Raw genomic sequence first — 112,454 nt, 5'->3', positions numbered from 1 at the left:
AACACCTGTTGGACGCACTTGGTGAGGTCGTCCTCGTCCAGCGTCGCCTTCGGCATGCGTGCGAAGGACGAGAACTCATCGACCATGCGTTTGATGTCGTCGACCTGCCGGATGATCGTGTCGGTGCATTGGTCGAACACGTCGCGCCCTTCGGTGATGACGCGCCCGTAGCGCCGCTTCAAGCGCTCCGCCGACAACTGGATCGGCGTCAGGGGGTTCTTGATCTCATGCGCGATGCGGCGCGCCACATCGGCCCAGGCCGACGTGCGCTGCGCGGAAACGAGGTCGGTGATGTCGTCGAGCGTCACCACATAGCTCTGGTTCGAGCGGCCCGACGCTTCAGCCGTCACACGCACGTTAAAGTTCCGCTCACGGCCGCTGCGCACCAGCGTCACCTGCGCCTGGTACATGCGGTGTCGCGCAGCCTTGGCGTCCACGATCATCGGGGCAAGCTCCGGGAACTTGTCTGCGAAAGGCTGGCCGACCGCATCGTCCTCGGCCTCGTCGAGGGCCAGCAACTTGCGCGCGAATGGGTTCAGGACCGTGATGGCGTCGTCGGCCGAAACGCCGATCACCGCGGCTGGAACGCCGGACAGCACCGCCTCGGTGAACATACGGCGTTCGTCGAGCACGCGGCTCGCCTCGATGAGGCGGTTCTGATGATGACGAAGCTCGGAGGTCATGTTGTTGAAGGTTTCGCCGAGGTGGGCGAGATCGCCTTCGGCACGGCGGATGGGCACCTGGACGTAGAGGTTACCGGACGACACCTGATCGGTGGCGCGGATCAGTCGACGGATCGGTGCCGCGAGCGTGTTGGCGAAGGACAGGCCAAGCCAGATCGCCGACAACAACATGATTAGGGCCAGCAAGCCGAACATGCTGATGAAGGCGAATTGAATGGATCGCCTGTGCTGGTCGAAGGCGTCGTAAAGACCGATGATGTTCTGGGCCTGCTGGTCGAACTCGATCGCGAAGGGGTCGACCGGCCGACCGAGATAAAGATAGGTGTCGTCGAAGGACGGCAGCACCCGCAGGGCCACGAAGGTCTTGCCCTCATCGAGCACGAAGCAGACCGGCTCGTGCTTCTTGGCGTCGTCGAAATCGGTCGCGCTCGGCGGAACGATCTGGGCGGGGAGGCCGGTATCGACCTGCGCCGTGATGCTGCCGTCGCTCTTCATCATCACGGCCGTGGTGAAGCCGAGGAAATGCACCCGGGACGCGAAATAGTTTTGGAAGAAGCTCCGGTCGGTGACGCCCACTTTGGCGCGATCGAGATCAGAGGCCGTCAGGTCGGCTTCCCGCAGCAGCGAATGGCACTGCGTTTCCCGGTAAAGGCGCGCGGCATCGGCCGTGTGCGAGATGAAGCCGCGCACGTCCTGCATGAAGGCGGGGTAAAGCCCCCGCTCCAGCGTCACAGAACCGACCACGGCCATGATGATGGCCGGCACCGCCGCGATGATGGAGAACAACCCGATGATATAGAGGTGCAGCCGGGCCCCGGCGACGCGGGCGCGCCAGGACGCCACGATGCGGAGCGTCTCGACGCCGACCAGGATCAGCAGAACGACGACGATCAGCGCGTTTGCGGCAAACACGTCCAGCACCACCGCGTCCGTCGGGGCGATGGGCGTATAACCCGTGAAGACGGCAAACGACGCCAAAGCGAGGACCAGCGCCAACGCGACGATCACGGGCCCCATGCGCGGGGCGAACCGTCTCGCGCGGGGCGAGGCGGTCGTGTCGGTGGCTGACATCCAAGCTCCAGACACTGGCATCAAACGAAGGCGCACACCGTCGAGGAGCGTGCCCCGAAGCAGTAGCGTTGCATTTGGGTGTCAGTGTTGCCGGATTGCGACGATTTCAGGGCGCCTCCATCCCAGGCTGGCTGGCCAGATGAAGGCGACGGCTCAGCGCGGCGCCCGCATCAAGCGGATGTCGAGCTCCCGCACCTTCTTGCGCAGGGTGTTGCGGTTGAGACCGAGCAGCTCGGCTGCCTTGATCTGGTTGCCGCGCGTCGCCGCCAGGGCGGCGGACACCAGCGGCACCTCGAGCTCGCGCAGCACGCGATGGTAGAGGCCGGGCGGGGGCAGGTTGTCGCCATGCTGCTTGAAGAGGTCCGCCAGATGACGCTCGACCGAGCCCATCAGCCCCCCCTCGTCGGACACGGCCGAGGTTCTGCCGGCCATGACCGGCGGGCCGGCGTCGGCCGCGAGCCCGGATGGCGGCACGTCCATGCCGAGTTCCGCTTCCACCAGCTGCGACGTGATGACGTCGTGCGGATAAAGCGCCGTCAGCCGGCGCGTCAGATTCTCGAGCTCTCTGATATTGCCGGGCCAGCGGTATTTCTTCAGCCGGTCATAGGCGGCCGAATCCATGTGCTTCAGCGGCAGGCCCTCGCTGACGGCCTGCTGGAAGAAGTGGCGCGTCAGGTCGGGGATGTCTTCGGTGCGCTCGCGGAGCGGCGGCAGCCGGAGCGGCACCACGTTGAGGCGGAAGAACAGGTCTTCGCGGAACAAGCCCTGCTGGATCGAGATACGCAAGTCCTTGTTGGTGGCCGCCACGATGCGCACGTTGGTCTTGATCGGCGTGCGACCGCCGACGGTGGTGTATTCGGCCTGCTGCAACACCCGCAGCAGGCGGGTCTGCGCTTCCATCGGCATATCGCCGATCTCGTCGAGGAACAGGGTTCCGCCTTCCGCCTGTTCGAAGCGGCCCGCCGAGCGCGTGTTGGCGCCCGTAAAAGCCCCCTTCTCATGGCCGAACAGCTCGCTTTCGATGAGGTCGCGCGGGATCGCCGCCATATTGATGGCCACGAAGGGGCCGTTCTTGCGCTTCCCGTAATCGTGCAGCGCGCGCGCCACCAGCTCCTTGCCGGTGCCCGACTCGCCGGTGATCATCACGGTCAGGTCGGTGCGCATCAGCCGGGCGAGCGAGCGGTAGATCTCCTGCATGGCGGGCGAGCGGCCGACGAGCGGCATGCCCTCGAGCTCAGGGTCCTTGACGTCGGGCACACGCTGCCGCGGTTCGCTCAAGGCGCGGCCGACGATGGCCACCAGCTCCTTCAGGTCGAACGGTTTCGGCAGGTAGTCATAGGCGCCCCGCTCGGACGCCTTGATGGCGGTCATAAAGGTGTTCTGGGCGCTCATCACCACGATGGGCAGGTCCGGCCGCAGCTTCTTGATGCGTGGCAGCAGATCGAAGGCGTTCTCATCGGGCATCACCACGTCTGTGATCACCAGATCGCCGTCGCCCGCCTGCACCCAGCGCCACAACGAGGCCGCCGTGGCGGTGGTCCGGACGTCGTAGCCGGCCCGCGACAAGGCCTGGCTCACCACCGTGCGGATCGCCGTATCGTCATCGGCGACGAGGATGTGGCCGTTCATCATTCAAAGACCTTTCTGGACCTCGGGGCGGTCGAGCTTCGCGTCGGCGTCGCTCCGCCCATCACGCGCCGCATACATCGGCATCAGGATGCGAAACGTGGTCCGGTGCGGATGCGATTCGCATTCGATGATGCCGCCGTGGTCGCCGATGATCTTGGCCACCAGTGCAAGTCCAAGGCCAGTTCCCGAAGCCTTGGTGGTCACGAAGGCATCGAACAGGTGCCCGCGGATGTCCTCCGGCACGCCGCGGCCGTTGTCCCGCACGCAGAACTCGAGCGGCAGGCTGACCGGCGTGCGCGACCCCGGCGTGCGAAGTCGCACCCCAGGCCGGAAGGCCGTCGACAGTTCGATCTCGCCATCCACCGTATCGGGCCCGAGCGCCTCCGCGGCATTCTTGACGAGGTTGAGGAACACCTGGACGAGCTGGTCGCGATTGCCATGGATATGCGGCAGCGAAGGGTCGTAACGCTCCTCGAACCGCACGTGGCGGGCGAACCCCGCCTGCGCGACGCGTTTCACATGATCCAGCACCGCATGGATGTTGACGCTTTCGCGCTCGATGGGGCGGTGATCCGTAAAGGCTTCCATGCGATCGACGAGCTTCACGATGCGGTCGGTCTCGTCGCAGATCAGCCGTGTCAGGTTGCGGTCCTCGTCCCCGACCGCGGTTTCGAGCAATTGCGCCGCCCCCCGGATGCCGGAGAGCGGGTTCTTGATCTCATGGGCCAGCATGGCGGCCAGCGCAGAAACTGAGCGGGCCGCCCCTCTGTGCGTCAATTGCCTGTCCATTTTTTCAGCAATTGTCCGTTCCTGCAGCACGATCACCACGGCGTCGGTGTCGTCGCCCATCGGCGCCACATGGATGTCGACCGTCCGGTCCGGCCCGAGCCGGGGCGTACCGAGGTCGACTCGATATTCCTTCATGGCCGAATTGCGCAGCTTGACCTGCTCGACGAGGTCCAGCAGCGGCGATCCGAACGGCACCAGGTCGGCCAGCTTGTGGCGGGCGAGGTGCGGCTGGCTCATGTCGAAGAAGGCTTCGGCCGCCGCATTGGCGTCGATCACGGTTCCCCCGGCATCTACGCCGATCACCGCATGCGGCAGGGCGTTGAGCACGCTGGCAGCGTGACGGGTCAGGCTCTTGGGGGCTGGCGGCATCGGCATCTCGGGCGGCTTAGGCGACATCGGCACAGGCGGGCACGTCTTTGAGGGCGAACAGGCGATCGAGGGTGGACAAGACATCCGAGGGCGACGCCGCGGTGACGAGACGCTGACGCCACGCATCCCGCGCAGCGGGATCGCGCACGGCATGCTGGGCGTAGCCCGCGAGGTGCTTGCGGGCATGGCGCAGTCCCTTCTCGACCCCGAAGGCGCTCAACAGCCATTCGTAATGGCTCCGGGCCGCCTGCGCCTTTGCGTCCGGCTCGACCGGGGCCCGCTCGGCCCCTGTGGCGAGCCCGTGCGCCACCTCGCCCACGAGCCAGGGCTGGCCGACGGCGGCCCGGCCGATCATCACGGCGGCGGCGCCCGACACGGCCAGCATGCGCCGGGCGTCATCCACGCCCGTGCAATCCCCATTGACCACAACCGGGATCGTCACCGTCTCGACGACCGGGCGAACCGCGCCCCAGTCGGCAACACCCTTGTAGAACTGGCAGCGGGTGCGGCCGTGCACCGTCACCATAGCGACGCCCTCGGCCTCGGCCCGGCGCGCCAGCTCCGCGGCGTTGCGGCTGCCGTCATCCCAGCCGAGCCGCATCTTGACCGTCACGGGGATCGACACAGCGGCCACCGTGGCGCGGATCAGCGCGACCGCCTGGACGAGGTCGCGCATCAAGGCCGAGCCGGCCTCGCCGCCCGTCACCCGCTTGGCCGGGCATCCCATATTGATGTCGACCCAATGGGCTCCGCCGGCTTCCGCGAGCCGCGCCGCCTCCGCGAGGTCAGCAGGCCTGCAGCCGGCGATCTGCACGGCATGCGGCTGCATGCCCTGCCCTTCAGCCCGCAGCCTGTGTTCCCGGTCGCCACGGGCGAGCTCGGAGGCCGCCACCATTTCACTGACCGTGAAGGCGGCGCCGAACGCCTGGGCGACACGCCGCATGCCGAGGTCCGTGACGCCTGCCATGGGTGCCAGGACGGCTCGCCCCACGATCGGCACCGGGCCGACGAACCAGGCAGGTGTTCCGGTCGACGTCGAGGAAGGCGGGCTTTGCAGACAGGGTTCAGGCCGCACCGATACTCCATGCCTCACGCAAGTGTCCCCACTTTCCTGCCCGCTAAACAGGCAGATCCAGGACTGACTAGAGAATAGTCAAGTGCTGCACCACAGCAAGCGAAAGCCACACAATTTGGAATGATTCGAGCCGGTGTTTGACGCCATTGCTAAAACAAGACACAAGCCCGCAGTCCATCGAGCGGGCGGAATGGCCGGATCTCCTCATATTCTTGTTGTTGCCGCGGGTCGGGGTTCACGGGCCGGCGAAGGCCTGCCGAAGCAATATCGGTTCGTCGGTGGGGAGCCCCTGCTGACGCGGACCTTGCGCGCCATGCTGGCCGATCCGGGCATCGAAAGCGTCACGCCGGTGATCCATCCGGACGACGAGGAGCTGTATCGTCATTCGGCCGCGATTCTGAACGGAACTGGCGGCACGCGTCTCAGCGCGCCCGCTTTTGGCGGCGCAACGCGGCAGCAGAGTGTGCACGCCGGCCTCGAAGCCCTGGCCGAGCGCAACGGCGTGCTGCCGGACATCGTGCTGATCCACGATGGTGCCCGCCCTTTTTCGTCGCCGAGCCTGATCCGACGCGCCGTCGACAGCGCCCGCCAGCACGGCGCCGCCGTGCCGGGCTGCCTCGTGACCGACACCATCAAGCAGGTGACGGGTGCCGGAGCCATCGTGGGCACGCCCGACCGCAACGCCCTGCGGGCCGTGCAGACCCCTCAGGCTTTCGCGTTCGACCTGATCCTCAAGGCCCATCGCAAAGCCAGCCACGCCGCTCGGCACGACCTGACGGACGATGCCGCCGTGGCCGAATATGCCGGCCACCAGGTGTTTGTTTTCGAGGGTGAACAGGAGAACACGAAAATTACCACCGCCGACGATTTTTCCCGCGCCGAAACGCGCCTGCTCACCTCCCTGCCGGACATCCGCATGGGCCAGGGCTACGATGTGCACGCCTTCGTCGACGGCGATCACGTGTGGCTCGGCGGCTTGAAGATCCCGCACGACAAGACGCTGTCGGGCCATTCGGACGCCGATGTCGTGTTGCACGCCATCACGGACGCCATCCTGGGTGCGATCGGCGACGGCGACATCGGCGCCCATTTCCCGCCCAGCCAGGCGCAATGGAAAGGCGCGGCCTCGGACATCTTCCTGAAGGACGCCATGGCCCGGGTGGCATCGCGCGGGGGCGTGGTGGCCCACATCGACGCTACGGTGGTGTGCGAGCGGCCGAAGATCGGCCCGCATCGCGATGCCATGCGGGAGCGCATTGCGGCCATCACCGGCTTGGCGATCGACCGGGTGGCCGTCAAGGCCACGACCTCGGAGCGCCTCGGCTTCACGGGCCGCGAGGAAGGCATCGCGGCCCTGGCGGTCGCCACCGTCCGACTGCCGATCTGACGCATGTTCGATGACACGCTGCTGGCGAGGGCGACCGCGCTGGTGGCGCTCTGCGTGAAGCGGAGCATCGCGCTGACCACGGCCGAATCCTGCACAGGCGGCCTGCTGGCCGCCTTGTTGACCGAGGTCGCGGGATCGTCTGCGGTCTTCGGCTACGGCTTCGTCACTTATGCGAATGCGGCGAAGTGCACCATGCTGGACGTTCCAACCGAGACGCTCGACCGCCACGGGGCCGTGTCGTCCCAAACCGCGGAAGCCATGGCGCAGGGTGCCCTGCACCGGTCCGGGGCCACTCTCGCGGTTGCGATTACCGGCATTGCCGGGCCTGGTGGCGGCTCGGCCGCGAAGCCGGTCGGCCTCGTGCATTTCGGGCTGGCGCGCTCAGGCAAGGCTTGCAGGCTGGTGGAGCGCCACTTCGGCGACCTCGGCCGTGCGACCGTGCGGCGCCGAGCCCTCGATCAGGCCCTGACGCTGCTCGAGGACGGCGCCTCGCTCTAGGTGGTTCCTCCAGCCGGAACGGCCGGGTGCGCGCGGGCCGATCCCGCGCCCGGGCGTCCATAGATCTGATCGGCGCGGCGCTCGAAGGCTTCGGAAAAGCGGCGGAACGCTTGGTCGAACATCGATCCCATCAGCATGCTCAGCATGCGGCTTCTGAACTCATAGGTGATGAAGAAGCCGACCAGACAGCCGGTATCGTCGGGCCGCTGCGGATCTGGCTCGAAGGTCCAGCGATTCTCCAGCGACCGGAACGGCCCATCCACATATTCGACATGGATCGTCATAGCCGGCCGATCGAGCGTCACCCGACTGGTGAAGGTTTCCCGCACCGCCTTGAAACCCACCTGCATGGTGGCGAGAATGATGCCGCTGCCGACCTCATCCACCTGCCGCTGCCGGACCGTCATCCCCTGACACAACGGCAGGAACTGCGGATAGGTCTCCACATCGGCCACGAGGTCGAACATGTTCTCGCGGGAATGGCGGACGCGCCGCGATGTACGGAAGCTCGGCATTCACAACTCATGTCGGGGACAGGCCGCCAAAGCGGCCTCACGCCCCCAGGGCTCGACAGGTCTCGAATGCACCATCTAAGGGGCCGACCCGGTGCTTTCCACCAGAATCGGCGGGGGGCATGAGGTCGCACGGACGTCAGGGTTCGTTAACCATGCGGCGCTAAACATGGGGTCCGACATCCCATCGCTTCGGCTCAGGCCGGCCCTGCCCCGGTTGGAACATGCTGCGTCCTCTTCTCATCAGCTGTGTCACCGCGGCTCTCGTCCTGGGTGGCTGCGCCCGGCAGAACTTCCGCAACGACCTGTTCCAGGCCACGTTGACGACGCCCTACACGCTCGGCAGCGGCGACCGCGTGCGGGTCCTGGTCTTCGGCCAGGACGCCTTGTCGAACACCTATTCGGTGAGCGGGGCCGGCAGCATCTCGATGCCGTTGGTGGCCGACGTCCCGGTCTACGGCTTGACGACCGCCCAGGCCGAGCGCGCCATCGAGGCGCGGCTGCGGGGCGGCTACCTGCGCGATCCGCATGTTTCGGTCGAGGTCGACGCCTACCGGCCCTTCTTCGTGCTCGGCGAAGTCACGGCGGCCGGGCAGTACCCCTTCATCAACGGCATGACGATCCGCAAGGCCATCGCGGTTTCGGGCGGGTTCACGCCGCGCGGTTATCAGAAGCTGGCCGAGATCACCCGGGTCATCGATGGCGTCCCGGTCCTGGGTCGCTTCCCGCTCGATACGCCCATCCGTCCCGGCGATACCGTGACGGTTGAGGAACGCTTCTTTTAAGGTTCTCCGCCATCCTTCGCACGGGGCCGCGACGGGATGGTGGGAGATGATCGGGCAACCACATCAGGACAACGGCCCGATCAGCATCATTCACGTGCTGCGGGCGCCGCTCGGCGGCCTGTTCCGGCACGTGGTCGACCTGGCGCGTGGCCAGATCGACCGGGGTCATGCGGTCGGCCTCGTTTGCGACAGCCGTCCCCAGGACGCCCGCATCGAGGCGAGCCTCGCCTTTCTCGCGCGACAGCTCTCCCTCGGCCTCAGCCGCGTCCGCATTGACAGGAACCCGCACCCGAGCGACGCAACTGCGCTGCTGCACGTCGCCGCCCGCCTGCAGGCCACTAAACCGCAGGTGGTGCATGGGCATGGGTCGAAGGGCGGCGCCCTGGCCCGATTGAGCGGATTCGTGCCGGGTCTGCCGACGGCCGTCCGGGCCTATACGCCACATGGCGGCAGCCTCAATTATCAGCCGGGCTCCCACAAGCACCGCGCCTATATGGCGGCCGAGCGCCTGCTGCGGCGGCGCACCGAGTTGATGATCTTCGAAAGCGGCTTCGTGGCGTCGCGCTATGGCCAAGCGGTCGGGCGCCCTCCGCGTCTCAACAGGGTGATCCACAACGGCATCGCGCCAAGCGAATTCGAGAGCGTGCCCCCGGGCCCGCAGGCGGCCGATCTCGTCTATATCGGCGAGCTACGCTCGGCCAAAGGCATCGACACGCTGATCGGCGCCCTCGCCCGCGTCCGTGACCTCGTGGGTACGGCACCGACGCTCGCCCTGGTCGGATCGGGTCCGGACGGCGCGCTGCTGGACGCTCAGGCACGGGCGCTAAACCTTGCGGATCGGGTCACGTTTCACGGCGCCATGCCGGTGCGCGACGGTTTTGCGCTTGGCCGCATCATGGTGGTGCCGTCCCGGGCCGAATCGCTGCCCTACGTGGTGTTGGAAGCGGCTGCGGCGCGAAAACCGCTCGTGGCCACCAACGTCGGCGGCATCCCGGAGATTTTCGGACCCCTGCGGCGGCGTCTCGTGGCGCCCGACAGCGTCGACGACATGGCCGCAGCGATCGAGGCGGCGATGTCGGAGGATGAGGTCGTACAACGGCGTCACACGGAGGAGCTTGCTCAGTTCGTGCAGGGCCGCTTCTCGCTCGATCGCATGATCGACGAGGTGCTTGGCGCCTATCGGGAAGCCCTCGCGGCGCCAGTGTGGCAGCCCGTGATGGGCGCGCCGCCCCACCCGTTGGTTCTTTCCTCATGAGCGCCCGCGCCGCAAGGTTCCCATGAAGGCCCAGTCATCATCCCCCGCCGCCTTCCGCGCTGAAGACTTCGTGCGGCTTGGTCCCTCCCTGGCGCAGGAAACCGGCGATCCCCGGTCGGAACCGAACGCTGCCCTGAGCAAACTGCTGCAGGCGGCCGGTGACCTCGATCGCCGGCCGCCCTTGTCCCCCGTTGTGGTAGGCGGCGGGGTGCGGCTGCTCGAAGCCGTGATCCTGGCCATGCTGGCCGGCGGCCTCTGGCTCGGGCACGGCTCCGAGGATCGCGTCGCGACAGCCCTCGCTCTCACCGGGGTTGCGACAACGACGACGATCGCCTGGGGGGCGATGCGGTTGCATGCCCTGCAGGTGTTGCGCGCCCCGAAGGCAGCGTTCCGACGCATGATGCCGTCGCTCGTGGGCATCGCGGGTTGCGGCGCGGCCTTGGCCTGGTGGCTCGGCACCGCTGGGGCCCCGCGCGTGGTTCTCCTTTGGGGCGTCGTCGCCCTTGTGGCCGTGCTGTGCGAACGGCTGGCGGTCGCCGCAGGCGTGGCCGGCCTGACCCGACAAGGCCGCTTCGAGCGGCGCGCCGCCGTGGTGGGGGGTGGCCCGCCGGGCGCCGATCTGTTGGAGATCCTGGCGCTGCAGTCCGACCCCGACCTGCGGGTGCTCGGCGTCTTCGACGACCGCAACGATGCGCGCTCGCCCATGATCCTGGCCGGCTATCCCAAGCTCGGCAGCGTGGCGGACCTTGTCACCTTTGCGCGCCGCACCCGCATCGACGTGATTATCTTCACGCTGCCGATCACGGCCGAGGATCGGCTGCTACAGATGCTGAAGAAGCTGTGGGTGCTGCCCACCGACATCCGCCTCGCCGCCCACCGCAGCGGGCTGCGGTTTCGGCCGAAATCCTACTCCTATGTCGGCGGCGTGCCGGTGCTCGACATGTTCGACAAGCCGATCGCCGACTGGGACGTCATCGTGAAGGCGATCTTCGATCGCATCGTCGGCGCCCTCGCGCTCGTGGCGCTATCCCCGGTGCTGCTGCTGACGGCGTTGGCCATCAAGCTCGACTCGCGCGGTCCGGTCTTCTTCAAGCAGCTGCGCCACGGCTTTAACAACGAGCCGGTCGAGGTCTACAAGTTCCGCTCGCTGTTCGCCGACCAGACCGACTTTGCGGCCGCCAAACAGGTGACCCGTAACGACCCCCGGGTGACCCGCGTCGGACGCTTCATCCGCAAGACGTCGCTCGACGAGCTGCCGCAACTCTTGAATGTCGTGCTGAAGGGCAACCTGTCGCTCGTCGGGCCACGGCCCCACGCGCTGCAGGCCCATCTGGCCAACAAGGCCTATGCCGATGTGGTGGATGGCTATTTCGCGCGCCACAAGGTGAAGCCCGGCATCACCGGATGGGCGCAGGTCAACGGCTGGCGGGGCGAAACCGATACGCCGGTGAAGATCCAGAAGCGTGTCGAGCACGACCTCGCCTATATCGAGAACTGGTCGATCTTCTTCGACATGTACATCCTGGCCATCACCCCTTGGGCGCTGACGAGAACCGAGAATGCCTTTTGAGGGCCGTGCCGGCGCGCCGGTGCTGAGCGGCCCGGCCCTGCGCCTCGACTACCGCAAGCTCGTCGACGGCAGCGTCGCCGTGACGGTGTTCTGCGGTGCCATCGCGCTCGTGGAACCCTCGCCGTATGATTTCGCCTCGATCGTGGCGATCGCTCTCTGGGCCCTGGGCGGCTTCCGGGTCGGTGGCACGGCGCTGCTCTTCATCGGCTTGATCGGCGTCTACAATTTCGGCGGCTTCGTTTCACTCATCCCTCACCTCGACGAGCCGCTACCGACGCTGTTCATGCTGCAGTCGCTCTACCTAGCCATCACGGCCGTGTTCTTCGTGCTGTATTTTTCCGAAGATACTGTGCAGCGCACTGATCAGTGCCTGCAGGCCTTCACGCTTGGCACACTGCTGGCAGCGGTTTGTGGCATCCTCGGCTATTTCAATGTCGCCGGTACGGGAAGCCTGTTCTCCCTTTACGGCCGCGCTTCCGGCACCTTCAAGGATCCAAACGTGCTCGGGTCCTACCTCATTCTGGGGGCGCTCACCCTCATGCAGCGCCTGCTGCTCGGGCGCACAAGGCGGCCAATCGTGACCACGCTGGGCTATCTGGTGGTAGTGGCGGGTGTCTTCCTGTCGTTTTCACGCGGCTCCTGGCTCGCCTTCGCGATCGCCACGGCCCTCACCACCGCGCTGACCTATGCGACCGCACCGACCTTGCGAGCCCGCCGCCACATCCTCACCTATGTGGGCCTCGCCGCGGCGCTGGCCGTACTGGTGATTGTCGGATTGCTAGCCGACAGCCACATCCGCAGCTTCTTTCTTGAACGGGCTGCCGTGACGCAGGATTACGACGTCGGCGAAACCGGCCGCTTCGGCAACCAGCTCCGCTCGCTCGACATGTTGCTTGACCGGGTGAACGGCTTCGGACCGCTGCGATTCCGGCTCACCTTCGGCCTCGACCCGCATAATTCCTACATCAACGCCTTTGCGTCCTACGGCTGGCTCGGCGCGACGGCCTTCTTCCTGCTGGTAGGTCTCACGGTATTCATCGGGTTCCGCGTGGCGATCGTGCCGTCACCCTACCGTCGCGTGGCGCAGGTGTTCTGGCCGGCCCTGCTGGTGTTCCTGCTGCAGGGCTTCCAGATCGACATCGACCATTGGCGCCACGTCTACCTGATGCTTGCCGTCGTTTGGGCGCTCGAGGGCGCGCGCCTGCGGGGCGCCGCGGCCTCGCGCCCGCCTCAGGCGGCGCGTGTCGCGTCCGCTTCCTTCCCAACTGCCGAACGCCCCGTGGCGGTTCGGTAGACGGCAACGATCTCGGCGACGTGCCGGTCGATGCTGGGCGGCTCCCTCCAGAAATCCCGGTAGGACGCCTGGGACATGCGGGCCACGGTGCCGTCGTGACGCAGCTGCGCCATCGCGGCCGCGAGATCGCCCGCGTCGCCGCATTTGAACCAGAGCCCCGTCGTGCCGTTCTCGACCGAATCGCGGCCCGCGCAACCGTCCGACACGATCACTGGCGTGCCGAGCCCCTTGGCTTCGAGCACGGTGAGCGGCTGGCCCTCGTACCACAGCGACGGGAACACCAGCGCCCGGGCGCCCCGCATGGCGGCCGCAACACCGTCCTGGCCCTGCCACCCCCGGAACTCCGCCTCGGGGTAGCGGGCCGCCAGCTCGTCGCGCACCGGTCCGTCGCCGACGAAGACCGGCCGGATGCCGAGCCGACGCGCCGCCTCGGCGAACACGAAGGCGCCCTTTTCGGGTGACAAGCGCCCGACGAAGGTGAAGTCACCGGAAGCCGGGTCGGGCTTCGGGCCGAGGTCTGCCACGGCGATCGGGTTCGACACCCGATGGACGCGGGCTTGGGTCGGCAGGCGGTCGCCAACGACACGCCCTTGGAATTCGGAAATCAGAACATAATCGCCGAAGGCGCCCGGCAGATCCGCGACCTGCTCCATCACGGTCTGCCGCACGTTGCGCCACAGCTTGCGCGAGTAGCCGCGCGAATCGCAGTTGGTCGACCAGCAGGCGGCCGAGAGCGGTTCGAGCCGGCAGGGTTCGGCCTTCCGGTAGTCATAAAAGCCGCCGTTCGGGCACAGCAGGAAGAACTCGTGCATCGTGTAGACGGCAGGAAGCCCGGAGGCCTGGATCGGTCGGGCGATCGAGGCCGACAAGGCCTTGGCCCAGCCATGCACGTGCACCACGGTGCGCTCGCGCGGCAGACGGCCCAGCAGGGCACCGAGCGCCGCGGCGGCGTCCGTATTCCAGATCCCCTGCCACGCGGCTGCCAGCGGCGACGGATTGGTGACGAGGTCGCTTTGATCGAGGCACACGACTTCGATGCCCTGTTCGGCGAGACAAGGGTCGATCGGGCCGGCCGCCGCGAACACGATGGGACGATGACCATGCGCCTTCAGCCCGAGCGCGCTGTCGAAAGCCACCCGAGATTGGCCGCCGCTGACATAAGCGTGATCGAGCACGATGACCACCGTGAAGGCCTCGTCTGCCGCATGGCTCATGGTGATGTGTTCCCCGCCGGACCGAAGCCACGATCCTAGGTCGGTCCGCGTAAGGAGCGGCTTAATTGGTTCGTTCGGGGATGCCTTGCCGGTCCTTATCGTGAATGAACAATTTTAGAGGGCGATCCTGAAACTCCTGGCGAAACGCCCCGTAAATCCCAAGTCTCTCGGGGTTGAGAGAAGAATTGAGGGAGTTTCAGATGTACGGTTCCAAGACCAACAAGGTCGTCGGTGGCCTTCTGCTTGCGCTCGCATTGTCGACCGCGCCTGTTTACGCGGCCGTGAAGATGGTCGGCGGCGCTCCGATGTATCCGAGCAAGACCATCGTGGAGAACGCCGTCAACTCGAAAGACCACACCACGCTGGTTGCAGCCGTCAAGGCGGCCGGTCTTGTCGATACACTGCAGGGCGCTGGCCCCTTCACGGTGTTCGCGCCCACCAATGAAGCCTTCGCCAAGCTGCCGGCCGGCACCGTCGACACGCTGCTGAAGCCCGAGAACAAGGACAAGCTGACCGCCGTCCTGACCTACCATGTGGTTCCCGGCAAGCTGACGGCCGCCGACCTCGCCAAGATGGCGAAGGAAGCCGGTGGTCAGGCGCAGATCAAGACCGTCGAAGGTGAGCCGCTCACCGTAAGCCTGAAGGGCAAGACGATCGACATCACCGACGCCAAGGGCGATGTTGCGCGCGTGACGATCCCCAACGTGATGCAATCGAACGGCGTTATCCATGTCATCAACACGGTGCTGCTGCCGGCCAGCTAAGCTTACACCCGTGCCGGTTCCGCCTCATGGTTGATGCGCGGAGCCGGTGGGATGGCGCCCTGGTTGGGGTCGCCGGCCTGATGGGGGCGACGGGCGTGGCGCTCGGCGCCGCCAGCGCCCACCTCGGCGGCGGCGATTTCGCCCGATTGGCGGCGGTCTTCCTGTTGATCCACGCCGCTGCGGTGCCGGGTATCTTGGCGGTGCCGCTCGGATCGCTGAAGTTACGACGCACCGCCGCAGCCCTGCTTTGTCTTGGGGCGGTTCTGTTCTGCGGTGATCTCGCAATGTTGGGCTTCACGGGTCACACCCCGATCAGCGGCATGGCACCCGCAGGTGGGTTCTTGTTGATCGCGGGATGGCTGGCTGTCGCCTTGGCTGCTGTTCTCCGCCTCGGCGCGTAACGACTTAGGCTTGACGGAGGCTCGAACGCGCTTTTCGATTGGCGCGCAGTCCATCGCTGTTTAGCGTAACCGCAAGCTTCCGCGTCGCGCGCGAGGAGCGGACCGGGGTGGATGATGGTGGCGTCGTCGGGTGAATTGGCCGCGATCCTCGGGCGGGTTGCCGACGGAGAGCAAGCCGCTTTCGAGGCCCTCTACCAAGCCACCAGTGCAAAGCTTTACGGCATCATCGTGCGGATCGTCGTCAATCGATCCGTGGCCGACGACCTTCTCCAGGAGGTTTACGTGAAAGCGTGGCAGCGGGCTGGCGATTTCGACGCCGCCAGAGCGTCTCCGATCACTTGGCTCGCCACGATCGCACGCAACCGGGCAATCGATGAGGTGCGCCGTCGCAAGCCCGAGCCGCAGGGCGACATCGACGATCTCGACCTCGCCGGCGACGATGCGCACCCGCTCGATGCACGCGCCCGGAAGGAGCAGCTCGGGGCGCTGATGGCGTGTCTCGGCCAGCTCGACGGCGAAAAGCGCGACATCGTGCTGCTGGCCTATTGTCAGGGCCTCAGCCGGGATGCGCTCGCCCAACGGTTCACACGTCCGGTTCCCACCATCAAAACTTGGCTGCACCGCAGCCTCGCTCAGCTGAAGGCATGCCTGTCGTGACGAGCGACCTTTCCGACGACGACGCCCTGGCGGCCGAATACGTCCTCGGCACCCTCGAAGCCGACGAGCGCGCTGCCGCGGAAGCGCGACGATCTCGCGACATCGGGTTCGATGGATTGATCGCGCAGTGGGAGGCTCGGCTGGCGCCCTTGGCCGAAGCCACGCCGCCGCTCGCCCCACCAGATGACCTTTATCCAAAGCTGCTGCACCGCCTGCCGGCCCTGGCCCCGTGGACGCCGGCCGACAATATTCTGATTATCCGGCGCAAGCTGCGCCTGTGGCGCGGAGTGGCGGCCGGTACCAGCGCGCTCGCGGCGGCGCTGGCGCTGTGGGTAGTGGCGCGCGAAGCCTTGCCGCCCGTCACAGGGGCCGGGACCTATGTGGCGGTGCTGCAGCAAGGGGCGGGACAGCCGTCTTTCGTGGTGTCGTTGGACACCGCTCATCACCGCATGTCCGTGTTGCCGCTCGCAGCCAGCGCGCCGGCAGGCAAGAGTTTCGAGGTATGGATGATCGACGGCGACCACACTGCACCGCGGTCGATGGGTGTCATCGACGCGGCAACGCCGCTCAAGCCGGTCGTCCCGAACGTCGCCGCATCCATCATGTCGAACGCCACCTATGCGGTGACGGTCGAGCCTTTGGGCGGGTCTCCGACCGGCCAGCCCACCAGCGCCCCGCTGTTCGTCGGCAAGCCCGTGGCGACAAGCTTGTAGAAGTTCGGCATCGTCCGCTCCCATACGGGCGAATACTGGTGCTTGCTGCGAGGCTTTAGCGCCTCCGCCTGTGGCGTCCCGGCATTTGCCGGCAAGCGCCTGGCCCGCTACGTGCTTCCCATCGGCCAGGAGCTCAGTTCATGGACCTCAACACGGTGGAGGCCGTCCTCAGGCCGGCCACGCGGCACGACCTGCAGCCGTTCCGTCCAGGCGACGCCTGGCTCGCGGGCGGCACCTGGCTTTTGTCCGAACCGCAGCGGCATCTTCGTCGACTGATCGATCTTTCGAGCCTCGGCTGGCCGGCGCTCGAGGTCGGGCCCGACGGTCTGTCGATCGGCGCGACCTGCCCGGTCGCCACCCTGGAAAGTTTCGAGCCGCCGGCGTCTTGGCGGGCCGGTTCGCTGATCGCCGCGTGCTGCCACGCGCTTTGGGCTTCCTTCAAGATTTGGAACACCGCAACGGTGGGCGGCAACCTGTGCCTTGCCTTGCCGGCAGCGCCGTTGATCTCCCTCGCGGTGGCGCTGGACGCCAGCTGCCTGATCTGGACCTCGGACGGGACCGAACGTCGCCTCCCGGCGCTCGATCTCGTTCTCGGCCCGCAACGGACGGCGCTCGCACCAGGCGACTTGCTGCGTCGCATCGACATTCCGGCAGCGGCCTTCCGGCAAAGAAGCGCCTTTCGCCAGATGTCGTTGACGCCGCTCGGCCGCTCGGCCGCCCTGCTGATCGGCACGCGTCACGACAGCGGCGAGTTTTGCCTCACCGTGACGGCCTCGACGCCGCGGCCGTTGCGGCTCGCCTTCGATCAGGTGCCCAGCGCAGAGGCCCTCCGGCATGGCATCGACGCGACGATCCCGATCGCCGCCTATTTCGACGATGTTCATGGCGCCCCCGACTGGCGCCAGCACCTCACCCGCCATCTGGCCGAAGAGATCCGCGCGGAGCTTTCGGCATGAAGGTGAATGGCGTTGCGGTCTCGACAGCACCGCGACCGGGCCAGTGTCTGCGCACCTTTTTGCGCCAGGAAGGGTGGTTCGGGGTCAAGAAGGGCTGCGACAGCGGCGATTGCGGTGCCTGCACGGTGCATCTCGACGGCAAGCCGGTGCACAGCTGCCTCGTCCCCGCCTTCCGGGCCGAAGGCCATCAGGTCACCACCATCGAAGGGCTGAGTGACCGCAACCTGCACCCCGTGCAACAGGCCTTCCTGGCCGCGCAGGGATACCAATGCGGCTTCTGCACCGCCGGCATGGTGATGACGGTCGCGTCGCTCGATCAGGGACAGGTCCGCGATCTGCCTGCAGCACTGAAAGGCAACCTGTGCCGCTGCACCGGCTATCGCGCCATTGCGGATGCGGTGGCCGGCGAAACCCACGTCGAACATCCGGGGCCGGGTCTGGCGATCGGCCGCAATCTCGGCGCGCCCGCCGGGCCGGATATCCTCCGCGGTCAGGCCCGCTACACCATGGATATCGCGGTAGACGGCCTGACTCACATGAAGGTGCTGCGCTCGCCGCACGCCTCGGCCCGCATCCGCTCGATCGACGCTAGCGAGGCTTGGCAGGTGCCGGGCGTCATTGCGGTCCTGAGCCACGAGGATGCGCCGCAAAGGCTGTTCTCGACCGGCCGGCACGAGCACGATACCGACGATCCGGCCGACACGATGGTGCTCGATCCCGTGTTGCGCTTCGTGGGCCAACGTGTGGCGGCCGTGGTGGCCGAAACCGAGGCTGCGGCCGAAGAAGCATGCGACCGGCTGCATGTCGACTACGAGGTTTTCGAGCCCGTGCTGGACCCCGAGACCGCGATGCGGCCGGGCATCGCCAAGGTTCACGACAAGCCCGCGGGGGCGGCGCGCATCGCCGACCCGGACCGCAATCTCGTGGCGGAGCTGCATGGCGAAATCGGTGATGTGTCCAAGGGCTTCGCGGCCGCGGCCGTGATCCATGAGGCGACCTACCACACGCAGCGCGTCCAGCATGCGGCGCTGGAAACCCATGGCAGCATCGGCTGGCGCGACCCGGATGGTACGCTGGTGATGCGGACGAGCTCGCAGGTGCCGTTCCTCACCCGCGACGCCTTGTGCCGGCTCTACGATCTGCCCCGCGATGCCGTGCGGGTCTTCGCGCCGCGGGTCGGCGGCGGTTTCGGCGGCAAGCAGGAGATGCTGACCGAGGATCTCGTGGCGCTCGCGGTGCTGAAGACCGGCCGCCCCGTGAAGCTCGAGCTCACGCGGGCCGAGCAATTCAGTGCCACCACGACGCGCCACCCGATGCGCATCCGCCTGAAGATCGGCGCCACCCGGGATGGGCACCTGACAGCCATAGCGATGGATATGCTGTCGAACACCGGCGCTTACGGCAACCACGGCCCGGGCACGATGTTTCACGGCGCCGGTGAATCGCTTGGGGTGTATCGCTGCCCCAACAAGAGGGTGGACGGCCATGTGGTCTATACGAACAGCGTGCCGGGCGGCGCCTTCCGGGGCTATGGCCTGAGCCAGACCGTCTTCGCGGTCGAATCCGCGATGGACGAGGTGGCGCGTCAGCTTGGGATGGACCCTTTCGCGTTTCGCCGCCGCAACGTGGTGCGCCCCGGCGACGCGATGGTGTCCTACGACGAGGTGCCCCACGACGTGCATTACGGCAGCTACGGGCTCGACCAGGCCCTCGATCAGGTCGAGGCGGGGCTCGCCCGCATCGATCCGCCGGCGCTCGGCCCCGACTGGCTGATCGGTCGCGGCATGGCGCTGTCGATGATCGACACCGTACCGCCGCGCGGCCATTTCGCGGATTGCCGCATCGCGCTGGCGGCGGATGGCTTCTACGACCTGACGGTCGGCACGGCCGAGTTCGGCAATGGCACCACCACGGTCCACGCCCAGATCGCAGCGACGGCCCTCGCCACGACGGTGGACCGCATCCGTATCCACCAATCCGACACCCGCCATGGCGGCCACGACACGGGCGCCTATGGCAGCACCGGAACCGTGATCGCCGGCACCGCCACTCAGGCGGCCGCCACGGCGCTCGCGGCGGTGCTGCAGGACTTGGCCGGGCGGTTGGCCCCGAACGCCGCCGATTGCCGACTGACACAGGATTGGATGCTGGTGGATGGTGACGGCCTAGCCCTGGCGGAGCTCGCGGCGGCGGGCATCGAGCTTGGGGCGAAGCTCGACTGCACCGGCCATTCCACCGGCACACCCCGCTCCGTGGCCTTCAACGTGCAGGGCTTCGTCGTCGCGGTGCACCGGCAGTACGGCACCCTGCGCATCCTGGGGAGCCTGCACGGCGCCGACGCCGGCACCGTGATCAATCCCATGCAGTGTCGCGGCCAAGTGGAGGGCGGCGTTGCCCAAGCCATCGGCGCCGCCTTGTTCGAAGATCTCCGGATCGACCCGGATGGCGCTGTCTCGAATGCGGCGTTCCGATCCTACCACATCCCAGGGTTCGCCGATGTGCCGCGCACCACGGTCACCTTCGCCGACACCTATGATTCCGTCGGGCCGCTCGGTGCCAAGTCGATGAGCGAGTCGCCTTATAACCCGGTGGCGCCGGCGCTCGGCAATGCCATCCGCGACGCCATCGGTCGACGCCTCCTTGCGACGCCCTTCTCGGCCGAGCACATCTTTCGCGCCTTGCAGAGCGCGCCGCCGGATGCCGTCGCTCCGTGACGGAACCTCGTCCCGCCGTATCGGTTCAGTGCACGGGCGGCGCGGATGCTCCGCCAGTGCAACAGGAGTTTCCGATGTCGTCGCGGCTTCCCGATTTCCCGGCCCAGGGCGGGCACATTCAAATGCCCGAGCGGGCCATCTCGGTCGTGGCCGGGCTGGCGCTGGCCGCTGTGGCGGCCCAGCCGCGACCCAACAAGATCCTGAGCATTCTGGCGCTCGGGGCCGGCATCTTCCTGGCCTATCGCGGGGCTACAGGCTATTGCCCGGCGCGCGCCGCGCTGGACGTTTGATCGTTTTACACACGTGACGGCCGGGGCGCTTCGCCCCGCGCCTTAGCTGCGCAGCACCGCTCCGGTCTTACGGCCGACCTCCTCCACCACCCGACGCGTGAAGGCCTCGAGATCGGCTTCGGTCAGGGTCTTGTCCCGCGGCTGAAGCGTGGCGGTCACGGCGACCGACTTTTTCCCTTCGGGCACACCCGGCCCTTCGTAGACGTCGAACACCGTCGTCCCGGCAAGAAGCGTCCGTTCGGCCGCCTGTATGGCCTTCAGGATATCGGCTGCCGCGACGCCACGATCCACCACGAAGGCGAAGTCGCGGTCGAGCGGCATCAATTCGGACACATCGAGGCGGCCCTTGGCCCGAGTGGGCTTCTGCTTCGGCGCCGGCAAGGCATCGAGGATGATCTCGAAGCCCACCACGGGTCCCGTGCCGCCAAAGCCGTCCAACACCTTGGGATGGATCTCACCGAAACTGCCGATCGGCGCCTTGGGGCCGAACTGCAGCGTACCGGATCGTCCCGGATGCAGGTAAGCCGGGCCACCCGCCACCACCTGCAGGCCGCCGGTCGCGATGCCGAGGCTCGCCAGCAGCGTCAGCACGTCGGCCTTGGTGTCGAACACCGATACGGCCGCAGGGGTCTCCCCCCAGCGGCGGCCCGCACCGCTGACACGCGCCGTGCCGCGCCGGATGCCGGCGACCGCGATCCGCTGGTCGCCTTCACCAGCACCGCGGAACACCTGTCCGACTTCGAACAGGGCGACGTCGCCTTGACCCCGCTTGGCATTGCGCTCGGCCGCAGCCAGAAGACCCGGCAGGAGGCTCGGGCGCATATCGCTGAGATCGGCCGCAATCGGGTTCGCCAGCGCGAGATCATCCTGGCCACCGCCGAACGCGATCGCGCGCTCATGCGACACGAACGACCAGGTGACGGCCTCCAGCAGCCCACAGGCGCTCAGGCTGCGCTTCGCCAGGCGCGTACGCTTCTGCAACAACGTCAGCACCGGCGTCGGCACCGTGGCTTCGGCACGCCGCAAGGGCTCCGGCACCACCTGATCGAGACCGGCCAAGCGGACGATCTCTTCGACGAGGTCCGCCTTGCCGTGCACGTCGGGCCGCCAGGACGGGACGCGGACGAGCGCGCTGTCGTCCTCATGGCTCAGCAGCTCGAAACCGAGGCGTTCCAGGCTGGCCGCCATCTCGGCTTGCGGGAGCGCCAAGCCGGTCAGCCGCCGCACCTCGCTCCAGGGGAACAGGATCCGATGATCGGGCGTCGGCACGGTGCCGGCCACGACCGCTTCGGACGGCTCACCACCGCAGAGTTCAACGATCAGAGCGGTGGCCCTGTCGAGGCCCGACAAGCAGAAAGCGGGGTCGACACCGCGTTCGAAGCGGTAGCGCGCATCCGTGTTGAGGCCGAGCTTGCGCCCGGTGCGCGCCACCTGCAGCGGCTCCCACAAGGCGCTTTCGACCAGCACTTCCGTGGTGGCCGCATCGCAGCCGGACGCCTCGCCACCCATGATGCCGGCGATCGATTCCGGCCCCTTGTCGTCGGCGATCACCAGCACGTCGGCGTCGAGCGCGTAGCTGCGACCATCGAGGGCCACCAGGGTTTCCCCTGGTCGCGCCCGGCGCACCGCGAGGTCGCCCGTCACCTTTGCGGCGTCAAACACGTGCAGGGGGCGCCCCTGATCGAAGGTCAGATAGTTGGTGACATCCACCAGTGCATTGATCGGGCGCAGCCCGATAGCGCTGAGGCGCCGCTTCAGCCAATCCGGCGAGGGGCCGTTGCGGACGCCCCGCACGCGCCGCAGCGCGAAAGCGGGGGCCAGGGCTGCATCGTCGCCCACGAGGTCCAGCCGCACCGCCACGCCGGCAGTGCCCTGCGCATCGACATGGCTCGAAGCCCGCGGCCGCAGCGTGCCAAGACCGGCGGCCGCAAGGTCACGGGCAATGCCGTAGACGCTCGCGGCATCGGGGCGGTTGGGTGTCAGGTTGATCTCAATGAGCGGGTCATCGAGCCCCGCATAGGCCGCGTAGGACACGCCAACCGGCGCGTCGCTCGGCAGATCGATGATGCCGTCATGCTCGGTCGACAGGTCGAGTTCGGCCTCCGAGCAGAGCATGCCCTTCGATTCAACGCCGCGGATCACCCCTTCGGCGATGGTGATGTTCTTGCCCGGGATGAAGGTGCCAGGGGGCGAGAAGACCGACACCATGCCGGCCCGCGCATTCGGCGCCCCGCACACGACCTGCAACGGCGCGCCCTGCCCCGTATCGACGGTGCAGACCCGCAGCCGGTCGGCGTTCGGATGCTGCACGGCGGCCAGCACCCGGGCGACCGTGAAGCTCTTCAGCCGTTCGCCAGGATTATCGAGATGTTCGACCTCGAGGCCGATCCGCGTCAGCGTTTCGACGATCACGTCGAGCGACGCTGTCGTGTCGAGGTGATCCTTGAGCCAGGAAAGGGTGAATTTCATGCGAGGCAACCAGGAAACGCGAAACAGGAGCGGACGAGATCAGCCTGAAAGGCCACCAGTCAGCGTCGGGATGTCGAGCGGGCGGAAGCCATAGTGCTTCAACCATCGCACGTCCGCCTCGAAAAATGGGCGTAGATCCGGCATGCCATATTTCAGCATGGCGATACGGTCGATGCCCATGCCCCACGCAAAGCCCTGGTATTCATCCGGATCGATGCCGCAATGGCGCAGCACATTCGGATGCACCATGCCGCAGCCAAGGATTTCCAGCCAGTCGTCGCCCTCGCCGAAGCGAATCTCGCCACCTTTGCGCGAACACTGGATGTCCACCTCCATGGAAGGTTCCGTGAACGGAAAGAACGACGGCCGGAAGCGCATCTTCACCTGGTCGACCTCGAAGAAGGCGCGGCAGAACTCCTGCAGCACCCACTTCAGGTTGGCGAGATTGGCGGTCTTGTCGATCACCAGACCCTCGACCTGATGGAACATCGGCGTGTGGGTCTGGTCGGAATCGCACCGATAGGTGCGGCCCGGGCAGATGATGCGGATCGGCGGTTTCTTGTTGGTCATGGTGCGAATCTGCACCGGGCTCGTATGGGTGCGCAGCAAATTACGGGCGCCGGTCGCGTCCGGCTTGAAAAAGAAAGTGTCGTGCATCTCCCGGGCCGGATGGCCCTCCGGGAAGTTCAGCGCCGTGAAATTGTAGAAGTCGGTCTCGACGTCCGGACCTTCGGCAATCGAGAAGCCCATATCGCCGAAGATGGCCGTAAGCTCATCCATGACCTGGGTGATCGGGTGAATGCGACCGAGCGCGACCGCCTCGTCACGAACCGGCAGGGTGACGTCGACGGCCTCCTGCTGCAACCGGGCCGCGAGCGCCTGCTCGCGCAAGGTATCGCGCTTGGCCGCCAGGGCCTCAGCGATACGATCCTTCAACACGTTGATGGCAGCGCCGCTGGTCTTGCGCTCGTCGGACGACATCTTGCCGAGCGTCGCCAGCAGGGCCGAGACGGAGCCCTTCTTGCCAAGCGCCGCAACGCGCACGGCTTCGAGCGCCGCCTCTGTATCGGCGGCCGCGATGTCGGCCGTGAGGCGCTGTTCGAGCTCTGTGATGTCGGTCATGATCCGGCCTCAAGAAAAACGGAGGCCGCTCCTGTCCCTTGCCGCATTGTAGGCAAAGGCTGGCCTCCGCGTACAGCGAAGGTCGGATGAGGGCGATACCGGCATCCGGTCCCCCTCATCCGCCACGGCGTTGCCGTGACACCGTCCCCCGTTGGTGGAGGACGGATGGTCGTTGGGTCAGGCAGCCTGGGCCGGAAGGGCGCCCTTGGCCTTTTCGACTATGGCCTTGAAGGCCTCCGGCTCGTGAATGGCGATCTCGGACAGGACCTTGCGGTCGATCTCGATGCCGGCCTTGCCGAGCCCGTCGATGAAGCGGCTGTAGGTCAGCCCGAACTCACGCACGGCGGCGTTGATGCGCTGGATCCAAAGCGCGCGGAACGTGCGCTTCTTGTTCTTCCGATCGCGGTAAGCATATTGCATCGATTTCTCGACGGCCTGCTTGGCGATGCGGATGGTGTTCTTGCGACGACCATAAAAGCCTTTAGCGGCGTCCAGGGTCTTCTTGTGCTTGGCGTGCGAAGTGACGCCGCGTTTGACACGTGCCATGGGAAAAAATCCTGATCAGAGAGACGGAAACAGCGCGATCAGCTGTTGGGCAGGAAGAACTTGATGATGTTGTCACCATCGCTCTTGAAGAGCACGTTCGTGCCGCGGTGGTTGCGGATCTGCTTGTTGGTCCTCTTGATCATGCCGTGACGCTTGCCGGCCTGCTGGTACTTGACCTTGCCGGTGCCGGTGATTTTGAAGCGCTTCTTTGCGCCTGACTTGGTTTTCAGCTTGGGCATTTGGCTCTCCACAACGATCGAGCCCGCGCACCCGAAGGCAGGCAGGCCCTGAACACTCAACAAAGTCGAGCAAGACCAACCGCCACGGCAGCCCTGATGAGCCGGACGGTTCGAGGACTGGCTTATAGGCGTATCGTCGCGCCTTTCGCAACTCCTACGGTCGCAGGATCGGGAAACAATGATCCGCGAGCCAAGCGGAACTGCAGCACCGGTCCCACCGCGACGTTCAGCCGTGAAACGAGGCGAAGCAGGCCTGCCCGCAGTGCCGAAAGCGCCGGCGGCTCGGAACAACAGCGATGCGAGCAGACCCCCTGGACTGCTCGCATCAACAGATCGTCAGGCTTTGCTCCGCCCCCCCTTGCGAGGTGCATCGCCTTTGCTCGACTCGGACTTCGCTTTCTTAGGCGTCATGTTGGTCTTAGCCTGAGGGGCAGACTTGTCGCCATCCGGTGCAGGCTGCTCACCGGCCTTTGCGCCTTGCTCGGCGACCTTGCCACGACGCGCCTTGCCGGGGATGCCGGGCTGATCCGAGGTGGGAACCTCGACACTCGGCATCTCACCGTCCCGCGCCGAGGGGGTCGCAACGAAGTCGGGCTCGCGATCGGTGCTGGTCAGAAGGTTCTCGCCCTGATCCGTCAGGTTCGGCATGTCGCCCATATTGCGGATCGCCGCATCGGGTTCTTCGATCGGCTCTTCGGCTCCCGTGTCTCGCGGCAGCAAGGTGTCACCCAAGCTGTCGTGGATGGCGACGAGTTCGCGAGCCTGCTCCCAGTGATCCTGGTCGCGGCCATGGGGCCGCCCCGCAGCCTCCCATAGCTCATGGGCCTTGGTGGCAATGCGGTCGTGATCAGGATCTTGGGACATGGTCAGCTCCCGGGCGTGTCCAGTGGAAGGTCTTCGGCCTGACGGCGCACTTCTTCCTCGGTGTCGTCCAGCCCGTCGACGGTCTCGTCGGGAAGATCGGGACGGCTGTTCTCGGCCTGGGCCAAGTCCTCGTCCAGGTCGTCCGATGGGATGTCCCGCGTCACGCCTCCAACAATCCCGCTCGGTTCGTTGTCGGGATTGCTCAAGGGCCCTTCGCCACCGCGATCGAAAACCGGCAATTGTTTGTCCGCCGCGCGTGTCATCTTGGTGTCCTTAACGGGTGGGAGTCGTCGAAGCAACGCCTCGACCCGAGCCAAGTTCCGAACAGTGAAACAGCGGGTTGAAAAGTCACAAGTCCAAGAGTTCACGCCTCAAAACAGGCCGTGTTGTTCGCCCCAGCCATCCGGATCGCCGAGCCGGTGCAGCCGATGGGCGGCGGCCTGGCCGAACCGGATGAACATGGCCTTCCGGGTTGCGGCCGCGAGCCTCTTCTCGTTTGCCTCGCGAACGATCTCGGCCCCATAGGCGTCGGCCACGATCAGCCCCGCCTCCTCCGGCATGATGGCTGCCGGCATATCGGCCGGGATGGCGAAGAACAGACGATCGCAATGGGCCTGATAGAAGCGCCACTTGGCATCGGCCCGAAAATCCGCAACGGAGGATTTCACCTCGATGATCGTGATGGTGCCGTCCTGTCCGAGTGCCACGACGTCGGCGCGCCGCCCGTCGGCCAGGGGCAGTTCCGTCACGGTCGCATAGCCATGTTGGCGCAACAGGCGCCGCGTGCCGCGGGCGACCGCGCGGGCGGTTTCGGACTGGCGGCCGTCCTCTGGAAACTGAAATGCGGTTTGTGCCAGTGCGCGCACGATCGAGCCTTTACCTGATTCGAATCAGTGTACTCGAAGCAGGATTCCCGAGGGAATGCCGCACATTGGCGTTTTGCGTCGCCACGCGGAGATTGCTGGCCCGGCATCGCCGAGCCAGCAAGAAGCCGCTTACTTGAGGAAATTGCCGACGTTGTCCTTCGTGACGACGTCGAGGCCGACCACGTTGCTGACCGGCACCTTCTCGCCCTTCTTCAAGGCCAGCAGCATCTGCATGGCCTTCTGGCCCATCTCGTGCGGGCGTTGGCCGACCAGCACCTGGGCGTAGCCGTCCCTCAACGTCTCCAGTTCGACCGGCAGGGTATCGGGCATCACCAGCGGGAACTTGCCGGCCTTAACCTTGTCCATGTTGGCATCGACGTAGTTGCGATAGGCCTTGGGGGCGAACAGAGCCCAGCCGCCGATCGGGATGATGGCGCCGATATCCGGGTTTGCAGTGGCGAAGTCGGAAAGCTGCTGCGCCGCCAGGGCCGAATCATCGTTGCAGAAAGCCGGTGATCCCTTCACCTCGGTCCAACCCGCGCCTTTCAGCACCTCATAAAGGCCGGCGAGGCGATCGTTCAGGTTGGAGGCCGCGGGGCCGCCCGATTGCGTTGCGAAAGTGCTCGGCTGCGGATGCGCCTTGATCAACTGACGACCGAGTTCGCGACCCATCTCCTTGTTGTCCGTCCCCACATAGGCCTGGCGGACCGACTGGTCGGCATCGGCATCGAAGGTGATGACCGGGATGTTGGCGTCGCGGGCCTGCTTGATGACGCCGATGACGGAGTCCGCGTCGGCCACCGAGATCGCGATGCCATCGACGCCCTGCGAGATGAAGTCCTGCATGATCTGCACTTCGGTCGCCGGTTCGTGCGTGGCCGGGCCCTTGTAGATGCAGGTCACGCCGAGGGTCTTGGCCTCCTCCATGCAACCGTCGCGCGACAGGTCGAAATACGGATTGTCCATCCCCTTCGGGATCAGCGCGAATTTGTAGTTCTCCGCCGCCTGGGCGGACGACATCAGGGCGACGGCCGCACAGGCAGCCAGCAACAGGCTCTTCAAGGGATGGTCCTCCAAACGCGGTCCTTGATGGTCGTGCCGTGCCGGGCGGACCTACCCGGAACGAATTCACAAGATGCGCGCGCCTATTCGGGCTCGCGGCTGCGCAAGCGGTCGACCAGCACCGCAAGGATGATGATGGTTCCGACGAAGACCTGCTCCCAATAGGTGTCGGCCCCGAACAGCGCGAGGCCGTTGCGGATCACCTCGATCAGCGCGGCACCGATGACGGCGCCCACCGGGCCGCCGACGCCGCCAGCAAGATCGGCTCCGCCGATGACCGACGCCGCGATGATCTTCAGCTCGTAACCGAGCGCCAGATTGGCCGGCGCCGAGCCGAGCCAGCCGGCGATCAGGATGCCGGCCAGCCCCGCACTCATGGCGCAGAGCACATAGACCGAGATCTTTACTCGCGACACCGACACGCCGGTGAGCTTCGCGGCTCGTTCATTACCGCCCAGAACGAAGACATAGCGGCCCCAGCGCGTGTGGCGCAGCACCACACCCATGATGAGCGCCAGCACCAGCACATAAACGAGCGCCACCGGCAGACCGAACAAACGCCCATCCGTGACGGCATAGAAGGTATTGACCTGAGGACCACCGGGCGCCTGACCACGGCCTTGCGTGATGACGTAGGTGGCTCCTCGGCAGATCGACAGCATGCCAAGCGTCGTCACGAAAGGCGACAACCGGACCTTGGCGATCAGGAGGCCGTTGATGAGCCCGATGAAGGCCGCGAGGCCGAGGCCGCACACGACGGCGAGCGTGATGCCGAGATAGGGCACCGCCGCCACGGCGGTGCCGGCCAAGGCCTTCATGACGATCGTGGTCACCACCGCGACCAGCGCCATCGTCGAACCGACCGACAGGTCGATGCCCCCCGTGATGATCACCAGCGTGGAGCCGAGCGCCACGATGGCGATGTAGCTGAAGTTCTTCGAGGTGTTGAGAAGGTTGCCGGTGGACAGGAAATGCGGCGCGAAGATCGCGACCAGGGCCGCAATGGCCACAAAGGCCGTGGCCACATAGGCGGTCTGGGACGAGAAGCCGCTGTGCTTGTACCAGCGGCGCTCGCGGACGTTGCTGAACGACAGGGGATCGGCGACGCTGTCGGACATCACGCGAATTCCTTGGCGCCGGTGATCAAGGCCGTCACCTCCTCGGGGCTCGATTGGCTGACGAGCTTGTCGGCACGCTTTTCGCCGCGACGCAGCACCACGACGCGATCGCAGACCGAGAAGACGTCCGGCATGCGGTGAGAAATCAGGATTACGGCGACGCCCTGGTCTTTCAGCCGTCGAATGAGGTCCAACACTTCGGCCACCTGCCGCACCGAGATGGCGGCCGTGGGCTCGTCCATCAGGATCAGCTTGGCGTTGGCGAGACGGGTGCGGGCGATCGCCACCGCCTGCCGTTGGCCGCCCGACATGGATTTGACGAGGTCTTTCGGGCGCGTTTCCGACTTGAGTTCGCCGAACAGCTCCAGCGCCCTGGCGTTCATGGCCTTGTGGTCGAGGAAACGGAAAGGTCCGACCTTGCGCACCATCTCCCGGCCAAGAAACACATTCGCCGCGGCGGTGACGTTGTCCGACAGCGCGAGGTCCTGGTAAACGACCTCGATGCCGGCCGCCCGCGCGTCGAGCGGTTTGTCGAAGCGGTGCTCGACACCGTCGAAACGGATGGTGCCGTGGGTCGGATGAAAGTTGCCGGCGATGATCTTGACCAGCGTCGACTTGCCGGCGCCGTTGTCACCCATCAGGCCGACCACATCGCCAGACCGGATGGTCAAATCGATTCCCGACAGGGCACGAATGGCCCCGAAATCCTTGCCGATGCCGGACAGCTCGAGCACGGGCGAACCCGGCTGATGCGTCGGCGCAAGCGCAACAGCACCCACGTCCCCTCCCCCTCACGTCTTTTATTTATTGGGCGTGAGTGTAGGGGCGGGCGGAACCGGAACGCAACAGATATCGCGCGAAGCGCCTAGGCGTCGGCCGGCACCGCCCAGCAGGCCACGTCGCGGCCGTGCTTGCTGACGAGCGGCGGCTCGTCAACCCGGCACTTGTCAAAGGCGAGCGGACAGCGCGTGTGGAAGACGCAGCCCGACGGTGGATTGAGCGGTGACGGCAGCTCGCCCTTCAAGACGATGCGCTCGCGCCGCGCCGTCGGATCGGTGGTGGGCGTGGCGCTGAGCAACGCCCGCGTATAGGGGTGCTGCGGCGCCGCGAAAAGGGCCTCGCCGGTGCCGAGCTCCACCACATGGCCGAGGTAGATCACCATGATGCGGTCGGCGATGTGCTCCACCACCGACAGATCGTGCGAGACGAAGATGTAGGCCAGCTGCAACGTGTCCTGAAGGTCGGCCAACAGGTTGAGCACCTGGGCCCGCACCGAAACGTCGAGCGCCGACACGGGCTCGTCCAGCACCACGATGCGGGGCCGCAGCATCAGCGCGCGGGCGATGGCGATGCGTTGGCGCTGGCCACCCGAGAACATGTGCGGGTAGCGCGCCGCATATTCGGGACGCAGGCCGACCTTGTTCATGATGTCGCGAACGGCCGCCTTGCGGGCCTTGCCGTCCATGTCGGTCGAGACGATCAGCGGCTCCTCGAGCGCGGCCCCGACCGTCTGCCGCGGGTTAAGCGAACCGTAGGGGTTCTGGAACACCATCTGGATGTCGCGTCGCAGCGCCTTGGCGTCGCGGCGGGCGAGGTCGGCGACGTTGCGGCCGTCGATGGTCAGAGTGCCGACGGTCGGCTCCTCGATCAACGCGATGAGGCGCGCCAGCGTCGACTTGCCCGAGCCCGATTCCCCCACCACCGCCAGCGTCTCGCCCGCGTGCAGCTCGAAGCTGGCGCCCGCCAGCGCCTTGACGGTCGCGGCCTTGCCGAAGGTGCCCCGCTTCACCGCATAGTCGCGGCGCAGGTCATGGGCATGAAGCAGGGGGGCGGCACTCACGCGCGGGCTCCGGTCTGGTCGAGCACCAGCGGCGTCGGCCGGCCATGGACCAGCGGGATGTGGCAGAGCGCCCGCCCGAGGGCGGCATCCGCCTGCCGCGGGGCGTGGCTGTGACAATAATCGAAGGCAAAGCCGCAGCGCGGCGAGAACACGCAACCTGCCGGGCGGTCGAACTGGCCCGGCACGACGCCCGGGATGGCCGGCAGCCGCCCGCCCGTGGCGCGTTCCGGCAGAGCCGCCAGCAGGGCTTCGGTGTAAGGGTGGTGTCGGTCAGCGAAGAGCGCGTCGGTGGCGTTCGATTCCACCTGCCGGCCGGCGTAATGCACCTGAACCCGCGTAGCGGTTTCGGCCACCACGCCCATGTCGTGGGTGATCAGCACCAGGCCCATCTGGTTGGCCTGCCGCAACGACAACAGCAGATCGAGGATCTGGGCCTGGATGGTGACGTCGAGCGCCGTTGTGGGCTCGTCGGCGATCAACAGCTTCGGCCGGCAGGCGATCGCCATGGCGATCATCACGCGCTGGCTCATGCCGCCCGACATTTGGTGCGGGTAGACTTTCAGGCGTCGCGCCGGGTCCGGAATGCCGACCTGGGTCATCAGCTCCACGGCCCGGTCGCGCCGCTCGCGACGCCCCATGCCGAGATGGGCCTTCAGGGCTTCCTCGATCTGGAATCCCACGGTGTAGCAGGGGTTCAGCGAGGACATCGGCTCCTGAAAGATCATCGCCATGTCCTTGCCGACGATCTTGCGGCGCTGCCTGGCCGACAGGCTGCGCAGGTCGATGCCGTCGAAGGTCATGCGGTCGGCCGTGACGGTAGCGGTCCACGGCAGCAGGCCCATGATGGCCAGCATGGCGACCGACTTGCCCGAACCCGACTCGCCCACGATGGCCAGCACGTCGTTCGGCTCCACCACCACATCGACGCCATCGACGGCGCGGAAGCGGCCGCCGTGGGTGGCGAAGCTGACGCCGAGATTGCGGATTTCGAGGAGCGGCATCAGGACCGTCGCATCTTCGGATCGAGGGCGTCGCGCAGGCCATCGCCCATCAGGTTGATGGCCACCACGGTGATCAGGATGGCGAGGCCCGGGAACGTGACGATCCAGGGTTGCGACCGGATGAATTCGCGGGAATCGGCCAGCATGGCGCCCCATTCGGGTGTTGGCGGCTGGGCCCCGAGACCGAGAAAGCCGAGTGCCGCCGCCTCGAGGATGGCGTCCGAAATGCCCAGCGCCGCCTGCACCACGAGGGGCGCGAGGCAGTTCGGCAGCACTGTCGAGAACATCAGCCTGAGTTTGCCGACGCCCGCCACCTTGGCGGCCGTGACGTAGTCGCGGTCGCGCTCGCCGAGTGCCGAGGCCCGCACCAGGCGGACATAGCGTGGCAGGTAGACGATGGTCACGGCGACGATGGTGTTGGTCAGGCTGGGACCCAGGATCGCCACCGCCAGGATGGCGAGCACGAGGTCCGGCACCGCCATGATGAGGTCCATGATGCGGGTGATGACCACATCGACGACCGTGCCGAAGAAGGCCGAAGCGAGGCCCACCACGATGCCGACGCCGAGCGACACCACCGTCACCACGACGCCGATGAACAGCGAGACGCGGGCGCCATACATCAGGCGGGACAGCGTATCGCGGCCGACCCCGTCGGTGCCGAGCAGGAACCGCAGGCTACCGCCCTCTTCCCAGAACGGCGGTGCCAGGATGGCGTCGCGGAACTGTTCCGCAGGCGCATGAGGCGCCAGCACGTCGGCGAAGATCGCCACGACGCAGATGAGCACCACCACGACGAGGCCGAGGACGGCACCGCGGTTCTCGCTAAAGGCACTCCAGAAGGCGCGCAGCGAGGACGGCGGTCGGCCGGCTTCGGCCGTCGGCTCGGCCTCGAGGACGGCGACGTCAGCGGCCATGTCGGATCCGGGGATTGATGATGCCGTAGGTGAGATCGACGCCAAGGTTGACGATGATGACGACGGTGGAGATCAGCATGATGCCGCCCTGCAGCACGGGATAATCGCGACGCGAGATGGCCTCGATCAGCCATTTGCCGATGCCGGGCCAGGAGAAGATGGTTTCGGTCAGCACCGCGCCAGCCAGCAGCGACCCCGTCATCAGGCCGATCACCGTGGTGACCGGGATGAGGGCGTTGCGCAGGGCGTGAACGCCGACGACGCGCAGCGGCGAAAGGCCCTTGGCCCGCGCGGTCCGCACGTAATCCTCGCTCAACACTTCCAGCATGGAGGACCGGGTCATGCGGGCGATAACGGCCAGCGGGATGGTGCCGAGCACGATCGTCGGCAGGATCAGGTGATGCACCGCATCGAGGAAGGCCGGTCCCGGCGTGTCGCTGAACAGCGTGTCGATCAGCATGAAGCCCGTCACGGGCGTTATATCGTATTGGATGAGGTCGATGCGACCCGACACCGGCGTCAGGCCCCAACGCTCCCCCACCAGCATGATGAGCAGCAGGCCCCACCAGAAGATCGGCATCGAATAGCCGGTGACCGACAGGCCCATCAGGGTCTGGTCGTACCAGGAGCCACGCTTGGCGGCCGCAACCACGCCCATCGGCACGCCGAGCAGGATCGCAAAGATCATGGCGCAGGCCGAAAGCTCGACAGTGGCCGGGAACAACGTCGCGAACTCTCCCAGCACCGGATTGGAGGTGACCAGCGAGGCGCCGAAGTTTCCGTGCAGCAGCCCCCAGCCATAATCGAGGAACTGCTTCCAGACAGGCTGATCGAGGCCGAGGTCATGCCGGAACATGGCGAGCCGCTCGGGGGAGATCCCGTGTTCGCCCGTCCGCACTTCGACCGGGTCGCCCGGCACCAGCCGGATCGCCACAAAGGTGAGGAAGATCAGCGCAATGAAGGTCGGGATCGTCAGCGTGAGACGATTAAGGAGATAACGCAGCATGACCGATCGCCAGGGGGCGGGACGCGAAGGCCCCGCCCGCCGTTCGAGAACAGTTACTTGATGTCGACACCGTCGAACTGGAAGCGTCCGAGCGGGCTGATCTTGTAGTCCGTGACCTTCTTGTTCACCGGCACGTAGACGACCGAGTGGGCGATGTTCATCTCGGGCTGGTCGTCATGGGCGATCACCTGCATCTGCTGGTACAGCTTCGCACGCTCGGCCGTATCGGTGACGGACTTCGCCTTCTCCATATCGGCGTCGAAGTCCTTGTTGCACCACTTCGACAGGTTCTGGCCGCCGTCGCGGGCTGCCGCGCAGCCGAGCAGGAAGAAGAAGTTGTCCGGGTCACCATTGTCGCCGGTCCAGCCGAGTTGGCCCAGCATGTGCTCGCCGTTTTGCAGGCGCTTGCGATATTCGCCCCACTCGTAGGTCACGAGCTTCACGTTGACGCCGATCTTGGCGAGATCCGACTGCATCATCTCGGCGACCCGCTTGGCATTCGGGTTGTAGGGCCGCTGCACCGGCATGTACCACAGGTCCATGTCGATCGGCGTCTTCACGCCGGCCGCCTCGAGCATGCTCTTGGCCTTGGCGGTGTCGAACGCATAATCCTGGATGTCGTTGTTGTAGCCCAGCAGCGTCGGGGGGATGAGGTTCTTGGCGGGCTGCCCGGCCTCGCCGTAGACCTCCTTGATGATCGCCGCCTTGTCGATCGCCATGGAGAGCGCGATGCGCACCTCCTTCTTGTCGAGCGGGGGCTTCTTCACGTTGAACGCCATATAGCCGATGTTGAGGCCCGGCTGCGACATGAGGTCGAGGGCGGCGTCCTTCTGCAACTCGGGCAGGTCGGCCGGGCGCGGATAGGCCGCCACCTGGCACTCACCCGCCTTCAGCTTCGAGACACGCGCCGTGGCATCGGCCGTGATGGCGAAGATCAGGTCGTCGATCGCCGGCTTGCCGCCCCAATAGGTCGGGTTGGCCTTGAAGCGGATCACCGCATCCTTCTGATAGGACGAGAACACGAAGGGACCGGTGCCGACCGGCACCTGGTCGAACTGCTCGGGCTTGCCCTTCTTCATCAGGGCGTCGGCATATTCGGCCGACTGGATCGTGCCGAAATCCATCGCCAGATTGGCAAGGATCGGCACATTCGGCTCGTTCAGATGGAGGATGACGGTGTTCTCGTCCTTCTTCTCCCACTCCTTGACGAGCTTGGGCATGTCCATGTCCGAATAATAATCGAACTTGCCGCCCGAAACCTTGTTGTAGGGGTTCTTCTCATTGTACTGGCGATCGAAGGACCAGATGACGTCGTCGGCATTGAAGTCGCGCGTCGGCTTGAAATCCTTGGTGGCGCCGAACTTCACGCCCTTCCGAAGGTGGAACGTGATGGTCAAACCGTCCGGGCTGATGTCCCAGCTCTCGGCCAGACCGGGCTTGAGCTTGGTGGAGCCACGCTCGAATTCGACGAGTTGATCGAAGACCGGGCGCGCCGCGTCGAGGCTGGTGCCGGTGGTGTTCATGGCCGGGGTGAAGTTCTCGGGCGACCCCTCCGAACAGAACACCAGCGTCTTGGCCGAAGCCGCCGTCGACCCCAGCAAAAAAGCCGCCAGCCCGAGTCCTGTTCCAAGGCGACGCAAATCAATCGTGATCATCACAATCCTTAACGGTCGAGGCTGACGGCGGTCCACTTGGAGCGTTCCGGCCTTCATCGAAGCGCCTTTTTAGAGGCGTTGCAAACCAATTGAAACGGCGTCGCTGCTCAAAGGCTTAACAGCAGGCGCCTTTATGGTGCGCTTTGCACACCATTCTCGGGCACGCTTCCCGGGCTGACCGGCATCAGCTTGCCGCCGTGGCGCAGCCGGGGTTGCAGCAGCAGCGCCACAAGGCCGCTCCAACCCGTCTGGTGGGTGGCGCCGAGGCCCTTGCCGGTGTCGCCATGGAAATATTCGTGGAACGGCACCTGGTCGCGGAAATGCGGGTCGTCCTGGAACAAGGGCTCGTCGCCCAACACCGGGCGTCGTCCTTTCCCGTTCCTAAGGAAGAGGTTCGACACGCGGCGTGCCAGTTCGTCGGCGATCTCCGACAAGGTCAGCATGGCCCCCGACCCCGTCGGGCATTCGATGGTGAAGTCCTTCGGATAAAAGGTTTCGAACTCGTAGAGGGCCTCGATCAACAGGACGTTGATCGGCATCCAGATCGGGCCGCGCCAGTTGGAATTGCCGCCGAACAGGGTCGTGGCCGACTCGGCCGGCTCGTAATCGACGATGAACCGGGTGCCGCCGTTCTCGTAGACGAAAGGCTCCGCGGCATGCACCTTCGACACCGAGCGCACGCCGTAGTCGGACAGGAACTCGGTTTCATCGAGCATGCGCCGCAACAGCGCCGTCATGCGCTGTCGTCGCAGCAGCGACAACAGCAGGCGGTTCTGCTGCCCTGGCTCCTCCCAGCGGGACACGAGCTCGGCCAGATCCGTTCGGTGCGCGAGGATCCAGCGCAGCCGCGCCACGAAGTTGGGGCAGCTCGCCTCGAGGTCGCCATCCAGCACTTCGACGGCACAGATCGGAATGAGGCCGACGAGCGAGCGCACCCGCAGGGGCACGCGCGATCCGTCCGGCAGGTTGAGCATGTCGTAATAGAACCCGTCCTGCTCGTCCCACAGCCCGCTGGATGCCTCGCCGCTTTCGCCCATCGTGGTCATGGCTTCCGCGATGTAGAGGAAATGCTCGAAGAACTTGGTGGCGATATCCTCGTAGACCGGATTGTCGCGCGCCAATTCGAGCGCGATCCGCATCAGGTTGAGCGCATACATGGCCATCCAGCCGGTGCCGTCCGCCTGGGACAGGAAGCCGCCGGTCGGCAGCGGCTTCGAGCGGTCGAAGACGCCGATATTGTCCAGCCCCAGGAAGCCGCCCTGGAAGATGTTGCGGCCGTCCTTGTCCTTGCGGTTCACCCACCAGGTGAAGTTCAGCATCAGCTTGTGGAACACGCGCTCGAGAAAGGCGCGATCGCCCACCCCGGTGAGGGCACGGTCCATTTCGTAGACCCGCCAGGTCGCCCAGGCATGCACGGGCGGGTTCACGTCGCTGAAATTCCACTCGTAGGCGGGCAGCTGGCCGTTGGGATTCATGTACCATTCGCGGGTCAACAGGATCAGCTGCCCCTTGGCGAAGGCGGGATCGATCAACGCGAAGGTCACGCAATGGAAGGCGAGGTCCCAGGCCGCGTACCAGGGGTATTCCCATTTGTCGGGCATCGAGATGATGTCGGCGTTGTCGAGGTACGGCCAGTCGGCATTGCGGATCGTGCGATGCTCGGGCGGCGGCGCCGGCTGGGTCGGATCCCCGGCAAGCCAGCGACGCACGTCGAAGAAATAGCGCTGCTTCGACCACAGCATGCCGGCCAGGGCCTGACGCTGCACGAGGCGCGCATCGGGTTCGGGAATATCGGCCTGCAACGCCGCGTAGAAGGCGTCCGCTTCGGCGATGCGATCCCGCAGCACGGCCTCGAAGCCCGCCTCGTCGAGCACCGCCGCCTCAGTGGGTGCGAAGCGGAACCGCAGGGTCACGCTGGCGCCGGCCGGGACGTCGAGCCGCACCAGGGCGGCGCATTTGGTGCCTTGCCGGGCCGGGTTGACGGCCTCCGTCCTGCCCCGCGTCACAGCATCGTTGATGCCGTCCTTGAAGAAGCCCGGGCGGGGCTGGCCAAACAAACGGCCGGTGTTGGTGTCATTGTCGCAGAACAGGAAGTCGCAGGGCTGCAGGGCCGTGAAGCAGCGCTGCCCGGTCCCTGCCCGCTCGGCCAGAATCCGCTCGGGCGCGCACTGCTTGAGGCTGGGCCTGGCCGCCCGGTCCGACCACGACCAGGTGTTGCGGGCCCAAAGATGCGGCAGCACGTGAAGCGAGGCTGGGTCGGGGCCGCGGTTGGCCACCGTCACGCGCATCAGGATGTCGTCGGTGCCGGCCTTGGCATATTCGACCGTGACGTCGAAATACCGGTTGTCGGCGAAAATGCCGGTGTCGACGAGCTCGTATTCGGCCTGCGGATGGGCCTTGCGGCGGTTGTTCTCGGCCACGAGGTCGTCGTAGGGGAACTCCGCCTGCGGGTATTTGTAGAGCACCCGCATATAGGAATGGGTGGGGGTGCCATCCTGGTACCACCACAGTTCCTTGACGTCCTCACCGTGGTTGCCCTCGGCATTGGTGAGGCCGAACATGCGCTCCTTGAGGATCGGGTCCTGCCCGTTCCACAGCGCCAGGGCGAGGCACCAGAACTGGTGATCGTCGCTGAAGCCGGCGATGCCGTCCTCGCCCCAGCGGTAGGCGCGCGATCGCGCATGATCGTGCGGCAGGTAATCCCAGGCGTCGCCGGACGCACTGTAGTCTTCCCGCACCGTGCCCCACTGGCGCTCGCTGAGGTAGGGCCCCCAGCGTTGCCAGCCCTGGTCGGACGCCAGCAGACGTCGCCCCTCGACCGTATCCAGGAGGGAGGGAGGATCAGGCGGTGAAGTCTCAGCGGGCACGCGGCGGCTCCAGGAAGGCTGCGGCCGAACCTGAGCATCGTCGGCATCGCGCCGCAAGGGCGCGGCACCCGGGAAAGCCCAGGCCGCGCATGGCGGCCTGGGTTGTTCGTCAAGCCGCTTCCGGCACCGGCAGGCCCATGCCGCGACCCTGGTTGCGGCGCTTCAACGCTTCGTCGTAGAGGGCGCGTTCAGCGTCCTGATGGGCCACCGAGAAGCGCACCAAGGCAGCCACCAGGGCCGTGACCACGACGCAGCAGCCGATGACGAACAGTGTCTGCGGCAGGTTGCCGAGCCCTTTCACCAGGAACCCGGCCGCGACGCCACCAACGTTGCCACCTGCTCCGACGATGCCGGTCACGCCCCCGAGCGCCTTGCGGTCGACGAAGGGCACGATCGCGTAAATGGCGCCGCAGGACATGTGGGTGAAGAGCCCGAAGGCCAGCATGGCCAGGATGGCGGGCGACACCGCAGACATCTTTGAAAACACCAGCAGGCCGATACCCTCGCCGAGCAGCAGGACTACGAGCAGCCCCGTGCGACCCCGAAGGCCGAAGCCGCGCGCCACCCGGTCGGACGCGAGGCCGCCCAGTGCCCGGGCGAACAGCGCCAGCAGGCCGAAGGACCCCGCCGCGAACCCAGCGCTGGCAAGGGTCAGGCCGAAGCGGTCGACATAATAAGAGGCCGCCACGTTATGGATGAACAGCTCGATGCCGAAGCTCGCCGCATAGCAAAGCGCCAGCACCCAAACCCGGTAGTTCGCGGCGGCGCGGCGGAACACGGCCCAACCCCCCTCCTTGCCGGTCTCGATGGCGATGCCGCGCCTGCGAAGGTCGACGATGTCGCCTTCCGGCGTATCCTGGGTCAGGGTCCAATACATGACCGAGACGATCAGCATCATGACGCCGGGCACGATCATGGCATAGCGCCAGCCGAGCCCCTGCCCGACCCCGAGGCTGACGATGGCGGCCAGCAACAGCGGCATGATCGTCTGCGTGACGCCGCCGCCCGAATTGCCCCATCCCCCGACGGTGGCGTTGGCGGTGCCGACCACGTTCGGGGCGAACATCACGGAGGTGTGGAACTGGGTGATGACGAAGCTCGCCCCGATGGCTCCGATGGCGAGCCGGAATGCCAGGAACCCTTCATAGGAATTGGCGAACGCGATACCGATCACCGGGATCGCGCCGAGGGCGAGCAGCGCCGTATAGCTGCGGCGCGGGCCGAAGCGGTCGCACAAGGGGCCGACCACCAGGCGCACCAGGATGGTGATGCCCACGGCCGCGATGTTGATGTTGGCGATCTGGTCCGGCGTCAGGTGGAACTCGCCCTTGATCACTGGCATCAGCGGCGCCACCGCGAACCAGGCGAAGAAGCAGACGAAAAACGCGAGCCAGCTCATGTGGAACGCCCGCATCTGGGGCGTCGAAAAGCTCAGAAGATTGATGCTGGTTGCCTTTTGGGAAGACATGACCACCCCGCTGCAGGATTGAGGAACGGCCGGCATGTCGAACCCACACGCCAGCGCTGATTGCGGCCCGGCGACATTGCCTGACATCGAACCCGAGGCGGGCCCGTGAGGCCCAGGGCCTCGAAAACCGAAGATGCAACACGAGAGACCGGCGCTGGCCCCTGCAACCCCGCCAGAATGGCGAAGCTCTGCTTGGGTTTAAGGATAGAAGTAACGTGGCGGCCTACAAGAATAAAATATAGGCGCGCGGTGCTGCCCTATTCAGCAGAATTGCGCGGCACTGCAGGGAAAGCGCCAATGTAGTGTTCAAGCTGATCGGGATCGAACATCTGCCCATCGAAGAAGCCGTCCGGGCCGAGCAGCATGGTGCCGAAGCGCGACGCCACAGGCGTGGTGTGCCGCAATGCACCCTCGACCTTGGCGCTGGCGCGGGGAAGATCGGTCGACGTTTCCCGCAAGGCTGCACGATAAAGATCCGGCCGGTAAACCCCACGCACCGCCTCGGCATGCGCAGAGCTATGCGTGACCTGCCCCCACCGCACCATCTGGGCATAGAACCATTGCGCATGGCTCACCCAAGGAAAGGTGGCGGCATGCCGACTGAAAACGAGGAAGTCGGCGACCGCCTCGGGTGCTTGGCCGACGCGTCGTTGCATCTGGCCCGTCAGGGCCCGGTGTAGCACCGCCTGGGGAACGTCCAGGATCGCGGGGTTCGCCAGCAGGTCTGCGAGGTCGTCCTGGTTGGTGGGGTCGCCGGCCCAGGCCGCGGCCGCCACCAGGGCGCGGATCAGCGCCATCACGGGCTCGGGGTGGCGCTCCACGAAGGCGGTCCGCAACCCCAGTACCTTTTCCGGCCCTTGCCGCCAAAGCGCCGATTTGGTGATCGCCATGACGCCGAGGCCCGCCGCGACGGCGATCGAATTCCAGGGTTCGCCCGCGCAAAACCCCTCAATGCGCCGCTCGCGCATGGCTTCCACCATGCGCGATGGCGGCAGCACCGTCAGGCGCACGTCGCGATCGGGATCGATGCCGCAAGCGGCCAGCCAGTACCGCATCTCGTAATTATGCCCAGAGAAGGGATGCACCACGGCCAGCCAGGGAGGCTCCTGGCCAGTGCTGCGCCGCTCCGCCAGCACGGTCGCCAGCGCCCGGCCGACTGCGGCTGGGTCGAAGCGGGCGAACTCCGGCGACTGGCCCTGCGCCGTGGCCGCCATCGCGGCGAACAAGTCCGTCGCCAGCGTGATGGCGTTGCCGCCAAGGCCAAGCGACAAGGGTGCCACGGTCGGATCGGCCGGTCGGCCGATGCCCAGCGTCGCGGCGATCGGCATCGGCGCCAGCATCTGCGCGGCATCGAGGTGGCCAAGCGCCACGAGGTCACGGATGTTAGCCCAGGACGTTTCGCGCCTGAGCCGCAATCGCAAGCCCTCGCGCGCCGCAAAACCCTTCTCGACCGCCACCACCAGGGGCGCGCAATCGACCAGTGGAATGAAGCCAAGCGTCAGCACGCCGTCGGCGGCCCGCATCGGGTCCGGCCCGGTTTCGGTGTTTTCGGTCGCCATGCGGCTCATCCCAGCAGCTTCATGGCCGTGATCAAGCCTTGCGCGACCTCGATCATGCGGCGGCTTTCCTTCATGGCGGTGCTGCGCAGCAGCGCATAGGCGTCGGCTTCCGACAGGCTGCGGTTGGCCATCAGGATGCCCTTGGCCTTGTCGATCACCTTGCGCTCCTCGAGCGCCTGCTTGGTGCGGTCGAGTTCCTCGCGCAGGCGGTTCATCGCGTTGAACCGGCTGATCGCCAGATCGAGCACCGATTTGACCCGCTCGCGCCGCAGGCCATTGACCACATAGGCCGAGACGCCGGCATCCACGGCCGCCTCCATGCTGGCCCGATCGGACTGGTCGACGAACATGGCAACCGGCCGCCGCACGCTGCGGGACACCTGAAACATCTGGTCGAGCACGTCCCGATTGGGGTTGCCGAGATCGATCACGATGACCTCCGGATCGATCTCCGTGATGCGGCGCAACAGTTGACGCATGTCGGTCAGCACTGTGACGCGCGCATGGCCGGCGTCCCGCAGACCGTCCTCGATCATGGCGGCCCGCATGGCATCGTCGTCGATCACCAGGATGCGGATGTCGCCTTCGGTCATGGCCGCATCCTCGGGCAGCCGTCGCGATGTTGCAACGCGCAATTGGCGGATGGCTGCAAGGACGCTGCGCTGCGCCGATGGCTGCACAGGATTGCGCCATCTGCCTCCAATCTATTCTTTCGAACTGTTCAAAACTTCAACTTGAGACGCTGTTCTTCGCCATGGTATTTTCAAGCACTGGCGCGGCTGTTGATTTCCGCAACACGCATCCAGCAACGCTTGACCAACGTCGGTTCGGCGCCTTTCCCCGAATGGCCGGGTCTCCGTTCCGCGCGACGTTTCAAGCAGCGTGCCCTCATGCGGGCAGGCTCTGCGAGCCTGATCGTCGGCGCGCCTACCGCCGTTCCGTCCAGCGAGGTGCCCATTGTTGTTCGAAGCCCTCATCGCCCCACGGGTCGCATCGCGATGCCCCTACCGCGACGCCTTGCGTCGCCGTCCGGTCGGCGTCGGTTTGCTGGGTTGGATGCCGGAAGCGTCCGCACCTTGGTCAACGCCTGACCCGATCCTCGGGTACGGCGCGAGCCTTGCATCGCTGTATCGGGCTCGCCGCTCCTTTGGGCGTTCTGTCCGGCCGTCGACCGGCCGATTCACCCAAGGGTGCGAGCGCGCCTGCCTTCAAGCCACCGCATAGGACCGGGTTCCAGATGGGCGACAGCTTTTCTCCCGAACAACGTCGCTGGCTCGAAGGCTTCGCGTCAGGCGCAGCCGCCGTGCGGGTCATACCGCAGCCGTCGCGCGAGGCCGCCGAGCCGACAGGCCCCGAAGCCATCCACCTGAAGGCGCAGGACCGGACCACCGCGGCCGGCCAGAAGCTGGTCGATCAGGAAAAGTGGAAACGCAACGACAACCCCTTCGAAGCCTACCGGCGCCTCAAGGCCGAGGCTTTGGCCGGCGCCAAGCCGAAGCCCGAGGACAACTTCCGCTGGCGCTATCATGGCCTGTTCTATGTGGCGCCCGCGCAGGACAGCTACATGTGCCGGATGCGGGTGCCGAACGGCATCCTCAAGGCCTGGCAGTTCGCTGCCGTAGCCGACGTGGCGGCGCGCCTGGGTGGCGGCTACACCCACGTGACGACGCGCGCCAACCTGCAGATCCGCGAGATCCTGCCCGTCAACGGGCCCGCCGTGCTGGAAGACCTCACCGACATCGGCATCGTGTCGCGCGGGTCGGGCGCCGACAACATCCGTAACGTCACCGGGTCGGCGACGGCCGGCATCGACCCTCACGAACTTGTCGACACGCGGCCCCATGCGCGCGCCTGGCACCATCACATCCTCAACACCCGCGAAATGTACGGCCTGCCGCGCAAGTTCAACGTCGCCTTCGACGGCGCCGGCGCTGTGGCGACGCTCGAAGACACCAACGACATCGGCTTCCAGGCCGTGGTGGTGCCGGATGGCACGCTCGACCGTGCCGGGGCGCCGCTCGCATCCGGCGTCTGGTACCGCCTGGCGCTCGGCGGCATCACGGGTCACCAGGATTTCGCCCGCGACACCGGCGTGATCGTGCCCCTCGACGAGGCGACGCGCGTGGCAGACGCCATCGTGCGGGTGTTCATCGCGCGGGGCGACCGCACCAACCGCAACAAGGCGCGGCTGAAATACGTGCTCGACGTCATGGGCTTCGACCCCTTCCTGGCCGAGGTGGAGGCGGTGCTCGGCACCAAGCTGTCGCGCGTCGAGGCCGCTGTTCTGCCGCCCCGCCCGGCCTATGATCGTCTCGGTCATATCGGGGTCCACGCCCAACGGCAGCCCGGCCTCAACTGGGTCGGGGTGGCGCTGCCAGCCGGCAAGCTGACCTGCGCCCAGATGGACGGCCTCGCGGCCCTGTCCCAAAGCCACGGTGACGGCGACATCCGCCTGACGGTCTGGCAGAACCTGCTGATCTCCGGCGTCGCCGATGCCCACCTCGATGCCGTGAAGGTCGGCATCGTCGCCCTCGGGCTTGACTGGACCGTGACGCCGCTCCGGGCCGGCCTCATCGCCTGCACGGGCAATCAGGGCTGCAAATTCGCAGCCTCGGACACGAAGTCCCACGCGATCGCCATTGCGGACCATTGCGAGCCCCGCGTCGCGCTCGACCAACCGATCAACATCCACCTCACCGGCTGCCACAACTCCTGCGCTCAGCACTATATCGGCGACATCGGCCTGATCGGCGCCAAGGTGACGATCAACGAGGAAGGCGATCAGGTCGAGGGCTATCACCTGCATGCCGGTGGCGGTTATGGCAGCGACGCTGGTATCGCGAAGCTGCTTTATTCCGACGTGAAGGCCGAGGCGGTTCCTGGCAAGGTCGAAGGCCTGCTGCGGGCCTATATGGACCACCGCGCCCATCCCGAGGAAAGCTTCGCCAGCTTCGCGCGCCGCCACGCGCCCGAACAGCTGATCGCCCTGGCCGAGGCTGCGGCATGACGGCCCCCCTGCCCGTCGCCCGCATGGAGCTGGTGCCCGAATCGGCACCCTTCACGGAAGATCAGCGCATCTGGCTGTCGGGCTTCTTCGCCGCGGCCCTCGGGCCTATCGCGTCGCCGGAAGCCTTGTCGGGCGCGGCGCTGGTGGGCCTGGGGCTTGGCGCGGCGGCCGAGGCTCCGGCCGGGCCGGCGCTCGCCAGCAACGACGAAGCGCCTTGGCACGACCCCGCCATGGCAGCACCGGAGCGCATGAAGCTCGCCGACGGCAAGCCGCTCGCGCCGCGCCTGATGGCCGCCATGGCGCAGCAGGATTGCGGGCAATGCGGCTATAATTGCGCCGACTATGCCAATGCGATTTTTCTTAAGACGGAGGCCCGCCTCAACCTTTGCGCGCCGGGCGGCAAGGAAACGGCGCGGCTGGTGAAGGGGCTCGCCTCCGAGGTCGAGGCCGGCGGCACCGTGCAGGCCGAAGTCGTGCTGCCGGCCGCCGAGGCTGGCACCAAGCCGTCCGTGGTCGGCGTTTCGCGCGAAGCCCCCGGCCTGGCGACCTTCCTCAGCCGCCGCAAGCTCAATGGCGGCGGCTCCGAAAAGGAAACCATGCACGTCGAGTTTCAACTCGGCGATGGGCTCGCTTACGAGGCCGGCGACAGTTTTGGCATCTTTCCGCGCAATCACCTCGGCCATGTCGACCAGGTCATCGCGCTTCTGGGTGCCTCTCCGCTCACCGAAGTACGGGGCCGCACGTTGCGCGCGGTGCTGACCGACGAAGTGTCGCTCGACCCGGCCCCCGATGCCCTGTTCGAGCTGTTTTCCTTCATCCTGGGCGGCAAGGACCGGGAAGCGGCCCGTGCCCTGGCGCGCGGCGAGGACCCGCATGGCGATGCGGCCACGACGGACGTGCTGGCGGCCCTGCAGAAATTTCCGAAGGCCCGGCCGCATGCCGAAGCCTTCGTCGATGCCTTGGAGCCGTTGCAGCCGCGGCTTTATTCCATTTCGTCGTCGCCAAAAACCGAAGCCGGCCGCTTGACCCTGACGGTCGATGCGGTGCGCTACGTCATCGGCAAGCGCCGACGGCTCGGCGTGGCCTCGACCTATCTGGGCGAGCGGGCCGAGCCGGGCGATGCGCTGCGGGCCTATGTCCAGAAGGCGCATAATTTCGCTTTGCCGGCCGACGGCAAGCTCCCGGTCATCATGGTCGGGCCCGGCACCGGCATCGCGCCGTTCCGCTCCTTCCTGCACGAACGTCAGGCGACGGCGGCACCGGGACCGAACTGGCTGTTTTTCGGGCATCAGCGGCAAGCGACCGATTTCTTCTACAAGGCCGAGCTGCAGGCCATGCAGGCCGCCGGGCACCTCACCCGGCTGTCGCTCGCCTGGTCGCGCGACGGCGATCAGAAGTTCTATGTGCAGGACCGCATGCGCGAGGTCGGCGCCGCCTTGTGGCAATGGTTGCAACAGGGCGCCCACTTCTACATCTGTGGCGATGCCAAGCGCATGGCCAAGGATGTCGAAGCCGCCATGGTGGACATCGCGGCCCAGCATGGCGGCTTGTCGCGCGAGGATGCGGTCGATCACATCGCCGGCCTGAAGAAGGCCGGCCGTTACCAGGCGGATGTTTATTGATGGGTGACGCAGCCCCGATGCACCCGCTGCGCGGGCTGCTGGTGCCATTGGTCAAGCTGGCGCTGGACGGCGGATCGCCCGCGGCCTCGGGCTGGCGGCAGGACGCCGCCCGGGCTCACGATGCCATGGCTGGATGGACGCCAGGCGCGGACGACCTTGCCCGGGATTGGCCGGCTGCCGTGGCGCTCGCCGAGCGCGACCCGGCCGTGCGCACCGACGAGACCGTCAATCCCACCTTGCCGCGCATCAGCCCGGTGACGCTTGCGGCCTTGTCGGCACAGCACCCCGATTGGGACATTATCGTTGCGGCAATCCGGGACAATGCGTCCTTCGGATGAGCCTCGTGCTCAGGTCGAGGCCGTCTCCGCCATGCGCTGCATCTTGGCCTCGACGCTGGCATAGGGTTCCTGCCGCTCGATGTTCCAGTAGCGCAGCTGGTCGAGGGCGATCGGCTGGCCCGTGACGCCGCACCGCACGAAGGTGCCTGGCCGCACCACGCGGAAGTCGCCGTCGCCATATTCGAGCTTGGCTTCGTTGCCGCCGATCGCTTGGCGTTCATGTCGGTTCATGGCCGGTGCCTCGCGGTCGGCAGGGTGTCTGGCCCGCACATGCCATTTTTGCGGGTCCCCGGCAAATCATGCGTCCGTCACGGCTCGAACAGCGTGGGTTGCACGGCCGCGGTCGGCGCCTTGCGACCACGCGAAGGTCGCGCGGGTGCGATGGCCTGATCGCCGCCGGGTGCCGGCTGCACCGTGACGCTGCCATCCGCGAATTCGATGATTGCGAGCCGAAGGTCCTGCAGTGCGGCGGCCGAGCGGACGGCCTGCCCGCCATCGTCCCGCACCAGGGCATAGCCACGGGCCAGCACGCTTTTATAGCCGAGGCTGCGCAACAACGGCGTCGCGGCGGCCAAGCGCCGCCCGCGCTGGCTCACCATGCCGTCGCGCGCCCGCCGCAACCGGTCGCCCAGGCCGGCGACGCGGGTGCGCTCCGCGGCCTGCCGGCTGGCGATCACACGCAACCGCGCTTGAAACGCGGTGCCGAGCCGAGCCTCGATGGCCGAGAAGGCTGCACGGTGCCGCTCCATCCGGCGCAGGCCGGCGCTACGCAATCGCTCGCGCAACCCTTCGATCTTCTGGGCCGTGCGGGCCATGGTGGCGTGCGGCGACTGGCTCGCCAAGCGTGTGGTGGCGCGCGCCAGCGCCAGCCGCAGGCGGTCGTGCCGCGCCTTGAGGGTGGCGGGCATCTGGGTGGCGGCGCGATCGAGCCGCTGTCGCGGCAGGGCCGTCACCTCGGACCCGGATGGCAGGTGCCGGCTCAAGGCCCGCACTTCCGCGTTGCGCCGGTCGAGGATGTTGGCGATAGCGGATCGGTGCCGCATCCGCAGACGCTCCGTGCCCCCCATCAGGTCGAGCAACACCGGCAGTACGAGTTCGGCCGCGCCGGTCGGGGTGGGGGCGCGCAGATCGGCCGCATGGTCGATCAGCGTCCAATCTGTTTCGTGCCCGACCGCCGAAACGAGCGGAATGGCGCTTTCGGCCGCGGCCCTGACGACGGCCTCGTCGTTGAACCCCCACAGGTCTTCGAGCGAACCGCCGCCCCGCGCCACGATGATGACGTGCGGCCGCCGCACCGCACCCTCATCCAAGAGCGCATTGAAGCCACGGATCGCGGCCGCCACCTCGTCGCCGCTCGCCTCCCCCTGCACCCGCACGGGCCAGACCAGGACGTGGCGAGGAAAACGCGCCGCGACGCGGTGCAGGATATCGCGAATCACAGCGCCGGTGGGCGAGGTCACGACCCCGATGACGGACGGCAGGAACGGCAGCGCCCGCTTGCGGGCACTGTCGAACAGCCCTTCCGCCGCGAGCCGCAGCCGGCGCTCTTCCAAGATGGCCATCAAGGCGCCGACGCCGGCCGGCTCCAGGCTCTCGATGACGATCTGATACGAGGACTTGCCCGGAAAGGTGGTGACCTTGCCGGTGGCGATCACCTCCATGCCCTCCTCGGGCTTGATCTTCAGACGGGCGAAGGCGGTTCGCCACACCACGGCGTCGATGCGGGCGCCCTCGTCCTTCAGCGAGAAATAGGCGTGGCCGGAGGAATGCGGCCCCCGGTAGTTCGACACCTCGCCGCGCAGCCGCACGTGACCGAACCGCTCCTCGACGGTTCGCTTCAACGCACCCGACAGGTCGCTGACCGACAGTTCGGGGACGTTACCGCCCGCCGGCATGGAATCGGGGAGCAATGCGGGCTCTGCCGGGGTGGCGGCGCGATTGCTGGTTTTGCGCGGCATGCTAGAACCTGGCCGTTTCAAGGAGCGGGCACGGAACGCCCGCGGGGCGGGTCGTGTCAATGAATGTGCTTCTTCTGGGTGCGGGCGGGCGCGAGCATGCCCTGGCGCTCGCGCTGTCGAAAAGCCCCGACCTCACCCGGCTGATCGTCGTGCCCGGCAATCCCGGCACGGCCGCGATCGCCGAGAATGTGAGCCTGTCGCTCGACGACCATGCCGGCCTGCTGGCCCTGGCGCGGCAGCGAGCGGTCGAGCTCGTCGTAGTCGGGCCGGAGGCCCCGCTGGTGGCCGGCATCGCGGACCTGTTCCGTGACGCCGGCATCCCGGTGTTCGGGCCGAGCGCCGCTGCGGCGCAGCTCGAAGGCTCGAAAAGCTTCACCAAGGATCTGTGCCGCGCCTTCGCAATCCCGACCGCCGCCTATGAAACCTTCACGGATGCCGAGGCCGCCAAGACCTATGTGCGACAGGGTGCCTTCCCGGTCGTCATCAAGGCCGATGGTCTCGCGGCCGGCAAGGGCGTCATCATCGCGGCAGACGTCACCGAGGCCGAATCGGCGCTCGACGACATCTTCGGCGGCCTGTTCGGCGGCGCCGGGGCGCGCGTGGTGATCGAGGACTTCTTGGAGGGTGAGGAACTTTCCTTCTTCGCGCTGTGCGACGGCACGCGCGCCCTCCCGTTCGCGTCGGCGCAGGACCACAAGCGTGTCGGCGAAGGCGACATCGGCCCCAACACGGGCGGGATGGGGGCAGTGTCCCCCGCCCCTTCGATGACGCCGACGCTCGAGGGCGCGATCCTCGAGCGCATCATCCGGCCCACGCTGGCCGGCATGGCGGCGCGCGGCATGCCGTTCCAGGGTGTGTTGTTCGCCGGCCTGATGGTCGACCCCAACGGCGATCCGCAACTCATCGAATATAATGTAAGGTTCGGCGATCCCGAGGCCGAGGTGATGCTACCGCGCCTCGACCAGGACCTGCTTGCGCTGTTGCAAAGCTGCGCCGAAGGCGCCCTGCCCGAATGGCCGCTTCGCTTCCAGGACGATGTGGCGCTCGGCGTCGTCATGGCGGCGCGCGGCTACCCGGAGGCGCCCGAAACCGGCACGCCGATCGTATCGCTGCCAGCCGACAACGACACCGTCACGGTGTTTCATGCCGGCACGCGGGAGGCGGACCAGGGGCTCGTGGCGGCCGGTGGGCGCGTGCTGGTGGTGACGGCACGCGGAGCCACGGCCGAGCAGGCGCAAGCCAGGGCTTACGCGGCTGTGGATGCGGTCGACTGGCCGGGCGGCTTCTGCCGACGTGACATCGGCTGGCGCGCCATCGCGCGCGAGCGCGCCAAGGCGGCGCAGGCTGAGCAATAGCCGTTCCGCCGGTCCGTATCGGTGGTCGTTAGAGCGCCGCCTCGCTGACGTTTAGCAGCGCATCGAGACGCCACAGCGTTTCCGCATCGACGACGCCATCGATGCGACGAGGGCGGTAGCGACGCTGGAAGGCCCGCACCACGGTCTCGGTTTCGGCATCATGGACGCCGCTGAGTGTCAGGCCATAGCCGAAGGCGTGCAGGCGGCGTTGCACCTCGCCAACGGGGGTCGACACCTCGCGGTCCTGGCCGCCGTCGTCGAACGTCTCCGGCCAAAGGCCGACGCCGTGGCGGGCCAGGATCGACCAGGGGAAGCACTCCCCCGGATCCCGCTTGCGACCCGGTGCGATGTCGGAATGCGCCAGGATGCGGTCGGGCCGGATGGCATGCCGCTGCATCAAGGCGCGGCACAAGGCCGTGACGGCCGCGATCTGCGGTTCGGGGAAGGGCGGCAGCCCGAAATCGTGACCGCCATTGACGACCTCGATGCCGATCGAGGCCGAATTCATGTCGGTTTCACCGCGCCAGATCGACCGGCCGGCATGCCAGGCCCGTCGGTCGTCGGCTACGAGCTGCAGCACTGCTCCGTCCTCCAGGACGACATAATGGCACGACACCTGCGACACCGGATCGCACAGCCAAGCCACCGCCGACGGCCCATCGCGCATGCCTGTGTAATGCAGGATCACGCTGTCCGGAGCGGCATAAAGGTCCGCCCGCACCCCATGGTTTGGCGACGACCATGACCGGTCGATCGGAGGGAAGCCGAGCCGCATCGTCAAACCAGGGTGGTCAGTAGGCGTAATATTGCAGGCAGACCTGGTTGCCGTAGGGATCGTAGCCGAATCGGGCACAGGCCGGCGGCGGCGGAGCGGCGTAAACGACGCGAGGCGGCGGCGGGGCCGCATAAACAACCGGTCCCGGTCGCGGCGTCGAAGCCGACCCCAGAATGGCGCCCGTCGCGGCGCCGATGGCCCCACCCGCGAGAGCCCCCCCGGCGCGGCCGGACGCCAGGCCGCCGATCAGAGCGCCCGTGGCGCCGCCCAGCACGGCGCCATTGGCCGTGTTCTGCTGTTGCGGCGTGTAACAACCCGACAGCAGCAGCGCCGACGCCAACGCTCCCACGGTCAACACTGAAAGTCGCATCGTAGATCTCCTTTGGGCCGGCAAGCCTGGACGGTTCCCGCGCCGTAACAATTGCGCGTGATGCTGAAAGGACGATGAACATGTCAAATCGGCTGCACATCGCGCGTCCTGGCCTGCCAATTAGGCATTGCCGAGTCGAGTACGTGGAAAACTTGACAAAGCCGGATTTGGTCTCCCCTACAGCGACAATCCATTCGGGATGTGTCGCTCAAGACACAGTTCCGTTTTACATTCTGTGTTGCCGAAGTGCATGACACGTTTCAGCCATGATTCCTGGGTGGTTTGGCAGCACGAAACGGCCAGAAAGTTGGGAATTTGCTGAAAACGCCTCGTGCCGCGCTGGGTCTGGCCCTCGCTTTCTTCGCAGGGACCACCCTTCAGGCCGAAGCCGGATTCGGCGGCTGGGGACAAGCCACCTACGAGAAGCCCGCGCCGACGCCCGAGGCTGCACCGGCGCCACAAGCAAACGTCCCGACGGCCACTGCGGCCGTCAAGGCTTCGCGCGGCCGGCAAAGTCATGAACGCGCTGCCGCCGTACGCCGGCACACGACGGTGCAGACGGCCGCCAAGGAAACGCTGCCGGCCCCTACCCCTGTTGTTGTGGCCGACCCGGTCGCGGCCGCGGGTCCGGTGGAAAGCGCGGCCCCGACGATCCGTGACCTCGTCACCAAGCACGCTCGGGAAAACGGCGTGCCGGAGAAGCTCGCAGCCGCGGTGGTGAATATCGAAAGCCGCTTCAATCCGAAGGCACGCGGCGGCAGCGCCCTCGGCTTGATGCAGATCAAATATGATACCGCCCGCAGCATGGGCTATGGCGGCGGCGTCACAGCGCTGTTCGCGCCGGAAACCAATCTCCATTTCGGCATGAAGGTGCTGGCCGACGCCTACAAGGCGTCGAACGGCGACGTGTGCATGACCTTGGCCCGTTATCAGTCGGGTCACCGCGTCACCCGCGCCTCGGCCGCCAACCGGGCTTATTGCGCCCGCGCACGCTCCTATATGGCACGCGCCACCTGACGATTGGGATTCGGGCGGCAAGGTCATCCAGGCCCGACTGTTTCAAGCCTCGTTCCCCAGTTTGCCAATCAGACCCATAAGGCTCTGCCGTCAGGCCGACGGGATGATCCGGTCAGCCCCATGAAACGCCGTGACCGAGTCGCGGCGTGCGATGCCCAGGAGAGTGAGATCGAGCGCCTGGGCGCGTTCGAGCGCCAGGGCCGTCGGCGCTGAAATGCTGACCAGGGTCCGGCAGCCGAAGATCGCGGCTTTTTCTACCATCTCGAACGAAGCGCGGCTGGTGATCAGCAGAAAGCCGTCGTCGGCCGCGACGCCGGCCCGCAGCAGCGCGCCAATCAGCTTGTCGAGCGCGTTGTGACGGCCGACATCTTCGCGCACCAGTGCGACGCTGCCGTCGAATCGGCACCAGGCGGCACCGTGAACGGCGCGCGTCTCTGCGCTTAAAGGCTGCAGACGCTCGAGGTTCGCCAAAGCGGTGTTGATCGCTGTGAGCGGCACGAAGGGGGCCGGCCCCTGTGCTGCTTCCTGGGCGCGTCGCAAGGCTGACAGATCCTCGATCCCGCACAGGCCACAACTGGTGCGGCCCGACATTGCTCGCTTGCGGGCCAGATGCGCGTGCAGGCGGGCCCCGGCCAGATCGATCCGCAGCACCAGCCCGCCGTCGCTAACCCGAACCGAGACACCACGCAGATCAGCGATGGTCTTGATGATTCCCTCAGTCAGGCTGAACCCGAACGCGAAATCGTCGAGATCGTCCGGCGTCAGCATCATTACGCCGAAGGGGACATCGCCAAAGACGACCTGAACCGGACGCTCCGTCGCGAGCCGGCGCTCCCCGGACGTCACATCGCCCGCGAAGCCAAAGGTGCGGATGGCGCTCGGCAGGCTGGTCGGCTGGGTGGCCGTGGCCGCTTTGTCGTCATCGTCCGAAAGATCGGGGCGTGCAGTGTGGGCCGTCATGCGCCGTCAACCGCTTGAACGGCCCGCCAGGTCCGTGGGCCGACGACCATGAGGGAACACCCGGTCATTCTGCCACGGCTTGCGGTCAGGCCACCGTCAGCGCCGACCGCATGGGGGCATCGACGGCCTCGCTGATCACCGGTTCCAACTCCGAGGCGCCGTCGAGCGCCATGGCAGTTCGCATTTCGCGGACGTCAACCGCGACTGTCATGCCGAGATTGTCCTCGCCGGCCCCATAGAACGTGCCCGACAGCGGCAGGGCCTGGCGCGGATCGCGAGCCACCGCGACCCGGATGAGGTCGCGGTTGCCGACGATGCCGTTGGTCGGATCGAACTCCACCCAGCCGGCGCCCGGCAGATAAACCTGACACCAGGCATGGGTGTTGCCGCCGCCCACATGCGTGTCGATCGCATCGTTCGGCACATGCAGGTAACCCGACACGAAGCGGGCCGCGAGGCCGAGCGATCGCACCGCCTCCATCATCAGCACTGCAAAGTCGCGACAGGTGCCCTTGGTTGAGTTCAGCGTCGTCAGCGGGTCCTGGGTGCCGCGCTCATGCCGGTGCGTGTAGGTGAAGCTTTCCTTGATCGCGTAAGTCATGGTCATCAACAGCTGGCCGGTGTCGGTGGCCCGGCCGGAGCGCAGGAAGCGCCTCACCCAGCTGTCGATCTTGTGTTCCGGGTCGAGATATTGGCGCTCGATCAGGCGGGACAGATCGGGCATCTCCTCCGCCCCGTAGGTGAACGGATAGGCGCGCGCATAGTCCTCGATCGAATAATCGGGCACGTTCGACGGCGTATGGTCGAGCACGATGGTGGTGTCGAAGCGAAGCTGCTTGGCCTCCCCGGCAAAGCTGGCGATCGCCACGCAATTGCCGAAGACGTCGTGCAGCCAGCGAATGCGGCGCGGCTCCGGCGTGATGACGAGGTCCGACGAGATCAGCCGTTGATCGTAGCTGTCGCGCGGGCGGAACATGATGCGGTGCTCGCCGAAACGCACGGGCCGCTTGTAGTCATACGTCGTGACATGCCGAACCGACAGAACGGTCATGATGCCCTTTTCATGTGAGCGTCGCGCGATGGGGACGAGGCGCAAGCATGCTTCCACCCACGCCCCGCAGGCCAGGCGGCGCTTCAGCCTGGCTCGACGCCCTATCATGCCACGGCTGGGGCCGGCACGCATCCTCGGCATGGGACGTGCCCGCGCTATCGGAAAACAAATCCTTGCGGCGTGTCGTTCGGGGCGCGCCGCTTCGCCGGTTCAAGCCTCGAGGGCGGTGGCCGGAAAACGCGTGCTGTAGCTCCGCGTGTGGCTCGTTGCCTCGGGGAGCTCCTCCGTGATGACGTTGAATTTCAACAGACCCGCATAACCAAAGGCCGTCGAGATGGCGACATCCACCGCGTCCCGCCCATAAGCCATGACGATGCGGCCGATCCGCCGCTTGTTGTGGCGGGCATCGAAGGTCCACCAGCGGCCGCCGAGATAGACCTCGAACCAGGCCGAGAAGTCCATCGGATCGGGGACGATCGGAACACCGATGTCGCCAAGATAACCGGTCGCATAGCGGGCCGGGATGTTCATGCAGCGGCACAGGGTGACGGCCAGATGGGCGAAATCCCGGCATACCCCCACCTGCTCGAAGTGCCCCTCGCTGGCGGTGCGGGTGGCGCGGGCCTGCTGGTAGTCGAAGCGGATGCGGTCGTGCGCGTAATCGACGATCGCCTGCACCCGGTCCCACCCCAGGCGCGTGTTGCCGAATAGCGACCAGGCGAGACCACTCAGATGTTCCGTGTCGCAATAGCGGCTCGGCATCAGGAACACCATGACGTCGTCCGGCAAATCCTCGACGTTGTGCTGCACGGCATTGCGGTCGGCTTCATCCAGCAATCCGCTGTCCTCAACGGTAAAATCGGCCCGGATGCTGACTTCGCCGGCCGGGGCCAGGATGCGCTTAACGCGGTTGCCGAAGCCGTCGCGATAACCACGCATCGGCACGAACGGCTCGCAAGTGATGTTCTGCGGCGAAACGAGGTGCGGCTCGCGTTCAGGCCGGACGCTGAGCAGAAAGCTCATCGCCGTCGGAGCGTTGCATAGATAGGAGATGTCGAAGCCGCACCGGATACGCATGGGTTCGCCGCCGTTCTCAACCGGCGCCAGCATGTTGGACGATGCTGCGCCTGCACTGTCGAAGCCGCAGTATAGTGGGTCGGTTCCGCGGTTGACGCCGTTTCTCCAAGCAAGCATGCGCAAATGTTGTGCGCAGGCCATGACGGTTGCTGCGGCCGCTTGATGCGACCAGCGATAAATCGGCGATTGCCACCGGCAGGAGGTCAGCGGCATAAGCGGCAGACCCAAACGGCCTCCGCTGCCGCATCCGTCCAAGACGAGGATCACAATCATGAGCGTGTCAGCACTCCCCCCCGACAGCGCGATCTACGTGCCTTTCCGGCTTGGCCGCCGCCCGGCCGCCTTCAAGGCCCTGGCGGTGCTGGCCGCCACCGGCGTGCTGGCCGCCTGTTCGTGGATCTCGGTGCCGATGCTGCCGGTGCCTGTGACGATGCAGACCCTGGGCGTCACCGTGGTGGCGGCCTTGTTCGGCTGGCGCCTCGGTACGGCGGCCATCCTGGCCTGGCTGGCCGAAGCAGCCATCGGCCTGCCGGTGCTTTCGGCCGGCCATTCCGGCATCGCCTATTTGATGGGGACCACCGGCGGCTACCTGCTGGCCTTCGTGCTGACCGGTCTGCTGGTCGGCGCCGCGGCAGAAAAGGGTTGGACCGTCCGCAGCCTAGCATCGGCCTTCGTTGTGATGGCGGCCGCCAACCTGTTCATCCTGGGGATCGGGGCCGCATGGCTCGCCATGTTCGTCGGTGCCAGCAAGGCGGTCGCCCTCGGCGTCACGCCGTTTCTGATCGGCGGCATCCTCAAGGCTGCCTTGGCGGCTTGCGGCATCGAGGCTGCCCGTCGGCATCTGCCGCTTCGCTGAGCGGCAGCCCCGGCCGCGTCAGGCGGCCGGGCTCGACCGGGGCGAAATCATGCGGTGACCGCTGATTTCCGTTCCGGCATCCGGCGAGAACCGGACATTCCAGAAGGTCGCCAGCAGCGATATCGCCGAGACGGCCAGGAAGGCGGTCGAGAAATCCGCAAGCTGCACCGTCGCATGCTGGCGCAGGGTCATCGAGCCCTGCAGCGCCACTGCGGCGATGCAGATGCCCACCGACAGCATCAGCTGCTGGAAGGTGGTGTAGAAGCTCGTCGCCCCGCTCATGCGCTCATGCGGGATCTCGTCGTAGGCGACCGTGTTGTAGGCGGTGAACTGAAACGACATGAAGAACCCGCACAACACCAGCACGGCAAAGATGACGCCGTAAGGTATGCCGGGCCGGAAGGCGGCGCAAAGCGCGTAGCCGGCGCTCGACACGACGCCATTGACGATCAGACTGCGGCGAAAGCCGAACCGGCGCAGCAGCTTGGGCGCAAAAGCCTTCATCGACACCGAGCCGACCGCGGTGGCCAGCACCAGCGTGCCGCTTTGCGCCGCCGTCAGGCCGAAGCCGAGCTGAAACATCAGCGGCAGCAGGAACGGCTGCGCGCCCTGGGTGATGCGGGTCAGCGAACCGCCCCACACCGACAGGCCGAAACTCGGGATGCGCATCAGCGACAGATCGAGGATGGGCGATACGACCCGCCGGGCATGCCTCACATACAGGCCGGCGAAGATCGCACCGACGCCGAGCAGCGCCAGGGCGACATCACGCTCACCGGCGTGGCTGGCGAGCTCGAAGCCGAAGAACAGGCATCCGAGGCCGATCCCCGACAGGAAAAGGCCGAGAACGTCGAAGCGACCCTCGTCCGTGCGGGGCGTTTCGGCGATGAACAACGACACCAGCACGAAGCCCAGGCAGCCGATCGGCACGTTGATGTAGAAGATCCAGCGCCAGTCGAGATAGGTGACGATGAAGCCCCCCACCGGCGGGCCGATGATCGGGCCGATCATCGCCGGCACCAGCAGCCACGACATGGCCGACACCATGTTGCGCCGCTCGACGCTGCGCAACAGCACCAGGCGGCCGACCGGCATCATCATCGCACCGCCCAGGCCCTGAAAGACGCGCGCCGCCACCAGGGCCGGCAGGCTGTTGGCTTGTCCACAAAGGATCGACCCGAGCGTGAACACCACGATGGCCGAGCGGAACACCAGCTTGGCGCCGAACCGGTCGGCCACCCGGCCGCTCGCCGGAATGAACACCGCCAGGCTCAACAGATAGGACGTCAGCGCCACGCTCATGTTGGGAGCTGTGACGCCGAAATCCCGCGCCATCGTGGGCAGGGCCGTGGTCAACACGGTCGCGTCGAGCTGTTCCATGAACATGGCGCTGGCGACGATCAGGGCGATGGTGCGGAAGTTCTGGGTCGGGGCTGCAGGCACGGCGGGATGGGTCGGATGGGACAAGGCCTGCGGCATGGGCGCGGACCACTCCTGACACGGGGTTGGGGCTGGCGCGGCCACGGCCGCTCCAGCCTCGTATAATCCACATGCACATTATGTGCTGAACAATTTACATCCGTCTGGCATGCGCAGGGCGGGACCCCTCACCGCTCCACCGTCAACGCGATCCCCATGCCGCCGCCGATGCACAGCGTGGCCAGCCCCTTGTGGGCATTGCGGCGCCCCATCTCATGGAGCAGCGTGACCAGCACCCGCGCCCCGGAGGCGCCGATCGGATGGCCGATCGCGATCGCGCCGCCGTTGACGTTCACGATCGCCGGATCCCAGCCCATACCCTTGTTGACCGCCAGGGCCTGCGCCGCGAAGGCCTCGTTGGCCTCGATCAGCTCGAGATCCTTGACCGACCAGCCGGCCTTTTCGAGCGCCTTGCGGGACGCCGGAATGGGCCCTGACCCCATGACGGCCGGATCAACGCCAGCGGTCGCCCAGGAGGCGATGCGGGCCAGCGGCGTGAGCCCGCGCTTGCGCGCCGCTTCCGCGCTCATCAGCACCAGGGCGGCGGCGCCGTCGTTGATGCCCGAAGCGTTGGCGGCCGTGACGGTGCCGTCCTTCGAGAAGGCAGGTTTCAGCTTCGACACCATCTCAAGCGTGGTGCCATGGCGGATGTATTCGTCCGTGTCGATGACCGTGTCGCCCTTGCGCCCCTTCACGGTGACGGGTGCGATCTCGTCGGCGAAGCGTCCGGCCGCCTGGGCGGCCTCGGCCTTGTTCTGCGACGAGACCGCGAAGCGGTCCTGATCTTCGCGGGTGATCTGCCAACGGGTCGCGATGTTCTCGGCCGTGGCGCCCATGTGGTAGCCCTGGAAGGCATCCATCAGGCCGTCGCGCAGCATGGTATCGACGAGCTTCAGGTCGCCCATCTTGGTGCCGCCCCGCATGTGAGCGGCATGCGGCGACAGGCTCATCGATTCCTGGCCGCCCGCCACGATGATTTCCGCGTCGCCGTTGGCGATCTGTTGCAGGCCGAGCGACACGGCCCGAAGGCCCGAACCACACACCTGGTTCAAGCTCCAGGCGGTCTTCTCCTGGGGGATGCCGGCCGCCATGGCGGCCTGGCGAGCCGGGTTTTGACCCTGCCCCGCCGTGAGGACATGGCCAAGGATCACCTCGTCGACCTCGCCCGCTTCGACCTTGGCCCTATCAAGAGCGGAGCGGATCGCGGTGGCGCCGAGTTCGTGCGCCGGAACGGCAGCAAAGACGCCGTTGAACGATCCGACGGGCGTGCGAGCCGCGGATACGATGACGATCTCGGACATCCTTCCCTCCATATTGCATGGCCCGACCGTCGCAACCGCCGCGGGCTTGGGATTAAGATCGGGCAGAGCCCTGAGTGCTGCAAGCGTGTGCCGCGAGATTTCGCCAGGCCAGCAGCCTGGACCCGCAGCAGGGCGCCCCGCTGCCCACGGACGCCGCATTTGCACCGTTTTCGGACGGCTGCCCGAAAAATGTGTTCCCCGGCCCAGGCAAACCGCCTATGCGTTTAACAGCCGTGGCATGGTTCTGCTGCAGTGCGTTTCGCAGGTCGGTCATGAGCGTCGGCGACACCCAGCCCATCACAATTAAGAAATATGCCAACCGGCGGCTCTATAATACCGGCACCAGTACCTATGTGACGCTCGAAGACTTGGCCGTCATGGTCAAGCAGGGCGAAGACTTCGTGGTGTTCGACGCCAAGACCGGCGAAGAGATCACCCGCTCGGTGCTGGCCCAGATCATTTTCGAACAAGAAGGCAAGACCGGCCAAAGCTTGTTGCCGATCACGTTTCTGCGGCAGCTCATCCGGTTTTATGGCAACAGCATGCAGATGCTGGTGCCGAGCTACCTGGAGTTCACCATCGATCGGCTGACGAGCGAGCAGCACAAGCTGCGCGATCAGATGGAAACGGCGCTCGGCACCAAGTTCATGCCGGGCCAGGCCGTGCGGAGCCAGATGTTCGAACAGCTCGAAGAGCAAACCCGCAAGAACATGACGATGTTCTCGAAGGCGCTCGGCATGTTCAATCCGTTTGCGGCGGGGGCCCCCCAGGCCACGACGCCCGCGTTCGTGCCCGATGAAGCCGCTTTGGCGGACGTGCCGGAAGCGGACGACATCGAAACGGTCCGACGCGACATGGCGCACCTCCAGAAGCGGCTCGACCGTCTGGCCAATCGCGATTGACGGCACCGACGTGAGTTCTGTGACGGTTGAAGATGGGCGTGCCTGTGAGCTTGGCGTTGTCGCCCCGCCCGGGCTTGCGGTGACGAGCCTCGACCCATGACGGCGACGAGTGCCTCGGCCCACCCGTTCAGCCATCCGGCCTTCCGGCTGTTCTGGATCGCCCGCACGTTGTCGTCGCTCGCCTTCCAGATGGCGGCCGTGGCACTCGGCTGGCTGATCTATGACCGCACCCACAGCGCCGCCAGCCTCGGCTTCGTCGGTCTGGCGCAGTTCGCGCCGCAGATCGTTCTCACCTTTTTGGTCGGCCATGTGGCGGACCGCTACGATAGGCGAACGATCGTCACCATCTGCCAGGCCGTCCAGGCCTGCGCCGTTCTGGTGCTGACGCTCGGCATCCTGGGTGGCTGGCTGCACATCGCCGGCATCTATGGGGTGATCGCGGTGTTCGGCGGCGCCAGAGCCTTCGAGCAGCCGACCGCCTCGGCGCTGCTGCCCGGCACCGTGCCGGCCGTGATCCTGCCGCGGGCCGTGGCTGTCTCCTCCACCGCCATGCAAACGGCGTCGATCATCGGACCGGCCCTCGGCGGCCTGCTTTACGGCCTTGGTCCGGTGGTGCCTTTCGCCTGCGCGGCGATCGGCTTCGCGGCCGCGAGCGCCTCGATCAGCGCCATGCGGCTCGAACGCGTGCCGCCCCGCAAGGAAACCGCGACCTTGGCGTCGGTGTTCTCCGGGCTGCATTTCATCCGCGAGCGACCGATCGTGCTTGGCACTATTTCGCTCGACCTTGTGGCGGTGCTGCTCGGCGGGGCCACGGCGTTGCTGCCCATCTATGCACGCGACATCCTGCATACGGGCCCCTGGGGGCTTGGCCTGCTGCGCCTCGCCCCCGCGCTCGGCGCCCTGGCGATGGGCATCGCCATGTCGGTGGTGCCGCTCCAGCGCCACGTCGGCATGAAGATGTTCTCGGCCGTCCTGGTGTTCGGCCTTGCGACGCTGGTGTTCGCCTTTTCGACCAACGTGGCCTTGTCGGTGGCAGCCTTGGTGGTGCTTGGCGCCGCCGACAACATCAGCGTGGTGATCCGCAACTCGCTCGTGCAGTTGCTGACGCCCCAGGAGATGCTCGGGCGGGTCAGCGCCGTGAACTCGTTGTTCATCGGCACCTCGAACCAGCTCGGGGAATTCGAATCGGGTATGACGGCCGCGTTGTTGGGCGCGGTGCCGGCGGCCGCCATCGGCGGGCTCGGGACCATCGCGGTGGTCTTGCTCTGGATGCGGTTGTTTCCGGCGTTGCGGCGCGCCGACAGGTTTGCGGAGTGACACCATGAAGGTTGCGTTTCTCGGGCTCGGCGTCATGGGCGCCCCGATGGCCGGGCATCTGGCCCAGAAGGGCGGCCATGTGGTCACGGTGTACAACCGCACCGCGACCAAGGCCGAAGCCTGGGTGAAGCGCCATGGCGGCTGCAGCGCCGCGACGCCCCGCGAGGCGGCCGTGGGCCAGGATCTCGTGTTCTGCTGCGTCGGCAACGACGACGATCTGCGCGAGGTCACGATCGGCCCCGACGGCGCTTTTGCCGGCATGGCGCGCGATACGGTCTTCGTCGACCACACGACAGCCTCGGCGGAGGTCGCGCGCGCCTTATTCCAGGCGGCGCGCGAGGGCGGTTACCACTTTGTCGATGCGCCCGTATCGGGGGGTCAGGCCGGCGCCGAGAACGGCCGGCTCACGGTGATGTGCGGCGGCGAGCAGGCCGCCTATGAACGGGCTGAGCCGGTGATCGCCGCCTATGCGCAGAAGTGCCAGCGGCTCGGCGACAGCGGTGCCGGGCAGCTGACCAAGATGGTCAACCAGATCTGCATCGCCGGCGTGGTGCAGGGTCTGGCCGAGGCCTTTCATTTCGCCGAAACCGCGGGGCTCGACATCGGTGCCGTCGTGGAGGTGATCTCGAAGGGCGCCGCGCAATCCTGGCAGATGGAAAACCGCCACAAGACGATGGCCGAGGGGCAATTCGAGTTCGGGTTTGCGGTCGACTGGATGCGCAAGGACCTGAACATCTGCCTCGCCGAGTCACGTCGCAACGGCGCCATCCTGCCGATGACCGCGCTGGTGGACCAGTTCTACGGCGACGTGCAACGCATGGGCGGTCAGCGTTGGGACACGTCGAGCCTCATTGCGCGCCTGCGGCGCTGACACGGCGCCTCCGGGCCACCCACTGAGGCTGGCGATCTGACAGCATCCCGCCTATCTGCCACCCAAGGACCCGGCCGCCGGCGCGGGGAGAAGCCAGCCTCGCATGCAGCCTTCGTTGCAGTTCCGCCCAGCCGACGTGCACGATATCCCGATGCTCCGCGATCTGGCGGACCGCATCTGGCGATCGAGCTACGCCGCCATGCTGCCGGCGGCGCAGATCGACTACATGCTCGAGCGTTTCTACGCGCCGGCCACGATCGCCGCCGAGATGGCGGCCGGCACCCGGTGGGAGCTGGCCATCCTGGCAGACCGTCCGGTGGGTTTCCTGGCCTTATCGTCAGAGCCTGCGGGCAGGGCGGATCTGCACAAGCTCTACCTCCTGCCGGACTGCCAGGGCCTCGGGTTGGGGCAGCGGATGCTCGACCATGCCCGGGCGATCGCTGATGGCGCCGCCGACCTGCGCCTCAGGGTCAACAAGGCCAATGCGCGGGCCATCCGGGCTTACGGCCGGGCGGGCTTTTCGATCGTGGCGGCCCTCGAGAGCGACATCGGCGGCGGCTTCGCCATGGACGATTACCTGATGGCGCGGCCGCTGCGCCCGAGGCCGCTGGTGAAGATTTGTGGCCTGTCCACGGTCGCGACCCTCGAGGCGGCGCTGGCGGCGGATGCCGACCAGATCGGCTTGGTGTTCTTTCCGAAAAGCCCCCGCCATGTGTCCCTCGACCAGGCGCGAACTCTGGCGGGGCTGGCGCGGGGCCAGGCGACGATCGTGGCCTTGACGGTCGATGCCGATGACGCGGCGATCGACGCCATCATGGATGCCGTGTCGCCGGACTGGCTGCAATTGCACGGGCGGGAATCGCCGGCCCGCGTGGCTGCCGTGCGGCAAACCACCCGTCGCCCCGTCATGAAGGCGATCGGCATCGCCGAGGCGGCGGACCTCGCGCAGGCCGAGCCGTATCGGGTTTGCGCCGATCGCATCCTGTTCGACGCCAAGCCGCCCCGGGGCGCCACCCTGCCGGGCGGCAACGGCGTCGCCTTCGACTGGCCGATCCTGCGGGATGTCGCCCTGCCTTATATGCTATCCGGCGGACTGACGCCCGCAACCGTCGGAACCGCGCTCGCGGTGACGGGCGCCAAGGCCGTCGATGTGTCGTCGGGGGTCGAAACAGCGCCCGGCCTGAAAGACGCCGGCCTCATCGCGGCTTTCGTTGCGGCGGCGCGTCAGGTCGGCACGCCCCCCGCCCCTGGTCTCGCGGCGTCCCGTGGTCTATCTGACCGGACTCAGATTGGAGATCCGTCGTGAAACCTGAGATGCGCAATTCCTTCCGCACCGGACCGGACGAGCGCGGCCACTTCGGCCAATTCGGCGGCCGTTTCGTGGCCGAAACGCTGATGCCGCTGATCCTCGAGCTCGAGGCCGCCTATGGTGCGGCCCGCCAGGATCCCGCCTTCGCCGCCGAGCTACAGAACCTGCACACCCATTATGTGGGGCGTCCGTCGCCGCTGTATCTGGCGGAGCGCCTGACCGAGCATCTCGGCGGCGCCAAGATCTACTTCAAGCGGGAAGAGCTGAACCACACCGGCGCCCACAAGATCAACAACGTGCTCGGGCAGATCCTGCTGGCGCTCCGCATGGGCAAGACACGCATCATCGCTGAAACGGGTGCCGGCCAGCATGGCGTCGCGACAGCAACCGCCTGCGCGCGCTTCGGGCTGAAGTGCATCGTCTACATGGGCGCCGTCGACGTCGAGCGGCAGAAGCCGAACGTGTTCCGCATGAAGATGCTGGGCGCCGAGGTGATCCCGGTGCAGTCCGGCGCCAAGACCCTGAAAGACGCCATGAACGAGGCCCTGCGTGATTGGGTCACCAACGTGCATGACACCTTTTACTGCATCGGCACCGCCGCGGGACCGCACCCCTACCCGGCGATGGTGCGCGACTTCCAGTCGATCATCGGAACGGAAACGCGCGAGCAGATCCTTGCGGCCGAAGGCCGGCTGCCGGATTCGTTGATCGCCTGCATCGGTGGCGGGTCGAATGCCATCGGCCTGTTCCATCCCTTCCTGGACGACCCGGAGGTCGAGATCTTTGGCGTCGAAGCGGCCGGTCACGGTCTCGACACACCCGCCCATGCGGCCTCGATCGCGGGCGGCAAGCCCGGCGTGCTGCATGGCAACCGCACCTTCCTGTTGATGGACGACGACGGCCAGATCATCGAAGGCCATTCGATCTCGGCCGGCCTCGATTATCCTGGCATCGGGCCGGAGCATGCCTGGCTGGCGGATGTCGGCCGCATCACCTTTTTGTCGGCGACCGACACGGAGGCGCTCGAAGCCTTCCAGCTCTGCGCCAAGCTCGAGGGCATCATTCCGGCGCTCGAGCCCGCCCATGCGCTCGCGGCGATCGAGAAGCTCGCACCGCAGCGCCCCAAGGACCACATCATGGTGTTGTGCATGAGCGGCCGCGGCGACAAGGACCTGTTCACCGTGGCCGACCACCTCGGCGGGATGTGAGCGCCATGGACAGCCGCCTCGACCGCCGCTTCGCGGCCTGCCGCGAAGCGGGCCGTGCCGCCCTCGTGACCTTCATCACCGCCGGCGACCCGGACCCCGACACCTCGCTGGCGCTGCTGCGCAGCCTGCCGGCCGCCGGGGCCGATGTGATCGAACTCGGCATGCCGTTCACCGATCCGATGGCCGATGGCCCGGTCATCCAGGCGGCCGGCCTGCGGGCCCTGAAGGCCGGGCAGAACCTCGGCAAGACGCTCGACATGGTGCGGGCGTTTCGCGAGCAGGATGCCGACACGCCGATCATCCTGATGGGCTATTACAACCCGATCTTCGTTTATGGCGTGCCGCGCTTCCTGGCCGAGGCCAAGGCGGTCGGCGTCGATGGTTTCATCGTGGTCGATCTGCCGCCCGAGCAGGATGACGAATTCTGTTTGCCGGCGCTCGAAGCCGGGCTCAGTTTCATCCGCCTCGCTACCCCGACCACCGACGAGCGCCGCCTGCCGGCCGTATTGGCCAACACCTCGGGGTTTGTTTATTACGTTTCCGTGACGGGCATCACGGGATCGAGCGTGCCGGATTATTCCAAGGTCGGCGAAGCGGTGGCGCGCATCAAGGGCCATACGACCCTGCCGGTGGCGGTCGGCTTCGGGGTCAAGACTGCCGACGATGCCGCCGCGGTGGCGGCCCATGCGGATGGGGTCGTGGTCGGCACGGCATTGATCTCCGTCCTCAAGCAGTCGCTGGACGCGGAAGACGCCGCAACCGCACGCACGGTGCAGGATGTTACGGCCTATGTGGCCGACCTCGCCAAGGGTGTCCGCAGCATCCGCAAGGGAGCCTCGCAATGAGCGACGCCAATCACGAAAGCCGGATGAACTGGATCCTCAATGTGGTCCCGCCGAAGATCCGGTCCTTCCTGAAGAAGGAAACGCCGGAGAACCTATGGGTCAAGTGCCCGGAAAGCGGCCAGCTCGTCCATCATCGCGATCTCGAGAGTAACCTTTTCGTGGTGCCGGGGTCCGAATACCATATGCGGATGAACGCCGTGGCGCGCCTCGCCTCGATGTTCGACGACGGGCGCTGGGATGAGGTTTCCGGCTCCGAGGTGCTGCTCGATCCGCTCAAGTTCCGCGACGAAAAGCGCTACGTCGACAAGCTGAGGGATGCCCGCACGAAGACGGGCCTGCAGGATGCCGTGAAGGTCGGTGCCGGCCGCATGGACGGTCGGCCCGTCACGGTGGCGGTGCAGGATTTCGACTTCATCGGCGGCTCGCTCGGCATGGCGGCTGGCGAAGCGGTGGTGGCCGGGCTCGAACATGCGGTCGCAAACGCGACGCCCTTCATCCTGTTCGCGGCCTCGGGCGGCGCCCGCATGCAGGAGGGTATGTTCTCGCTGATGCAGATGCCGCGCACCACCGTGGCAGTGCGGCGCCTCAAGGCGGCCCGCCTGCCCTATCTTGTGGTGCTGACGAACCCGACCACCGGCGGCGTCACGGCCTCCTATGCGATGCTGGGCGACGTCCATATCGCCGAGCCCGGCGCGCTGATTGGCTTTGCGGGACCGCGCGTCATCGAGCAGACCGTACGCGAAAAGCTGCCCGAAGGGTTCCAGCGCTCCGAATATCTGCAACAACACGGCATGGTCGATATGGTGGTGCACCGGCGGGACATGAAGGCGACCCTGTCCCGCCTCTGCGGCCTGCTGATGAACGATGTGGTCGCGGAAGCCGAGGACCATCCCGGCCTGCCGCTCGCGACTGCCGCCGAGTGAGCTTGCCTTTGTCGCGGATGGGTCGGCCGTGACGGCGGCGGGTGACGGGCACGAGCGCGTCGAAGGCATTCTGGCGCGCTTGCCGGCCCTGCATCCGAAGCTGATCGACCTGTCGCTCGACCGCATGCACCGCCTGCTGGACGACCTCGGCCATCCGGAACGACGTTTGCCGCCAGTCATCCACGTGGCCGGCACCAACGGCAAGGGATCGACGGTGGCGTTCCTGCGCGCCATGCTGGAAGCTGCGGGTCTGCGGGTCCACGTCTACACGTCTCCCCACCTGGTGCGGTTCAACGAGCGCGTCCGGCTGGGCCGCCCGGGTGGTGGCACCATCATCGACGACGCGGCCTTTGCGGAGTTGTTGAAGCGCTGCGAGACCCTCAATGCCGACCGGCCGATCTCCTTCTTCGAGATCACCACGGCGGCGGCCTTTCTCGCCTTCAGCGAGCATCCGGCCGACGTCGTGCTGCTTGAGGTCGGCCTCGGGGGGCGACTCGACGCCACCAACGTGGTCGAGCGTCCGGCCCTGACGGTGGTGACGCCCGTGTCCTTCGATCACCCGGAGTTCCTGGGTGAGACCGTCGAGAAGATCGCGGCCGAAAAGGCCGGCATTCTCAAGCGCGGCGTGCCGGCGATCTTCGCGGCCCAGGACGAAGCGGCTCTCGCGGTGCTGGTCCGCCAGGCCGAGCGCCTCGGCGTGCCTTTCAGCGTCGGCGATCAGGATTTCGCCACCCGCGAGGAACATGGCCGGCTCATCTACGAAGACGAGCGCGGCCTCCTCGACCTGCCGCTGCCGAGGCTCGCCGGGCGTCACCAGCACGGCAACGCCGGAACCGCCATCGCGGCGCTTCGCCGCTTTCGTCCCGACGTGCCGGCTGAGGCGATCGCGGCCGGCATTTTGGGCGTGTCCTGGCCGGCGCGGCTGCAACGGCTGGTGCGCGGCGTGGTGCCCGATCATGCCCCCATCGAGGCGGAGATCTGGCTCGACGGGGGGCACAATGCCGAAGGCGGGCGGGTGCTGGCCGAGGCCATGGGCGAGCGCGAGGATCGGCAAAGCCGACCCCTGGTGCTGATCTGCGGCATGCTGACCACCAAGGACCCGCGCGCCTTCCTGGAGAATTTCGCCGACCTGACCCAGGAACTCATCGCGGTGCCGGTCGGCGACGGTCACAGCGGCCGCGACGCCGCCGAGATCGCCGGCGCGGCCCTGTCGGTCGGCATCCCGGCGGCCTCCTGCGGCACCGTCATGGAGGCGCTCGCCTTTGTCAGTGCCCGGCCCTGGCCGGTTCCGCCCCGCATCCTGATCACGGGCTCGCTTTATCTCGCGGGCGACGTGCTGAAACTGAACGGCACGCCGCCGACCTGAAACATCGGTCTTGCCGCGTCACCTTCTGCCGGCCGGCAACCCTTTCAGCCATGCAGCGACGGCCGGCGCCGTCCTGGCCACCATGGCCGCAACTCCGTCGGGGTTCGGGTGCATGCCGTCGGCGAGTTGCAACTTCGCCTGTCCGGCAACGCCGTCGAGGAAGAACGGATCGAGCGGCAGCCCGTCCGCCTTCGCGAGGTCCGGATAGATCGCGTCGAAGCGGCCGACGTAATCCGCCCCGAGCGTCGGTGTGGCCTTCATGCCCATCAGGAACACGGCGATGTGGCGGGCCTGCAATCTGCCGATCATGGCGCTGAGGTTCTGCTTGGTCAGGCTGGGGTCCTGCCCGCGCAGCATGTCGTTGGCGCCAAGCTCGAGCAACACGCCGTCGGTCCCGTCCGGCACCGACCAGTCGAGCCGGTCGAGGCCGCCGGTCGTGGTATCGCCCGAAACGCTGGCGTTGGTGACCGTCACATCGAGGCTCTGCTGCCGCAAGGCCGCCTGCAGCCGAGCCGGGTAGTCATCGCCGGGCGGCAGGTTGTAGCCGGCCATCAGGCTGTCCCCGAAAGCGACGATCTGAAGCGTGCGGGCCATCGCGAGATCAGGCGCCGACACGACCGCAAGAAGCACCGAGAGTGCCAGGGCTCCCAGGCGATGCGGTCGGACGGCGCCGACGCCCTGGCATCGCGGCTGCGCCCCGCCATATGTCAGGTGAAGCGCCGGTCCGCGCCGCAACCAGGTTCCGAATGTCGTCATCGTCCGCTCCCACCATCGCGCTCCGCGACGTCCACGTCAGCCTGGGACGTGGGGCCGCCCGCGTCCATATCCTCAAGGGATTGGACCTCGATGTGGCGGCCGGCGAGGCCCTCGGCATCACGGGGCATTCGGGCTCGGGCAAATCCACGCTGTTGATGGTCCTGGCCGGGCTGGAGCGTCCGGAACGCGGCAGCGTCCGGCTGGAAGGGCAGGACATCACGGCGCTCGGCGAAGATGCGTTGGCGGGCCTGCGCGGGCGACGCATCGGCATCGTGTTCCAGTCGTTCCATCTGATTCCGACCATGACGGCGCTTGAAAACGTGGCGGTGCCGCTGGAACTCGCGGGCCGTTCCGATGCTCTCGAGGTGGCGCGCCGCGAACTCGACGCAGTCGGCCTCGCGCACCGCCTCGACCATTACCCGGCGCAACTCTCGGGCGGCGAACAGCAGCGCGTGGCCTTGGCGCGGGCCTTGGCGCCTGACCCGGCCATCCTGGTGGCCGACGAGCCGACCGGCAACCTCGACGACGCCACGGGCGAAAGCATCGTCGAGCTGATCTTCGCCACCCGGGCGGCGCGCGGCGCCACGCTGGTGCTGGTCACCCACGACGCCGATCTGGCGGCCCGCTGCGATCGTACGATCCGCCTGCGTTCGGGCCGCATCGAGACCGATGATCGGCTCGGAGAGCCTTTGTCCGTCGCGGCCCAATAGAGGTTCTGCCCGGCGACGTTGTCAGATGTCGGCCGGGATGGCAGTCTGATGGCCGCCGCACCAGTGGTGACGAACGGGACGGATCGCCATGGAAACCGAGAAGCCCAAGATCGTCATCACCTATTGCACCCAGTGCAACTGGCTGATGCGCTCCGCCTGGATGGCGCAGGAGCTGCTCTCCACCTTCGGGCTCGACCTCGGCGAGGTGGCGCTGTCGCCCGGCACCGGCGGCATCTTCGTCATCACCTATGACGGCGAGGTGATCTGGGAGCGGAAACGCGACGGCGGGTTCCCCGACGTCAAACTGTTGAAGCAGCGGGTGCGCGACAAGCTCGATCCCGAGCGCGACCTCGGCCACACCGACCGCGTCATCACGGCTTGAGGGTGACCTCCGGCCCGTAAATCGGCGGCAGCGGGCGCCGCCTTGCGGACACCACGAGACCGAGGCCCACCAGGATCAGCGGCACGGAAAGCAGCATGCCCATCGTGGCGCCGCCGAACAGAAAGCCGAGCTGCGCGTCAGGCTCGCGGAAGAATTCGACGATGATACGGGCCGTGCCGTAGCCGATCGCGAACAGGCCGCAGACGAGTCCGGGCCGGCGCAGCGCCCCACCCCGGATCGCGATCGCCAGGATCAGTAGCAGCGCAACGCCTTCGAGCGCCGCCTCGTAGAGCTGGCTCGGGTGGCGCGGGAGCGGCCCGGCACCCGGGAACACCATCGCCCAAGGCACGTCCGAGGCACGGCCCCAGAGTTCCGGCTTGATGAAATTGGCGAGGCGCCCGAACAGGAGGCCGAACGGGACGCCGGCCGCCACGACGTCTCCCACGCTCAGCACCGGCAGCCGGTTGCGCCAGGCAAAGATCGCGAAGCCCAGCACGGCCCCGATCAGCCCGCCGTGGAACGCCATGCCGCCAGTCCACAGCTTCGGGATCTCCGTCGGATGATCGAGGAAGAACGGCAGGTTGTAGAACAGCACATAGCCGAGGCGCCCGCCCACGATGATGCCGACCGCGATATAAACCACCAGATCGTCGATGCTGAGCACGGTGGGACGCGGCTGGCCGGGTCGCCAGAACCGGTCGCGCGCGACAAGGAACCGCGTCGTCGCCCAGCCCATCACCAGTCCCGAGATATAGGCGAGGGCATACCAGCGGATCGGGAACGGCCCGATGGACACCAGCACGGGGTCGATGACGGGATACGGGATGGCGAAGATGGGCATGATGGTCGAGGCCATGCCCGTCGGGCCCGGCTCCGTCAAGCATTGCCGCGCCACGGCCTGGAGGCATGGTCCCGCCGCGCTACATGACCCTGCACGGGCGGGTCGGCCGCGTTCAAGACGGCCGAACGAGCCGGATGCCATCGATGGGAGGACACTATGGAACCGCTGACAGTGATCGCCAGGCTGACGGCCAAGGACGGATCCGAGGAGAAGCTGCGGGGCGTGCTGCAGGGCCTGGTCGCGCCGACCCGCGCGGAGGCGGGCTGTTTGACCTATGAGCTACACCGTTCGCACGATCAGCCGAACCTCTTCATGTTCACCGAGAGCTGGGCCAGCCGCTCGGCCTGGGAAGCTCACATGAAGGCGCCGCACCTCGTGGCCTTCGGTGAACAGCAGGCCGAGCTTTGTCACTCCTGGGAACTCTTCACGGGCGAGAAGATCTAGACCGCGCATCCCCAGCGAGACCGACCCATGAAGATCACCTTCTACGCCCACGCCAGCTTCCGCTTCGAGGCCGATGGCCTCGCGGTGGTGACCGACCCCTATACGCCCGGCCCGGATGCCAGCGGCTTCGACCCTATCGAAGAACCGGCCGATCTCGTCATCATGAGCTCGGCCACGGACGACTTCCATTCCGACCCGAGCCATGTGCGGGGCAGCCCTGTGGTGGTGAACGCCCTCACAGTGTCGCCCGACGGGACGGAAGTGCTCGGCATCCCGATCCACGGCTTTCCAGCCTATGAAAGCAGAAGCTTCGACTACCAGTCGGAATTCGGGCGCGACCCGGACGCCAACGCGCTCTACCGGTTCACGCTCGGCGGATTGCGGGTGCTGCACATGGGCGACCTCGGCAACCCAGTCGATCCCGCCCAGCTCGCGGCACTGCGCGGCACGGTCGACATCCTGCTGGCCTTGACGGGCGAGCATGCCACCATCGCGCTCGACGATCTCGATGCGGCGATCGCGGCAATCGGTCCCAAGGCGATCATTCCCATGCATTATTACAGCCCGCGTGGGGTGCTGAAGATCGAGCCGGTCGAGCGCTTCCTCGATCGGCTCGATCCCGCCACGGTGACCCATGTGGGGGGATCGGTGTTGGAGCTGACGCGCGAAACGCTGCAGACGGGTGCGCCGCACGTTTACGTGCTGGAGCAGTCGCGTTGATGCGCGCGCGGACTCGCTAGACCGCGGGTCCGCGCGTACAAGGGGGCATGCGCTTTCCGCCCGAATTCCTGGAAGAAATACGTGCGCGCCTTCCGGTGTCGGAGGTGGTCGGGCGCCGTGTTCGGCTGAAGAAGTCGGGGCGCGAGTGGAACGGGCTGTCGCCCTTCAACGCCGAAAAGTCGCCGTCCTTCTTCGTCAACGACGTCAAGATGGCGTGGTTCGACTTTTCGTCGGGCAAGAACGGCAACATCTTCGATTTCGTCATGGCCACCGAGGGCCTGAGCTTTCCCGAGGCGGTGGAGCGGCTTGCCGGCGAAGCGGGCCTGCCGTTGCCGCAGCGAACCGCCGAGACGGTGGCGCAGGAAAAGCGCCGGGCGGGTCTGCACGAGGTGCTCGAAAAGGCGGCCCAGTTCTTCCTGCGCCGCCTCGTCGGTCGCGAGGGCGCCCGGGCGCGTGACTACCTGGCACAGCGCGGCATCTCGGCCGACAGTCAGGCCGCGTTCCGCATCGGCTATGCACCGAACGACCGGCATGCCCTGCGGGACCATCTAGCCGGACAGGACGCCGATCTCGAGACCATGATCGAAGCCGGGCTGCTGGTGCATGGCGACGAGGTGAAGGTCCCCTATGACCGGTTCCGCGACCGGGTGATGTTTCCGATCTGCGACCGATCCGGCCGGGTGATCGCCTTTGGCGGCCGGGCGCTCGAGAAAGGCGTTCCGGCCAAATATCTGAACTCGCCGGAAACGACGCTCTTTCACAAGGGCGCCCTGCTGTACAACCATCATCAGGCCCGGAAATCCGCTCACGATCGGGGCGCCGTCGTGGCGGTGGAAGGCTATGTCGATGTGGTCGCCATGGCGGCGGTCGGCTTCCCGAATGTCGTGGCGGCCTGCGGCACGGCGCTGACGCCCGACCAATGCGACCTCCTGTGGAAGATGGCGCCGGAGCCGACGCTCTGCTTCGACGGTGACGCGGCGGGGCGGCGGGCCGCCTTCAAGGCAGTCGAGACCACCCTGCCGTTGATCGGCCCCAGCCGGTCGATGCGCTTCGCCTTCCTGCCGGACGGGCAGGACCCGGACGACCTCGCCCGCAGCGGCGGCGCTTCGGCCATCACCGAGGTGCTGGAGCAGGCGAAACCGCTCGTCGACGTGTTGTGGCTACGCGAAACCGAGGGGCACGATTTTTCCACGCCGGAACAGCGGGCCGGCCTCGAGCGCCGGTTGCATGAGGTGGTGCGGCCCATCACGGACGAGTCGCTGCGCCGCCATTACGCGGCGGCCATGAAGGAGCGGCTGGCGGCGCTGCTGGGGCCGCGGCGGCGGGACCCATCGGACGGCCAGCGCAGCAATCGGGGACCGGCGCAGCGTTCGGGGCCTACGGCTGGCGGGCGCCGCTCGCCCTTCGGGCCGCCGCTGCTGCGGGGATATCGCGAGTCGGGCCTGCCGCCGATGAGCGAAAGCATCTCGCGCAGCCCCGCCATGATGCGTGCCGCCCTGCCGCCCCGCGAAGCGCTGATCATCGCTTCCATCCTGAATCATCCGACCTTGCTGGAACGGCATTTCGATCAGGTCGAGGGCCTCGAATTCAGCAATCCGGAGGCCGCGCGTCTGCGCGACGCCATCGTTCACCTTTCAGGCGAGGAACTGCACGATCCCGGAACGCTGCGTCAGGCCCTGGCGCGACATGGTCTCGAGGATGTCAGAGCCCGCATCGAAGCGGCGGCGGAGCGGCTTCCCCATTGGCACTTGCGGGCCGATGCCGCCGAGAGCGATGCTGATCACGTTCTCCAACAGGCCTTGACCTTGCATCAAAAGATGCAGGCGCTACATAAGCAGCTCAAGGTAGCCGAGCGTGCGCTTGCGCAGGACGGGAACGACAAGACGTTTGCCGAACTGCAAGACATTCGCGAGCGCTTGTCAACCCTGATCGGAATGGAGGCCACGGTCGAAGGTTTCGGCACCAGTTCCGGCCGAGCCGAACCGGAAGTCTGAAACCGCAGCTGCGGACAGCCGCATCGAAGCACCCGTTGGTTAACGCGGGTTTTACGGCTCGATGCGATACTGAACGACGCTGTCGTGGGTCGTGGTCATCCAGGACGTCGACGTGAGCATATCGATGACTTCCGCGAAGCGGGCTGCAAGCCTTGCGACCGGAGTGGAGCGCAGAATGGCGAAAAAGGACGACGAAAAGCAGGAGGGCGAGCGCGTAGCCGGTGAGGCAACCACCGATAGCCCCCTGCTCGACCTTTCGGATGCCGCCGTCAAGCGGATGATCAAGCTCGCGAAGCGGCGCGGCTTCGTGACCCACGACGAGCTGAATGCCGTTCTGCCGTCCGAGGAAGTCACCTCGGACCAGATCGAGGACATTTATGCGATGCTCAGCGAAATGAGCATCAGCGTGGTGGAAAGCGAGGAAACCGAGGAAGGCGCAGCACCCGCCGAGGAGCCCGCCGCCAACGAGGAAGAAGAAAGCGAAAGCGGCGAGCTTACCGAGGCGCCCCGCACCACGGCTGTCGCGACCCGAACCAGCGAGCCGACCGATCGCACCGACGATCCCGTGCGGATGTATCTGCGCGAGATGGGTTCGGTCGAGCTGTTGTCGCGCGAGGGCGAGATCGCCATCGCGAAGCGCATCGAGGCCGGCCGCGAGGCGATGATTGCCGGCCTGTGCGAAAGCCCCCTCACCTTTCAGGCCATCATTATCTGGCGTGACGAGTTGAACGAGGCCAAGGTTCTGTTGCGCGAGATCATCGATCTCGAAGCCACCTATGCGGGGCCGGACGGCAAGAACACGCCGAAGATCGACATGACGGCGCCCGGTGCCCAGGAGCTGCTGGCCGCCCGGAACAATGCCGCGCCCGCCACGGCGCCCCGGAACCCGCCCCCGGGGCTCGATGACGGCGCGCTGCCGGAGGAGAATTTCGACGACGAAGACGACATGGAAAATTCCGTGTCGCTTTCGGCGATGGAATCGGAGCTGAAGCCGAAGGTCCTCGAGACCTTCGACCGCGTCGCCGATGCCTATAAGAAGCTGCGCCGGCTGCAGGATCAGGACATCGAGAATAAGCTCAACAGCGAGACTCTGAGCCCTGCGCAGGAGCGCAAGTACAAGGAACTCAAGAAGGCGATCGTCGGCGACGTGAAGTCGTTGTCGCTCAACCAGAACCGCATCGACGCCCTGGTCGAGCAGCTTTACGGCATCAACAAGAACCTGATCGGCCACGAAACCAAGCTGATGCGCCTGGCTGAATCGTGCGGCATCGCGCGCGACGACTTTATGCGCAATTATCAGAACTCAGAGCTCGACCCGAAGTGGGTGCTGCGCGTGTCGAAGCTCGGCAGCCGGGGCTGGAAGGAGTTCGTGGCGCGTGAGAAGGAGGCCATCCACGACCTGCGCGGCGACATCCATGTGCTGTCGACAGAGACGGGCCTCGAGGTCAGCGAGTTCCGCAAGATCGTCCACATGGTCCAGAAGGGCGAGCGCGAAGCCCGGCAGGCCAAGAAGGAGATGGTGGAAGCTAACCTCCGGCTGGTGATCTCGATTGCCAAGAAGTACACGAACCGCGGCCTGCAGTTCCTTGATCTCATTCAGGAAGGCAACATCGGCCTGATGAAGGCCGTGGATAAGTTCGAGTATCGCCGCGGCTATAAGTTCTCGACCTATGCCACGTGGTGGATACGGCAGGCGATCACCCGGTCGATCGCCGATCAGGCCCGCACCATCCGTATCCCGGTGCACATGATCGAGACGATCAACAAGATCGTCCGCACGTCGCGCCAGATGCTGCACGAGATCGGCCGCGAGCCGACCCCGGAGGAACTGGCCGAAAAGCTCGCCATGCCGCTCGAAAAGGTGCGCAAGGTGCTGAAGATCGCCAAGGAGCCGATCTCGCTCGAAACCCCGATCGGTGACGAGGAAGATTCGCATCTCGGCGACTTTATCGAGGACAAGAACGCGATCCTGCCGATCGATGCCGCCATCCAGTCGAACCTGCGCGAAACCACCACCCGGGTCTTGGCGTCGCTGACGCCGCGCGAGGAGCGTGTGTTGCGCATGCGTTTCGGCATCGGCATGAACACCGATCACACGCTCGAGGAGGTCGGACAGCAGTTCTCGGTGACCCGCGAGCGCATTCGTCAGATCGAAGCGAAGGCCCTGCGGAAGCTCAAGCATCCGAGCCGGTCCCGCAAGCTGCGGTCCTTCCTGGACAATTGACCGAAAAGGGGCCGCAAGGCCCCTTTTCCTTGGGCTGCGCAGGGAGGCGCCGCAATGTCGTTTCTGAAGAAGCTGTTCGGCGCCGGGACTGGAGCGGCTCCTGCCGAGGTCGCCACCGTCACAGGCGAGACCGAGCACAAGGGCTTCACCATCAAGGCGGTGCCGTTCAAGGAGAACGGCCAGTTCCAGACGGCCGGACTGATCGAGAAGCTGGTCGATGGCACATTGCGATCCCACCGCTTCATCCGCGCCGACCGTAGCCCCTCGGTCGAAGAGGTGACCTCTCTGGCGCTGCAGAAGGGGCAATTGATGGTCGATCAGATGGGCGAGTCGCTGTTTCAGGGCTGACCGCGGTGGCAGGACGCGGCGGCGGTGTTGGACTGCGGCCTTGACCCATGAGGGCTTGGCTCACCGTCATCGAATTGCAATCCGCCCTGGTGGCGTCTATATGACTCGCTATTCCCTTTCGGACGGTCTGACCTGAGCCCTCGTGGAAGTTTGAAGCTTCCGAGGTCAACGCCTGTTGGTTCGTGTCCGATCCTCATGCCGCTGGAGTTGACCCATGAGCGACGCCCCCCTGATGCCGAAGGCCACGGCGGTCTGGCTGATCGACAACACCTCGCTGACCTTCGAGCAGATCGCTGAATTCTGTAAGCTGCACCCGCTCGAGGTGAAGGGCATTGCCGACGGCGAAGTCGCGACGGGCATCAAGGGCCACGATCCGATCACCTCGGGCCAGCTCGGACGCGAAGAGTTGCAGCGCGGCGAGCGCGACAAGAGCCACCTGTTGAAGCTGCTGGTGTCCAAGGTGCGCCTGCCGCCCGTGAAGGTGAAGCGCGGCCCGCGCTATACGCCGTTGTCGCGTCGGCAGGACCGGCCGAACGCCATTCTCTGGCTCGTGCGCAACCACGGGGAGCTGAAGGATGCGCAGATCATGCGCCTCGTCGGTACCACCAAGTCGACCCTGCAGGCGATCCGCGAGCGGACGCACTGGAACTCCGCCAGCCTGTCGCCGATGGATCCCGTCACGCTGGGCCTTTGCTCGCAGATCGACCTCGATTTCGAAGTCGGACGCGCCGCCAAGGATCGTCCGGCGGTCGAAGAGGATCAGGGCCAGACCTTGATGCCGGCCGAATACACCACGGGGCGTGCCGCCTACGAGCCGTCCACGGAAGCGGAAGTGTTCGGTTCCAAGGGACCCAAGCACCGCGAGGACGACGAGGCCGCGGTCGACGTCGCCTCCGTGTTCGGCCGCTCGTCCGGCTGATCTCACGCTTCAGACCGATCGGCGGCTTTTCGTGAGCCGCCGATCTCGAGCGTTTTTCCTCGTCAGGGATGGGCTGCGAGCCAGGCCTTCATTTGGGCGATCTCCTTTTCCTGGGCCGCGACGATGTCGTCCGCCAGGGTGCGCATCGCCGCATCGTGGCCATAGCGCAATTCAACCTTGGCCATCGCGATCGCGCCGACATGGTGCGCCATCATCATCCGGGCGAAATCCTTGTCGGGGTCGCCGGTCGGCTTGGCCGCCATATCGGTCATCATGCTCCGCATGGCATCAGCATTGGCCTTCTCGGCCGGGCTTGCCGGATGAGCGTGATGGTCCATCGACATCTCGGCTGATGCGGCGGGCGACGCCAGAACGAGCAGCGCCAGTGTGGCCCAGGTTGCGGGATTGCGCACAACAATGTCCTTTCGGGTCTGGTGAGGCATCGATCAGCCGAGGTCGACGACACGGAGGCGAAGCGCGTTGCCGATGACGCTGACCGATGACAAGGCCATCGCGGCTGCGGCCAGCATGGGGGAAAGCGTCAGACCGAAGAGCGGGTAGAGTGCCCCGGCGGCGACCGGCACACCGATGGCATTGTACAGGAACGCGAAGGCGAGGTTCTGGCGGATGTTGCGCATGGTGGCGCGCGACAGCTGGCGCGCCTGGCGCAGGGCCGCAAGCTCGCCGCCCAGCAGGGTGATGCCGGCGCTCTGCATTGCGATGTCGGTGCCGGTGCCCATCGCGATCCCGACATCGGCCCCGGCCAGCGCCGGCGCATCGTTGATGCCGTCGCCCACCATGCCGACCACGCGGCCGGCGTGCCGCAACGCCGCCACGATCTCGGCCTTGCCGCCGGGCAGCACACCGGCCCGCACGTCGTCGATCCCCAGGGCGGCCGCGACCTGAGACGCCGTCGCCTGATGGTCTCCCGTCACCATCACGAGCCGCAGGCCGTCGCGGCGCAAGCCGGCGAGGCTTTCGCGCGCCGACGCCTTGACGGGGTCGCTGACGGCCACGAGGCCGGCCATGCGGCCGCCAACCGCCACAAACGACACCGTGGCGCCCTGTTGCCGCAAGGCTGTGGCCCGGGCCTCCAAACCGTCGATCTGCACACCACCGATGGCGAGCACGAAAGCCTCGGTGCCCACCCGGACCTCCTCGCCGGCCACCTGCCCCGCGAGGCCGCCGCCGGCCGCGATGGTGACGCCGCTGGGCTTGTCGAGGCGCAGGCCCGCCGCGGCCTGCGCCGCCGTCAAGGCGCGGGCGATCGGATGTTCGCTGCCCTGCTCCAAGCTCGCGGCGAGGTGCAGCAGCCTGTCGGCATCGCCATCCAGGGCCTCGATCGCGGTCACGGTCGGCCTGCCTTCGGTCAGCGTGCCGGTCTTGTCGAACACCAGGGTGTCGACCGCTTCGAACCGCTCCAGTGCCGCCGCGTCGCGGATCAGCACGCCCATCCGGGCGCCCCGCCCCATGCCGACCACCATCGACATCGGGGTGGCCAGCCCGAGCGCGCAGGGGCAGGCCACGATCAGCACCGACACGGCGGCGATCAGCGCATGAGCCAAACGCGGCTGCGGTCCCAGCATGGCCCAGGAGACAAACGCGATGGCGGCCACCAGCAGCACTGCCGGCACGAAGCGCCCTGACACCACATCGGCGAGCCGCTGGATCGGCGCCCGGCTGCGCTGGGCCGCAGCGACGAGCCGGACGATGCCGGCCAGCATGGTGTCACGCCCGACCTTCTCGGCCTTTAGGGCAAAGCTGCCGGACCCGTTCACCGTGCCGCCGATCACGGGTTCGCCGGCCTGTCTGTTGCGCGGCATGGCCTCGCCGGTGATCATGCTCTCATCGAGTGTGCCGCTACCCTCGAGAATGCGGCCATCGACCGGTACGGTCTCGCCCGGGCGAATGCGCAGATGGTCTCCGGCCATGATCTCGGCTACCGGCACCTCGACCTCAACGCCCCCTGGGCCGATGCGTCGGGCCGTCTTGGGCGTTAAATCGAGCAGAGACCGGATGGCGTCGCCGGTGCTGTCGCGCGCCCGCAACTCGAGGACCTGCCCGATCAGTACCAGCACCACGATGACGGCCGCAGCCTCGAAATACACACCGACGCTGCCGTCGCGGTCTCGAAACCCTTCCGGAAAGAGCCCAGGGGCCAGGGTGGCGACGGCGCTGTAGGCCCACGCGGCGCCCGTGCCGAGCGCGATGAGGGTGAACATGTTGAGATGGCCCGACCGGACGGACTGCCATCCGCGCTTCAGGAAAGGCCATCCGGCTCCCCCCACCACGAGGCCCGACAACGCGAGCTGAACGAGCCCAGAGGCAGAGGCCGGAAGGAGCGGATGGTCGGCCATGTGCTGGCCCATCGCCAAGCCGACCACGGGCACCGACAACGCGGCCGCCGCCCAGGCGCGTCGCGTCATGTCGGCGCGCTCGGGGTTCGGGCCCGTGGCGATACCGATCTCCTTCGGCTCGAGGGCCATGCCGCATTTGGGGCAGCTGCCGGGGCCCAGCTGCTCGACCTCCGGGTCCATCGGGCAGGTGTAGACGGCGCCCGGGTCGGCGGGCTGCTCGGAGCCGCCCCGCGCCGCCCCGAGATAGCGCCCCGGATCGGCCATGAACTTGGTGCGGCAGCCCGCGCCGCAGAAGTGGAAGGTCGCCCCCGCATGCACCGCGTGATGCGGAGTCTTGGCCGGATCGACCGTCATGCCGCAAACCGGATCGAGCACCTTGGCAGGACCGTCCGCCGACGGGGTCGCGTTTCCACCGCAGCAGGGTCGGGTCGGCAAATGGGAGGGTCGAGCTTGCATGGACGTCATCCTTGCCGACGCTTCTGCACCTTCCCATCATAGGAAGGTCAAGGAGACATCCCATGCAGATCGGACAGGCTGCGGCGGCATCGGGCGTTTCGGCCAAGATGATCCGCCATTACGAAGCGATCGGCCTTGTGGCGCCGGCCGAGCGCAGCCAGGCGAACTACCGCGCCTACGGGGCTTCGGACGTCCAGCGGCTGGCATTCGTCCGACGCGCCCGGGCGCTCGGCTTCTCGATCCCCCAGATCCGGGAGTTGCTGCGCCTGTGGAGCGATCATCATCGGTCCAGCGCCGAGGTGAAGCGCATCACCCTGGCCCATGTGGCGGAGCTCGATCGTCGGATCGCGGATCTGCGCGCCATGGCCGACACGCTGCACGAACTGGCTGATGCCTGTTGTGGCGACAAGCGAGCCGACTGCCCAATCATCACGTCGCTCGAAGGCCCCGCGCTGACGCCGACGCGGCGAAACCGTCGCGGTCTAGAAAGTCGAGTTGTCGCCGTCAACGCTCGGCCGCTAGTTTAGAACAGCTATGATGTTGAGCCTCCAAGTAAATTCCCGTTGCTCAACGGAGCTTCGACTTCGTATAGACGACCCTGCATTGAGGGGGACCGCCTATGAAGACCGCCATCCGCACGCTCGCCGCCGTCAGCCTCGTCGGCTTCGGCGTTGCTCATGCCGATACGCCCAAGGTGTCGACCGACCAGCTCGAGCAGCCGATCACGAGCTACAAGACCTATATTGCCGGTGAGGTCGAAGCGCTCGTAAAGAGCACCCAGACCTTCGTGGATGCCGTGAAGGCCAACAAACTCGCCGAGGCGCAGGCCGCCTATGCGCCGGCCCATCAGCATTATGAGCGCATCGAGCCGGTGGCCGAAGTGTTCAACGACCTCGACGGCAGCATGGACGCGCGCGAGGACGATTTCGAGAAGAAGGCGGAAGACCCCAAGTTCACGGGCTTCCATCGTATCGAGAAGGGCTTGTTCGCTGATAAGTCCACCGCAGGGTTGGCGCCGATCGCCGACCAACTGATGAAAGACACGCTTGAGCTGCAGAAGCGGGTCGCCGACCTGAAGATCACGCCCAAGGCCTTCGTGGGCGGGACGGCCGAACTGATCGAGGAAGTCGCCTCGAAGAAGATCACCGGTGAGGAAGACCGCTATAGCCGCACCGACCTGTGGGACTTCCAGGCCAATGTCGATGGTGCCCAGAAGATCGTCACCCTGCTGCAGCCCGTGTTGACCAAGCAGGACCCGGCGCTTCACAAGAAGATCGACGGCAACTTTTCCAAGGTCGACAAGATCCTGGCCAAGTACCGCACCAAGGACGGGTTCGAAGGCTACGAGAAGCTGACCGACAAGGACCGTCTCGCGCTCAAGGGGCCCATCACGGCGCTGGCCGAAGACCTGTCGACGCTCCGCGGGCTGTTCGGCATCGACTGAGAGTGCCATAGCTAACGATCCGAAAGGCCGCTCCCTGAGCGGCCTTTTTCTCCATCCGGACCGCAGTTCGATCAGCTACCCAGGTTCGGGGTCAGAAGATCGTTCGCGCCCGCAAGGCAGCCGCGAGGGTGCCTTCGTCGAGGTAGTCGAGCTCACCCCCGACCGGGACACCGTGGGCCAGGCGGGTGATCTTGATGTCGAGGTGCGACAGAATGTCGGTCACATAATGGGCGGTGGTCTGCCCGTCGACCGTGGCCCCAACGGCCAGGATGATTTCCTCGACGCCCGCGTTGGTCAGCCGGTCGACGAGGTTCGACAGGTTCAGGTCGTCGGGTCCGATCCCGTCGAGCGGCGACAAGGTACCACCGAGCACATGGTAGCGCCCGCGTACCACGCCGGCGCGTTCCAGAGCCCATAGGTCGCCGACGGTTTCGACCACAACCAGCAGCGAAGCGTCGCGACGGTTGTCGCTGCAGATCGTGCAGGGGTCGCTGGTGTCGATGTTGCCGCAGGCCGCGCAGGTGACGATCCGCTCGCGAGCCACCTGCATGGCGTCCGACAAGGGCGCCAGCAGTTCCTCGCGCTTGCGGATCAGGTGCAAAGCCGCGCGCCGGGCCGAGCGGGGCCCGAGGCCGGGCAGCCGCCCCAACAGCTGGATCAGCTTCTCGATCTCGGGGCCGGCGACGCGCTCCGCCATGAGCCTAGAAGGGCAGCTTCATGCCGGGCGGCAGGGGAAGCCCCGCCGTGAGCGCCTTCATCTTGTCTTCCTTCTGCCGCTCGACCTTCTTGCGCGCATCCTCGTGGGCCGTGACGATGAGATCCTCGAGGATCTCTTTTTCGTCGGCCACCATCAGCGAAGCGTCGATCACCAGCGACTTCAGCTCACCCTTGCCGCTCACCACGGCCTTGACGAGGCCGCCGCCCGATTGACCTTCGATCTCCAAGCGCTCGAGCTCGGCCTGCGCCTCGCCGAGCTTGGCCTGCATGGCCTGGGCCTGCTTCATCAACCCCATTACGTCACGCATCGCGGTTCTCCAGGAAGGCGTCTCGCCCCATCACAGATCGTCGTCGGTCAGATCGTCGTCGTAGCCGAACTCATCGGCTTCGCCGACGGGCAGCTCGGGCTCCGGTTCCGGCGGCCCTTCGGCCTCGATGGCTTTGACGGTCAGCACCGAGCCGGGGAACAAGGTCAGCACCTGGGCCACCAGCGGATCGGCCGCAACCGTCGTTCGCTCGGCTTCGGCGGCTGAAACGGCCTGTTCCTTCAAGCTGGCCGTGCCGCCCGTGGCCGCGACCGCTACCATCCAGCGGGTGCCGGTCCATTCGGCGAGCTTCTTCATCAGGGTCGCGGCGAGTGTCGGCGACGCCCCCGCGGCAGCCTCGAACTCGATCGACCCTTCCTCGAAGCGCACCAGTCGAACGTCGCGCTCGAGCGCCACCTTCAAGGTGATGTCGCGATTGGCAGCCGCCAGCGCCACCACATCGGCGAAGCCGCGCAAACGCGGCAGCGGCGCCGCATCCGCCTGAGGTGCCACCGCGAGAGCGGGCCGCGCCAGCGGCGATGCCGCGAAGGCGCCGCGCACTGACACCGGCCCCGAGCCGGCCGGCAAGATCGGCGATGTCGAAATGCCGCTTGGCGAAGACCCGGCGTTCGGCGCGCCGAGTTGCCGGATCGCCTCGTCGGGCGTCGGCAGGTCGGCCGCAAAGGCGAGGCGCACCAGCACCATCTCGGCGGCCGCGAGCGATCGCGGCGAATCCTTGATGTCGCCGAGCCCCTTCAACAGCATCTGCCAGGCCCGGGTCAGCACCGGCAGCCCGAGCGCACCCGCGAAAGCCGCACCGCGCGCCCGCTCTTCGCCGGTCAGCCCCGGGTCCTTGGCGGCATCCGGCACGAGCTTCAGCCGCGTCACCAGGTGCACGAAATCGGCCAGATCCGTGATGGTGCTCAGCGGGTCGGCACCCTGGTCGTAAAGCGCCTTAAGGCCGGTCAGGGCGGCCGCGATCTCGCCCCGCATCACCTGCTCGAACAGGTCGATCACGCGAGCCCGGTCGGCCAAGCCCAGCATGGCGCGGATGTCGTCCTCGCCGATCGACGCACTGGCCCCGAGCCCGGTGGCGAGCGCCTGATCGAGCAGCGACAGCGCATCGCGCACCGATCCTTCCGCCGCGCGGGCGATCAGCGACAGGGCGTCGGGGGTCACGGCGACACCCTCGCGGGCGCAGATCCCGGCCAGATGGGCCACCATCACCGGCGGCTCGATACGGCGCAGATCAAAGCGCTGGCAGCGCGACCGTACCGTCACCGGCACCTTGTCGGCTTCCGTCGTGGCGAACAGGAATTTGACGTGTTCGGGCGGTTCCTCGAGCGTCTTCAGCAGCCCGTTGAAGGCCGCTTTCGACAGCATGTGGACTTCGTCGATGATGTAGACCTTGGTGCGCGCCATCACGGGCCGGTAGCGCGCGCCCTCGATCAGCTCACGGATGTCGTCGATCCCGGTGTGCGACGCTGCGTCCATCTCGATGACGTCGACGTGGCGGGATTCGATGATGGCTTGGCAATGGCTGCCGATCTCGTCCATCGCGATGGTGGGCCGATCGACCAGCGCCAGGGCGTCGCGCGCCGGGCGATGGTAGTTCAGCGCCCGCGCCACGATGCGGGCCGTGGTGGTCTTGCCGACGCCACGCACGCCGCTGAGCAGGTAGGCTTGGTGGATGCGGCCCGAGTCGAAAGCGTTCGACAAGGTGCGAACCATGGCCTCCTGGCCGATCAGGTCGGCGAAGCTGGCAGGCCGATATTTCCGCGCCAAAACGCGATACGGAATGGCGGAATTCGCGCCGCCGGTCTCATCGACGCTCATGATCGTTCCGCCCGAGGGCATGGCCGCCGGGCCACGGCAAAGGCCGCCAAGCGGCTGGTAGGAGGCTGGACAGAGACCCGCCCGATCTCGTTAGGGCTGCTTCCTTCCGGACCTGACCCGGTTGGCGAGTGGAACGTCCACCGCCAACCTCCCGAACCCCATGTGGACCATGCGGACCGATTTCGCAAGCGTCGCGGCGGCCTTTCATGCTAGGCGGGCGCACCCTCCCGGCCCCAGGAACCGCATGACCTTCACGCTCGATCCGCGGCTTGAGGCCGACACCCTGCCGCTTGGGCTTCTCGGGCTCTGCGCCGTGCGGCTGACGAACGACGCACGCTATCCCTGGCTGGTCCTGGTGCCGCGCCGTCCCGACCTCGTGGAGGTCTTCGACCTGACGGCCGCCGAGCGCGGGCAGCTGATGGAAGAGGTCGCGGCCGTGTCGCGCGCCCTCGACGAGGTGACGGGCGCCGATAAGATCAATATCGGCGCGCTCGGCAACATCGTGTCGCAGTTGCACGTCCATGTGGTGGCCCGTCAGGAGGACGATGCCGCATGGCCGGGGCCGGTCTGGGGTTCCGGGTCGGCGGTGCCCTACGGCGATGCCGAGCTCGATGTTCTGCGGCAGACGCTTTCGACCGCCCTGGCGTTCGGCTAGAAGGCTTCGATGACCTCTCGTCCGCTTCGTTTCCATCACGCCGCGCTCGGCTTCGGCGGCAACCCCCTCGATCGCATGGCGGCGGCCCGCGATCACGGCAGCAGCATCCCGGCGCTGCTGGAGGATCCCGAAACCCGATATGTCGCCTTCTCGGGCGACCATGTGCTGGTGCGCGGCCCGGCCGAAGCCGACGACCCCTGGTTTCGCAGCGGCGAAGTGAAGGGGTTTGGACCCCCCACCGAGACCGTGTTCCTGGGGCGCACCGCCAGGATGGCGGTCTTCGCCAAGCGGTTCGATCCGCCCAGCGACGAAAGCGAGGGTGCGCCGCCGGTGCGCGATCTCCGGTCCATGGCGACCGTCGGCCTCGCACCGCCGGACACGCTCGGCATTCTGGCCGAAGCCAAGGCGCTGTTGCATTGGCACCGCAGCCACCGGTTCTGCGCCGCCTGCGGCCAGCCCAGCCGCCTCGCGGCATGGGGATGGCGCCGCGAATGCACGGCCTGCGGCACCCACCATTTTCCGCGCACCGATCCAGTGGTGATCATGATGGCGGTAGATGGCGACCGCTGCCTGTTGGGCCGCCAGCCGCGCTTCGCACCGGGCATGTATTCCTGCCTGGCGGGTTTCCTCGAGCCGGGCGAGACCATCGAGGCCGCGGTGCGGCGCGAACTCAACGAGGAAGCCGGGATCACGGTCGGCGCGGTGGATTATCTCGCGTCCCAGCCCTGGCCCTTTCCGGCCTCGCTGATGATCGGCTGCATCGCGGAAGCCTCGTCCAGCGCCATCACCATCGACGCGACCGAGCTCGAGGATGCGCGTTGGTTCGCCCGCGCGGAGCTGCGCCGCATGCTGGACGGCACCCACCCGGACGGCCTCGTCTGCCCGCCGCCGATGGCGATCGCCCATGGGCTGATGCAGGCCTGGGCGGAAGCCTGACACCATCAAGGCGAGCGCCCGCCTCAGCGGCCGAAAAGATCGGCCTGCGCGCGGTCCGACGCCGCGTCCGAGTCGAAGCCGTGAGCTTCGTGGACGAGAAGCCAGCGTTTCGCCGCAAGGCCGCCCGCAAAGCCCGTCAGTGCTCCCGCGGCGCCGATGACGCGATGGCAGGGCACGATGATCGAGATCGGGTTGCGTCCGTTGGCGGCCCCCACGGCACGAACGGCCTTCGGATCGCCGATCTCCGCCGCGATCGCACCATAGCGGCGCGTCGTCCCGAACGGAATACGGCCGAGCGCGGCCCAGACCCGGGCCTGAAACGGCGTGCCGACAGGGTCGAGCGGAACCGTGAACCCCTGCAGGGCGCCGTCAAAATAGGCTGCGAGCTGGTCCATCGCCAGCCGCAGCACGGGATGGTCCGGCGCGTCAGCCACGGGCCCGAGCGGCACCCGGCCCGGCCGGTCGTCTTCCCACAAGACGGCCCGCAGCCCGATGGCGCTGGCTACGAGCGTGAGGCGCCCGACCGGCGACGACATGACGGCCCTGGCCAGGGGCGCGGTCGAGGTCACATCGTGGCTTTGCGCGTGGCCACGCGGAACGGATGCGCCGGGTAGGTGCCGAGCACCCGGACTTCGCGGGAAAAAAAGGACAGTTCTTCCAGCGCACGCGCCAAGGCGGGATCATCCGGGTGGCCGTCGACGTCGGCCAAAAACTGCGTCGCCGTGAACTCGCCCTCGACCATATAGGATTCGAGCTTGGTCATGTTGACCGCGTTGGTGGCGAACCCGCCGAGCGCCTTGTAGAGCGCGGCCGGCACGTTGCGGACCCGGAACACGAAGGTGGTCACCACCGGGCCGTTGCCGGCGGCCGGCACAGCCGGCTCGCGCGACAGCACCACGAAGCGGGTGGTGTTGTGGTCGGCGTCCTCGACGTTCTCGGCCAGGATGTCGAGGCCATAGATCGAGGCTGCCAGCCGCGGCGCCAGCGAGGCCTTGGTGGGGTCGCGCCATTCGGCCACCTGCCGGGCCGAGCCGGCCGTGTCGCCCGCCACATGGGCCGTCAGGCCAAGGCGGCGGATGATGCGGCGGCATTGCCCCAGGGCGTGCACGTGGCTGTAGACGCTTTTCAGCGCGTCGATACGGGCACCCGGCACCGCCATCAGCTGAAAGCGGATCGGCAGGAAATACTCGCCCACGATATGCAGGCCGGCATTCGGCATCAGGAGGTGGATATCCGCCACCCGGCCGGCGATCGAGTTCTCGATCGGGATCATCGCCAAGTCGGCCGCGCCGCCCGTCACGGCCGCAAAGGCATCCTCAAAGGTGGCGCAGGGAAGCGGCGTCCAGTCGGGATATTGGTCCGCGCAGGCAATGTGCGAATTGGCGCCGGGTTCGCCCTGGTAGGCGATGGTTGTTGTCATGCGGTCGGGCTCATCAGGTCGGAGGCGCGGGCGAGATCGTGCGGGGTGTCGACGCCGAACGGCACGGCATCGACGAGGCGCACGTCGATGCGCAGGCCGGCCTCGATGGCCCTGAGCTGTTCGAGCCGCTCCCGTTGTTCGAGGGGGGACGGCGGCAGCGCCACGAAACGCGCCAGGGCGTCGCGCCGATAAGCGTAAAGGCCGATGTGATGCAGCAAGGGCCCGTCGCCCCAAGGCGCCGTCGCCCGCGTGAAATAGAGTGCCCGCAATCGATCCTGGCCGACCATGGTGCCGACCACCTTGACGACGTTCGGGTCGTCCCGCTCCTCGGCCCGGACGATCGGGGCCGCGAGCGTCGCGATGGACACCGCCGGGTCGTCGAGCGGCTCCAGCGCGGCCCGGACGGCATCGGGCGCCACTGTCGGCAGATCGCCCTGCAGGTTCACGATGGCATCATGCTGGCCGTCGGGATCGAGGCGCTGCAGCGCCTCGAAGATCCGATCGGTGCCCGAAGGATGATCGGCGCGGGTCATCACGCTTCGGCCGCCGACGGCCGCGATGGCGTCGGCAACCCGCGGATCGTCGACCGCCACCACCACCGGGCCGAGGTCGGCCTCGATGGCGCGGCGCCACACATGGACGATCATCGGCACGCCGTGGATCGGCAGCAGCGGCTTGCCGGGCAGGCGCGTCGAGGCCATGCGGGCGGGAACGAGGATGAGCGGGTTCTGCATCAACCGATGTCGCGGCGATGTCCCGTTCGAGGCATCGCGAGGGGGCGCGCCAAGGCGGCACGCGGGCTCGGGCTTATACGTGTTGCAAAGCGCGCGGCAAAGTGCGTAATCGATGGCAAAGTGAGCCGGCGCTCGACGACCGGCCAGAACAGGGACGGGCGGCTCCAGGGATGATGGATTCCTTCGAATTCAACAAGATCGCCGGGGGCGTCCTCGGCACTCTGACGTTGACCATGATGCTGGGCATCGCGGCCCACATGATCTTCGCCCCGGGCGTGCCAGCGAAGCCGGGCTATGATCTTCCTTCCGCGGCGGCCGAGCAAACGTCCGCGACGCCTTCGGCCCCCGCCGAGCCTTTGCCGGTGTTGTTGGCCAAGGCCGATCCGGTCAAGGGCCAAGCCTTCGCCAAGGCCTGCGGGGCCTGCCACAACTTCGAAAAGGGTCAGGGCGCCAAGGTCGGGCCGCCGTTGTGGGGCGTGGTGGGCCGGCAGGTCGCCTCGGTGGCCGGGTTCAATTATTCCGATGCCTTGAAGGCGAAGGGTGGCGCCTGGACCATGGACGACGTCAACAAATTCATCACCAACCCGAAGGCCTATGTGGCCGGCACCAAGATGGGCTTCGCGGGCGAGGGCAGCCCCGAGAAGCGGGCCGCCATCATCGCCTACCTGGACAAACTGTCCGACAACCCGGAGCCGCTGCCGAAACCCTGAGGGCAAGCCCCGGGCGTTTCCGCGCCGCGCGACCCGCGCCCGCCTTTTTCTTGGCGGATCCCTGCCCCATGTGGCCGGTATCGACCGGCCAAGCCGGCAGGAACCGGCCGGCGCCAAGCCGCCGCCGCATGCGACGGAGTTGCAAATGTCTGCCATCACCCGCCGGGCGTCCTTGTTGGGCGGTGGCAGCCTTGTGGCCGCCTCGGCCCTGTCGCATGGTCCGTGGTCGATGGCCGCCGAGGCCGCCACGGGTGAGGCCGAGAGCCACGGCCTGTCCGTGTTCGGCGATCTCGCCTTGCCGCCCGACTTCAAGGCCCTGCCCTACGTCAACCTGCAGGCGCCGAAGGGCGGCGCCATCCGGCTGCAGACGGGCGGCGGCGGCGGCAACCAGAACTTCACCACCTTCGACACGCTGAACATCTTCATCCTGAAAGGCAATGGCGCCGCCGGAATGGGGACGATCTTCGACACCCTGATGACGGGATCGTTGGACGAGCCCAGCGCGCTTTATGGCCTCGCGGCGAAATCGGTGCGCTGGTCGGCCGACAAGCTGACCTACCGGTTCTCCCTACGGCCCGAGGCGCGTTTCCATGACGGTTCGCCGCTGACGGCCGCCGATGTCGCCTTCTCGCTCAATATCCTCAAGGACAAAGGCCATCCGGTGATCCGCACCACCCTGCGGCACCTCGATGCGGCGGTGGCGGAGGATCCCGGCACGGTGCGGATCACCCTCAACCCGGCCCGCAGCCGCGACCTGCCGCTCATCATCGCGGGACAGCCGATCTTCTCGAAGGCTTATTACCGGACGCAGCCCTTCGACCAGACCACGCTGGAGCGGCCGCTCGGTTCGAGCGCCTATAAGGTGGGCGCCTTCGAGCAGGGCCGGTTCATCGGGTTCGAGCGCGTCAAGGACTACTGGGCCAAAGATCTGCCGATCAACCTCGGCCAGAGCAACTTCGACCTGGTCCGCTACGAATATTTCCGCGAACGGCAGGTCGGGTTCGAGGGCTTCAAATCGGGCGTCATCACCTTTCAGGAGGATTTCACCTCCATCAACTGGGCCAAGGGCTACGACTTCCCGGCCGTCAAGGATGGGCGGGTCAAGAAGGAAACGATCACCGACCAGGCACCGCGCGGCGTCCAGGCCTGGTGGTTCAACTCGCGGCGGCCGAAGTTCCAGGATCCGCGCATTCGCGACGCGCTGCGCTACGCCTTCGACTTCGAATGGACCAACCAGAACATCATGTTCGGGCTGTTCCAGCGCACCGTCTCCTACTTCCAGAACTCCGGCATGGCTGCGGTTGGCACGCCAAGCCCGGAGGAGTTGGCCCTGCTTGAGCCGTTCCGCGGCAAGGTGAGCGACCTTGTCTTCGGCGAAGCCCCGATGCCGCCGAAATCGGACGGCTCCGGCCAGGACCGCGCCCTCCTGGCTCAAGCCTACAAGCTGCTCGTCGCCGCCGGCTGCACGCGCGACGGTACCGTCCTGAAGCTGCCGTCGGGCGAGCCACTGACGATCGAGTTCCTCGATTTTCAAGGGGCGCTCGAGCGCCACACGGCGCCCTTCATCAAGAACCTGCGCCTGCTCGGCATCGACGCCAACTACCGGGTGGTGGACACGGCGCAATATCAGGCGCGGGTCAATGCTTTCGACTATGACGTCGTCACCCAGCGCTACGGCGCGAGCTTCACGCCCGGCGAGGATCTGCGGGTCATCTACGGCTCGGAGGCCGCCCGCACGCCGGGATCGCAGAACCTGACCGGCGTCGCCGATCCCGTGGTGGACGCCTTGATCGAGAAGGCCCTGGTGGCCCAAAGTCGGGCCGAGCTGACCACGATCTGCCGCTGCCTCGACCGCGTGCTGCGGGCCGGCTTCTACGGCGTGCTGATGTGGAACAATCCCGATCATTGGCTCGCCTATTGGGACCTGTTCGGCCGCCCCGCGACACCACCGAAATACGACCCCGGCGTCCTGTCGACCTGGTGGGCCGACGACGCGAAAGTCCAGGCCCTGCGGGTCGGACCCTGACGCGAGGCTGACGCGATCCCGTCGCCCGACCATTTCCCGTTAGGCGACGCGGCCCTCCTCGCTTAGTGTTCCGCCCCGATGCTCGCCTATATCGCCCGCCGCCTGCTGCTCATGGTGCCGACCATCTTCGGCATCATGCTGGTGTCCTTCGTGATCGTGCAATTCGCGCCCGGCGGCCCGGTCGAGCGCATCGTGGCGCAGCTTCAGGGCCTCAATGGCGGCGGGCGATATAGGCGAACATCGGGGCGGCGGCTCTCGGCCAGGGCGGCGGTGACGCTTCGCGCTATCGCGGTGCGCAAGGGCTCGACCCGAAGTTCATCAAGGAACTCGAGCAACAGTTCGGCTTCGACAAGCCGGCCTACGAACGGTTCTGGCTGATGATCCGCAACTACGCGGTCTTCGACTTCGGCAAGAGTTATTTCCGCGACACACCGGTGCTCAAGCTGATCGGCGAGAAGCTGCCGGTCTCGGTTTCGCTCGGGCTCTGGATGACGTTGATCTCTTATGCGATCTCGATTCCGCTCGGCATCGCGAAGGCGGTGCGGGACGGCTCTCGCTTCGACGTCTGGACTTCGAGCGTGGTCATCCTCGGCTATGCGATCCCGAGCTTCCTCTTCGCCATCCTGTTGATCGTGCTCTTCGCCGGTGGCTCCTTTATGCAGGTGTTCCCGCTGCGCGGCCTCACGTCGGACAACTGGGCCGAGCTCGACCTGTGGCACAAAGCCACCGACTACCTGTGGCACATCACCTTGCCGGTGATCGCCATGTCGGTCGGTGCCTTTGCGACCGCCACCTTCCTGACCAAGAATTCCTTCCTGGACGAGATCAAGAAGCAATACGTGCAGACGGCCCGCATGAAGGGCCTGAGCGAGCGCCAGGTGCTCTACGGCCATGTGTTCCGCAACGCCATGATGATCGTGGTGGCGGGCTTCCCGGGCGCCTTCGTGTCCGCCTTCTTCACCGGCGCGCTGTTGATCGAGAGCATCTTTTCGCTCGATGGGCTGGGCCTTTTGTCCTACGAGTCGATCCTCAACCGCGATTATCCGGTGGTCTTCGCCACCCTGTACATTTTTGCCCTGCTGGGCCTCGTGGTGAACCTCCTGTCCGACCTGACCTACACCTGGATCGATCCGCGCATCGATTTCGACACCCGGGAGGTTTGACAACCATGACGGTGGTTCTCGATCGCTCGGCCGCAACGGCGGCGCCGCGGCTCGCCCCACCCCTGCCCCGGCGCGGCTGGCTCAGACTGTCCCCGATCAACCGCCGGCGCCTCGACAATTTCAAGCGCAACCGGCGCGGGGCGTGGTCGCTCGCCCTCTTCGCGGTCTTATTCACGGTGTCGCTCGGCTCGGAATTCGTGGCCAACGACAAGCCGATCATCGCGTCCTACAAGGGCCAGATCCTGTTTCCCTTCGCGCATGACTATCCCGAGGAAACCTTCGGCGGCTTCCTGGCCGAAACCGATTACCGCGACCCGGTGATCGCCAAGGAGATCGCCGACCACGGCTGGATGGTGTGGCCGCCGATCCGGTATTCCTACAAGACCCACAACCTCGACCTACCGGTGCCGGCCCCCTCGCCGCCGACCTGGCTGCTGAGCGACGCCGAGTGCCACGCCGCCATCCTGCGCCACCACGGCACCCCGCCGTCGGCGAACCCTTGCCGATCCATCGAATGGAACTGGCTCGGCACCGACGACCAGGGCCGGGACGTTGTGGCGCGGCTTCTCTACGGCTTCCGCATCTCGATCCTGTTCGGGCTGATCCTCGCCGGCATCTCGTCGGCGGTCGGCATCGCGGCTGGCGCCGTGCAGGGCTATTTCGGTGGCTGGGTCGATCTCGTGTCGCAGCGGATCATCGAGATCTGGTCGTCGCTGCCGCACCTTTATCTGCTGATCATCCTGTCGGCCATCGTCACGCCGTCGTTCTTCGTGCTGCTCGGCATCCTGTTGTTGTTTTCCTGGGTCAACCTCGTCCATGTGGTGCGGGCCGAGTTCCTGCGGGCCCGCAACTTGGAATATGTCAGGGCGGCGCGGGCACTCGGCCTGACGGATGTCCGCATCATGTGGAAGCATCTGCTGCCCAATGCCATGGTGGCGACGCTGACCTTCCTGCCCTTCGTGCTGAACGGCTCCATCACCACCCTGACGTCGCTCGACTTCCTCGGCTTCGGCCTGCCGCCCGGCTCGCCGTCGCTGGGCGAGCTTCTGTTGCAGGGTAAGTCGAATCTCCAGGCGCCCTGGCTCGGCCTGACGGGCTTCTTCACCATCGCCATCATGCTGTCGCTGCTGGTCTTCATCGGCGAGGCCGTGCGCGATGCCTTCGATCCGCGCAAGACGTTCGGGTGAAGGGCGTGCTAGGATCGAGGCCGCCAGCCAGGGGACAACGATGAACAGGATCGTGCGCGAGCGTTATCCCGTGTCGCAGCTGCCCGAGGATCTTCGCAAGGAATTAAAGGGGCAAAGCGAGGTCACGCTGATCATCGACGGCGGTGCGGACGACGTCATGCCGGCCCGTTCCGACGACCATCCGGCTGTCGCCGAGATCAGGCGAACCGGTGTGCGGGGCGGGGATTTTTCCCGCTTCAAACACCTCAGACACACTCATTTCGCCACCGATGAGGCCGTCGCCGATCACATAGCGGAGCTTCGTGCCGACTGGGCCGATCGGGAGTGATGAGCACCATCTATCTCGACACGAATGTCTTCATCGCGGCTTTCGAAACCACTGGAACGCTCTCTGAAGCCGCTTGGGATATTTTACATGCCGTCACGTCCGGAGATTTGCACGCTTCCACGAGCGAACTCACCTTGGCTGAACTCCTGGTCAAGCCTCTTCGGCTCGGCTCTGACCTCATGGTGGAACTCTATACGGGTCTGATCACCACTGGCGGTTCGTTATCGGTCTTGCCCGTTGATCGGGCTGTGCTGGTCAGATCGGCCCAAATTCGAAAGTCGCAACTCGGAGTGAAGCTGCCGGACGCTATCCACCTTGCCACGGCTCTAGGCACCGGCTGCAGTTGCTTCGTCACCGATGATCGGCGGTTGAAGCCATTGCCATCCTTACCGGCGATCGCCCTTGCTCCAGATACTTTTGCGAAAATCGAAGACCTTCTGCGATGACCGCTCCCCTCCTAGAGGTCCGCGACCTATCGATCGCCTTCGCCCAGGGTGGCCACGCCACGCTCGCGGTCGATCGCATCTCGTTCAGCCTCGACAAGGGTAAGACCCTGGCGCTGGTGGGCGAATCGGGCTCGGGCAAGTCCATCACCTCGCTGGCCATCGCGCGCCTGCTCGGCACGGCAGGCGCCACCCATCCTTCGGGCGCAATCCTGTTCAAGGGTCAGGATCTGCTCAAGGCCGACGAGCGCACCATGCGGGGCATCCGGGGTGAAAGCATCACCATGGTGTTCCAGGAACCCATGACGTCGCTCAACCCGCTGCATACGATCGAGCGGCAGGTGGGCGAAATCCTGGCGCTGCACGGCACCCGTAGCCGCGCCGCGCTGCGGGCCCGCGTCATCGAGCTGCTGGGTGAGGTCGGCATCCCGGACCCCGCCGGACGGCTCGGCGCCTATCCGCACCAATTATCCGGCGGCCAGCGCCAGCGCGTGATGATCGCCATGGCGCTCGCCAACGAGCCCGACCTGTTGATTGCCGACGAGCCCACCACGGCGCTCGATGTCACCGTCCAGGCGCAGGTATTGAAGCTGCTCAAGGACCTGCAGGCGCGGCACGGCATGGCAATGCTGTTCATCACCCACGATCTCGGCATCGTGCGTCGCATTGCCGACGACGTTTGCGTCATGCAGAAAGGCCGCATCGTCGAGGCAGGGCCAACCGCGGCTGTCTTCGCAGCCCCCCAGCACGCCTATACAAGGATGCTGCTCGCGGCCGAACCGAAGGGCGCCCCGCCGCCGATCGACCGCTCGGCCGAAACCGTGCTGACCGTCGATGACCTGAAGGTCTGGTTTCCCATCCGCAAGGGGTTCCTGCGCAAGACGGTCGGCCACGTGAAGGCAGTCGACGGCATCTCGCTCGCGGTGCGACGGGGCGAAACGGTCGGTGTCGTGGGCGAATCGGGTTCCGGCAAGACGACGCTCGGCCTGGCGCTGCTGCGCCTCATTCGTTCGGACGGCCCGATCGCCTATCTCGGGCAACGCATCGACGGGCTCGACGCCAAGGCCATGCGGCCGCTGCGCCGCGACATGCAGATCGTCTTCCAGGACCCGTTCGGCTCCTTGTCGCCGCGCTTGTCGGTGGCCGATATCGTCGAGGAAGGCCTCGGCGTCCAGTCGCGACGCCTCGGCTATGGGGAACGACGCGAGATCGTGGCCCGGGCGCTCGCCGACACGGGGCTCGACCCGGCCGCCATGGATCGCTACCCGCATGAATTCTCGGGTGGCCAGCGCCAGCGCATCGCCATCGCGCGCGCCATGGCGCTCGAGCCGAAATTCGTCGTGCTGGACGAGCCGACCTCGGCCCTCGACATGTCGGTGCAGGCCCAGATCGTCGACCTGCTGCGCGACCTGCAGCAGAAGCGTGGCCTCGCCTACCTGTTCATCAGCCACGACCTCAAGGTGGTGCGGGCGCTCGCGGCCGAGCTCATCGTCATGCGGCACGGCAAGGTGGTCGAGGCCGGCCCGGCGACCGACATTTTCGCCAGTCCAAAGACCGACTACACCCGGGCGCTGTTTGCCGCCGCGTTTCGGGTGGAGGCGGAAGCCGGCGCGGCAGCGAGCCCCTAGCGAAGCGGCTCGGTCGGCAAACTTCGGCCTGCATCATCGCGCGGCTTGCCGGATGCGGCCAAGCTTGCTTCAACGGCGGCAGGGCGCCCGCGCGAGGCGCCGTTCCGGGGAGGCTGCATGTCGTCCTTCATCATCGCCCAGGGTGGCGGCCCGACGGCTGTCATCAACCAGACGCTCTGCGGCGCCATCGCGGCCGCGCGGGAGCTCGACCCGAGCATTCGCATCCTCGGGGCGCGACACGGTATCCGCGGCCTGTTGTCGGGCGATGTCGTAGATCTCGGCGGCCTCAGCACCGATCAATTGCTGCGCCTCGGCAATACGCCGAACTCAGGCCTCGGCTCGACCCGCGACAAGCCAGACCCCGATCGATGCGATGCCATCCTGGAAGCCCTGGAGCGGTTTGAGGCCAGGGCCTTCGTCTATATCGGCGGCAACGACACGGCCGGCACCTTGGAACTGTTGCGCGCCCGTTCGACGGGGGCGTGCCGTTTCGTCCATGCGCCGAAGACCATCGACAACGACCTCGTCGAGAACGACCACGTGCCCGGTTTCATCTCGGCCGCAACCTTCGTGGCGCAGGCGATCGCCTCCGTGGACCTCGATTTCCGCGCCATGCCAGGCATCTATGTGGCGATCGTCATGGGCAGGCATGCCGGCTTCCTCACGGCGGCGCCTGCCGCCTGGCAGTCGGACCCCGACGACGCGCCCCACCTGGTCTACACGCCCGAGCAGCCCTTTGGGCTCGAGCGCTTCCTCGGCGAAGTGGAGGCCGTTTACGCCCGCCTCGGCCGTTGCGTGGTGGCCATGTCGGAAGGCGTGCAGGACGAGGCTGGCACCGCCTTTGCCGAAGCGCTGCTGAAGACCGGGCTGGCCGACCGCGACCAGCACGGCAATGTCCAGTTGAGCGGGGGCGATCTCGGCCTCGAAATCCAGCGCGCCTTGAAGGGTCGCTTCCCCAAGGCCCGTGCCCGCGTCGATACGCTCGGCTATCTCCCACGCGGTTTTCTGGGCGTCATCGATCCCGTCGATCGCGCGGAAGCCCATGCGGCCGGAGCGCTGGCGGCGCGCCGGGCCTTCGAGGAAAGCGGCTCCGTGGTGCTGACCCACGACGGCCAGCGCACGCTGCCGGCTCTCGTGCCACTCGACCGGGTGGCCGGACGAACGCGGCACATGCCGCAGGAGTTTTTCGCCGGGCAGAGCACGCTTTCGGAACGCGGTCGCGGCTACTTCCGTCGCCTGCTGCCGTCCCGCCCCGACCTTTACACGCCGTTTCTGTGAAGGCGGCACCATGACACGCGCGATCCTGCTGGTGCTCGATTCCGTCGGCTGCGGGGCTGCGGCCGACGCAGCCGACTATGGCGACGTCGGGGCCGACACCCTCGGACATATCGCCGAAGCCTGCGCCGCCGGCCGGGCCGACCGGGAGGGGCTGCGGCAAGGCCTATTGCGGCTGCCGCACCTCGACGCGCTTGGCCTCGGGGGCGCCCTGCGGCTTTCGACCGGACGCGTGCCGCCGGGTTTCTCGTTGCCGCCAGCCACCGCCTCCTGGGGGTTCGGCATCGAGCGCTCGAACGGCAAGGACACGCCCTCAGGGCATTGGGAGCTGGCAGGCACGCCCGTGGACATCCCATGGGGCTACTTCCCGACCAAGAATCCCTGCTTTCCGCCGGCTTTTGTCGCGACCCTGCTGGCCGAGGCCGGCCTGACCGGCATTCTCGGCAATTGCCATGCCTCGGGCACCAACATCATCGACGACCTCGGCGAGGCCCATCTGCGGACCGGCTGGCCGATCTGCTACACCTCGGTCGATTCCGTACTGCAGATCGCGGCCCACGAAGAGGTCTTCGGTCTCGACAGGCTTTACGACCTGTGCCGCATCGCCCGTCGCCTGTGCGATCCGTTGCGCATCGGCCGCGTCATCGCCCGTCCCTTCGTCGGCGTGTCCCAGGCAGATTTCCGGCGCACCCCGCACCGCAAGGATTTCGCCGTGCCACCGCCGCCAGGCACCCTGTTCGAGCGGGCCGCCGAGGCGAACCGCTCGATCGTCAGCATCGGCAAGACAGGCGATATCTTCGCGCATCGTCACACCGGCACCGAACTCAAGGGCGCCGACAACGACGGCAACCTCGATCATCTCCTCGACGCGCTCGATACGGTGGCGGATGGCGGGCTGATGGTCGCCAACCTCGTCGATTTCGACTCGGACCATGGTCATCGACGCGATGCGGCCGGCTATGCGGCCTGTCTCGAGCGCTTCGACGATCGCGTGCCCGAACTGTTGGCGCGCCTCCGTCGCGACGACCTCCTGGTCATCACGGCCGACCACGGCAACGACCCGACCTTCCGCGGCACCGATCACACGCGGGAGCACGTACCGATCCTGGCGCATTGCACCGCGCGCGGCCCGATGTCGATCGGCCGGCGCGACAGCTTCGCGGATGTCGGGGCCAGCCTTGCGGCCCATCTCGGCCTCGCGCCGACCGCCACCGGGTCGTCCTGGCTTGCGCGGCCGGCGTCCCGGGCCTGACGCGCACCCCATCACCACGAGACGCTCCGTCCCATGCGCGCCGAAACCCTGCCCGACACGCCGACGCGCTTCGCTCCGGTGCGGGAGCTGCTCCACGACCGGCGGCTCGCCGCCATGCTGGGTCTCGGGTTTTCCTCGGGCATCCCGTTTCTGCTGGTTTACGGCACGCAGTCGGCATGGCTGAGCGAAGCCCATGTGCCGTTGCACATCCTCAGCCTGCTCAGCGAGATGACGCTCGCCTATAAGCTGAAATTCCTGTGGGCGCCCTTCCTCGACCGGTGTTCGCCGCCGGTGCTCGGCCGCCTCCTTGGCCGGCGTCGCGGCTGGATCGTGGCGGCCCAGATCGGGATCGCAGTGTGTCTCGCCGGCATCGCGTTCGGTGATCCCGCGACCCGCCTGTGGTGGACCATCCTGTTTTCCTTTGCGCTCGGCATCGCGGGATCGACGCAGGATGTCGTGATCGATGGCTGGCGCATCACGGCGGCGCCGGTGGAGCGGCAGGCGTTGATGTCGTCCTGGTCGGAGGTGGGTTGGCGCCTCGGCAATCTTGTGTCGGGCGCGGGCGCGCTGTACTTGGCCGATGCGGTCGGCTGGCACGCCGCCTATCTGGTGATGACATTGGCCATGCTGCCCGGCCTCGTGGCCGCCTGGGCGGCGCCGGAACCGGATCCCGACCGGCAGCCGGCCACGCCCTGGCGCGGCTTTACCGAAACCATCGTGGCACCGATCCGTGACCTCGGCGGCCGTCTCGGGCCGGTCGCCGTGCCGGTGCTGCTGCTCGTCGCCGGCTTCCGCATGCCGGGCTACGTATCGAGCGCCATGGCGGTGCCCTTATTCAAGGCCCTGCACTATTCGAACTCGGACATTGCTACCGTCACCAAGCTGTTCGGCTTCCCGGTGGCGCTTGCCGGCACCTTTCTTGCCACGTGGGTGGTGAAGCGCCTGGGACTGATGCCGACATTGCTGATCGGCACCGTCTTCGCTTCGCTGTCGCATCTGGCGCTAGCCTATCTGGCTCTGCGCGGCGACCGCGGCGGCGGTGAGTTCTGGCTTTTCGCGACGGCGGTCAGCATCGACGATTTCGCTTATGCGTTCGCCTCCATCGTGCTGATCACCTACATGTCGGCGCTGAGCTCGAGCCAATATGCGGCCGCCCAATATGCGCTGTTGACGTCGCTTTGCGCCTTCCCGGGCAGCCTGCTGGCCGGGCTGTCGGGCTATGTCATCGAGCGGACGGGGTTCACGGGCTTCTTCACCGGGACGGCGCTGATCGGCCTGCCGGTGGCGCTAATGGCCCTGTGGGTGTGGCGCCATCATGCCTTGGACACGGCGACGGCCGAGGGTCGGTGAGCGCAGCCGTCAGGTCGTCGGCACGGCGCGTGGGCGGCGCTCGGCATCGATGGCCACGAAGCTGAACACGGCCTCTGTCACCTTGCTGGTGTCGTCCGAATCGCGGCTGCGCCGCCACGCCTCGACCCGGATCGTCATCGAGCTGCGTCCCACCTTTTCGATGTCGGCATAAAAGCTGACCTCATCGCCCACCAGTACCGGTGTGTGGAACACCATGGAATTCACCGCCACGGTGGCGCAGCGGCCGCGGGCCCGCAAGGCGGCGGCGTTGCCGGCCGCAAGATCCATCTGGGCCATCAGCCAGCCGCCGAAAATGTCGCCGGACGGGTTGGTGTCGGCCGGCATGGCGATGACCCGGATGTGGGGGCGGCCGCGGTCGATCATCCACAATCCTCCAACAAGCCGGAGCGGCGCGACCCGCCACGCCGTCGAAACGGCGTCATCATGGCAGCTTGGCGAAACCGTCCTTGAAGCCGTTCAGCGTCAGCGGGATGCCGATCCCCTCCTCGGGAGTCTGGAAGATGATGAAGGTCGCGGCCGTGCCGTTCGACAGCTGGTCGATCAGCTTGTCCTCCATCATCACCTCGGCGATGCAGCCGGTGGGCAGGCAACGCACGAAGCCGGCGCGGCCGACATCCGTCTGGTCCACCTTCAGGCCCAGACCCGAAGGCAACAGCACCCCGAGCGGCGCCACGACGCGCAGCAGCCGGCTCTTGCCATCCGCCGTCTTCAGCACAATGACCACCAGGTTCACGTTGGGCCGGTCCTCGGCCGCCACGCTCTGGATCAGCGCGCATTGTTCTTTCTGGGCGCCGGGCGGCGTTTCGCACCGCTCTTCCCAGTCGCCGAACTTCTGCTTCACGACGCCTTGCGCCGAAGCGCCTGTGCCACTGCCGATGAAACAGCCGGCGACCAACGCCACCATGCAGGCCGAAGCCCTCCCTCTGCGCGCCATCCGTCGCGCGGGCGATTGCGCCCCTGCCATGCTGACTCCTTCGGCCTTGTTGCCGTGGCCTAGCAAATGGCGGGTCGCTGTCAAGCCGAGGACGCAGCCACCACCCGGCGACTGCCGTCGAGGCGCGTATGTTTTGCCGCGCGTCCGCGAGACCGATGCCGGCTGGCATTGCGCTGACGACAGCTTTATGGTTGGAACGGTTCAAGGGTGGAAGGCGCGGGCACAACGCGTATGAAAAATATCCACCTGTACAGGGGAGCGGCGACATCATGCCCGGCACTAGGCTCGGCAAGGCCCTTCGGGCTGGATTCGTGTCACTGGGATCGTGCTTTGGCACGCATGCCTTCGCGGCTGTGGCCGGTCACGCGGTCCCGGGGCAGATCGGCTTCCAGGAGGCCGTGACGCCGATCGCCACCGAAATCCACCATTTCCACGATTACCTGATCCTGCCGATCATCGTGGCGATCTGCCTTTTTGTGGCGGCCTTGCTGTTGATCTGCGTGTTCCGCTTCAACGAGACCGTCCATCCGGTACCGTCGAAGACCACCCACCACACCGGCCTGGAAGTGGCTTGGACCATCATCCCGGTGCTGCTGCTCGTCGTGATCGCGATCCCGTCTTTCCGGCTCCTGACGCATCAGCTCGTCATTCCGAAGGCCGACCTCACCATCAAGGCCACCGGCAAACAATGGTATTGGAGCTACGACTATCCAAAGGACCAGAACGGCGGCTTCGGCTTTGACTCGGTGTTAAAGCAGGATGCCGATCTGAAGCCCGGCGATATCCACCTGTTATCGGTCGACAACGAGGTGGTGGTGCCGGTCAACAAGGTGGTGCGGGTCCAGGTCACGGGCGCCGACGTCATCCATTCCTGGGTGGTGCAGTCGCTCGGATCCCGTATCGACGCCGTTCCGGGCCGATTGAATGAAACCTGGTTCAAGGCCGAGCGCGAAGGCATCTATTACGGCCAATGCTCGAAGCTCTGCGGCAAGGACCATGCCTATATGCCGATCGCCGTGCGGGTCGTGAGCGCACCGGACTACGACGCTTGGCTGCAGAGCGCCAAGACGAAGTTCGCCGACAGCCGTCCTGCCGTCACGCGGCTTGCCGACGCCGCCCCGCTGCATCCTTGATCGAAGTCGACGCGTAGCCGAAAGATCGTCCATGCCGAACGCCGCTTCCGTCGACACCGCCGCCCACAGCCACCCGCATGGCTGGCGCCGTTACCTGTACTCGACCAACCACAAAGACATCGGCACCCTCTACCTGATCTTCGCGATCTTCGCGGGGTGCATCGGCGGCATGATGTCGATCTTCATTCGGCTGCAGCTGTTCAATCCCGACTGGCACTTCATGGGCCATCTGGCCCAGGTCATCGGCGAAGCCGACTCGACCAACATGGTCGAGATGGGCAAGAACCTCTACAACGTGCAGATCACCGCCCACGGCCTAATCATGATCTTCTTCATGGTCATGCCGGCGCTGATCGGCGGTTTCGGCAACTGGTTCGTGCCGATCATGATCGGCGCACCCGACATGGCGTTCCCACGGCTGAACAACATCTCGTTCTGGCTGCTGCCGGCCGCCTTCCTGTTGCTCATCATCTCGCTGCATGTCGAGGGTGCACCGGGCATGCGCGGCTTTGGTGGTGGCTGGGTGATGTACCCGCCGTTGTCGTCGAACACCGGCCATCCCGGCCCGGCGATGGACTTCCTGATCCTGGCGCTGCACACGGCCGGCGCGTCCTCGATCCTTGGCGCCATCAACTTCATCACCACCATCCTGAACATGCGCGCCCCGGGCATGACGATCCACAAGATGCCGCTTTTCGCCTGGTCGGTGCTGGTGACGGCCTTTCTGCTGGTGCTGTCGCTGCCGGTGCTGGCCGGCGCCATCACCATGCTGCTGACCGACCGTAATTTCGGTACGGCCTTTTTCGATCCGACCTATGGCGGCGATCCGCTGTTGTTCCAGCACCTGTTCTGGTTCTTCGGCCACCCGGAAGTCTACATCCTGATCCTGCCGGCCTTCGGCATCATCAGCCACATCATCTCGACCTTCTCCAAGAAGCCCGTCTTCGGCTATCTCGGCATGGCCTATGCGATGGTGGCGATCGGCGTCGTCGGCTTCGTGGTCTGGGCTCACCATATGTACACCGTCGGCATGTCGCTCGACACGCAGCGGTACTTCGTGTTCGCCACCATGGTGATCGCGGTGCCGACCGGCGTGAAGGTGTTTTCCTGGATCGCCACCATGTGGGGCGGCTCGATCGCGTTCCGGACGCCGATGCTGTGGGCGGTCGGCTTCGTGTTCCTGTTCACGGTCGGCGGCGTCACCGGCGTGGTGCTGGCCAATGCCGGCGTCGACCGTGCGCTGCACGAGACCTATTACGTCGTGGCCCATTTCCACTACGTGCTGTCGCTCGGCGCCGTCTTCGCGCTGTTCGCCGGTTTCTATTATTGGTTCCCGAAGATGTCGGGATACATGTACAATGAGCGGCTCGGCAATCTTCAGTTCTGGATCATGTTCGTGGGTGTCAACCTCACGTTCTTCCCGCAACACTTCCTCGGCCTCGCCGGCATGCCGCGTCGCTATGTCGACTATCCGTCGGCCTACAGTCTGTGGAATCAGGTGTCGTCCATCGGGGCCCTGATCTCGGGTGCAGGGGTCGTGGTGTTCCTTTATATGATCTACGAGGCGTTCAAGCTGAAGCGCGTCGCGGGCGACAACCCTTGGGGCGTCGGTGCCACGACGCTGGAATGGACGCTGTCGTCGCCGCCGCCGTTCCACCAGTTTGAAACGCTGCCGCGCATCACAGGCGCCGACCACTAGGACGATGTTTCCCTGATGAGTGTGGTGACGGAACGGCAGTCCGGCTTCGAGGACCGATCGAAGGCCAGAACATCGCTGGCGATGCCACGCGATTTTCTGGAACTGTTGAAGCCCCGGGTCATGTCGCTGGTGGTGTTCACCGCCCTCTGTGGCATGCTGGTGGCGCCGGGCCATCTCAACCCGCTGGTCGGCCTCATCGCGCTCTTCGCCATCACGGTCGGGGCCGGCGCATCGGGCGCCCTCAACATGGTCTATGACGCCGACATCGATGCGATCATGACCCGCACCCGCAAGCGGCCGATCCCGGATGGACGCGTGGCGGCGTCCGAGGCGCTGGCCTTCGGGGTGATCCTGTCGATCTTGTCCGTGATGGTCCTGACGCTGGTGGCGAACTGGATCTCGGGCGCGCTGCTTCTTGGCACCATCCTATTCTATGCCGTTGTCTACACGATGTGGCTGAAGCGCTCGACGCCGCAGAACATCGTCATCGGCGGCGCCGCAGGCGCCTTCCCGCCGATGATCGGCTATGCGGTGACGACCGGTTCCGTGACCTGGGCCAGCTTCGTGCTGTTCGCCATCATCTTCGTCTGGACCCCGCCGCACTTCTGGGCACTGGCCCTCATCAAGTCCGAAGAATATGCCAAGGCCGGCATTCCGATGATGCCCAACGTCAAGGGCCCTGACCGCACCCGGACGGAGATCCTGGTCTACACCCTCCTGCTGGCGCCACTCGGTTGCCTGCCCTGGGCCATGGGCCTCGGTGGACCGCTTTACGGCATCGTGGCCGCCGCGGCGGGGGCGACGATGCTGTGGTTCGCGGTTCAGGTTTATCGGCTGCGGGATGGCGAGGCGGCCGCTGCGGCTGCCAAGAACCTGTTCGGCTTTTCGATCCTGTATCTGACACTGCTTTATGCCGTGCTGCTGGCCGAGCATGCGCTCGGCATCGGCCTGTAGAATGGCGCCGTCCCTGCCGAACAGCCCCGAGCCGCTGCCTGGTGTCGTTCTGACACCTGCGGAACTGCGCAGTCGGCGGGCGCGTAACATGGCCATCGGCCTCGCCGTGGCGGCTCTGGTTCTGTTGTTCTACGTGATCACGATCGTGAAGCTCGGCTCTCGGGTCTTCAACATGTTCGACGGCAGCTAGCCGGCATGGCGGCGCCCGGCGCCCGGCATGGCTGGACGGCTGCCGCCGTTGTGGCGGCCGTGGCGGCCATGCTGGCGCTCACCTACGCTTCCGTACCGCTCTACCGCGCCTTCTGCGCCGCCACCGGTTTTGCCGGAACCACGCAGGTCGCCAAGCAGGCGCCCGCGATCTCCGGCGCCCGCACCTTGACGGTACGGTTCGATGGCAATGTCGGGCCCGGCCTGCCCTGGAGCTTTGCGCCCGAGACGCCCGAGATCACCCTGCGCACCGGGCAGACCGCGACGGTCTACTTCAAGGTCCGCAACGACGCCGGGCGGCCCGTCACGGGGCGCGCCGAATACAACGTCACGCCGGACGTCGTCGGCGCCTATTTCGACAAGATCAACTGTTTCTGCTTTTCGGAGCAGACCGTCGGCCCCAACGAGACCGTCGAGATGCCGGTCGTGTTCTTCCTCGACCCCGCACTCGAGCACGACAAGTCGCTTGCGGCCGTCGACAGCGTCACGCTTTCCTATACATTCTTTCCCGTTCGCGACCGCGAGAAGGCGGCCATGACGGACACCGAGACCGGCAAAGCCGGCAGCGACAAAAAACTCTGACGCACGCCGGCTCCATGCCGGGCGAAGCGTCCTATGCGGAAGGAAAGCGACCCGTCATGGCCGACGCCCACGCCAAACCCAAACACGACTACCACCTGGTGGCCCCAAGTCCCTGGCCGCTCGTCGCCTCGGTCAGCGCCTTCATTCTGGCGGTCGGTGGCGTCATGTGGATGAAGGGCATGACGATGCTCGGGCTGAAGCTCGGGCCCTATCTGTTCGTCGCCGGGCTTGGCGGCGTTCTTTACGTGATGATGCAGTGGTGGGTCGACGTGATCCACGAAGCCGACCACGAAGGCGCCCATACCCGGGTCGTGCAGCTTAGCCACCGCTATGGCATGATCATGTTCATCGCCTCCGAGGTGATGTTCTTCGTGGCGTGGTTCTGGGCCTATTTTAACGTCAGCCTGTTCCCCGCCTACAAGACCGAATATCTGCGCGACAGTTTCACGGGCGGGCACTGGCCGCCCAAGGGTGTCGACGTCATCGACCCCTGGCACTTCCCACTGTTCAACACGCTGATCCTGCTGACTTCGGGCACCACCATCACCTGGGCCCATCACGCCCTGCTCGGCAACGACCGCAAGTCGATGCGAACCGGCCTGATCTTCACGGTGGCGCTCGGCCTGCTGTTCACCACCGTTCAAGCCTATGAATATGCCCATGCGCCCTTTGCGTTCAGGGATAATATCTTCGGCGCGACCTTCTTCATGGCGACCGGCTTCCACGGCTTCCACGTCATCGTCGGTACGATCTTCCTTCTCGTGTGCTTGATGCGCGTCATGGCCGGTGCCTTCACGCCAAAGCAGCACCTCGGTTTCGAATTTGCGGCGTGGTACTGGCATTTCGTCGACGTGGTCTGGCTGTTCCTCTTCGCCAGCATCTATGTTTGGGGCAGTTGGGGGGCCGCCATGGAGGCCACGCCTGGCTGATGGCGGATCTGCAGCCCTTGAGCTCACCTGTCGGATCGTGGAATCCGGCTTGGTTCCATGTCGGCATGGGGGCGTGAGCATGCCGGATGGCGCGGATGAAGCGGCTCCCAGTGCTATCTCGGCTGGCCTCGCCGGGCGATGCCCGCGCTGCGGCATGGGTCGGCTGTTCCGCGGCTTTCTCACCGTCGCCCCGCGCTGCGACCAGTGCGGGCTCGATCTCGGCTTTGCGGATGCGGGCGACGGTCCCGCAGTCTTCGTGACGTTGGCAGTGGGCACGCTGGTGGTGGGCCTGGCACTCATCCTCGACATTGCCTACGAGCCGCCGATCTGGGTGCATCTCGTCATCTCGCTGCCGTTGGCGGTGCTGCTCTGCCTCGCGGTGCTCCGGCCCGCCAAGGGCATCCTGGTCGCCTTGCAATATCGAAACAGGGCCGAGCAAGGGCAATTGGAAAGCTGAGCATGGCTCGCCTTCGCGGTCTCGTGGGCCCGGTCCTCGCCTTCCTGCTGGCCTTCGCGCTGTTGATCGCACTCGGGCTCTGGCAGCTGCGACGCCTCACTTGGAAGACCGAGCTTCTCGCGCAGATTGCCGAGCGCACCACGGCACCGCCGCAGCCGCTCCCGCCAGCCGACACGTGGCCGTCGCTGCGACCGGTCGACTATGCCTATCGCCATGTGGTGCTGACCGGCACCTTTCTGCATGGCGACGAAGCGCATGTGTTCCGCCCACTGTCGGCCGAAACGGCCCGTGGCCCCTTTCACGGCCTCGGCGACCTGGTTCTCACGCCGTTGCGGCTCGATGACGGGCGCGTGGTGATCGTCAACCGTGGTTTCGTCCCGCAGGATAGGCTGGCCGCTTCGGCGCGACCAACCGGGCAGATCCCCGGCCGGGTGGTCGTCACCGGCCTGATGCGCGAACCCGAAAGCCGCAATCCCTTTACACCCGCCGACGACCCCGGCGCCGGCACCTGGTTCACCCGTGATCCGGCCGCGATGGCGGCCTGGTTCCACATCGAAGGGGTGGCCCCCTTCACGATCGATGCGGATGCCGGCGCGCTTCCGGGCGGCCTGCCCCAGGGCGGCGAAACCGTGCTCGACATTCCGAACAATCACCTGTCCTACGCCATGACCTGGTTTGGCCTTGCGGGCGGGCTTTGTCTTGTGTTTGCAGGCGTGATCTGGAACCGGGTGGTTCCCCGCGGCGCCGGTCCACCCGACGCCACAGCGGCAAAAAGATTGTAGCCAGCGCGCCGCGAAGGCGGCATGAAGGCAGGAACCGCTAAAGGACACACGTGCACTACATCTCGACGCGCGGCGAAGCGCCGGCCGCGAGCTTCTTCGATGCCATGACCGCAGGCCTTGCGCGGGATGGCGGCCTTTATGTTCCGGACGTCGTCCCGAGCCTCGACGCTGCCACCATCGCAGGCTTCGCGGGGCGTCCCTACGCCGAGGTGGCCGAAGCCGTAATCGCGCCCTTCGCGGCGGATGCTTTCGCGCCCGACGATCTGCGGGAGATGATTGCGGGCGCCTACCGCAGCTTCCGCCACCCGGCCGTGACGCCGCTGGTGCAACTCGAGACCAACCTCTTCGTGCTGGAGCTTTTCCACGGCCCGACCTTGGCGTTCAAGGATGTGGCCATGCAGTTGCTCGGCCGCATGATGGATCGGGCGCTCGGTCGCAAGGGCGAACGCGCCGTGGTGGTGGGTGCCACCTCGGGCGATACGGGGGCTGCGGCCGTCGAGGCATTCCGCGGCCTGCCGCAGGTCGATGTGGTGATCCTGTATCCGCATGGGCGCGTGTCGGACGTGCAACGGCGGCAGATGACCTCCGTGCCCGACGCCAACATCCATGCCATCGCGGTCGAGGGGTCGTTCGACGATTGTCAAAGCATCGTCAAGGCGATGTTCAACCACCACGAGTTCCGCGACGCCGTGCAGCTGACGGGCGTCAATTCGATCAACTGGGCCCGCATCGTGGCGCAGATCACCTATTACTTCGTCGCCGCGGTGGCGCTCGGCGGTCCACACCGGCCGGTGTCGTTCACGGTACCGACCGGCAATTTCGGCGACATCTTCGCCGGGCACGTGGCCAAGCGCATGGGCCTGCCGATCGACCGGCTGGTGATCGCTACCAACGAGAACGACATCCTGCAGCGCTGCCTCGCCGACGGCGATTATGCGCTGCGCGACGTGGCGCAAACGCAGTCACCCTCGATGGATATCCAGATCTCGTCGAATTTCGAGCGCGCCCTGTTCGATGCGCTCGGGCGCGACGCGGCAACGCTGCGGGGCCTGATGGGCGGCCTGCGCCAGGGAGGCCACTTCAGCGTTCCGCCACAGGCCCTGGCGCAATTGCGTGGCGAGTTCGACGCCTTTCGCACCGACGAGGTCGAGACAGCCGACGAGATGCGGCGCACCTATCGCGAAACGGGACACATCCTCGATCCGCATACCGCAGTCGGCGTCCACGCGGCGCGGCGCGCTTTGGCGCAGGAGGGCGGCAGCAGCCCGATGGTGGTGCTCGGGACCGCCCATCCCGCAAAATTCCCCGATGCGGTGGTGCGGGCCACGGGCCAGCACCCTGCCCTGCCGCCCCACATGGCCGACCTGATGCACCGGCCGGAGCGCTTCACGGTGCTGCCGAACGACGTCGCGGCCGTGCAGCGCTTCATCCGCGAGCGGGCCGGAGCCGCGGCGTGACCGTCACGGTCTCCACCCTGCCGAACGGATTGCGCGTTCTGACCGACGCGATGCCGCACATCGAGACGACGGCGCTCGGCATCTGGGTGGGGAGCGGCTCGCGCCACGAAACCGCGGCGCAGCACGGCCTGTCGCATTTCCTCGAGCACATGGCCTTCAAAGGTACGCGCCGCCGCTCTGCCCGCGCCATCGCGGAAGAGATCGAGTCGGCGGGGGGCGACCTCAATGCCGGCACCTCGACCGAGCAGACCGCCTATTACGCCCGCGTGCTGGCGGCAGACACCGGGTTGGCGCTCGACATCCTGGCCGATATTCTGACCGACAGCAGCTTCGATCCGGCCGAGATGGAGCGTGAGAAAAGCGTGGTGATCCAGGAGATCGCCGCCGTCGAGGACACGCCCGACGACCTCGTTTTCGAGATGCTGACCCGCACCGCCTATCCGGACCAGGCGATCGGCCGCGCCATTCTGGGCACGCCCGACAGCGTCGCCGGTTTTTCGCGCGACGCCATCGCGGATTATGTCGCCTCGCAATATGGCGCCGGCAACATGATCGTGGCGGCGGCCGGTGCGATCGACCACGAACGGTTCTGCGACGACGTGGCGAAGCAGCTGAGCGGGGTTCCGGCAACCCCGCATCGGGCCGCCGTGACGGCCCGCTACGTGGGCGGCGACGCCCGCGAGAAGCGTCGGCTCGAGCAGGCCCATGTGACGGTGGCCTTCGAGGCTTTCTCGTTTCGCGACCCGCGCCATTATGCAGCGCATATCTTCTCGCATGCGGTGGGTGGCGGCATGTCGTCCCGGCTGTTTCAGACCGTGCGGGAAGAGCGCGGCCTGACGTATTCGATCCACAGCTTTGACTGGACCTATGAGGATACGGGGCTGTTCGGCTTCTATGCCGCGACCTCGGCCGCTCAGGTGGCCGAACTGATGCCGGTGGCGCTCGATTGCCTTGCCGAAACCACCGAGACGCTGACGGAAGCCGAAGTGGCACGCGCGAAAGCGCAGCTGAAGGTGTCGTTGCTGACCGCCCTCGAATCGTCGAGTGCCCGGGCCGAGCAGATCGCCCGTCAGCACATGGCGTTCGGCCGCATCATCCCCGGGCACGAGATCATCGCCAAGGTGGATGCCATCACGCTGGCGGAAGCCAAGGCGATCGGCGCCGCCATGCTGGCCACCCCTCCGACCGTCGCGGCGATCGGTCCGGTCGGCAAGGTGCCGACGCCCGAACGGATCGCGGCGCGGTTCCGCGGCCTCGCGACCCGGTCCGACCTGGAGCTTGCCTGACCATGGCTTTGTTTCGGCTCGGGCTTCCCGGCGAGAACACCCTGATCCTGCGAGGCGACGGCGTCACCCTGCGACCAGCCGAGATGCGCGATTATGAGGAATGGGTGGCGCTGCGGGATCGCAGCCGCGCCTTTCTGACGCCCTGGGAGCCGATCTGGCCGGCCGACGACCTGACGCGCGTGGCCTATCGGCGCCGCTTGCGGGCTCACACGGAAGAAATCGAGCGCGACGAGGCCTATCCGTTCTTTATCTTTGACGAACGGGAAGCGCTGGTGGGCGGCATCACCATCGGGCAGGTGTCACGGGGCGTCGCGCAAACCGCGACGCTCGGCTACTGGATGGGCCAACCCTTCGCAGGCAAGGGCTACATGAGCCGCGCCGTGCGGGCCGTGGCGCATTATTGCTTCGTGACCTTGCGGCTGCACCGGCTGGAGGCGGCCTGCCTGCCCCACAACGATGCGTCGGCGCATCTCTTGGAAAGCGTCGGCTTCCGCCGCGAGGGCTATGCGCGGTCCTACCTGCGCATCAACGGCGTGTGGCAGGACCACCTGCTGTTCGGCCTGCTGGAACACGATCCGATCCTGTCGCCGCGCCGCCCCCTCAAGCAGCCCTCGTCCGGGCGCTAAAGGTTATCGGTCCAAGCGGACCACCCAGCCTGATCGGGCAGCCGACCGCGACGAATGCCACCATCGCCTGCTTCGGTCTGAACGAAACGAAGGTTTAAATCTCGCTCCGCCGAATCATCCGCGTGAGCGGCATGGATTTCACATCCACCTGATAGGCTCTCAGGACCAACGGCGATTCGGCGGAGATGAACAATGCCGGCGTTCCCAAGCCTCGAAGACTGCTTCCGGCAGGGCACGCAGGCCCGTGACGAAGGCCGGAAGCTCGCTGAAAACCCCTACAGCCTCCGAACGCCGCAACATCGGGAATGGGCCGCGGGCTGGTGCAGCACCTTCGACCTCGACGAAGACGACGATCCTGAATCCATGCGGGTGAAATCGGGCGCCACCGACAAGGACGGGCGGCTGGACGACGACGAAGGTCCGATCAGCGGGTGATTGGGCTGCCCGAAAGCCGAGCCAGGGCGGGGATCTTCGACAAGCTTGCATCGATCTGCGGGCGCGCGATCGTCACGGCACCGACGACAATCAGCATGACGACGCCGAGGGACACAAAGAACAACCGGGACGGGGCCGCTGTGCCGCGGCCATGCAAGGCTACGATGGCGCCCCGAAGTTCGGCATTGTCCTTGTGCATATTGACCAGCGAACGCTTGATGATCTCGATGTCGCGCCGGTTCAGGGCATCCATCGGATTGGGCGTGACCAGATTCGCAGAGGCGGATTCGCCAACCGACACGGCTTCGTCTCCAACCATCCGCTTCAGATCGCCCATGACGCGCCCCGCGACGAGATCAAACGAAGTCCGTTCCGTGCACCGTCTGGACTTAGGGCCTTCCGTAACGACCGCAAAGCCGAATCTCGGGTTATTCTGAATCAGCGTTTGCGCGGCACCGCTCTGCTCTGCCGGATTGTCTCACTCAACGTCAAGATTGGTCGGCGGTGCGTTCACCATAACGCAAATGCGACCGATCAGATCGGTTGATTGACGACCGCATCGATCGAAACGGCGTCATCACCAGATCGGTTTTTCAGGCTGCTCAAGGTTCGTGGTGGGCGCGACAGGGATCGAACCTGTGACCCCTTCCATGTCAAGGAAGTGCTCTCCCGCTGAGCTACGCGCCCGAACCATGCGGACCATGAAGCGGTGAACGTCACGGTGGAAGCTCTATAGGCGGCTGGCGGGTAGGATGCAATATGCAATCGGCGGATCAAAACCGATGGGTGGCCCCAAGCCCCAGGAAATCACGCTCACGACAGGTCAGGATCAGGATCTGCAGGCCGCGGGCGGCCCGCGTCAGCACGTTGCGCATGCGATCGAGCCGGGCGTCGTCGGTGTTCACCAGGGCGTCGTCGAGGATCACGGCGGCCGGGTGGCCGGCCGCCTTCAGGATGTCCGCGAGGGCGAGGCGTGTCACGACCGCGACCTGTTCCCGCGCGCCCATGCTGAGGGCGCCGAACTGTTCCAACACGCCGTCGCGGTAAAGCCCCTCGATCTCCAGGCTCTGATCGTCGAGCCGGATCTCGCTTTCGGGGTGGATCAGCCGAAGATAGGGCGTGACCCGGTCGCGCACCGGCCCGAGCCAACGTTCCTTGGCGTCGCGCTGCGCCGCCACAAGCGTTTCATGCAGCAGCCGGCTCGCCGCGGCTTCGCGCTCCAAGGCGCCCAGGCGCGAGCGGCCGGCCTCGATCTCGCCTTCCAGGGCCGACAGGCGCTCGCCAAGCCCGTCCTGGCCGATCGCCCGCAATTCGACCCGCAGGTCGCGCTGCTCGCCTTCGAGCGTCGCGAGATCGCGTCGGATCTCCCGTTCGGCCCGCTCGGATCGTTCCAGGGTCAGCCGGGTCGCCTCGACGTCGGAGGCTGCGACGGCAGCCTTGGCGGAGGCTTCCGCCGCCAGGGCAGCCCCCAACAGGGCCTCCGCGGCCGTGAGCCGTCCCGTCAGGAGATCGTCGTCAACGCGCCCGCGGACGGCCGCGAGTTCGTCGCTCAACGCATCCCGCTGGCGCAGAGCCGCGTCGCGTCGCTCGTCCAGGGTGGCGGCCTCGGTGGCGGCGGCTCCATCGGCGAAGGCAGCCGCCCGGCGGGCTGCTTCGCTGGCCTGCACGGCCGATCGGGCCGCGTCGCGCTTGCGTCGCGCATCCGCGAGCCCGGCCGCGTCGGACGGTTCAGTCCCCTCCTGGTCGCGGGCGAGCCGCGCCGCGCCGGCTTCGACGGCCTGTCGCAGCGCATCGACGCCCTTCGGGGCCAGCACCGCCAGCGTCTTGGTCAGGGCTGCGGCCTCGGAGGCTGCATCGCCCCGCATTTGGCTCAGCCGGTGCGCTTCCGCCATATTGGCTGTTCCAAGCCGGGAGAGTGCTGCATTCAAAGCGCGCTCGGCGTCGTCGAGCTTACGCCCGAGCGCCGCCGTGCCGCCGCCGGGCCGCAGATGCAGCCGGCCGAAGCCTTCGAGCTCGAGCGTGGCATCCCGGGTCAGGGCGAGCGGCTCGCTCGCAGCATGGACCACGCCATCGAGAACGACCGTTCGCACACCCTCGGGCGCGAAGCTGATCTGCACGCTTGCCACGTCGAGTTCGGCGCGGGCGCGATCGACGGCGCGCTCCAGGCCGCTCAGCGTCGCCAGTTCGTTGGCATCGACCGCGATGGTGTCGATTTGCGCCAAAGCCGCCCGGCGCCGGGCGGCTTTGGCGCAACTCGACA

107 protein-coding genes, 1 tRNA gene, 1 other RNA gene and 2 pseudogenes (1 of these 111 running past the window's edge) are annotated in these 112,454 nt (G+C 66.6%); 61 read left to right on the top strand and 50 right to left on the bottom strand.

What is annotated here, in order from left to right; all coding sequences use genetic code 11:
- The 4 genes from P7D22_RS01535 to dusB form a co-directional block, all read right to left on the bottom strand.
- Positions 1-1,754 carry the 5' portion of a sensor histidine kinase NtrY-like gene (locus P7D22_RS01535; RefSeq protein ID WP_319932430.1) on the bottom strand. Its footprint begins 490 nt before the window's first position, so the window shows 1,754 of its 2,244 coding nt (coding positions 1-1,754); the start codon lies at positions 1,752-1,754; its stop codon lies off the left edge, out of view.
- Between the two features lie 153 nt (positions 1,755-1,907).
- Positions 1,908-3,386, bottom strand: a complete 1,479-nt coding sequence (gene ntrC / locus P7D22_RS01530) for a nitrogen regulation protein NR(I) (RefSeq protein WP_319932429.1) — start codon at positions 3,384-3,386, stop codon at positions 1,908-1,910.
- Positions 3,387-4,547 (bottom strand): two-component system sensor histidine kinase NtrB, encoded by a 1,161-nt coding sequence (locus P7D22_RS01525; RefSeq protein WP_319932520.1) that lies wholly within the window; start codon positions 4,545-4,547, stop codon positions 3,387-3,389. It lies immediately after the preceding gene.
- A gap of 10 nt (positions 4,548-4,557) precedes the next feature.
- On the bottom strand, positions 4,558-5,541 hold the full coding sequence (gene dusB / locus P7D22_RS01520; protein ID WP_442916003.1) for a tRNA dihydrouridine synthase DusB: 984 nt from the start codon (positions 5,539-5,541) through the stop codon (positions 4,558-4,560).
- 265 nt (positions 5,542-5,806) lie between these two features.
- Here dusB and P7D22_RS01515 point away from each other — a divergent pair, with 265 nt between their 5' ends.
- Both P7D22_RS01515 and P7D22_RS01510 read left to right on the top strand, forming a co-directional pair.
- Positions 5,807-7,003: a bifunctional 2-C-methyl-D-erythritol 4-phosphate cytidylyltransferase/2-C-methyl-D-erythritol 2,4-cyclodiphosphate synthase gene (locus P7D22_RS01515; protein WP_319932428.1), complete on the top strand. Its 1,197-nt coding sequence runs from the start codon at positions 5,807-5,809 to the stop codon at positions 7,001-7,003.
- 3 nt (positions 7,004-7,006) lie between these two features.
- Positions 7,007-7,501 (top strand): CinA family protein, encoded by a 495-nt coding sequence (locus tag P7D22_RS01510; protein ID WP_319932427.1) that lies wholly within the window; start codon positions 7,007-7,009, stop codon positions 7,499-7,501.
- Here P7D22_RS01510 and P7D22_RS01505 read toward each other — a convergent pair.
- Positions 7,498-8,016: a type II toxin-antitoxin system RatA family toxin gene (locus tag P7D22_RS01505; protein WP_319932426.1), complete on the bottom strand. Its 519-nt coding sequence runs from the start codon at positions 8,014-8,016 to the stop codon at positions 7,498-7,500. The two genes, P7D22_RS01510 and P7D22_RS01505, sit on opposite strands and share 4 nt — an antisense overlap.
- Positions 8,017-8,237: 221 nt before the next feature.
- Here P7D22_RS01505 and P7D22_RS01500 point away from each other — a divergent pair, with 221 nt between their 5' ends.
- Genes P7D22_RS01500 through P7D22_RS01485 form a run of 4 tightly spaced genes read left to right on the top strand, consistent with a single transcriptional unit; the run spans position 8,238 to position 12,917 of the window.
- Positions 8,238-8,798: a polysaccharide biosynthesis/export family protein gene (locus P7D22_RS01500; protein ID WP_319932425.1), complete on the top strand. Its 561-nt coding sequence runs from the start codon at positions 8,238-8,240 to the stop codon at positions 8,796-8,798.
- Positions 8,799-8,844: 46 nt separating this feature from the next.
- The gene (locus P7D22_RS01495; RefSeq protein ID WP_319932424.1) at positions 8,845-10,053 is read left to right on the top strand and encodes a glycosyltransferase family 4 protein; all 1,209 of its coding nucleotides are present in this window, start codon (positions 8,845-8,847) and stop codon (positions 10,051-10,053) included.
- A gap of 22 nt (positions 10,054-10,075) precedes the next feature.
- Positions 10,076-11,623, top strand: a complete 1,548-nt coding sequence (locus P7D22_RS01490; protein ID WP_319932423.1) for an undecaprenyl-phosphate glucose phosphotransferase — start codon at positions 10,076-10,078, stop codon at positions 11,621-11,623.
- On the top strand, positions 11,613-12,917 hold the full coding sequence (locus P7D22_RS01485; RefSeq protein WP_319932422.1) for an O-antigen ligase family protein: 1,305 nt from the start codon (positions 11,613-11,615) through the stop codon (positions 12,915-12,917). The genes P7D22_RS01490 and P7D22_RS01485 overlap by 11 nt, the downstream gene beginning before the upstream one ends.
- Here P7D22_RS01485 and P7D22_RS01480 read toward each other — a convergent pair.
- Positions 12,854-14,131 (bottom strand): glycosyltransferase, encoded by a 1,278-nt coding sequence (locus P7D22_RS01480; protein WP_319932421.1) that lies wholly within the window; start codon positions 14,129-14,131, stop codon positions 12,854-12,856. The two genes, P7D22_RS01485 and P7D22_RS01480, sit on opposite strands and share 64 nt — an antisense overlap.
- A gap of 200 nt (positions 14,132-14,331) precedes the next feature.
- On the opposite strand from P7D22_RS01480, the gene P7D22_RS01475 reads away from it, so the two are divergent.
- The 7 genes from P7D22_RS01475 (at position 14,332) to P7D22_RS01445 (ending at position 20,626) form a co-directional block, all read left to right on the top strand.
- Positions 14,332-14,895: a fasciclin domain-containing protein gene (locus P7D22_RS01475; RefSeq protein WP_319932420.1), complete on the top strand. Its 564-nt coding sequence runs from the start codon at positions 14,332-14,334 to the stop codon at positions 14,893-14,895.
- Between the two features lie 26 nt (positions 14,896-14,921).
- Positions 14,922-15,296 carry a DUF423 domain-containing protein gene (locus tag P7D22_RS01470; RefSeq protein ID WP_319932419.1) on the top strand — a complete coding sequence of 125 codons (375 nt, stop codon included), beginning with the start codon at positions 14,922-14,924 and terminating at the stop codon, positions 15,294-15,296.
- A gap of 111 nt (positions 15,297-15,407) precedes the next feature.
- Positions 15,408-15,953, top strand: a complete 546-nt coding sequence (locus P7D22_RS01465) for a sigma-70 family RNA polymerase sigma factor (protein ID WP_319932418.1) — start codon at positions 15,408-15,410, stop codon at positions 15,951-15,953.
- The gene (locus P7D22_RS01460) at positions 15,950-16,666 is read left to right on the top strand and encodes an anti-sigma factor (protein ID WP_319932417.1); all 717 of its coding nucleotides are present in this window, start codon (positions 15,950-15,952) and stop codon (positions 16,664-16,666) included. Before P7D22_RS01465 ends, P7D22_RS01460 begins: the two co-directional genes overlap by 4 nt.
- Before the next feature lie 140 nt (positions 16,667-16,806).
- The gene (locus P7D22_RS01455; RefSeq protein WP_319932416.1) at positions 16,807-17,622 is read left to right on the top strand and encodes an FAD binding domain-containing protein; all 816 of its coding nucleotides are present in this window, start codon (positions 16,807-16,809) and stop codon (positions 17,620-17,622) included.
- The gene (locus P7D22_RS01450) at positions 17,619-20,336 is read left to right on the top strand and encodes a molybdopterin-dependent oxidoreductase (protein WP_319932415.1); all 2,718 of its coding nucleotides are present in this window, start codon (positions 17,619-17,621) and stop codon (positions 20,334-20,336) included. Before P7D22_RS01455 ends, P7D22_RS01450 begins: the two co-directional genes overlap by 4 nt.
- A gap of 74 nt (positions 20,337-20,410) precedes the next feature.
- Complete coding sequence (locus P7D22_RS01445) at positions 20,411-20,626, top strand: YgaP-like transmembrane domain (protein ID WP_319932414.1); 216 nt, start codon at positions 20,411-20,413, stop codon at positions 20,624-20,626.
- A 42-nt stretch (positions 20,627-20,668) separates the two neighbouring features.
- Here the strand turns inward: P7D22_RS01445 and pheT are convergent, their stop codons facing one another.
- From pheT to P7D22_RS01350, 19 genes are all read right to left on the bottom strand, one after another.
- Positions 20,669-23,095: a phenylalanine--tRNA ligase subunit beta gene (gene pheT / locus P7D22_RS01440; RefSeq protein WP_319932413.1), complete on the bottom strand. Its 2,427-nt coding sequence runs from the start codon at positions 23,093-23,095 to the stop codon at positions 20,669-20,671.
- A gap of 39 nt (positions 23,096-23,134) precedes the next feature.
- Entirely contained in the window at positions 23,135-24,217 is a 1,083-nt protein-coding gene (gene pheS / locus P7D22_RS01435) for a phenylalanine--tRNA ligase subunit alpha (RefSeq protein ID WP_319932412.1), read from the bottom strand.
- Between the two features lie 177 nt (positions 24,218-24,394).
- Positions 24,395-24,763, bottom strand: coding sequence for a 50S ribosomal protein L20 (gene rplT / locus P7D22_RS01430; RefSeq protein WP_319932411.1), 369 nt, complete (start codon positions 24,761-24,763; stop codon positions 24,395-24,397).
- 38 nt (positions 24,764-24,801) lie between these two features.
- Entirely contained in the window at positions 24,802-25,002 is a 201-nt protein-coding gene (rpmI, locus tag P7D22_RS01425; protein ID WP_319932410.1) for a 50S ribosomal protein L35, read from the bottom strand.
- A gap of 336 nt (positions 25,003-25,338) precedes the next feature.
- Positions 25,339-25,866, bottom strand: a complete 528-nt coding sequence (locus P7D22_RS01420) for a DUF2934 domain-containing protein (protein WP_319932409.1) — start codon at positions 25,864-25,866, stop codon at positions 25,339-25,341.
- A gap of 2 nt (positions 25,867-25,868) precedes the next feature.
- Positions 25,869-26,129, bottom strand: a complete 261-nt coding sequence (locus P7D22_RS01415) for a hypothetical protein (RefSeq protein WP_319932408.1) — start codon at positions 26,127-26,129, stop codon at positions 25,869-25,871.
- A gap of 108 nt (positions 26,130-26,237) precedes the next feature.
- Positions 26,238-26,732, bottom strand: a complete 495-nt coding sequence (locus P7D22_RS01410) for an MmcB family DNA repair protein (protein WP_319932407.1) — start codon at positions 26,730-26,732, stop codon at positions 26,238-26,240.
- A 129-nt stretch (positions 26,733-26,861) separates the two neighbouring features.
- Entirely contained in the window at positions 26,862-27,794 is a 933-nt protein-coding gene (locus P7D22_RS01405) for a sugar-binding protein (protein ID WP_319932406.1), read from the bottom strand.
- An 83-nt stretch (positions 27,795-27,877) separates the two neighbouring features.
- Positions 27,878-28,912 (bottom strand): ABC transporter permease, encoded by a 1,035-nt coding sequence (locus P7D22_RS01400; protein WP_319932405.1) that lies wholly within the window; start codon positions 28,910-28,912, stop codon positions 27,878-27,880.
- A complete protein-coding gene (locus P7D22_RS01395) occupies positions 28,912-29,691 on the bottom strand; it encodes an ATP-binding cassette domain-containing protein (RefSeq protein WP_319932404.1) in 780 nt (259 codons plus the stop codon). The genes P7D22_RS01400 and P7D22_RS01395 overlap by 1 nt, the downstream gene beginning before the upstream one ends.
- Before the next feature lie 86 nt (positions 29,692-29,777).
- Positions 29,778-30,752 (bottom strand): ABC transporter ATP-binding protein, encoded by a 975-nt coding sequence (locus P7D22_RS01390; protein ID WP_319932403.1) that lies wholly within the window; start codon positions 30,750-30,752, stop codon positions 29,778-29,780.
- A complete protein-coding gene (locus P7D22_RS01385; RefSeq protein ID WP_319932402.1) occupies positions 30,749-31,753 on the bottom strand; it encodes an ABC transporter ATP-binding protein in 1,005 nt (334 codons plus the stop codon). The genes P7D22_RS01390 and P7D22_RS01385 overlap by 4 nt, the downstream gene beginning before the upstream one ends.
- The gene (locus P7D22_RS01380) at positions 31,753-32,670 is read right to left on the bottom strand and encodes an ABC transporter permease subunit (protein ID WP_319932401.1); all 918 of its coding nucleotides are present in this window, start codon (positions 32,668-32,670) and stop codon (positions 31,753-31,755) included. The genes P7D22_RS01385 and P7D22_RS01380 overlap by 1 nt, the downstream gene beginning before the upstream one ends.
- Positions 32,660-33,676: an ABC transporter permease subunit gene (locus tag P7D22_RS01375; RefSeq protein ID WP_319932400.1), complete on the bottom strand. Its 1,017-nt coding sequence runs from the start codon at positions 33,674-33,676 to the stop codon at positions 32,660-32,662. The genes P7D22_RS01380 and P7D22_RS01375 overlap by 11 nt, the downstream gene beginning before the upstream one ends.
- A 53-nt stretch (positions 33,677-33,729) precedes the next feature.
- Positions 33,730-35,331 carry an ABC transporter substrate-binding protein gene (locus P7D22_RS01370; RefSeq protein ID WP_319932399.1) on the bottom strand — a complete coding sequence of 534 codons (1,602 nt, stop codon included), beginning with the start codon at positions 35,329-35,331 and terminating at the stop codon, positions 33,730-33,732.
- 131 nt (positions 35,332-35,462) lie between these two features.
- The gene (locus tag P7D22_RS01365; RefSeq protein ID WP_319932398.1) at positions 35,463-38,198 is read right to left on the bottom strand and encodes an MGH1-like glycoside hydrolase domain-containing protein; all 2,736 of its coding nucleotides are present in this window, start codon (positions 38,196-38,198) and stop codon (positions 35,463-35,465) included.
- Between the two features lie 109 nt (positions 38,199-38,307).
- Positions 38,308-39,666: an MFS transporter gene (locus tag P7D22_RS01360; RefSeq protein WP_319932397.1), complete on the bottom strand. Its 1,359-nt coding sequence runs from the start codon at positions 39,664-39,666 to the stop codon at positions 38,308-38,310.
- Between the two features lie 257 nt (positions 39,667-39,923).
- Entirely contained in the window at positions 39,924-41,225 is a 1,302-nt protein-coding gene (locus tag P7D22_RS01355) for a CmpA/NrtA family ABC transporter substrate-binding protein (RefSeq protein ID WP_319932396.1), read from the bottom strand.
- Between the two features lie 5 nt (positions 41,226-41,230).
- On the bottom strand, positions 41,231-41,818 hold the full coding sequence (locus P7D22_RS01350) for an ANTAR domain-containing response regulator (protein ID WP_319932395.1): 588 nt from the start codon (positions 41,816-41,818) through the stop codon (positions 41,231-41,233).
- Between the two features lie 644 nt (positions 41,819-42,462).
- Between P7D22_RS01350 and P7D22_RS01345 the strand changes: the two genes are divergently transcribed.
- From P7D22_RS01345 to P7D22_RS01335, 3 genes are read left to right on the top strand one after another with little or no spacing between them, the layout of a single operon-like run.
- A complete protein-coding gene (locus P7D22_RS01345; protein ID WP_319932394.1) occupies positions 42,463-44,232 on the top strand; it encodes a NirA family protein in 1,770 nt (589 codons plus the stop codon).
- Positions 44,229-45,854 (top strand): sulfite reductase subunit alpha, encoded by a 1,626-nt coding sequence (locus tag P7D22_RS01340; RefSeq protein ID WP_319932393.1) that lies wholly within the window; start codon positions 44,229-44,231, stop codon positions 45,852-45,854. The genes P7D22_RS01345 and P7D22_RS01340 overlap by 4 nt, the downstream gene beginning before the upstream one ends.
- Positions 45,854-46,192: a hypothetical protein gene (locus P7D22_RS01335; protein ID WP_319932392.1), complete on the top strand. Its 339-nt coding sequence runs from the start codon at positions 45,854-45,856 to the stop codon at positions 46,190-46,192. The genes P7D22_RS01340 and P7D22_RS01335 overlap by 1 nt, the downstream gene beginning before the upstream one ends.
- A gap of 9 nt (positions 46,193-46,201) precedes the next feature.
- On the opposite strand, the gene P7D22_RS01330 is transcribed toward P7D22_RS01335, so the two are convergent.
- Positions 46,202-46,423, bottom strand: a complete 222-nt coding sequence (locus tag P7D22_RS01330) for a DUF2093 domain-containing protein (RefSeq protein WP_319932391.1) — start codon at positions 46,421-46,423, stop codon at positions 46,202-46,204.
- Positions 46,424-46,500: 77 nt separating this feature from the next.
- Positions 46,501-48,150, bottom strand: a complete 1,650-nt coding sequence (xseA, locus tag P7D22_RS01325; RefSeq protein ID WP_442915999.1) for an exodeoxyribonuclease VII large subunit — start codon at positions 48,148-48,150, stop codon at positions 46,501-46,503.
- Between the two features lie 59 nt (positions 48,151-48,209).
- On the opposite strand from xseA, the gene purD reads away from it, so the two are divergent.
- Positions 48,210-49,505, top strand: coding sequence for a phosphoribosylamine--glycine ligase (gene purD / locus P7D22_RS01320; protein ID WP_319932390.1), 1,296 nt, complete (start codon positions 48,210-48,212; stop codon positions 49,503-49,505).
- Positions 49,506-49,533: 28 nt separating this feature from the next.
- On the opposite strand, the gene P7D22_RS01315 is transcribed toward purD, so the two are convergent.
- Positions 49,534-50,280 carry an N-acetylmuramoyl-L-alanine amidase gene (locus P7D22_RS01315; RefSeq protein WP_319932389.1) on the bottom strand — a complete coding sequence of 249 codons (747 nt, stop codon included), beginning with the start codon at positions 50,278-50,280 and terminating at the stop codon, positions 49,534-49,536.
- A gap of 16 nt (positions 50,281-50,296) precedes the next feature.
- Positions 50,297-50,650 carry a glycine zipper domain-containing protein gene (locus P7D22_RS01310; RefSeq protein ID WP_319932388.1) on the bottom strand — a complete coding sequence of 118 codons (354 nt, stop codon included), beginning with the start codon at positions 50,648-50,650 and terminating at the stop codon, positions 50,297-50,299.
- A gap of 315 nt (positions 50,651-50,965) precedes the next feature.
- On the opposite strand from P7D22_RS01310, the gene P7D22_RS01305 reads away from it, so the two are divergent.
- The gene (locus P7D22_RS01305; protein ID WP_319932387.1) at positions 50,966-51,667 is read left to right on the top strand and encodes a lytic transglycosylase domain-containing protein; all 702 of its coding nucleotides are present in this window, start codon (positions 50,966-50,968) and stop codon (positions 51,665-51,667) included.
- Between the two features lie 90 nt (positions 51,668-51,757).
- Here P7D22_RS01305 and fdhD read toward each other — a convergent pair whose 3' ends face one another.
- The 3 genes from fdhD to P7D22_RS01290 all read right to left on the bottom strand — a co-directional run bounded on the left by fdhD (position 51,758) and on the right by P7D22_RS01290 (position 54,755).
- Positions 51,758-52,513: a formate dehydrogenase accessory sulfurtransferase FdhD gene (gene fdhD / locus P7D22_RS01300; RefSeq protein ID WP_319932386.1), complete on the bottom strand. Its 756-nt coding sequence runs from the start codon at positions 52,511-52,513 to the stop codon at positions 51,758-51,760.
- Positions 52,514-52,712: 199 nt separating this feature from the next.
- On the bottom strand, positions 52,713-53,678 hold the full coding sequence (locus tag P7D22_RS01295) for a transglutaminase family protein (RefSeq protein WP_319932385.1): 966 nt from the start codon (positions 53,676-53,678) through the stop codon (positions 52,713-52,715).
- A gap of 210 nt (positions 53,679-53,888) precedes the next feature.
- Positions 53,889-54,755, bottom strand: a complete 867-nt coding sequence (locus P7D22_RS01290; protein WP_319932517.1) for a transglutaminase-like domain-containing protein — start codon at positions 54,753-54,755, stop codon at positions 53,889-53,891.
- A 277-nt stretch (positions 54,756-55,032) separates the two neighbouring features.
- Between P7D22_RS01290 and P7D22_RS01285 the strand changes: the two genes are divergently transcribed.
- A complete protein-coding gene (locus P7D22_RS01285; RefSeq protein ID WP_442916002.1) occupies positions 55,033-55,611 on the top strand; it encodes a biotin transporter BioY in 579 nt (192 codons plus the stop codon).
- Between the two features lie 18 nt (positions 55,612-55,629).
- On the opposite strand, the gene P7D22_RS01280 is transcribed toward P7D22_RS01285, so the two are convergent.
- Positions 55,630-57,090, bottom strand: coding sequence for a DHA2 family efflux MFS transporter permease subunit (locus tag P7D22_RS01280; protein ID WP_319932383.1), 1,461 nt, complete (start codon positions 57,088-57,090; stop codon positions 55,630-55,632).
- A gap of 128 nt (positions 57,091-57,218) precedes the next feature.
- Positions 57,219-58,391: an acetyl-CoA C-acetyltransferase gene (locus P7D22_RS01275; protein ID WP_319932382.1), complete on the bottom strand. Its 1,173-nt coding sequence runs from the start codon at positions 58,389-58,391 to the stop codon at positions 57,219-57,221.
- Between the two features lie 272 nt (positions 58,392-58,663).
- Between P7D22_RS01275 and phaR the strand changes: the two genes are divergently transcribed.
- From phaR to P7D22_RS01230, 9 genes and pseudogenes are all read left to right on the top strand, one after another.
- Complete coding sequence (gene phaR / locus P7D22_RS01270; RefSeq protein ID WP_319932381.1) at positions 58,664-59,293, top strand: polyhydroxyalkanoate synthesis repressor PhaR; 630 nt, start codon at positions 58,664-58,666, stop codon at positions 59,291-59,293.
- A gap of 96 nt (positions 59,294-59,389) precedes the next feature.
- Positions 59,390-60,610 carry an MFS transporter gene (locus P7D22_RS01265; RefSeq protein ID WP_319932380.1) on the top strand — a complete coding sequence of 407 codons (1,221 nt, stop codon included), beginning with the start codon at positions 59,390-59,392 and terminating at the stop codon, positions 60,608-60,610.
- 4 nt (positions 60,611-60,614) lie between these two features.
- Positions 60,615-61,481, top strand: coding sequence for an NAD(P)-dependent oxidoreductase (locus tag P7D22_RS01260; RefSeq protein ID WP_319932379.1), 867 nt, complete (start codon positions 60,615-60,617; stop codon positions 61,479-61,481).
- A 103-nt stretch (positions 61,482-61,584) separates the two neighbouring features.
- A pseudogene (locus P7D22_RS01255) lies at positions 61,585-61,998 on the top strand (GNAT family N-acetyltransferase); the annotation flags it as partial.
- A gap of 63 nt (positions 61,999-62,061) precedes the next feature.
- On the top strand, positions 62,062-62,787 hold the full coding sequence (locus P7D22_RS01250; RefSeq protein WP_319932516.1) for a phosphoribosylanthranilate isomerase: 726 nt from the start codon (positions 62,062-62,064) through the stop codon (positions 62,785-62,787).
- An 8-nt stretch (positions 62,788-62,795) separates the two neighbouring features.
- On the top strand, positions 62,796-63,998 hold the full coding sequence (trpB, locus tag P7D22_RS01245) for a tryptophan synthase subunit beta (RefSeq protein WP_319932515.1): 1,203 nt from the start codon (positions 62,796-62,798) through the stop codon (positions 63,996-63,998).
- A 5-nt stretch (positions 63,999-64,003) separates the two neighbouring features.
- Positions 64,004-64,843, top strand: coding sequence for a tryptophan synthase subunit alpha (gene trpA, locus P7D22_RS01240; RefSeq protein ID WP_319932378.1), 840 nt, complete (start codon positions 64,004-64,006; stop codon positions 64,841-64,843).
- A gap of 23 nt (positions 64,844-64,866) precedes the next feature.
- Positions 64,867-65,766 (top strand): acetyl-CoA carboxylase, carboxyltransferase subunit beta, encoded by a 900-nt coding sequence (gene accD, locus P7D22_RS01235; RefSeq protein WP_319932514.1) that lies wholly within the window; start codon positions 64,867-64,869, stop codon positions 65,764-65,766.
- Positions 65,767-65,794: 28 nt separating this feature from the next.
- Positions 65,795-67,132 carry a bifunctional folylpolyglutamate synthase/dihydrofolate synthase gene (locus P7D22_RS01230; RefSeq protein ID WP_319932377.1) on the top strand — a complete coding sequence of 446 codons (1,338 nt, stop codon included), beginning with the start codon at positions 65,795-65,797 and terminating at the stop codon, positions 67,130-67,132.
- A gap of 18 nt (positions 67,133-67,150) precedes the next feature.
- On the opposite strand, the gene P7D22_RS01225 is transcribed toward P7D22_RS01230, so the two are convergent.
- Positions 67,151-67,888 (bottom strand): arylesterase, encoded by a 738-nt coding sequence (locus P7D22_RS01225; RefSeq protein WP_319932376.1) that lies wholly within the window; start codon positions 67,886-67,888, stop codon positions 67,151-67,153.
- On the opposite strand from P7D22_RS01225, the gene P7D22_RS01220 reads away from it, so the two are divergent.
- Positions 67,879-68,598, top strand: coding sequence for an ABC transporter ATP-binding protein (locus tag P7D22_RS01220; protein ID WP_319932375.1), 720 nt, complete (start codon positions 67,879-67,881; stop codon positions 68,596-68,598). The two genes, P7D22_RS01225 and P7D22_RS01220, sit on opposite strands and share 10 nt — an antisense overlap.
- 88 nt (positions 68,599-68,686) lie before the next feature.
- Positions 68,687-68,980, top strand: coding sequence for a SelT/SelW/SelH family protein (locus tag P7D22_RS01215; protein ID WP_319932374.1), 294 nt, complete (start codon positions 68,687-68,689; stop codon positions 68,978-68,980).
- Here P7D22_RS01215 and lgt read toward each other — a convergent pair.
- On the bottom strand, positions 68,970-69,821 hold the full coding sequence (gene lgt / locus P7D22_RS01210) for a prolipoprotein diacylglyceryl transferase (RefSeq protein WP_319932513.1): 852 nt from the start codon (positions 69,819-69,821) through the stop codon (positions 68,970-68,972). The genes P7D22_RS01215 and lgt overlap by 11 nt on opposite strands.
- 156 nt (positions 69,822-69,977) lie before the next feature.
- Between lgt and P7D22_RS01205 the strand changes: the two genes are divergently transcribed.
- The 6 genes from P7D22_RS01205 (at position 69,978) to P7D22_RS01180 (ending at position 76,470) form a co-directional block, all read left to right on the top strand.
- Complete coding sequence (locus tag P7D22_RS01205; RefSeq protein WP_319932373.1) at positions 69,978-70,265, top strand: putative quinol monooxygenase; 288 nt, start codon at positions 69,978-69,980, stop codon at positions 70,263-70,265.
- Positions 70,266-70,292: 27 nt separating this feature from the next.
- Positions 70,293-70,985 carry an MBL fold metallo-hydrolase gene (locus P7D22_RS01200; RefSeq protein WP_319932372.1) on the top strand — a complete coding sequence of 231 codons (693 nt, stop codon included), beginning with the start codon at positions 70,293-70,295 and terminating at the stop codon, positions 70,983-70,985.
- A 47-nt stretch (positions 70,986-71,032) separates the two neighbouring features.
- Positions 71,033-72,979 (top strand): DNA primase, encoded by a 1,947-nt coding sequence (gene dnaG, locus P7D22_RS01195; RefSeq protein ID WP_319932371.1) that lies wholly within the window; start codon positions 71,033-71,035, stop codon positions 72,977-72,979.
- Positions 72,980-73,154: 175 nt separating this feature from the next.
- The gene (rpoD, locus tag P7D22_RS01190) at positions 73,155-75,203 is read left to right on the top strand and encodes an RNA polymerase sigma factor RpoD (protein WP_319932370.1); all 2,049 of its coding nucleotides are present in this window, start codon (positions 73,155-73,157) and stop codon (positions 75,201-75,203) included.
- Between the two features lie 54 nt (positions 75,204-75,257).
- Positions 75,258-75,551 (top strand): HlyU family transcriptional regulator, encoded by a 294-nt coding sequence (locus tag P7D22_RS01185; protein ID WP_319932369.1) that lies wholly within the window; start codon positions 75,258-75,260, stop codon positions 75,549-75,551.
- A 214-nt stretch (positions 75,552-75,765) separates the two neighbouring features.
- Entirely contained in the window at positions 75,766-76,470 is a 705-nt protein-coding gene (locus tag P7D22_RS01180; protein ID WP_319932368.1) for a DUF1013 domain-containing protein, read from the top strand.
- Positions 76,471-76,532: 62 nt separating this feature from the next.
- Here the strand turns inward: P7D22_RS01180 and copM are convergent, their stop codons facing one another.
- Both copM and P7D22_RS01170 read right to left on the bottom strand, forming a co-directional pair.
- Entirely contained in the window at positions 76,533-76,883 is a 351-nt protein-coding gene (gene copM, locus P7D22_RS01175; protein ID WP_319932367.1) for a CopM family metallochaperone, read from the bottom strand.
- Positions 76,884-76,916: 33 nt separating this feature from the next.
- Positions 76,917-79,283: a heavy metal translocating P-type ATPase gene (locus P7D22_RS01170; protein WP_319932366.1), complete on the bottom strand. Its 2,367-nt coding sequence runs from the start codon at positions 79,281-79,283 to the stop codon at positions 76,917-76,919.
- A gap of 62 nt (positions 79,284-79,345) precedes the next feature.
- Between P7D22_RS01170 and cueR the strand changes: the two genes are divergently transcribed.
- Both cueR and efeO read left to right on the top strand, forming a co-directional pair.
- Positions 79,346-79,810, top strand: coding sequence for a Cu(I)-responsive transcriptional regulator (gene cueR, locus P7D22_RS01165; RefSeq protein ID WP_319932365.1), 465 nt, complete (start codon positions 79,346-79,348; stop codon positions 79,808-79,810).
- A 92-nt stretch (positions 79,811-79,902) separates the two neighbouring features.
- Positions 79,903-80,727, top strand: coding sequence for an iron uptake system protein EfeO (gene efeO, locus P7D22_RS01160; RefSeq protein ID WP_319932364.1), 825 nt, complete (start codon positions 79,903-79,905; stop codon positions 80,725-80,727).
- Between the two features lie 91 nt (positions 80,728-80,818).
- On the opposite strand, the gene recR is transcribed toward efeO, so the two are convergent.
- The 4 genes from recR to ffs form a co-directional block, all read right to left on the bottom strand.
- Entirely contained in the window at positions 80,819-81,424 is a 606-nt protein-coding gene (gene recR, locus P7D22_RS01155; protein ID WP_319932363.1) for a recombination mediator RecR, read from the bottom strand.
- Between the two features lie 4 nt (positions 81,425-81,428).
- A complete protein-coding gene (locus P7D22_RS01150; protein WP_319932362.1) occupies positions 81,429-81,752 on the bottom strand; it encodes a YbaB/EbfC family nucleoid-associated protein in 324 nt (107 codons plus the stop codon).
- Between the two features lie 30 nt (positions 81,753-81,782).
- Positions 81,783-83,585 carry a DNA polymerase III subunit gamma/tau gene (locus P7D22_RS01145; RefSeq protein WP_319932361.1) on the bottom strand — a complete coding sequence of 601 codons (1,803 nt, stop codon included), beginning with the start codon at positions 83,583-83,585 and terminating at the stop codon, positions 81,783-81,785.
- 56 nt (positions 83,586-83,641) lie between these two features.
- Positions 83,642-83,738, bottom strand: an RNA gene (ffs, locus tag P7D22_RS01140) — signal recognition particle sRNA small type.
- Positions 83,739-83,829: 91 nt separating this feature from the next.
- Here ffs and P7D22_RS01135 point away from each other — a divergent pair.
- Both P7D22_RS01135 and nudC read left to right on the top strand, forming a co-directional pair.
- Positions 83,830-84,240, top strand: a complete 411-nt coding sequence (locus tag P7D22_RS01135; protein ID WP_319932360.1) for an HIT family protein — start codon at positions 83,830-83,832, stop codon at positions 84,238-84,240.
- 9 nt (positions 84,241-84,249) lie between these two features.
- Positions 84,250-85,176 carry an NAD(+) diphosphatase gene (gene nudC / locus P7D22_RS01130; RefSeq protein ID WP_319932359.1) on the top strand — a complete coding sequence of 309 codons (927 nt, stop codon included), beginning with the start codon at positions 84,250-84,252 and terminating at the stop codon, positions 85,174-85,176.
- Positions 85,177-85,199: 23 nt separating this feature from the next.
- Here the strand turns inward: nudC and P7D22_RS01125 are convergent, their stop codons facing one another.
- The 3 genes from P7D22_RS01125 to P7D22_RS01115 are packed head-to-tail and all read right to left on the bottom strand — an operon-like array spanning position 85,200 to position 87,330.
- Positions 85,200-85,712 (bottom strand): methylated-DNA--[protein]-cysteine S-methyltransferase, encoded by a 513-nt coding sequence (locus P7D22_RS01125; protein WP_319932512.1) that lies wholly within the window; start codon positions 85,710-85,712, stop codon positions 85,200-85,202.
- A 29-nt stretch (positions 85,713-85,741) separates the two neighbouring features.
- Positions 85,742-86,596 (bottom strand): prephenate dehydratase, encoded by an 855-nt coding sequence (locus P7D22_RS01120; RefSeq protein ID WP_319932358.1) that lies wholly within the window; start codon positions 86,594-86,596, stop codon positions 85,742-85,744.
- Positions 86,593-87,330 carry a 3-deoxy-manno-octulosonate cytidylyltransferase gene (locus P7D22_RS01115; RefSeq protein ID WP_319932357.1) on the bottom strand — a complete coding sequence of 246 codons (738 nt, stop codon included), beginning with the start codon at positions 87,328-87,330 and terminating at the stop codon, positions 86,593-86,595. Before P7D22_RS01115 ends, P7D22_RS01120 begins: the two co-directional genes overlap by 4 nt.
- Positions 87,331-87,500: 170 nt before the next feature.
- Here P7D22_RS01115 and P7D22_RS01110 point away from each other — a divergent pair, with 170 nt between their 5' ends.
- The 10 genes and pseudogenes from P7D22_RS01110 to P7D22_RS01065 all read left to right on the top strand — a co-directional run bounded on the left by P7D22_RS01110 (position 87,501) and on the right by P7D22_RS01065 (position 98,692).
- Positions 87,501-88,040 (top strand): c-type cytochrome, encoded by a 540-nt coding sequence (locus P7D22_RS01110; protein WP_319932356.1) that lies wholly within the window; start codon positions 87,501-87,503, stop codon positions 88,038-88,040.
- 145 nt (positions 88,041-88,185) lie between these two features.
- Complete coding sequence (locus P7D22_RS01105) at positions 88,186-90,066, top strand: extracellular solute-binding protein (RefSeq protein WP_319932355.1); 1,881 nt, start codon at positions 88,186-88,188, stop codon at positions 90,064-90,066.
- A 78-nt stretch (positions 90,067-90,144) separates the two neighbouring features.
- Positions 90,145-91,229, top strand: a pseudogene (locus P7D22_RS01100) (microcin C ABC transporter permease YejB).
- A gap of 5 nt (positions 91,230-91,234) precedes the next feature.
- Complete coding sequence (locus P7D22_RS01095; RefSeq protein ID WP_319932354.1) at positions 91,235-92,416, top strand: ABC transporter permease; 1,182 nt, start codon at positions 91,235-91,237, stop codon at positions 92,414-92,416.
- Positions 92,417-92,456: 40 nt separating this feature from the next.
- Entirely contained in the window at positions 92,457-92,744 is a 288-nt protein-coding gene (locus P7D22_RS01090; RefSeq protein ID WP_319932353.1) for a hypothetical protein, read from the top strand.
- Positions 92,744-93,190 (top strand): type II toxin-antitoxin system VapC family toxin, encoded by a 447-nt coding sequence (locus P7D22_RS01085; protein ID WP_319932352.1) that lies wholly within the window; start codon positions 92,744-92,746, stop codon positions 93,188-93,190. The genes P7D22_RS01090 and P7D22_RS01085 overlap by 1 nt, the downstream gene beginning before the upstream one ends.
- Complete coding sequence (locus P7D22_RS01080; RefSeq protein WP_319932351.1) at positions 93,187-94,815, top strand: ABC transporter ATP-binding protein; 1,629 nt, start codon at positions 93,187-93,189, stop codon at positions 94,813-94,815. The genes P7D22_RS01085 and P7D22_RS01080 overlap by 4 nt, the downstream gene beginning before the upstream one ends.
- A 117-nt stretch (positions 94,816-94,932) precedes the next feature.
- The gene (locus tag P7D22_RS01075) at positions 94,933-96,093 is read left to right on the top strand and encodes a diphosphate--fructose-6-phosphate 1-phosphotransferase (RefSeq protein WP_319932350.1); all 1,161 of its coding nucleotides are present in this window, start codon (positions 94,933-94,935) and stop codon (positions 96,091-96,093) included.
- 10 nt (positions 96,094-96,103) lie between these two features.
- Positions 96,104-97,342 carry a phosphopentomutase gene (locus tag P7D22_RS01070; RefSeq protein ID WP_319932349.1) on the top strand — a complete coding sequence of 413 codons (1,239 nt, stop codon included), beginning with the start codon at positions 96,104-96,106 and terminating at the stop codon, positions 97,340-97,342.
- 33 nt (positions 97,343-97,375) lie between these two features.
- Positions 97,376-98,692, top strand: a complete 1,317-nt coding sequence (locus P7D22_RS01065; protein ID WP_319932348.1) for an AmpG family muropeptide MFS transporter — start codon at positions 97,376-97,378, stop codon at positions 98,690-98,692.
- A gap of 9 nt (positions 98,693-98,701) precedes the next feature.
- Here P7D22_RS01065 and P7D22_RS01060 read toward each other — a convergent pair whose 3' ends face one another.
- Positions 98,702-99,076, bottom strand: coding sequence for an acyl-CoA thioesterase (locus P7D22_RS01060; protein ID WP_319932347.1), 375 nt, complete (start codon positions 99,074-99,076; stop codon positions 98,702-98,704).
- Between the two features lie 58 nt (positions 99,077-99,134).
- Positions 99,135-99,617 (bottom strand): invasion associated locus B family protein, encoded by a 483-nt coding sequence (locus tag P7D22_RS01055; RefSeq protein WP_319932346.1) that lies wholly within the window; start codon positions 99,615-99,617, stop codon positions 99,135-99,137.
- Between the two features lie 299 nt (positions 99,618-99,916).
- Here P7D22_RS01055 and coxB point away from each other — a divergent pair, with 299 nt between their 5' ends.
- The 11 genes from coxB to P7D22_RS00995 all read left to right on the top strand — a co-directional run bounded on the left by coxB (position 99,917) and on the right by P7D22_RS00995 (position 110,194).
- Positions 99,917-100,780: a cytochrome c oxidase subunit II gene (gene coxB, locus P7D22_RS01050; protein ID WP_319932345.1), complete on the top strand. Its 864-nt coding sequence runs from the start codon at positions 99,917-99,919 to the stop codon at positions 100,778-100,780.
- Between the two features lie 31 nt (positions 100,781-100,811).
- Positions 100,812-102,479: a cytochrome c oxidase subunit I gene (gene ctaD, locus P7D22_RS01045; protein ID WP_319932344.1), complete on the top strand. Its 1,668-nt coding sequence runs from the start codon at positions 100,812-100,814 to the stop codon at positions 102,477-102,479.
- 15 nt (positions 102,480-102,494) lie between these two features.
- Entirely contained in the window at positions 102,495-103,433 is a 939-nt protein-coding gene (locus P7D22_RS01040; RefSeq protein ID WP_319932343.1) for a heme o synthase, read from the top strand.
- Between the two features lie 195 nt (positions 103,434-103,628).
- Entirely contained in the window at positions 103,629-104,222 is a 594-nt protein-coding gene (locus P7D22_RS01030; RefSeq protein WP_319932341.1) for a cytochrome c oxidase assembly protein, read from the top strand.
- Between the two features lie 56 nt (positions 104,223-104,278).
- Complete coding sequence (locus tag P7D22_RS01025; protein ID WP_319932340.1) at positions 104,279-105,151, top strand: cytochrome c oxidase subunit 3; 873 nt, start codon at positions 104,279-104,281, stop codon at positions 105,149-105,151.
- 79 nt (positions 105,152-105,230) lie between these two features.
- Positions 105,231-105,608, top strand: coding sequence for a DUF983 domain-containing protein (locus tag P7D22_RS01020; protein WP_442915998.1), 378 nt, complete (start codon positions 105,231-105,233; stop codon positions 105,606-105,608).
- 2 nt (positions 105,609-105,610) lie between these two features.
- Positions 105,611-106,390, top strand: coding sequence for an SURF1 family protein (locus tag P7D22_RS01015; protein WP_319932338.1), 780 nt, complete (start codon positions 105,611-105,613; stop codon positions 106,388-106,390).
- Between the two features lie 50 nt (positions 106,391-106,440).
- On the top strand, positions 106,441-107,847 hold the full coding sequence (gene thrC / locus P7D22_RS01010) for a threonine synthase (protein ID WP_319932337.1): 1,407 nt from the start codon (positions 106,441-106,443) through the stop codon (positions 107,845-107,847).
- Positions 107,844-109,133, top strand: a complete 1,290-nt coding sequence (locus P7D22_RS01005) for a M16 family metallopeptidase (protein WP_319932336.1) — start codon at positions 107,844-107,846, stop codon at positions 109,131-109,133. The genes thrC and P7D22_RS01005 overlap by 4 nt, the downstream gene beginning before the upstream one ends.
- A 2-nt stretch (positions 109,134-109,135) precedes the next feature.
- Positions 109,136-109,759 (top strand): GNAT family N-acetyltransferase, encoded by a 624-nt coding sequence (locus P7D22_RS01000; RefSeq protein WP_319932335.1) that lies wholly within the window; start codon positions 109,136-109,138, stop codon positions 109,757-109,759.
- Positions 109,760-109,951: 192 nt separating this feature from the next.
- On the top strand, positions 109,952-110,194 hold the full coding sequence (locus P7D22_RS00995) for a hypothetical protein (protein ID WP_319932334.1): 243 nt from the start codon (positions 109,952-109,954) through the stop codon (positions 110,192-110,194).
- Here P7D22_RS00995 and P7D22_RS00990 read toward each other — a convergent pair.
- From P7D22_RS00990 to P7D22_RS00980, 3 genes are all read right to left on the bottom strand, one after another.
- Positions 110,184-110,531, bottom strand: coding sequence for a hypothetical protein (locus P7D22_RS00990; RefSeq protein ID WP_319932333.1), 348 nt, complete (start codon positions 110,529-110,531; stop codon positions 110,184-110,186). The genes P7D22_RS00995 and P7D22_RS00990 overlap by 11 nt on opposite strands.
- A gap of 275 nt (positions 110,532-110,806) precedes the next feature.
- Positions 110,807-110,881: transfer RNA gene (locus P7D22_RS00985), tRNA-Val, on the bottom strand.
- A gap of 86 nt (positions 110,882-110,967) precedes the next feature.
- Positions 110,968-112,454: hypothetical protein (locus P7D22_RS00980; RefSeq protein ID WP_442915997.1), on the bottom strand; the 1,487-nt coding region annotated here is incomplete at its 5' end.

It is taken from the genome of Lichenihabitans sp. Uapishka_5, from assembly GCF_033947565.1.
Classification (GTDB): domain Bacteria; phylum Pseudomonadota; class Alphaproteobacteria; order Rhizobiales; family Beijerinckiaceae; genus Lichenihabitans.
This window is presented reverse-complemented; position numbering and strand designations above follow the sequence as displayed.

Excerpts from the sequence above, each read along its gene's own strand:
- P7D22_RS01450 (WP_319932415.1), top strand. The coding sequence starts at position 17,619 with ATGAAGGTGAATGGCGTTGCGGTCTCGACAGCACCGCGACCGGGCCAG.
- P7D22_RS01200 (WP_319932372.1), top strand. The coding sequence starts at position 70,293 with ATGAAGATCACCTTCTACGCCCACGCCAGCTTCCGCTTCGAGGCCGAT.
- P7D22_RS01080 (WP_319932351.1), top strand. The coding sequence starts at position 93,187 with ATGACCGCTCCCCTCCTAGAGGTCCGCGACCTATCGATCGCCTTCGCC.
- P7D22_RS01490 (WP_319932423.1), top strand. The coding sequence starts at position 10,076 with ATGAAGGCCCAGTCATCATCCCCCGCCGCCTTCCGCGCTGAAGACTTC.
- P7D22_RS01040 (WP_319932343.1), top strand. The coding sequence starts at position 102,495 with ATGAGTGTGGTGACGGAACGGCAGTCCGGCTTCGAGGACCGATCGAAG.
- P7D22_RS01345 (WP_319932394.1), top strand. The coding sequence starts at position 42,463 with ATGGGCGACAGCTTTTCTCCCGAACAACGTCGCTGGCTCGAAGGCTTC.
- cueR (WP_319932365.1), top strand. The coding sequence starts at position 79,346 with ATGCAGATCGGACAGGCTGCGGCGGCATCGGGCGTTTCGGCCAAGATG.
- efeO (WP_319932364.1), top strand. The coding sequence starts at position 79,903 with ATGAAGACCGCCATCCGCACGCTCGCCGCCGTCAGCCTCGTCGGCTTC.
- P7D22_RS01020 (WP_442915998.1), top strand. The coding sequence starts at position 105,231 with ATGCCGGATGGCGCGGATGAAGCGGCTCCCAGTGCTATCTCGGCTGGC.
- purD (WP_319932390.1), top strand. The coding sequence starts at position 48,210 with ATGAATGTGCTTCTTCTGGGTGCGGGCGGGCGCGAGCATGCCCTGGCG.
- P7D22_RS01085 (WP_319932352.1), top strand. The coding sequence starts at position 92,744 with ATGAGCACCATCTATCTCGACACGAATGTCTTCATCGCGGCTTTCGAA.
- P7D22_RS01350 (WP_319932395.1), bottom strand. The coding sequence starts at position 41,818 with ATGACCGAAGGCGACATCCGCATCCTGGTGATCGACGACGATGCCATG.
- P7D22_RS01090 (WP_319932353.1), top strand. The coding sequence starts at position 92,457 with ATGAACAGGATCGTGCGCGAGCGTTATCCCGTGTCGCAGCTGCCCGAG.
- P7D22_RS01500 (WP_319932425.1), top strand. The coding sequence starts at position 8,238 with ATGCTGCGTCCTCTTCTCATCAGCTGTGTCACCGCGGCTCTCGTCCTG.
- P7D22_RS01315 (WP_319932389.1), bottom strand. The coding sequence starts at position 50,280 with ATGCGGCTCGGCTTCCCTCCGATCGACCGGTCATGGTCGTCGCCAAAC.
- P7D22_RS01385 (WP_319932402.1), bottom strand. The coding sequence starts at position 31,753 with ATGCCGCTCCTCGAAATCCGCAATCTCGGCGTCAGCTTCGCCACCCAC.
- P7D22_RS01275 (WP_319932382.1), bottom strand. The coding sequence starts at position 58,391 with ATGTCCGAGATCGTCATCGTATCCGCGGCTCGCACGCCCGTCGGATCG.
- coxB (WP_319932345.1), top strand. The coding sequence starts at position 99,917 with ATGCCCGGCACTAGGCTCGGCAAGGCCCTTCGGGCTGGATTCGTGTCA.
- recR (WP_319932363.1), bottom strand. The coding sequence starts at position 81,424 with ATGGCGGAGCGCGTCGCCGGCCCCGAGATCGAGAAGCTGATCCAGCTG.
- P7D22_RS01505 (WP_319932426.1), bottom strand. The coding sequence starts at position 8,016 with ATGCCGAGCTTCCGTACATCGCGGCGCGTCCGCCATTCCCGCGAGAAC.
- P7D22_RS01180 (WP_319932368.1), top strand. The coding sequence starts at position 75,766 with ATGAGCGACGCCCCCCTGATGCCGAAGGCCACGGCGGTCTGGCTGATC.
- xseA (WP_442915999.1), bottom strand. The coding sequence starts at position 48,150 with ATGCCGCGCAAAACCAGCAATCGCGCCGCCACCCCGGCAGAGCCCGCA.
- P7D22_RS01095 (WP_319932354.1), top strand. The coding sequence starts at position 91,235 with ATGACGGTGGTTCTCGATCGCTCGGCCGCAACGGCGGCGCCGCGGCTC.
- rpoD (WP_319932370.1), top strand. The coding sequence starts at position 73,155 with ATGGCGAAAAAGGACGACGAAAAGCAGGAGGGCGAGCGCGTAGCCGGT.
- P7D22_RS01150 (WP_319932362.1), bottom strand. The coding sequence starts at position 81,752 with ATGCGTGACGTAATGGGGTTGATGAAGCAGGCCCAGGCCATGCAGGCC.
- P7D22_RS01025 (WP_319932340.1), top strand. The coding sequence starts at position 104,279 with ATGGCCGACGCCCACGCCAAACCCAAACACGACTACCACCTGGTGGCC.
- P7D22_RS01065 (WP_319932348.1), top strand. The coding sequence starts at position 97,376 with ATGCGCGCCGAAACCCTGCCCGACACGCCGACGCGCTTCGCTCCGGTG.
- P7D22_RS01415 (WP_319932408.1), bottom strand. The coding sequence starts at position 26,129 with ATGACACGCGCGGCGGACAAACAATTGCCGGTTTTCGATCGCGGTGGC.
- P7D22_RS01310 (WP_319932388.1), bottom strand. The coding sequence starts at position 50,650 with ATGCGACTTTCAGTGTTGACCGTGGGAGCGTTGGCGTCGGCGCTGCTG.
- P7D22_RS01030 (WP_319932341.1), top strand. The coding sequence starts at position 103,629 with ATGGCGGCGCCCGGCGCCCGGCATGGCTGGACGGCTGCCGCCGTTGTG.
- P7D22_RS00990 (WP_319932333.1), bottom strand. The coding sequence starts at position 110,531 with ATGGGCGATCTGAAGCGGATGGTTGGAGACGAAGCCGTGTCGGTTGGC.
- P7D22_RS01070 (WP_319932349.1), top strand. The coding sequence starts at position 96,104 with ATGACACGCGCGATCCTGCTGGTGCTCGATTCCGTCGGCTGCGGGGCT.
- P7D22_RS01145 (WP_319932361.1), bottom strand. The coding sequence starts at position 83,585 with ATGAGCGTCGATGAGACCGGCGGCGCGAATTCCGCCATTCCGTATCGC.
- P7D22_RS01455 (WP_319932416.1), top strand. The coding sequence starts at position 16,807 with ATGGACCTCAACACGGTGGAGGCCGTCCTCAGGCCGGCCACGCGGCAC.
- P7D22_RS01370 (WP_319932399.1), bottom strand. The coding sequence starts at position 35,331 with ATGATCACGATTGATTTGCGTCGCCTTGGAACAGGACTCGGGCTGGCG.
- P7D22_RS01225 (WP_319932376.1), bottom strand. The coding sequence starts at position 67,888 with ATGACGACATTCGGAACCTGGTTGCGGCGCGGACCGGCGCTTCACCTG.
- nudC (WP_319932359.1), top strand. The coding sequence starts at position 84,250 with ATGACCTCTCGTCCGCTTCGTTTCCATCACGCCGCGCTCGGCTTCGGC.
- P7D22_RS01205 (WP_319932373.1), top strand. The coding sequence starts at position 69,978 with ATGGAACCGCTGACAGTGATCGCCAGGCTGACGGCCAAGGACGGATCC.
- phaR (WP_319932381.1), top strand. The coding sequence starts at position 58,664 with ATGAGCGTCGGCGACACCCAGCCCATCACAATTAAGAAATATGCCAAC.
- P7D22_RS01360 (WP_319932397.1), bottom strand. The coding sequence starts at position 39,666 with ATGTCTTCCCAAAAGGCAACCAGCATCAATCTTCTGAGCTTTTCGACG.
- P7D22_RS01170 (WP_319932366.1), bottom strand. The coding sequence starts at position 79,283 with ATGCAAGCTCGACCCTCCCATTTGCCGACCCGACCCTGCTGCGGTGGA.
- P7D22_RS01060 (WP_319932347.1), bottom strand. The coding sequence starts at position 99,076 with ATGATCGACCGCGGCCGCCCCCACATCCGGGTCATCGCCATGCCGGCC.
- P7D22_RS01340 (WP_319932393.1), top strand. The coding sequence starts at position 44,229 with ATGACGGCCCCCCTGCCCGTCGCCCGCATGGAGCTGGTGCCCGAATCG.
- P7D22_RS01495 (WP_319932424.1), top strand. The coding sequence starts at position 8,845 with ATGATCGGGCAACCACATCAGGACAACGGCCCGATCAGCATCATTCAC.
- P7D22_RS01185 (WP_319932369.1), top strand. The coding sequence starts at position 75,258 with ATGTCGTTTCTGAAGAAGCTGTTCGGCGCCGGGACTGGAGCGGCTCCT.
- P7D22_RS00995 (WP_319932334.1), top strand. The coding sequence starts at position 109,952 with ATGCCGGCGTTCCCAAGCCTCGAAGACTGCTTCCGGCAGGGCACGCAG.
- P7D22_RS01470 (WP_319932419.1), top strand. The coding sequence starts at position 14,922 with ATGGTTGATGCGCGGAGCCGGTGGGATGGCGCCCTGGTTGGGGTCGCC.
- P7D22_RS01525 (WP_319932520.1), bottom strand. The coding sequence starts at position 4,547 with ATGCCGATGCCGCCAGCCCCCAAGAGCCTGACCCGTCACGCTGCCAGC.
- lgt (WP_319932513.1), bottom strand. The coding sequence starts at position 69,821 with ATGCCCATCTTCGCCATCCCGTATCCCGTCATCGACCCCGTGCTGGTG.
- P7D22_RS01075 (WP_319932350.1), top strand. The coding sequence starts at position 94,933 with ATGTCGTCCTTCATCATCGCCCAGGGTGGCGGCCCGACGGCTGTCATC.
- P7D22_RS01265 (WP_319932380.1), top strand. The coding sequence starts at position 59,390 with ATGACGGCGACGAGTGCCTCGGCCCACCCGTTCAGCCATCCGGCCTTC.
- rpmI (WP_319932410.1), bottom strand. The coding sequence starts at position 25,002 with ATGCCCAAGCTGAAAACCAAGTCAGGCGCAAAGAAGCGCTTCAAAATC.
- P7D22_RS01055 (WP_319932346.1), bottom strand. The coding sequence starts at position 99,617 with ATGGTGGCGTTGGTCGCCGGCTGTTTCATCGGCAGTGGCACAGGCGCT.
- P7D22_RS01290 (WP_319932517.1), bottom strand. The coding sequence starts at position 54,755 with ATGCGTATCCGGTGCGGCTTCGACATCTCCTATCTATGCAACGCTCCG.
- P7D22_RS01400 (WP_319932405.1), bottom strand. The coding sequence starts at position 28,912 with ATGTCCGACAGCGTCGCCGATCCCCTGTCGTTCAGCAACGTCCGCGAG.
- pheT (WP_319932413.1), bottom strand. The coding sequence starts at position 23,095 with ATGAAATTCACCCTTTCCTGGCTCAAGGATCACCTCGACACGACAGCG.
- P7D22_RS01115 (WP_319932357.1), bottom strand. The coding sequence starts at position 87,330 with ATGCAGAACCCGCTCATCCTCGTTCCCGCCCGCATGGCCTCGACGCGC.
- P7D22_RS01260 (WP_319932379.1), top strand. The coding sequence starts at position 60,615 with ATGAAGGTTGCGTTTCTCGGGCTCGGCGTCATGGGCGCCCCGATGGCC.
- P7D22_RS01295 (WP_319932385.1), bottom strand. The coding sequence starts at position 53,678 with ATGACCGTTCTGTCGGTTCGGCATGTCACGACGTATGACTACAAGCGG.
- P7D22_RS01215 (WP_319932374.1), top strand. The coding sequence starts at position 68,687 with ATGGAAACCGAGAAGCCCAAGATCGTCATCACCTATTGCACCCAGTGC.
- P7D22_RS01335 (WP_319932392.1), top strand. The coding sequence starts at position 45,854 with ATGGGTGACGCAGCCCCGATGCACCCGCTGCGCGGGCTGCTGGTGCCA.
- P7D22_RS01120 (WP_319932358.1), bottom strand. The coding sequence starts at position 86,596 with ATGACAACAACCATCGCCTACCAGGGCGAACCCGGCGCCAATTCGCAC.
- P7D22_RS01475 (WP_319932420.1), top strand. The coding sequence starts at position 14,332 with ATGTACGGTTCCAAGACCAACAAGGTCGTCGGTGGCCTTCTGCTTGCG.
- P7D22_RS01330 (WP_319932391.1), bottom strand. The coding sequence starts at position 46,423 with ATGAACCGACATGAACGCCAAGCGATCGGCGGCAACGAAGCCAAGCTC.
- trpB (WP_319932515.1), top strand. The coding sequence starts at position 62,796 with ATGCGCAATTCCTTCCGCACCGGACCGGACGAGCGCGGCCACTTCGGC.
- P7D22_RS01515 (WP_319932428.1), top strand. The coding sequence starts at position 5,807 with ATGGCCGGATCTCCTCATATTCTTGTTGTTGCCGCGGGTCGGGGTTCA.
- P7D22_RS01375 (WP_319932400.1), bottom strand. The coding sequence starts at position 33,676 with ATGCTGCGTTATCTCCTTAATCGTCTCACGCTGACGATCCCGACCTTC.
- ntrC (WP_319932429.1), bottom strand. The coding sequence starts at position 3,386 with ATGATGAACGGCCACATCCTCGTCGCCGATGACGATACGGCGATCCGC.
- P7D22_RS01380 (WP_319932401.1), bottom strand. The coding sequence starts at position 32,670 with ATGGCCGCTGACGTCGCCGTCCTCGAGGCCGAGCCGACGGCCGAAGCC.
- P7D22_RS01355 (WP_319932396.1), bottom strand. The coding sequence starts at position 41,225 with ATGGCGACCGAAAACACCGAAACCGGGCCGGACCCGATGCGGGCCGCC.
- P7D22_RS01480 (WP_319932421.1), bottom strand. The coding sequence starts at position 14,131 with ATGAGCCATGCGGCAGACGAGGCCTTCACGGTGGTCATCGTGCTCGAT.
- ctaD (WP_319932344.1), top strand. The coding sequence starts at position 100,812 with ATGCCGAACGCCGCTTCCGTCGACACCGCCGCCCACAGCCACCCGCAT.
- rplT (WP_319932411.1), bottom strand. The coding sequence starts at position 24,763 with ATGGCACGTGTCAAACGCGGCGTCACTTCGCACGCCAAGCACAAGAAG.
- P7D22_RS01420 (WP_319932409.1), bottom strand. The coding sequence starts at position 25,866 with ATGTCCCAAGATCCTGATCACGACCGCATTGCCACCAAGGCCCATGAG.
- P7D22_RS01220 (WP_319932375.1), top strand. The coding sequence starts at position 67,879 with ATGTCGTCATCGTCCGCTCCCACCATCGCGCTCCGCGACGTCCACGTC.
- P7D22_RS01445 (WP_319932414.1), top strand. The coding sequence starts at position 20,411 with ATGTCGTCGCGGCTTCCCGATTTCCCGGCCCAGGGCGGGCACATTCAA.
- pheS (WP_319932412.1), bottom strand. The coding sequence starts at position 24,217 with ATGACCGACATCACAGAGCTCGAACAGCGCCTCACGGCCGACATCGCG.
- P7D22_RS01105 (WP_319932355.1), top strand. The coding sequence starts at position 88,186 with ATGTCTGCCATCACCCGCCGGGCGTCCTTGTTGGGCGGTGGCAGCCTT.
- trpA (WP_319932378.1), top strand. The coding sequence starts at position 64,004 with ATGGACAGCCGCCTCGACCGCCGCTTCGCGGCCTGCCGCGAAGCGGGC.
- P7D22_RS01510 (WP_319932427.1), top strand. The coding sequence starts at position 7,007 with ATGTTCGATGACACGCTGCTGGCGAGGGCGACCGCGCTGGTGGCGCTC.
- P7D22_RS01485 (WP_319932422.1), top strand. The coding sequence starts at position 11,613 with ATGCCTTTTGAGGGCCGTGCCGGCGCGCCGGTGCTGAGCGGCCCGGCC.
- P7D22_RS01125 (WP_319932512.1), bottom strand. The coding sequence starts at position 85,712 with ATGTCGTCGCCGGTCGGGCGCCTCACGCTCGTAGCCAGCGCCATCGGG.
- dnaG (WP_319932371.1), top strand. The coding sequence starts at position 71,033 with ATGCGCTTTCCGCCCGAATTCCTGGAAGAAATACGTGCGCGCCTTCCG.
- P7D22_RS01110 (WP_319932356.1), top strand. The coding sequence starts at position 87,501 with ATGATGGATTCCTTCGAATTCAACAAGATCGCCGGGGGCGTCCTCGGC.
- P7D22_RS01465 (WP_319932418.1), top strand. The coding sequence starts at position 15,408 with ATGATGGTGGCGTCGTCGGGTGAATTGGCCGCGATCCTCGGGCGGGTT.
- P7D22_RS01135 (WP_319932360.1), top strand. The coding sequence starts at position 83,830 with ATGACCTTCACGCTCGATCCGCGGCTTGAGGCCGACACCCTGCCGCTT.
- accD (WP_319932514.1), top strand. The coding sequence starts at position 64,867 with ATGAACTGGATCCTCAATGTGGTCCCGCCGAAGATCCGGTCCTTCCTG.
- P7D22_RS01250 (WP_319932516.1), top strand. The coding sequence starts at position 62,062 with ATGGCGCGGCCGCTGCGCCCGAGGCCGCTGGTGAAGATTTGTGGCCTG.
- P7D22_RS01015 (WP_319932338.1), top strand. The coding sequence starts at position 105,611 with ATGGCTCGCCTTCGCGGTCTCGTGGGCCCGGTCCTCGCCTTCCTGCTG.
- P7D22_RS01280 (WP_319932383.1), bottom strand. The coding sequence starts at position 57,090 with ATGCCGCAGGCCTTGTCCCATCCGACCCATCCCGCCGTGCCTGCAGCC.
- P7D22_RS01000 (WP_319932335.1), top strand. The coding sequence starts at position 109,136 with ATGGCTTTGTTTCGGCTCGGGCTTCCCGGCGAGAACACCCTGATCCTG.